Origin of the sequence: Phytomonospora endophytica (assembly GCF_014202425.1) — a bacterium.
Taxonomy (GTDB): domain Bacteria; phylum Actinomycetota; class Actinomycetes; order Mycobacteriales; family Micromonosporaceae; genus Phytomonospora; species Phytomonospora endophytica.
In genome coordinates, this window is the sequence record NZ_JACHGT010000025.1 from 11,883 (window position 1) to 96,087 (window position 84,205).

At 70.8% G+C, this 84,205-nt stretch carries 76 protein-coding genes, 1 tRNA gene, 2 pseudogenes and 1 riboswitch; of the genes and pseudogenes, 35 read left to right on the forward strand and 44 right to left on the reverse strand.

Annotated features, from left to right (window positions below):
- Positions 1 to 682: 682 nt before the first annotated feature.
- Positions 683 to 1,024 carry an SAV_915 family protein gene (locus HNR73_RS37265; RefSeq protein ID WP_184792794.1) on the reverse strand — a complete coding sequence of 114 codons (342 nt, stop codon included), beginning with the start codon at positions 1,022 to 1,024 and terminating at the stop codon, positions 683 to 685.
- 147 nt (positions 1,025 to 1,171) lie between these two features.
- A complete protein-coding gene (locus HNR73_RS37270; RefSeq protein ID WP_184792795.1) occupies positions 1,172 to 2,116 on the reverse strand; it encodes a helix-turn-helix transcriptional regulator in 945 nt (314 codons plus the stop codon).
- Between the two features lie 120 nt (positions 2,117 to 2,236).
- On the opposite strand from HNR73_RS37270, the gene HNR73_RS37275 reads away from it, so the two are divergent.
- Both HNR73_RS37275 and HNR73_RS37280 read left to right on the forward strand, forming a co-directional pair.
- On the forward strand, positions 2,237 to 5,902 hold the full coding sequence (locus tag HNR73_RS37275; protein WP_184792796.1) for a S8 family peptidase: 3,666 nt from the start codon (positions 2,237 to 2,239) through the stop codon (positions 5,900 to 5,902).
- 106 nt (positions 5,903 to 6,008) lie between these two features.
- Positions 6,009 to 6,458 carry a hypothetical protein gene (locus HNR73_RS37280; protein WP_184792797.1) on the forward strand — a complete coding sequence of 150 codons (450 nt, stop codon included), beginning with the start codon at positions 6,009 to 6,011 and terminating at the stop codon, positions 6,456 to 6,458.
- A gap of 25 nt (positions 6,459 to 6,483) precedes the next feature.
- On the opposite strand, the gene HNR73_RS37285 is transcribed toward HNR73_RS37280, so the two are convergent.
- Together HNR73_RS37285 and HNR73_RS37290 are read right to left on the reverse strand one after the other, a co-directional pair.
- On the reverse strand, positions 6,484 to 6,639 hold the full coding sequence (locus tag HNR73_RS37285; RefSeq protein ID WP_184792798.1) for a ClpX C4-type zinc finger protein: 156 nt from the start codon (positions 6,637 to 6,639) through the stop codon (positions 6,484 to 6,486).
- A gap of 21 nt (positions 6,640 to 6,660) precedes the next feature.
- A complete protein-coding gene (locus tag HNR73_RS37290; RefSeq protein WP_184792799.1) occupies positions 6,661 to 7,833 on the reverse strand; it encodes a cytochrome P450 family protein in 1,173 nt (390 codons plus the stop codon).
- 93 nt (positions 7,834 to 7,926) lie between these two features.
- On the opposite strand from HNR73_RS37290, the gene HNR73_RS37295 reads away from it, so the two are divergent.
- Together HNR73_RS37295 and HNR73_RS37300 are read left to right on the forward strand one after the other, a co-directional pair.
- On the forward strand, positions 7,927 to 8,979 hold the full coding sequence (locus HNR73_RS37295; RefSeq protein WP_184792800.1) for a TetR/AcrR family transcriptional regulator: 1,053 nt from the start codon (positions 7,927 to 7,929) through the stop codon (positions 8,977 to 8,979).
- Positions 8,980 to 9,065: 86 nt separating this feature from the next.
- Positions 9,066 to 9,857 carry a polyprenol monophosphomannose synthase gene (locus tag HNR73_RS37300; RefSeq protein WP_184792801.1) on the forward strand — a complete coding sequence of 264 codons (792 nt, stop codon included), beginning with the start codon at positions 9,066 to 9,068 and terminating at the stop codon, positions 9,855 to 9,857.
- On the opposite strand, the gene HNR73_RS37305 is transcribed toward HNR73_RS37300, so the two are convergent.
- Genes HNR73_RS37305 through HNR73_RS37315 form a run of 3 tightly spaced genes read right to left on the reverse strand, consistent with a single transcriptional unit; the run spans position 9,854 to position 12,334 of the window.
- A complete protein-coding gene (locus tag HNR73_RS37305; protein ID WP_184792802.1) occupies positions 9,854 to 10,624 on the reverse strand; it encodes a class I SAM-dependent methyltransferase in 771 nt (256 codons plus the stop codon). The genes HNR73_RS37300 and HNR73_RS37305 overlap by 4 nt on opposite strands.
- 31 nt (positions 10,625 to 10,655) lie before the next feature.
- Positions 10,656 to 11,573, reverse strand: a complete 918-nt coding sequence (locus HNR73_RS37310) for an RNA polymerase sigma-70 factor (RefSeq protein ID WP_184792803.1) — start codon at positions 11,571 to 11,573, stop codon at positions 10,656 to 10,658.
- 11 nt (positions 11,574 to 11,584) lie between these two features.
- Positions 11,585 to 12,334 (reverse strand): SDR family NAD(P)-dependent oxidoreductase, encoded by a 750-nt coding sequence (locus tag HNR73_RS37315; RefSeq protein WP_184792804.1) that lies wholly within the window; start codon positions 12,332 to 12,334, stop codon positions 11,585 to 11,587.
- 138 nt (positions 12,335 to 12,472) lie between these two features.
- Between HNR73_RS37315 and HNR73_RS37320 the strand changes: the two genes are divergently transcribed.
- On the forward strand, positions 12,473 to 13,195 hold the full coding sequence (locus HNR73_RS37320) for a Type 1 glutamine amidotransferase-like domain-containing protein (RefSeq protein ID WP_184792805.1): 723 nt from the start codon (positions 12,473 to 12,475) through the stop codon (positions 13,193 to 13,195).
- Here the strand turns inward: HNR73_RS37320 and HNR73_RS37325 are convergent.
- Positions 13,192 to 13,974, reverse strand: coding sequence for an alpha/beta fold hydrolase (locus tag HNR73_RS37325; RefSeq protein WP_184792806.1), 783 nt, complete (start codon positions 13,972 to 13,974; stop codon positions 13,192 to 13,194). The genes HNR73_RS37320 and HNR73_RS37325 overlap by 4 nt on opposite strands.
- 56 nt (positions 13,975 to 14,030) lie before the next feature.
- On the opposite strand from HNR73_RS37325, the gene HNR73_RS37330 reads away from it, so the two are divergent.
- Positions 14,031 to 14,636 (forward strand): TetR/AcrR family transcriptional regulator C-terminal domain-containing protein, encoded by a 606-nt coding sequence (locus HNR73_RS37330; protein ID WP_184792807.1) that lies wholly within the window; start codon positions 14,031 to 14,033, stop codon positions 14,634 to 14,636.
- On the opposite strand, the gene HNR73_RS37335 is transcribed toward HNR73_RS37330, so the two are convergent.
- From HNR73_RS37335 to HNR73_RS37345, 3 genes are read right to left on the reverse strand one after another with little or no spacing between them, the layout of a single operon-like run.
- Positions 14,623 to 15,117: an NUDIX domain-containing protein gene (locus HNR73_RS37335; protein WP_184792808.1), complete on the reverse strand. Its 495-nt coding sequence runs from the start codon at positions 15,115 to 15,117 to the stop codon at positions 14,623 to 14,625. The genes HNR73_RS37330 and HNR73_RS37335 overlap by 14 nt on opposite strands.
- A gap of 23 nt (positions 15,118 to 15,140) precedes the next feature.
- Positions 15,141 to 15,428 carry an MFS transporter gene (locus tag HNR73_RS37340; protein ID WP_184792809.1) on the reverse strand — a complete coding sequence of 96 codons (288 nt, stop codon included), beginning with the start codon at positions 15,426 to 15,428 and terminating at the stop codon, positions 15,141 to 15,143.
- A gap of 25 nt (positions 15,429 to 15,453) precedes the next feature.
- Complete coding sequence (locus tag HNR73_RS37345; RefSeq protein WP_184792810.1) at positions 15,454 to 15,798, reverse strand: VOC family protein; 345 nt, start codon at positions 15,796 to 15,798, stop codon at positions 15,454 to 15,456.
- 56 nt (positions 15,799 to 15,854) lie between these two features.
- Here HNR73_RS37345 and HNR73_RS37350 point away from each other — a divergent pair, with 56 nt between their 5' ends.
- On the forward strand, positions 15,855 to 16,289 hold the full coding sequence (locus HNR73_RS37350) for a MarR family winged helix-turn-helix transcriptional regulator (RefSeq protein WP_184792811.1): 435 nt from the start codon (positions 15,855 to 15,857) through the stop codon (positions 16,287 to 16,289).
- 68 nt (positions 16,290 to 16,357) lie between these two features.
- The gene (locus HNR73_RS37355) at positions 16,358 to 17,200 is read left to right on the forward strand and encodes an alpha/beta fold hydrolase (protein WP_184792812.1); all 843 of its coding nucleotides are present in this window, start codon (positions 16,358 to 16,360) and stop codon (positions 17,198 to 17,200) included.
- Between the two features lie 91 nt (positions 17,201 to 17,291).
- Here the strand turns inward: HNR73_RS37355 and HNR73_RS37360 are convergent, their stop codons facing one another.
- Complete coding sequence (locus HNR73_RS37360; RefSeq protein WP_184792813.1) at positions 17,292 to 17,612, reverse strand: hypothetical protein; 321 nt, start codon at positions 17,610 to 17,612, stop codon at positions 17,292 to 17,294.
- Complete coding sequence (locus tag HNR73_RS37365) at positions 17,609 to 17,800, reverse strand: hypothetical protein (protein ID WP_184792814.1); 192 nt, start codon at positions 17,798 to 17,800, stop codon at positions 17,609 to 17,611. The genes HNR73_RS37360 and HNR73_RS37365 overlap by 4 nt, the downstream gene beginning before the upstream one ends.
- A gap of 434 nt (positions 17,801 to 18,234) precedes the next feature.
- Here HNR73_RS37365 and HNR73_RS41105 point away from each other — a divergent pair, with 434 nt between their 5' ends.
- A complete protein-coding gene (locus HNR73_RS41105) occupies positions 18,235 to 19,086 on the forward strand; it encodes a helix-turn-helix domain-containing protein (RefSeq protein ID WP_184792815.1) in 852 nt (283 codons plus the stop codon).
- Positions 19,083 to 19,289, forward strand: coding sequence for a DUF397 domain-containing protein (locus HNR73_RS37375; RefSeq protein ID WP_239122383.1), 207 nt, complete (start codon positions 19,083 to 19,085; stop codon positions 19,287 to 19,289). The genes HNR73_RS41105 and HNR73_RS37375 overlap by 4 nt, the downstream gene beginning before the upstream one ends.
- 108 nt (positions 19,290 to 19,397) lie before the next feature.
- Here the strand turns inward: HNR73_RS37375 and HNR73_RS37380 are convergent, their stop codons facing one another.
- The 3 genes from HNR73_RS37380 to HNR73_RS37390 all read right to left on the reverse strand — a co-directional run bounded on the left by HNR73_RS37380 (position 19,398) and on the right by HNR73_RS37390 (position 21,656).
- On the reverse strand, positions 19,398 to 19,772 hold the full coding sequence (locus HNR73_RS37380) for a hypothetical protein (RefSeq protein ID WP_184792816.1): 375 nt from the start codon (positions 19,770 to 19,772) through the stop codon (positions 19,398 to 19,400).
- 217 nt (positions 19,773 to 19,989) lie between these two features.
- Positions 19,990 to 20,062, reverse strand: a tRNA-Ala gene (locus HNR73_RS37385).
- Positions 20,063 to 20,135: 73 nt separating this feature from the next.
- A complete protein-coding gene (locus tag HNR73_RS37390) occupies positions 20,136 to 21,656 on the reverse strand; it encodes a dolichyl-phosphate-mannose--protein mannosyltransferase (RefSeq protein ID WP_184792817.1) in 1,521 nt (506 codons plus the stop codon).
- A 23-nt stretch (positions 21,657 to 21,679) separates the two neighbouring features.
- Between HNR73_RS37390 and rsmI the strand changes: the two genes are divergently transcribed.
- Both rsmI and HNR73_RS37400 read left to right on the forward strand, forming a co-directional pair.
- On the forward strand, positions 21,680 to 22,546 hold the full coding sequence (gene rsmI / locus HNR73_RS37395) for a 16S rRNA (cytidine(1402)-2'-O)-methyltransferase (protein WP_184792818.1): 867 nt from the start codon (positions 21,680 to 21,682) through the stop codon (positions 22,544 to 22,546).
- Complete coding sequence (locus HNR73_RS37400; RefSeq protein WP_184792819.1) at positions 22,539 to 23,330, forward strand: VIT1/CCC1 transporter family protein; 792 nt, start codon at positions 22,539 to 22,541, stop codon at positions 23,328 to 23,330. The genes rsmI and HNR73_RS37400 overlap by 8 nt, the downstream gene beginning before the upstream one ends.
- Here HNR73_RS37400 and HNR73_RS37405 read toward each other — a convergent pair.
- Positions 23,291 to 23,725: a DUF6463 family protein gene (locus HNR73_RS37405; RefSeq protein WP_184792820.1), complete on the reverse strand. Its 435-nt coding sequence runs from the start codon at positions 23,723 to 23,725 to the stop codon at positions 23,291 to 23,293. The genes HNR73_RS37400 and HNR73_RS37405 overlap by 40 nt on opposite strands.
- 59 nt (positions 23,726 to 23,784) lie before the next feature.
- Between HNR73_RS37405 and HNR73_RS37410 the strand changes: the two genes are divergently transcribed.
- Complete coding sequence (locus tag HNR73_RS37410) at positions 23,785 to 24,369, forward strand: TetR/AcrR family transcriptional regulator (protein ID WP_184792821.1); 585 nt, start codon at positions 23,785 to 23,787, stop codon at positions 24,367 to 24,369.
- Here HNR73_RS37410 and HNR73_RS37415 read toward each other — a convergent pair.
- Positions 24,359 to 24,805: a hypothetical protein gene (locus HNR73_RS37415; RefSeq protein WP_184792822.1), complete on the reverse strand. Its 447-nt coding sequence runs from the start codon at positions 24,803 to 24,805 to the stop codon at positions 24,359 to 24,361. The two genes, HNR73_RS37410 and HNR73_RS37415, sit on opposite strands and share 11 nt — an antisense overlap.
- Positions 24,806 to 24,884: 79 nt before the next feature.
- The gene (locus tag HNR73_RS37420; RefSeq protein ID WP_184792823.1) at positions 24,885 to 25,373 is read right to left on the reverse strand and encodes a MarR family winged helix-turn-helix transcriptional regulator; all 489 of its coding nucleotides are present in this window, start codon (positions 25,371 to 25,373) and stop codon (positions 24,885 to 24,887) included.
- Between the two features lie 78 nt (positions 25,374 to 25,451).
- Between HNR73_RS37420 and HNR73_RS37425 the strand changes: the two genes are divergently transcribed.
- Together HNR73_RS37425 and HNR73_RS37430 are read left to right on the forward strand one after the other, a co-directional pair.
- On the forward strand, positions 25,452 to 25,913 hold the full coding sequence (locus HNR73_RS37425) for a hypothetical protein (RefSeq protein ID WP_184792824.1): 462 nt from the start codon (positions 25,452 to 25,454) through the stop codon (positions 25,911 to 25,913).
- A 72-nt stretch (positions 25,914 to 25,985) separates the two neighbouring features.
- Positions 25,986 to 27,289: pseudogene (locus HNR73_RS37430) on the forward strand (FAD-dependent oxidoreductase).
- A 16-nt stretch (positions 27,290 to 27,305) separates the two neighbouring features.
- Here HNR73_RS37430 and sepX read toward each other — a convergent pair.
- Positions 27,306 to 28,139: a divisome protein SepX/GlpR gene (sepX, locus tag HNR73_RS41335; RefSeq protein ID WP_444544132.1), complete on the reverse strand. Its 834-nt coding sequence runs from the start codon at positions 28,137 to 28,139 to the stop codon at positions 27,306 to 27,308.
- A gap of 186 nt (positions 28,140 to 28,325) precedes the next feature.
- Here sepX and HNR73_RS37440 point away from each other — a divergent pair, with 186 nt between their 5' ends.
- The gene (locus HNR73_RS37440) at positions 28,326 to 30,284 is read left to right on the forward strand and encodes a glycoside hydrolase family 31 protein (RefSeq protein WP_184792825.1); all 1,959 of its coding nucleotides are present in this window, start codon (positions 28,326 to 28,328) and stop codon (positions 30,282 to 30,284) included.
- Here HNR73_RS37440 and HNR73_RS37445 read toward each other — a convergent pair.
- From HNR73_RS37445 to HNR73_RS37460, 4 genes are all read right to left on the reverse strand, one after another.
- Positions 30,281 to 30,898 carry a GNAT family N-acetyltransferase gene (locus HNR73_RS37445; protein ID WP_184792826.1) on the reverse strand — a complete coding sequence of 206 codons (618 nt, stop codon included), beginning with the start codon at positions 30,896 to 30,898 and terminating at the stop codon, positions 30,281 to 30,283. The two genes, HNR73_RS37440 and HNR73_RS37445, sit on opposite strands and share 4 nt — an antisense overlap.
- Positions 30,895 to 32,154 carry a molybdopterin molybdotransferase MoeA gene (locus HNR73_RS37450; RefSeq protein WP_184792827.1) on the reverse strand — a complete coding sequence of 420 codons (1,260 nt, stop codon included), beginning with the start codon at positions 32,152 to 32,154 and terminating at the stop codon, positions 30,895 to 30,897. Before HNR73_RS37450 ends, HNR73_RS37445 begins: the two co-directional genes overlap by 4 nt.
- A 19-nt stretch (positions 32,155 to 32,173) precedes the next feature.
- Entirely contained in the window at positions 32,174 to 33,073 is a 900-nt protein-coding gene (locus HNR73_RS37455) for a UTP--glucose-1-phosphate uridylyltransferase (RefSeq protein ID WP_184792828.1), read from the reverse strand.
- Positions 33,074 to 33,240: 167 nt separating this feature from the next.
- Positions 33,241 to 35,364: a GGDEF domain-containing protein gene (locus HNR73_RS37460; RefSeq protein ID WP_184792829.1), complete on the reverse strand. Its 2,124-nt coding sequence runs from the start codon at positions 35,362 to 35,364 to the stop codon at positions 33,241 to 33,243.
- A 216-nt stretch (positions 35,365 to 35,580) separates the two neighbouring features.
- Here HNR73_RS37460 and HNR73_RS37465 point away from each other — a divergent pair, with 216 nt between their 5' ends.
- Both HNR73_RS37465 and HNR73_RS37470 read left to right on the forward strand, forming a co-directional pair.
- Complete coding sequence (locus HNR73_RS37465; RefSeq protein ID WP_184792830.1) at positions 35,581 to 36,168, forward strand: 5-formyltetrahydrofolate cyclo-ligase; 588 nt, start codon at positions 35,581 to 35,583, stop codon at positions 36,166 to 36,168.
- Positions 36,169 to 36,272: 104 nt separating this feature from the next.
- Positions 36,273 to 36,596 carry an FmdB family zinc ribbon protein gene (locus tag HNR73_RS37470; protein WP_184792831.1) on the forward strand — a complete coding sequence of 108 codons (324 nt, stop codon included), beginning with the start codon at positions 36,273 to 36,275 and terminating at the stop codon, positions 36,594 to 36,596.
- Between the two features lie 54 nt (positions 36,597 to 36,650).
- Here the strand turns inward: HNR73_RS37470 and HNR73_RS37475 are convergent, their stop codons facing one another.
- The 3 genes from HNR73_RS37475 to HNR73_RS37485 all read right to left on the reverse strand — a co-directional run bounded on the left by HNR73_RS37475 (position 36,651) and on the right by HNR73_RS37485 (position 39,334).
- Positions 36,651 to 37,265 (reverse strand): GNAT family N-acetyltransferase, encoded by a 615-nt coding sequence (locus HNR73_RS37475; protein WP_184792832.1) that lies wholly within the window; start codon positions 37,263 to 37,265, stop codon positions 36,651 to 36,653.
- A 65-nt stretch (positions 37,266 to 37,330) separates the two neighbouring features.
- Positions 37,331 to 38,947: a ribosomal protection-like ABC-F family protein gene (gene abc-f / locus HNR73_RS37480; protein WP_203686940.1), complete on the reverse strand. Its 1,617-nt coding sequence runs from the start codon at positions 38,945 to 38,947 to the stop codon at positions 37,331 to 37,333.
- A gap of 222 nt (positions 38,948 to 39,169) precedes the next feature.
- Complete coding sequence (locus tag HNR73_RS37485; RefSeq protein ID WP_184792833.1) at positions 39,170 to 39,334, reverse strand: hypothetical protein; 165 nt, start codon at positions 39,332 to 39,334, stop codon at positions 39,170 to 39,172.
- Positions 39,335 to 39,463: 129 nt separating this feature from the next.
- Here HNR73_RS37485 and HNR73_RS37490 point away from each other — a divergent pair, with 129 nt between their 5' ends.
- The 3 genes from HNR73_RS37490 (at position 39,464) to HNR73_RS37500 (ending at position 42,858) form a co-directional block, all read left to right on the forward strand.
- Positions 39,464 to 40,474, forward strand: a complete 1,011-nt coding sequence (locus HNR73_RS37490) for a hypothetical protein (RefSeq protein WP_184792834.1) — start codon at positions 39,464 to 39,466, stop codon at positions 40,472 to 40,474.
- Between the two features lie 51 nt (positions 40,475 to 40,525).
- Positions 40,526 to 41,656 (forward strand): class I SAM-dependent methyltransferase, encoded by a 1,131-nt coding sequence (locus HNR73_RS37495; protein WP_184792835.1) that lies wholly within the window; start codon positions 40,526 to 40,528, stop codon positions 41,654 to 41,656.
- An 83-nt stretch (positions 41,657 to 41,739) separates the two neighbouring features.
- On the forward strand, positions 41,740 to 42,858 hold the full coding sequence (locus HNR73_RS37500) for a baeRF11 domain-containing protein (protein ID WP_184792836.1): 1,119 nt from the start codon (positions 41,740 to 41,742) through the stop codon (positions 42,856 to 42,858).
- On the opposite strand, the gene HNR73_RS37505 is transcribed toward HNR73_RS37500, so the two are convergent.
- The 3 genes from HNR73_RS37505 to HNR73_RS37515 all read right to left on the reverse strand — a co-directional run bounded on the left by HNR73_RS37505 (position 42,855) and on the right by HNR73_RS37515 (position 44,619).
- Positions 42,855 to 43,382 (reverse strand): DUF6585 family protein, encoded by a 528-nt coding sequence (locus tag HNR73_RS37505; RefSeq protein WP_184792837.1) that lies wholly within the window; start codon positions 43,380 to 43,382, stop codon positions 42,855 to 42,857. The two genes, HNR73_RS37500 and HNR73_RS37505, sit on opposite strands and share 4 nt — an antisense overlap.
- Before the next feature lie 100 nt (positions 43,383 to 43,482).
- Entirely contained in the window at positions 43,483 to 43,944 is a 462-nt protein-coding gene (locus tag HNR73_RS37510; RefSeq protein WP_184792838.1) for a hypothetical protein, read from the reverse strand.
- Between the two features lie 153 nt (positions 43,945 to 44,097).
- Positions 44,098 to 44,619, reverse strand: coding sequence for a winged helix-turn-helix transcriptional regulator (locus tag HNR73_RS37515; RefSeq protein WP_184792839.1), 522 nt, complete (start codon positions 44,617 to 44,619; stop codon positions 44,098 to 44,100).
- Between the two features lie 84 nt (positions 44,620 to 44,703).
- On the opposite strand from HNR73_RS37515, the gene HNR73_RS37520 reads away from it, so the two are divergent.
- Positions 44,704 to 46,053: an MFS transporter gene (locus tag HNR73_RS37520; RefSeq protein WP_184792840.1), complete on the forward strand. Its 1,350-nt coding sequence runs from the start codon at positions 44,704 to 44,706 to the stop codon at positions 46,051 to 46,053.
- Here the strand turns inward: HNR73_RS37520 and HNR73_RS37525 are convergent.
- From HNR73_RS37525 to HNR73_RS37535, 3 genes are read right to left on the reverse strand one after another with little or no spacing between them, the layout of a single operon-like run.
- On the reverse strand, positions 46,019 to 46,501 hold the full coding sequence (locus HNR73_RS37525) for a GNAT family N-acetyltransferase (protein ID WP_184792841.1): 483 nt from the start codon (positions 46,499 to 46,501) through the stop codon (positions 46,019 to 46,021). The two genes, HNR73_RS37520 and HNR73_RS37525, sit on opposite strands and share 35 nt — an antisense overlap.
- A gap of 40 nt (positions 46,502 to 46,541) precedes the next feature.
- On the reverse strand, positions 46,542 to 47,495 hold the full coding sequence (locus HNR73_RS37530) for a DUF8832 domain-containing protein (RefSeq protein ID WP_184792842.1): 954 nt from the start codon (positions 47,493 to 47,495) through the stop codon (positions 46,542 to 46,544).
- A 22-nt stretch (positions 47,496 to 47,517) separates the two neighbouring features.
- Positions 47,518 to 47,802, reverse strand: a complete 285-nt coding sequence (locus HNR73_RS37535) for a metal-sensitive transcriptional regulator (protein WP_184792843.1) — start codon at positions 47,800 to 47,802, stop codon at positions 47,518 to 47,520.
- Between the two features lie 204 nt (positions 47,803 to 48,006).
- A riboswitch (cyclic di-AMP (ydaO/yuaA leader) is annotated at positions 48,007 to 48,162 on the forward strand.
- A gap of 11 nt (positions 48,163 to 48,173) precedes the next feature.
- On the opposite strand from HNR73_RS37535, the gene HNR73_RS41110 reads away from it, so the two are divergent.
- From HNR73_RS41110 to HNR73_RS37560, 5 genes are all read left to right on the forward strand, one after another.
- Positions 48,174 to 49,106 (forward strand): C40 family peptidase, encoded by a 933-nt coding sequence (locus HNR73_RS41110; protein WP_184792844.1) that lies wholly within the window; start codon positions 48,174 to 48,176, stop codon positions 49,104 to 49,106.
- A 103-nt stretch (positions 49,107 to 49,209) separates the two neighbouring features.
- Positions 49,210 to 50,181, forward strand: coding sequence for a C40 family peptidase (locus HNR73_RS37545; RefSeq protein ID WP_184792845.1), 972 nt, complete (start codon positions 49,210 to 49,212; stop codon positions 50,179 to 50,181).
- Between the two features lie 85 nt (positions 50,182 to 50,266).
- On the forward strand, positions 50,267 to 51,052 hold the full coding sequence (locus HNR73_RS37550) for a TIGR02452 family protein (RefSeq protein ID WP_184792846.1): 786 nt from the start codon (positions 50,267 to 50,269) through the stop codon (positions 51,050 to 51,052).
- Between the two features lie 8 nt (positions 51,053 to 51,060).
- The gene (locus tag HNR73_RS37555) at positions 51,061 to 52,152 is read left to right on the forward strand and encodes a hypothetical protein (RefSeq protein WP_184792847.1); all 1,092 of its coding nucleotides are present in this window, start codon (positions 51,061 to 51,063) and stop codon (positions 52,150 to 52,152) included.
- A gap of 256 nt (positions 52,153 to 52,408) precedes the next feature.
- On the forward strand, positions 52,409 to 53,194 hold the full coding sequence (locus tag HNR73_RS37560; RefSeq protein WP_184792848.1) for a maleylpyruvate isomerase family mycothiol-dependent enzyme: 786 nt from the start codon (positions 52,409 to 52,411) through the stop codon (positions 53,192 to 53,194).
- A gap of 80 nt (positions 53,195 to 53,274) precedes the next feature.
- On the opposite strand, the gene HNR73_RS37565 is transcribed toward HNR73_RS37560, so the two are convergent.
- Together HNR73_RS37565 and HNR73_RS37570 are read right to left on the reverse strand one after the other, a co-directional pair.
- On the reverse strand, positions 53,275 to 54,933 hold the full coding sequence (locus HNR73_RS37565; protein WP_184792866.1) for a beta-N-acetylhexosaminidase: 1,659 nt from the start codon (positions 54,931 to 54,933) through the stop codon (positions 53,275 to 53,277).
- 536 nt (positions 54,934 to 55,469) lie between these two features.
- Complete coding sequence (locus tag HNR73_RS37570; RefSeq protein ID WP_184792849.1) at positions 55,470 to 58,784, reverse strand: S8 family peptidase; 3,315 nt, start codon at positions 58,782 to 58,784, stop codon at positions 55,470 to 55,472.
- A gap of 268 nt (positions 58,785 to 59,052) precedes the next feature.
- On the opposite strand from HNR73_RS37570, the gene HNR73_RS37575 reads away from it, so the two are divergent.
- Complete coding sequence (locus HNR73_RS37575) at positions 59,053 to 59,991, forward strand: hypothetical protein (protein WP_184792850.1); 939 nt, start codon at positions 59,053 to 59,055, stop codon at positions 59,989 to 59,991.
- 101 nt (positions 59,992 to 60,092) lie between these two features.
- On the opposite strand, the gene HNR73_RS37580 is transcribed toward HNR73_RS37575, so the two are convergent.
- Positions 60,093 to 62,465 carry a glycosyl hydrolase family 18 protein gene (locus tag HNR73_RS37580; RefSeq protein ID WP_184792851.1) on the reverse strand — a complete coding sequence of 791 codons (2,373 nt, stop codon included), beginning with the start codon at positions 62,463 to 62,465 and terminating at the stop codon, positions 60,093 to 60,095.
- A gap of 400 nt (positions 62,466 to 62,865) precedes the next feature.
- On the opposite strand from HNR73_RS37580, the gene HNR73_RS37585 reads away from it, so the two are divergent.
- The 5 genes from HNR73_RS37585 to HNR73_RS37605 all read left to right on the forward strand — a co-directional run bounded on the left by HNR73_RS37585 (position 62,866) and on the right by HNR73_RS37605 (position 71,621).
- Complete coding sequence (locus HNR73_RS37585; protein WP_239122380.1) at positions 62,866 to 64,467, forward strand: MFS transporter; 1,602 nt, start codon at positions 62,866 to 62,868, stop codon at positions 64,465 to 64,467.
- A gap of 4 nt (positions 64,468 to 64,471) precedes the next feature.
- Positions 64,472 to 65,092 carry a TetR/AcrR family transcriptional regulator gene (locus tag HNR73_RS37590; protein ID WP_184792852.1) on the forward strand — a complete coding sequence of 207 codons (621 nt, stop codon included), beginning with the start codon at positions 64,472 to 64,474 and terminating at the stop codon, positions 65,090 to 65,092.
- A 191-nt stretch (positions 65,093 to 65,283) separates the two neighbouring features.
- Complete coding sequence (locus HNR73_RS37595) at positions 65,284 to 66,654, forward strand: FAD-binding oxidoreductase (protein WP_203686935.1); 1,371 nt, start codon at positions 65,284 to 65,286, stop codon at positions 66,652 to 66,654.
- Entirely contained in the window at positions 66,641 to 67,879 is a 1,239-nt protein-coding gene (locus tag HNR73_RS37600) for a class I SAM-dependent methyltransferase (protein WP_184792853.1), read from the forward strand. The genes HNR73_RS37595 and HNR73_RS37600 overlap by 14 nt, the downstream gene beginning before the upstream one ends.
- A gap of 67 nt (positions 67,880 to 67,946) precedes the next feature.
- The gene (locus HNR73_RS37605) at positions 67,947 to 71,621 is read left to right on the forward strand and encodes a S1 family peptidase (RefSeq protein ID WP_184792854.1); all 3,675 of its coding nucleotides are present in this window, start codon (positions 67,947 to 67,949) and stop codon (positions 71,619 to 71,621) included.
- 247 nt (positions 71,622 to 71,868) lie between these two features.
- Here the strand turns inward: HNR73_RS37605 and HNR73_RS37610 are convergent, their stop codons facing one another.
- Complete coding sequence (locus tag HNR73_RS37610) at positions 71,869 to 73,212, reverse strand: DivIVA domain-containing protein (protein WP_184792855.1); 1,344 nt, start codon at positions 73,210 to 73,212, stop codon at positions 71,869 to 71,871.
- Between the two features lie 162 nt (positions 73,213 to 73,374).
- On the opposite strand from HNR73_RS37610, the gene HNR73_RS37615 reads away from it, so the two are divergent.
- Entirely contained in the window at positions 73,375 to 75,207 is a 1,833-nt protein-coding gene (locus HNR73_RS37615) for a hypothetical protein (protein ID WP_184792856.1), read from the forward strand.
- 54 nt (positions 75,208 to 75,261) lie between these two features.
- On the opposite strand, the pseudogene HNR73_RS41305 reads toward HNR73_RS37615, so the two are convergent.
- Together HNR73_RS41305 and HNR73_RS40505 are read right to left on the reverse strand one after the other, a co-directional pair.
- A pseudogene (locus HNR73_RS41305) lies at positions 75,262 to 75,570 on the reverse strand (VanZ family protein); the annotation flags it as partial.
- 2 nt (positions 75,571 to 75,572) lie between these two features.
- The gene (locus HNR73_RS40505) at positions 75,573 to 76,943 is read right to left on the reverse strand and encodes a hypothetical protein (protein WP_239122379.1); all 1,371 of its coding nucleotides are present in this window, start codon (positions 76,941 to 76,943) and stop codon (positions 75,573 to 75,575) included.
- Positions 76,944 to 77,104: 161 nt separating this feature from the next.
- Here HNR73_RS40505 and HNR73_RS37625 point away from each other — a divergent pair, with 161 nt between their 5' ends.
- On the forward strand, positions 77,105 to 79,762 hold the full coding sequence (locus HNR73_RS37625; RefSeq protein ID WP_184792857.1) for a M4 family metallopeptidase: 2,658 nt from the start codon (positions 77,105 to 77,107) through the stop codon (positions 79,760 to 79,762).
- 65 nt (positions 79,763 to 79,827) lie between these two features.
- Here HNR73_RS37625 and HNR73_RS37630 read toward each other — a convergent pair whose 3' ends face one another.
- The 5 genes from HNR73_RS37630 to HNR73_RS37650 form a co-directional block, all read right to left on the reverse strand.
- Entirely contained in the window at positions 79,828 to 81,012 is a 1,185-nt protein-coding gene (locus HNR73_RS37630; protein WP_184792858.1) for a serine hydrolase domain-containing protein, read from the reverse strand.
- A gap of 82 nt (positions 81,013 to 81,094) precedes the next feature.
- Entirely contained in the window at positions 81,095 to 82,006 is a 912-nt protein-coding gene (locus HNR73_RS37635) for a YihY/virulence factor BrkB family protein (protein WP_184792859.1), read from the reverse strand.
- 13 nt (positions 82,007 to 82,019) lie between these two features.
- A complete protein-coding gene (locus tag HNR73_RS37640; protein WP_184792860.1) occupies positions 82,020 to 82,283 on the reverse strand; it encodes a DUF4235 domain-containing protein in 264 nt (87 codons plus the stop codon).
- The gene (locus HNR73_RS37645) at positions 82,280 to 82,615 is read right to left on the reverse strand and encodes a DUF3618 domain-containing protein (protein WP_184792861.1); all 336 of its coding nucleotides are present in this window, start codon (positions 82,613 to 82,615) and stop codon (positions 82,280 to 82,282) included. Before HNR73_RS37645 ends, HNR73_RS37640 begins: the two co-directional genes overlap by 4 nt.
- Positions 82,612 to 83,019: a phage holin family protein gene (locus tag HNR73_RS37650; protein ID WP_184792862.1), complete on the reverse strand. Its 408-nt coding sequence runs from the start codon at positions 83,017 to 83,019 to the stop codon at positions 82,612 to 82,614. The genes HNR73_RS37645 and HNR73_RS37650 overlap by 4 nt, the downstream gene beginning before the upstream one ends.
- Positions 83,020 to 84,205 lie beyond the last annotated feature (1,186 nt).

The following is an 84,205-nucleotide window of genomic DNA, read 5'->3' on the forward strand; positions in this document are numbered from 1 at the left end:
CGACGTGCGGGAGCTCGACCGGTGCCGGGTCCCCGGCGTGCAGGAAGCACGGCGGGCGCGTTCCCCGCGTGCGGGAACTCGGCCGGTGCAGTCCCGACGTGCGGGAGCTCGACCGGTGCCGGGTCCCCGGCGTGCAGGAAGCACGGCGGGCGCGTTCCCCGCGTGCGGGAACTCGGCCGGTGCAGTCCCCATGTGCAGGAGCTCGGCCAACACGAACGAAGCCGCCGCCTGCCAGGCATGGGATCGGGCTGCGGCTCCGCCGCCGGTGCCCGGTCCCCTGCCGAAGTGCCGAAACGCAGGCGGGTTTCCCGCGTCGGCGGGCGAGCGAAGCGAGACACGCCGGGGTGCGGAAACGCTGCCCGGCACCCAGTGTCGGCGGGTGGGCGAAGCGAGACACGTCCTTGCCGGGAGGGTTGCGGCGGGTCCCCGGTGTGGGCGAGCGGGCAAGACCCACCCGTGGGCGCCGAAACACAGCCCGGTTCCCCGCGTCGGCGGGCGAGCGGGGCGAAACCCTCTCGCGCGGGGCCGCTGGGGCCGGTGGTTCCCAGCGGCCCCGCCGCGAGCGCCGCCCCCGGGCGGGCGAGCGCGGCGACGCGCTCACGAGCCCGCGACCCACCCCGCCACCGTCGCCACCAGCGTCAGCGCCGCCACGATCGCCAGCAGCCGCCACACCCCCACCACGTCACGCACGGCTCCCCCGCGCGGCGAGCGCCGGGCGGCGCTCCGCACCGGCGCGCGAGCGTGTCTCCGTCGGGCGGGAAGGCGTCGAGATGTCGGGCGCGACGAGTACCGGGTCGAGCTGGGTCCGCGTGATCCCCAGCGGCGTGAGCATCGACCGCAACGCCGAGTCCGACAGCCGGATCCAGCGCTGCGAGTCGCCCATGGCGGCGGCGAGCAGATCGAGGCGGCTGAAGGCGATGCCGACGCGGCCCCCGTCCGGGAGCCGCCCGGTGCGCACGACGACCGCGTCGACGAGACGCGCGGGCCGGACGGGGACGTAGCGGACATGGTCGGGATCGTCCACGGTGGATGCTCCTTCGTCGGTCGGGCCGCGATGTGGCGGCCTCTTCGACGCTAGGCACGGACCGTCCCGCCGCCGCCTCCCCTGACGGGATCGCTACATCCGCCGCCGCATCCGCGATGCGTCCCTGACGCCGACGTGACCCGCCCCTCAGATCCACCCGCGCCGGGCCGCGATCACGCCCGCCTGGAAGCGGTTCTCCGCCCCCAGCAACGCCTGCAGCCGGCTCATCCGCCGCCGCATCGTCCGGATCGACCAGTCGAGCTGCCGCGCGATCGCCTCGTCCTTCAGCCCGCTGACCAGCATCCGCAGCAGGGCCCGGTCCTCGTCGGACACGGGGTCGGCGGCGGGCCCGTCGAGCGGCAGCGCCTGCCGCCAGGCGAGTTCCCAGTAGTCGATGAGGGCGTCGAGCAGCGAGGACGAGCGGATGACGGCCGCGCGCACGTCGGTCATGTCGAGCGACAGCGGCATGAGCGCCAGCCGCCGGTCGGCGATCGCGAGTTTCACCCGCAGCCCCGGCAGCACGCGTGCCTGTTCGCCGTCGGCGACGAGCTGGCGGATGTCGTCGTGGACGCCGGGCCAGTCGAGGGCCTCGGGTGCGTAGATCGCGCGGTAGCGGACACCCCGGGTCATGGCGTTGCTCTCGACGGGGTTGGCGGTGGTCAGTGCGTAGGGCGGCCGGTCGAGGGTGATGACCTCGTCGCAGGCCTCCTGCTGGAGGCGCACGAACCAGCGGCCGAGGGCCTCGCGGCCGGTGAGGATCTCGACCTCGTCGGCGGCGGAGGCCTTCGCGGCGGCGAACATGCGCGACAGTTCGGCGGTGGCCTCGGCGACGCGGTCGAGTTCTTCGGCGCGGGCGCGGATGAGGGCGCCGACGGCGGTGTTCGGTTCGATGGCGGCGTAGCGGCGGCGGACGCCCGACAGGCGGCCGACGAGGCCGTGCCGGTAGAGACGGTCGAGGGCGCGGCCGACGCGGTCGGCGCTGTGCCCGAGCTCCCCGGCGAGTTCGGCGGGCGTACCGGAGGGGCGCGCGAGCACGGCCCGGTAGACCTCCTCATCGAAGGGGTCGACTCCGGCGGGGGTGAGTGCGGCCATCGGGCGAGCGTGGCCCACTGATGCCACTGACCGCAATGGGCCAGTCCGGATCGTTGTGGCGGCGATACCCGGCGGTTACGTTGTCGATCACCCCCACCCCATTTCAACGGGAGTCTCCCGATGCGAAAACTTCCCCGCGCGGCGCGCCTGTGCGCCGTCGCGACCCTGGGCGCCGCGCTCGTCGCGGTGCCCGGAACCGCCCAGGCGGGCCCGCCCGGCCCGTCGCGACAGCCCGACGCGGGCGCGACGGTCACCCTCATCACCGGCGACCGGGTCGTGGTGACCCGTGACGTCGAGGGCCGCGCCTCGGCCGTCTTCCTGCCCGCCGCGCCCGAACGGGACGGTTACGTGACCCGAACCGTCGGCGAGGACCTGTACGTGTATCCGGTCTCGGCCGGTGAGGCGCTGGCCGCCGGACGGCTCGACCGGGAACTGTTCAACGTGACGGGCCTGGTCGAGCAGGGTTTCGACGACGCCTCCACCGACGCGCTGCCCCTGATCGTCGAGCACGGTGCCGGGACCTTCGCCGTCCCGGCCGGTGTGACGACGCTGGCCGAGCTGCCCGCCGCGGGCGCGACCGCGGTGAGTGCGGCGAAGTCGAGCGCGGTGGACTCCTTCGCGGCCCTCGGTGCGGCCGGGCACGTGTGGCTCGACGCGAAGGTCGGTGTCGCCCTCGCCGACTCGGTGGCGCAGCTCGGCGCGCCGAAGGCGTGGAAGGCCGGTTACACCGGCGCAGGCGTCACCGTCGCCGTCCTCGACACCGGCTACGACCCGGCGCACCCCGACCTGGGCGGCCGCGTCACCGCCGCCCGGGACTTCACCGGCACCTCCCCCGAGGCGGTCGACGGGCACGGCCACGGGACGCACGTCGCGTCGACCGTCGCCGGTACCGGTGCCGCTTCCGGCGGGCGTGAGAAGGGCGTGGCGCCCGACGCGGGTCTGCTCGTCGGGAAGGTCATGGACGACTACGGCGAGGGGCGGACCAGCTGGATCATCGCCGGGATGGAGTGGGCCGCCGAACAGGGCGCCGACATCGCGAGCATGAGTCTCGGCGGGTACAGCCCCGGCTGCGACGACCCGCTCGCCGAGGCCGCGCGGCGGTTGTCGCGCGACACGGACACGCTGTTCGTGGTCGCCGCCGGCAACGAGGGCGGCCGCGAGACTATCGGTTCACCCGCTTGCGTGGCCGAGGTCTTGACCGTCGGCGCGCACGACGCCGACGACGCCACCGCGTCCTTCTCCAGCCGCGGCCCGGGCGGTGCCGCGCACGTCCTGAAGCCGGACGTGTCGGCCCCGGGCGTCGACATCCTCGCCGCCGCCGCGGGCAGCCCCCACGGTGAGGCGTACACGACGATGTCGGGCACCTCGATGGCCACGCCGCACGTCGCGGGCGCGGCGGCGCTGCTGCGCCAGAAGCACCCCGACTGGTCCGCCGAACGCCTCAAGGCGGCGATCGTCTCGACCGTCCGTGACGCCGGGGACCACGTCTACGCCCAGGGCGCCGGGCCGGTCGACCTCGGTAACGCCATCGATGCCAGGGTCCTCGGGCCGGGCACGGTCGACGCGGGATCCTTCGACTGGCCGCACGACGCGCGGTCGCCGCTGACGGTTCCGGTCACGCTGACCAACACCGGCCGCTTCCCGCAGCTGATGATCCCTTCGATCGAGGACGCCACCGGTGCCGACGGCGGGCGCCTCGCTCGCGGCACGGTGTCCCTTGTGGACCATCTGGTCGTGGTGCCCGCCAAGGGGACCGCGACGGTTCGGGTCCGCATCGATCCGCGCAAGGTCCAGCGCCTCGCCGCTTACGGCGGCTCCGGTTTCCGGCTCGTCGTGCGCGGACTCGGCGAGCGCGTCGTGACGCCGGTCGGTTTCTGGCTGGCGCCGAAGACGATCGACCTGACGGTCAAGACGCTCGACAGGCGGGGCGAGGCGCCGTCCTTCGGGAGCACGCTCGACCTGATCGGGATCGACCGCTACACCTTCGATCTGCGTTTCCTGGACGAGGAGTCGGCTGAACAGACCTTCACGGTCCCGGCGGGGAAGTACGCGGTGAACGCGCTGCTGTACAGCCGGGATCAGGGGACGACCGGTCCTCGCGAGGGGCTCGGCGAGTCCATCTCGTGGCTCGGCGACTCGGAGGTGACCTTGTCCGAGGACACCGTGGTGACCCTCGACGCGCGTGCCGCGACGCGACGGGAGGTGGTCACCGACCGTCCATTGGAGACACGGTCGATGTATCTCCAGTACGGCCGATGGTGGGACGGCGCCCGGATCGGCGGTGGTCTCGGGGCCGACCGGTACCACGACGCGATCTACACCGCCGACACCGATGCCGTGCGCACCGGCGGTTTCGAGCTGGGCATGTACTACCGGATGAGCGCGCCGGAACTGGTGCTGGGCAACAGCGCGGGCGTGGAACTGCGGCAGGAGTACCTCTACGACTCGGCGAAGCTCGACGGCACCGGCTCGACGTCCCTTGTGGACGCCGGTGACGGGTCGGCCGGGGCCCTGGCCGCGGCGGCCGGGAAGTTCGCGCTGGTCCGGGTGACGTCGATGTGGGACGTGCGCGAGGTCCTCACCGCCGCCACGGAGCTGGGCGTGACGGGCGTGCTGTTCGACATGGACGCCCCGGGCCGCTTCTTCTCCTTCGGCGAGGCGGGTCTCACGCCGGGCGTGACGATCACGGCGGCCGAGGGCGACGCCCTGCGGGCGGCGTTGGCGGTCGGTCCGGTGACCTTCGACTGGTCGGCGACGGCGGTGAGCCCGTACGTGTACAACCTCGCCTTCCACGAGGACGAGGTCGACTCCTCGGTTCCGCTGGTCGCGCGCGACCGGGATCTGGCGTCGGTGACGGAGAACTGGCACGCGCAGGGCTCGTCGAAGTCGATCGCCGACATGGTCGCCCTCGTCCGCCCGCACTACGTCGGCACGGCCGCGGTGAGCGACGACCTGCCGACCGGGATCAGCCGCACGGCCTACTACACCGCCGGGGACGGGAGTTCCTGGCAGCACCTGGCCGGTGACTTCACGATCCAGTCCTACATGCGTGACCGGCTGCGGACCTACGCGAAGGTCGCGCACCGCGACGAGGACTGGTTCGCCGGTCCGGCGCGTCCCGGCCCGTGGCGGGAGGACGACGGTGCCTCCTTCTACGTCGGGCTGCGCGAGGACGACGTGATCGGCGTCGACTTCGCCCAGTGGAGCGACTCCGACCCGAACCACGCCGGGACCGGCAACTTCCTGTCCGACTACGGGACGCTCGACCTCAGGGCCGACGGCGTGAGTCTCGGCATGCAGGAAACCTTCGGGTTCTTGGCCGCGGGGTGGAACGTTCCGGCCGGTCCGGCCGTCTACGAACTGGAGATGAACACCCGCAGGAACTACGTCGGTCCCGGCGACGAGCTGTCGTCGGCGACCGGGACCGTGTGGCGTTTCGAGTCGTCCACCGTGGACGGTGTCGGCGCGCTTCCCATGCTGGTCCCCGGATACGACCTCGACGTCGACCTGTTCAACAAGGCCCCGGCCGTCGCCGGGTACCGGGTCGGTTTCGGCGCCGAAGGACAGCCCGGGTACGAGCCGGGCGCCTTGAGCGCCAGGGCGTGGGCGTCCTTCGACGAGGGTGTGACCTGGGTCGAGGTGCCCGTCGCGGCCGACGGCGGGGGATTCTCCGCGACCGTCGACAACACCGCGGCGGCAAGTGGGTATGTATCCCTCAAGGTCGCGCTCACGGCGGCCGACGGGACGAGCGTCGAACAGACCATCGTCCGGGCTTACGGGGTGTAGCGACCGCGCCGGCCCCGCCGTCGCCATGGCGGCCGACGCGGTTCACGGGTGGGACGAGCCGGGCTCACCCGAGCGGAAGGCGGGATCCTCGCGGATCCCGCCTTCCGTGGCGCACGGCGGCGCCGACGGCGCCGGCAGCTCCGACCTCCAGGAGCGGCTGCCCGTGCGGAGCGGGTTCGCGGGGCGGGTCCGGGGAGAAGACCACCCCGGCGGAGCCGCCGTGCCGGCGGTGACCGACGCCGACGGGAACCCGGCCGGTTCCGTACGCCGGCACGCGTCGACGGCGGCGGCGGTGGACATCCTGGACGCCGACGGAGGCCACCTGGTGCACGTCGTCTACGGCCGGGTTCACCGCGTGCCCGGTGTGCGCTACCTCGGCACGGCCGGAGACCAGCCCGCGGTGGCGGTCTCCAGCCATTGCGCGATGATCGTGCGTTTCGATCCCGGGGCTCCCGAAGCCTTGCGGGTCCTCGTCTTCGCGCAGTTGCAGGGCGCCGGATGGCTGTCGATGTCGCGCTTCCGGCGCGAGGTGAGACCGCGACCCGGGCCGGGCTGACCGGCCGGATCCCGCCGCCCGTGGCTCACGCCGTCCCGCCGAGGCCCTCCTCGTCGAGCAGTTCGTTGCAGCGGTCCACGCACTCGTCGCAGATGCAGTACCGGTCCGGGCCCGCGATGAGGTGCCGAACCAGCTCGGAACCCCTGCCGCAGAAGGAACACACGAGCCGGTCCAGTCGCATGTGGACGACCGTGCCCAAGGCTCAGCCCACCACCGGCAGGCTCGCCAGCCGCCACGTCCCCGGATCGGGCAGGAAGGACACGTCCCCGGCCGGGGCCAGATCCGGGAAACGCCGCCACAGCGCCGACAGCGCCAGCTCGGTCTGCGCCCGGGCCAGGGGCGCGCCGAGGCAGAAGTGCTCACCGTGGGCGTATCCCATGTGCCCGTCCCGGCCGACGGGCCGCGTCACGTCGAGGATGTCGGGATCGGTGAAGACACGCGGATCGCGGTTGACCGAGGCGAGCGCGACCGTCACCGGCGAACCGGCGGGAACGGTAACGCCGCCGATCTCGGCGTCCACTGCGGAGTAGCGGGGGACGGTGAGCAGTTGCGGTCCGGCGAACCTGGTCAGTTCTTCCACCGCGCCGGGCATCAGTTCGGGCTTCGATCGCAGCAGTGCCAGCTGTTCGGGGTGGGTGAAGAGGGTCTGTACGGCGTTGGCGATGAGGTTGGTCGGGGTCTGCCCGGCGAGCAGCAGTTGCCAGACGAAGGTGACGAGGTCGTCGTCGCTGAGCCGGTTTCCCTCGTCCTGCGCGCGGACGAGGTCGGAGATCAGGTCGTCGGCGGCTTCGGCGCGGCGGGCGGCGACGAGGGCTTCGGCGGCGGCCAGGATGCCCGGGATGGCCGCGGTGAACTCCGGTCCGTGCCCGGCGACCACGGCCGCGCCCCAGGCGCGCCACCGTGGACGGTCGGCGGCGGGGACGCCGACGAGTTCGCTGATCGCCTCGGTCGGCAGGGGCCTGGCGAAGTCGGCGAGCAGGTCGAAGGGCCGGCCGGCGGGCAGGGCGTCGACGAGCGCGTCGACGATCGTGGCGAGGTGCGGCCGGAAGGACTCGGTGTTGCGGGGTGTGAAGGGCGGTGCGACGAGCCTTCGCAGTCGCCGGTGCTCGGCGCCGTTGGTTTCCGACATGGTGCGCATGTAGCGGCGGCAGTGTTCGGGTACGTCGGGTCGCTGGTAGCTGTGCGACAGGATCTCGAAGCGTTCGTCGGCGAGCATCGCCCTGCCTTCGGCGTGGCGGGTGACGGCCCACATGGGGGGCATGCCGGGTGCGGTGAGCATCGCGACGGGCGACCGCTCGCGGATCTCGGCGTAGGCGCCGTAGGGGTCGGTGAGGACGGCGGGGTCGCTCAGGTCGAGTGTGGGAAGGGCGGACACGCGGCCTCCAGATGATGTAATCAGATGGTCATGTCATCTGAATGCTGAAGATATCCTGGATCGCCGACGGCGGCAAACACCGAGGGAGCGCGCATGGGCCGGCTCAGCAGGGCCGAACAGCAGGAGCGGAACAAGGCCAGGGTGCTGGCCGCCGCGCGCGAGGAGTTCACCGAACACGGCTACCGCGAGGCCAAGATCGACCGGATCGCCGACCGCGCCGAGCTCACCCGGGGTGCGGTGTACTCCAACTTCCCCGGCAAACGCGCCCTGTACTTCGCCGTGCTGGCCGAACTCGCCGCGACCACCCCCGCCCCGGCCGAACCCGCGCGCGTCTCGGTGCGCGAGGCCGCCGGAGCCGTCGCGCGGGCGTGGATGTCGCGGCTGCCGCTCTCCGAGGGTCCCGTCCACCTCGGCGCCGGCCTGCTCCCCGAGACCGCCGCCGACCAGGCCGTCCGCCTGCCGTTCGCGCAGCTGCTCAAGCTCGACGCGATCGTCCTCGGCCTCGCCCTGGAGAACCTCGACCCGCGCGGCGGGCGCCGCGTCCGCCTCGCCGAGTCGCTGCTCACCACCCTGCACGGCGCCGGCCAGCTCGCCGCCTCCGCGCCCGGCTTCGTCGAGCCCTTCACCGTCGTCGCCGCCTGCGAGGCCCTCGCCGGGATCGACGACACGTGGCCGGAGCCGGCCTACCTGCCCTTCATCGGGCCCGCGATCCCCTGTGACGACCCGTGGACGCCCCCGCCGGTCACCGACGCCCTGCGTGAGACCACCGGCCCACCGCCCGCCGACGGGCTCGTCGCCGTACTCGGCCTGCACCGCCTCGAAGCCGTCGAGGAGGCCGCCCGCCGCGCCCCCGGCACCGACCTCACCATCGCCCTCGTCACCGGCTCCCCCGCCGAACTGAAACCCCTGGCCCGGCTCGTGCTCACCGAGCTGCGCGACCGTCTCCGCCACGCCGCCCCGCCCGGCGCGTGGCCACGCGTCCGCCTCGTCCTCGACGGCGACGAACTCGCCGCCGCGCTCGGGCTCACCGCCGTCAGCGACGCCACCGAGGCCGCCGCCCTCGTGACCGGCGGCCGGATCACCGCACGGGCCGAAGGCCGGGGCGCCTGCCACGCCGCCGCGAGCGCGTGGACCGGCCGGGTCTGAGGCCGTCGGCGGCACCCGAAAGGACGCGGCGACGTACCGGTAGCATCGTCCGGATCCCCGCAGAAGCCACGGACACGGAGAGTGTGATGGAGACCCCCGAAACGCCGGATGCGATCGCTCTGCCGTCGCCTTGGGCGGACAGTCGCGTCGCCATCGTCGTGCCGACCTACAACGAGCGCGGCAACCTCCGCGAGCTCTTCGACCGGATCGCCGCGCTGCCGCTGCCGAACCTGCGGATCATCATCGTCGACGACGGCTCGCCCGACGGGACCGCCGACGAGGCCGAACTGCTCGGCAAGGAGTTCGCGCCGGAACGGCCCGACTTCGTGTCGGTCCTGCGCCGGGAGAGCAAGGACGGCCTCGGCCGCGCCTACATCGCCGGTTTCGGCAAGGCCCTGGAGACCGACGCCGAGTACATCGTGCAGATGGACGCCGACCTGAGTCACCCGCCGGAGTACGTGCCCTCGCTGCTCGGCGGACTGCTGTCCACCGACGCGAGCATGGTCATCGGCAGCCGCTACGTCTCCGGTGGCTCCCTCGCCGACGAGTGGAAACTGCACCGGCGCTTCCTGTCGGGCTGGGCGAACGTCTACGTCAACGCCATCCTCGGCCTGCACATCCGCGACGCCACGGCCGGTTTCAAGATCTGGACGCGCGCGGCACTGCTCGCCGCCGAGCTGGATTCCCTGCACAGCAAGGGTTACAGCTTCCAGGTCGAGATGAACTACGTGACGAAGCTGGCCGGCGGCAAGATCGTGGAGATCCCGATCCGTTTCCACGAAAGGCATGAGGGCGTCAGCAAGATGAGCCTGAAGGTCAAGATCGAGTCGGCGAAGCTGCCCTTCCGGCTGCGGTTCGCCGGCCGCCGCAAGCCCTAGGCGAGCGGCTTCCCCCACACCACGGTCGCCACGACCTTGAGGTCGAGGCCGCCGTCGACGACGAAGGGCGCGACGACCTCCCGCACCTCGCGGTCGAAGTCGGCCGCCTCCTCGGCGGGCATGTTCTCCCGCGCCAGACTCGACGTGGAGTGGAAACGCTCCACATAGGACTCCACGCTCTGCCGGTAGGTGACCGGCGCGGTCTCGGCGCGGCCCGTCTCGGCGAAGTGCCCGCCGTCGGAGATCACGTCGACGACGGTGAAGTCCGGGTCGTAGCGGGGATTGCGGGAATGCCGCACGATCACCTCGTTGAGCGCGTCCTGCCAGGGCACGTCGCGTTCGCCGTGTTCGACGACGGCCAGCGGCGCCCCCTCGGCGGTGAGGTCGAGCAGTCGCGGCATGAGCGTCGGCCACGCCATCCAGTGCAGACTCGCGCCGGCCGTGACCAGGCCGTAGGGGCCGGTGAGGTCCACGGTCTCGGCCGCGCCGGTGATCCAGCGCAGGTTCTCCCGCGAACCGCCCGGCCGCTCCCGGCCGACCGCGATCATCGCCGCCGACACGTCGACGGCGTCGACCCGGTCGACGAGCGCCGCCAGGGGCCGCGCGAGAGCGCCCTCCCCCGCCCCGAGATCGAGGACCGTGCGCGGCCGGTCGCCGAACAGCCCGGTCAGGATCCCGAAGACCTCGGCCGGATAGGGCGGACGGTGGCGGTAGGCGGCCGCGACGCCCTCGTGCGCGAATACGGCGGCGAGTTCGGCGTGTTCCATCCCGCGATGGTGCCACTTCCCGGCCCCGGCGTCACTTGCGCACGCGACCGACTTCGCGGAGGGCCGCCCAGGCGTCGGCGACCGGGCCGAGGTGGGCGAGCTTGTCGGGGTTGTTGACCGCGCGGATGGTCTGGATGCGGCCCTCCTGGATGTCGAGGCTCCACACGCTCAAGATCCCGCCCTCGCGGTAGCGGAGCACCACGCCGGGACGACCGTTGACCTCGTGGGGCTCGATGGTCCCGCCGATCTCGGTGAAGGTCGGCAGGAACAGGACCAGCATCCGCGTCACGTTGTCGAAGCCGACCGACATGCCGCGCGAGAACTGCGGTGCCTTGCCACCGGAGTCGCCGACCATCCGCACATCGGCCGACAGCAGTTCGCGCAGGCTCTCCACGTCGCCTTCGGCCATGGCGTCGAAGAAGCGCCCGGCGAGTTCCTCGCGTTCGCGGCGGTCGGCCTCGAAGCGGGGGCGCCCGCCCTCCATGTGGCGGCGGGCGCGGACCGCGAGTTGCCGGCACGCCGCCTCGGAACGCCCGACGGCCGCGGCGATGTCGGGGAAACCGAAGGCGAAGACCTCGCGCAGCACGAAGACCGCGCGTTCGAGCGGGCTGAGCCTTTCGAGGAGGAGCAGCGCGGCCATCGACACCGAGTCGGCGAGCTCGGCCGAGCGTTCCGGGTCCTCGTAGGGGTCGGTGAGGAGGGGTTCGGGGAACCACGGGCCGACGTACTCCTCGCGGCGGACACGGGCGGAGCGGAGGACGTCGATGGAGATCCGGGTGACGACGGCCGAGAGGAAGGACTTGGCCGACGCCGGTTCGGTGTCGGTGGCCTCCCAGCGCAGCCAGGTCTCCTGGACGGCGTCCTCGGCTTCGCCGACGCTGCCGAGGATGCGGTAGGCGATGGTGAACAGGAGCGGGCGCAGTTCCTCGAACTCCTCGTCGCGGTCCATGTGCGCGCCTCCTACCAGGGCTCGGGGCCGGTCTCGCCGAAGAAGCCGCCGGTCGGGCCGTCGTCGTCGAGGGTGGCGTACTCGACCATCACCTTGGCGCCCTGCGCCGGGGTGAGGAAGCCCTGGTGATTGTTGATCTCGGTGTCAACGTATCCGGGCGCGACGGCGTTGACCAGGAAGCCGTCGGCGCGCAGTTCGTTGGCGTACTGGACGGTGAGGGAGTTCAGGGCCGTCTTGGAAGGCGTGTACGCCGCGGAGTGCACCAGCGAGGACAGGACGCTCGTCGGGTCGGCCGACAGCTCCAGCGACGCGGCACCACTGCTGACGTTGACGATGCGCGGGGCCCGCGACCTGCGCATCAGGGGGAGTACGGCGTTGGTCACCGCGATGACGCCGAAGACGTTGGTCTCGAAGACCGCGCGGACCATGTCGAGGTCGACGGTGCTGGGGATCTGGTCGACGGCGTCGGCGGGCGAGACCTTGCCGGAGCCGGTGATGCCGGCGTTGTTGACGAGGACGTCGAGGTGGCCGTAGGTCTCCTCGATGTGCTTCGCGGTCCGCTGGATGGTCGCCGCGTCGGTCACGTCGAGGGTGATGGGGTGGACGTCGCCGTCGATGGCCGCGGCGGCCTCGGCGCCTTTCGCGGCGTCGCGGGCGCCGAGCAGGACGGTCATGCCCAGCGCGGCCAGTTGCTCGGCGACCGCGCGCCCGATGCCCTTGTTCGCGCCGGTGACGAGGGCGACTCGCAGGTATTCGCTCATCGTTGCTCCTTGGATCGGTGTCGGTTCACCACCCGAGACGAGACAGCGCGGCCTACGGTGACATGGGGTGACGGGGGTCTCGGTCGTGTCGTACCCGCGTTCTACGGTGTCGGTGTCGCGACCCAGGGAGCTGAGGACATGAGGGCATTGCTGACCTCGTCGGGGATCACGAACGGCGCCATCGGGGCCGCGCTCGTCGAGCTGCTGGGCAGACCGGTCGCCGAGTCGAGCGCGCTGGTGATCCCGACGGCCCTCCATCCGTTCCCGGGTGGGCCGGAGATGGCGTATCGCGCGCTTTCCCCGGAGAGCCGGACCCGCTTCGGCGCCCTGGGTTGGAAGTCGCTGGGGATCCTCGAACTGACGGCGCTGCCGAGCATCGACCCGGATGTGTGGACCCCGGCGGTCCGGGCGGCCGACGCGCTGCTGGTGTGCGGCGGGGACCCGCTGTTCCTCGCGGGGTGGATGCGCAGGTCGGGCCTTGCCGGTCTGCTGCCGACGATGCGGCCCGAGGCGGTTTACGTGGGCGTGAGCGCGGGGAGCATCGCCGCGGCCTCCACCTTCGTCGAGACCTACACGGAGCCGCCGCACGGCAACGACGGGCCGTGGGAGTCGGAGGCCGTCGAGTTCGAGGGCGGCGTCGACAGGATCCTGGTCAAAGGGCAGGGGGCCGGGCTCGTCGACTTCGCGGTGATCCCGCACCTGGAGAACCCCGGCCACCCCGACGCGTCGCTCGCCAACGCGGAGAAGTGGGCGGCGCGGATTCCCGCGCCGACGTACGCGATCGACGACGATTCGGCCGTCGCGGTGGCCGACGGCGACGTGCGGGTCGTGTCCGAGGGGCAGTGGAGGCTGTTCGCCTAACGGTCGAGCAGGCGGTGGTAGAAACCGTCGATGGCGTGGGCGACCGCGCCGGGGGCGGTGCGGTTGGCGTCGTGGGGCAGTCCGGCGAGGACGGCCTGGTCGGCGTTGGGGAGGACGGCGGCCAGGGCCTCGTCGCGTTCGCGCGCGAGAGCCGTGCTGCGTTCCCCGCGCAGGAGGAGGACGGGCGTGGTGATGGCGGCGTAGGCGCCGAGGCGGACGCCGAGCTCGTGGATCGCCTTCATGTCGTCGATCTGGCGCGGGACGAGTTCCCGGTAGGGCTTGCGGAGGGCGACGTAGGCGCCGCCGAGCCAGGCGACCGGCGTGGGGAGGCGCAGGACCTCGCGGCTGAAGATGCGCATGGCGCGGCCCGGTTTCCCCTCGGCGACGGCGGCGCGGGAGCGGGCGAGGGGTTCGTCCCATGGATCGGCGCGGAGGGTCACGGCCGGGTCGAACAGCAGCGCTCCGGTGAACAGCTCCGGCGTGGCGACGAGCGCTTCGAGGGCGGCGACACCGCCCGAGGAGTGTCCGACGAGCAGGAGGGGCGTGCCGAGGGTGCGGGCGAGCTCGGCGACGTCGGCGGCCTCCTGGGCCATGGTGAAGCCGCCGTCGGGGGCGTGCAGGTCGAGGCGGTACTGGCGGCGGTGTGGGCGGACGACGCGGTAGGTCGCGGTCAGGCGGGCGGCGACGGCGCCCCAGCGCGAGCCGTCGTCCATACCGGGGTGCAGGACGAGGATCGCGGGGCCGGAGCCTTCGTCGCGGTAGCGGATGTCGGGGTCCATGACGTGCCTCCTTAGCAATGCTAAGGAGCAGCTTAGCACTGCTAAAGTGGGCGGTGATGAGCGAGAAACCCGGCCTGACCCGCGCGGGCCTTATCGACGCGGCCCTCACCCTGCTCGACGAGGTCGGCCTGAAAGGCCTCACCGTGCGGCGGCTCGCCGCCGACCTCGGCGTGAAGTCACCCGCGCTGTACTGGCACATCCGCACGAAACAGGAGTTGCTCGACGGGGTGGCCGAGGCGATCGTCCGCGCCGCCGGACTGGGACCGCCGCACGACGGCGAACCCTGGCAGGACTGGCTCGTCCGGCGCGCGCTCGCCTACCGCGCCGCCGTCCTCGGCCACCGCGACGGGGCCCTCGTCGTCGCGTCCTCGACCCGCCTGGGCGCCGAGGCCCTGGAACTGTTCGACGCCGAACTCCGCGCCCTGGTCGCCGAGGGCTTCACCCCGCGACTCGCGCTGGACACGATCAGCGCCCTCAGCCACTACACGACGGGTTTCCTGCTGCGGGAACAGTCACCGCCGACAGCCGGCGCGGGGCCGGTCGGCGCACTGCCCGGGACGCTGGTTGCCGCCCGCCGCGCGGGCGGCGGCGGCTTCGAGACAGGTGCGCGGTTGATCGTCGCGGGGGCCGAGCGGGAACTGGCCGGGGTCACGGGCGGCTGAAGGACCGATCGGCGGCCGCCGCCGGGACAGGGCGGCCGTACTCCAGGTAGGCCGCCCCGCCATCGCGCTTGGCGGCGAGCGCCGCCTGGATCCGCAGGACGAGGCGCTCGATCGTGTGGTCGCCGAGATCCTCCGGGGCCACGTACTCCCAGCCGGCCAGTTCCCCGTCGGGGAAGTGGATCGCGTCGTGCTGCTCGGGCGACAGGTGCCCGCCGTCGAAGACGAACAGGAGTTTGTCACCGTCCTTGACCGTCCGCGCCCAGTCGACGACGAGCAGCGGACCGATGTCGGCCCGGATCCCGAGCTCCTCGTGGACCTCGCGCGCGCACGCGGCGGCCGGACTCTCGCCCGGCTCGACGTAACCGCCCGGGATGTCGCGGTAGGCCTTGTACGTGGGCTCGACCAGCAGAACCCGCCCGGCCTCGTCGGTGAACAGCGCACCGGCGGCGAGCGCGGCACGCGTCGGATTGTGGAGCGGCATGCGGCGAAGCTACCGGCCCGCCGTCACACCCGTCCGGACCGCACCCCGTCCCTCCGCGACGTCAGTGCTGTCGCGAGCAACGCCAGACCCGCGGCCGGGAGCCCGAGCAGCGTGACCGCCGTCCACTCCTGACTGCGCCTGTCCACGAGGTGCCCGGCGGCGACGTTGCCGGCGAGGACGCCGACGCCCCGGGCGGACAGGGTCACGGTGAGCGCCCTGGGGAAGGCCTCCGAGGTCATCGCGCCGATGTAGGTGTAGACGGTGAAGTGACCCGCCATCACCAGCAGCGTCGACCCGAGGATCGCCGTCACCCTGGGCCGTCGCCAGCGTGGCGCGTCAAGAACGCTCCCCCGGCTCTTCGGACAGGCTGAACGCCACGCCCTGGTCGTCGACGCAGTGCGCGTACGCGCCCGACGGGATGGTGACCGGGTCGTCCGCCGTGCCGCCGAGTTCGCGCACGCGGGCGACGGCGGCGGCGATGTCGTCGACGGCGAAGAAGATCCGCGGATGCCGCGAGGCGTCGTCGTGCGGGGAACCGCCCGTCGGTGCGGACCCGTCGATCATCGAGTAGCCGGGGAAGTTGCCCGCGCGGAACCGCCAGCCGAACAGCGAGCCCCAGAAACGCTCGGTCGCCGCGATGTCGCCGGCCGGCAGCTCGAAGTACGTGACCTTTCCGTTCATGATCGTCCTCCTCATGTCAATGTCCTGACATTGGGAGCCTATGTCAAACTACTGACATGGAGCAACCGGAGGCGGTCGGCGAACTCGACAGGTCGGTCAGCTACGTCCTCAAGCAGGTGCACGCCGCCATGCGCACCGCCATGGACGAGACGCTGCGCCCGCTGGACCTGACCGTCCCGCAGTACGCGTGTCTCGAACTACTCGGCCGCGAGCCCGGACTGTCCAATTCCGAACTCGCCCGCCGCGCCTTCGTCACCCGCCAGTCGATGAACGTCGTCGTCCACCGCCTCCAGGAAAGCGGCCTGCTCACCCGCCCCGAACAGGCGGCCCACGGACGGGCCCGGCCGACCGAGCTCACCGCCGACGGCAGGACGCTGCTGCGCAAGGCGAGCGTCGCCGTGCGCGCGGTCGAGAAGAAGCTGTTCTCGCCGCTGTCGGAGGAGCGCCAGCGGCGACTGCGGGAGGATCTCGCGGCGGTGGTGGCGGGTTAGGCGCGCCAACGCTTCCCGGACGGCGTCGCGGGACAGCGCCGGACCGCGATCCGGGCGAGAATCCCGGCATGGACGCGATGACGGAGGCCCTGTCCGCGCTGTGCGGGCGGCCGGTCGAACGCGGGTCGCTGACCCGGCCGGGTCAGCGGCGCCTGCGCTGGGTGGAGGCCGGCGAAGGACCGCCCGTGGTGCTGGTCGCCGGGGCCGGGGAGACGTGCCTGACCTGGGCGACGGTGCTGCCGGAGCTGGCGGCCGGGCATCGGGTGATCGCCTACGACCGCGCGGGCACCGGCATGAGCGACCCCGCGCCCGCGCTGGACCTGGACGGACAGGTCGCCGACCTGGCCGCGCTGCTGGCGCAGGTCGGTCCGTCGGTCGTGGTCGGGCACAGCTGGGGTGGCCTGCTGGCGCGGCTGGCGGCGGCACGGGAGCCGGTCGCGGGCCTGGTACTGCTGGATCCCTTCGACGTGAAGGTTCTGGCGGGTGTGCCGTGGCCGTTGCGGCTCGCTGAACGGGCCATGGGTTCGCTGCTGGTGGCGGCGTTCCGGCTGGGACTGTTCGGACGGCTCGCCGCCGGTGAGGCACGAAGGCTCGCCGAGGCCGCGACCGCCGACCCGGAGGTCCGCGACGCGCTCGTCCACGCGTACCTCGGTTGCTACACGACGCGCGGGCAGGTCGCGATGATCCGCGACGAGGCCCGGATTCCGGCGGGCGACCCACCACCACCGTCGCCGCCGGTGCCGACGCGGATCCTCAGCGCCGTACGAGGATCCCGGGACGCGGCGGCCGCCAGGATCCGCGCCGACGGCTGCACGGATCGCTGTGTCCACAGTGCGGTCACTGACGCGGGCCACTACATCCACCACGACCGGCCCGAACCTGTGCTCGCGGCCGTGCGGGAGCTGTCGTGACGGGAGAGCGGAGGGAAGCCGTCCGGCGACCGGCCGTTGAGCGCCCGGTCCGTCGGCCTCGCCGTCGGGCGAGTGATCGAGGGCGAACGGCTTAGGGGTCGAGTGTGGTCGGCGTGATCTCCAGATTGCGGCGGAGGAGGGTGAGGGCGCGGTCGAGTCGTCGTGTCCAGCCGAACCAGTCGCGTAGGACGGTGATGAGTTCGCGGCAGGGCCAGATGGCGTTGCAGCAGCGGCATCGGGCGACGAGGGCGGGGATGGGGAAGCCTGCGAAGCGGACGATGCGGATGCGTCGCCGTCCCGGCTTGTGCTCCCGGAGGACGGATTGTTGGCGGCGGTGTCGGACGAGGGCGAGGTTGAGGTGGAACTCGACGGGTGAGGACGTGACGCGCTGGCGGGGGATCGCGAGGGTCACAGCCCACCGCCCATGTGGTCGAGGTTCTCGGTGACCTCCCGCAGAATGCCCTTCTTCACCGCCACCCGCCGGATGCGGCAGTCGGGGGAACGGTCGCCGCAGGCGCACATGTCGTCGTGGGGGTTGTTGACGTGCCAGGCGAGAAGAGCGCGCCAGTAGGCGGCCCACTCACGGTTGACGGTCGGCATGGTGGTGCTCCGTTCGGGAAGTCGTGTGGTGGTGCTGTGGGGTGGGCGGGCAGCGCCGACCGACCGCCCAGACGGTGCGGTGCCTGCCGGGGAAGAAGGCACGCGCGTGGCCGTCTGCGGTGATGGCGGTGGTGCGTGAAGTGGGCTGCCCGCCCTCTCGACCCCGGGAGGGCCCACCGTCCCGGGGGAGCTATTGGGGTTTTGTCCGACCCTGGTGGTAGACAGTTAGGTGATCGGGGTGTTTACCTCCGGTTGTTATGGACCGGGGCGGGCCGGACGCCAATCAGGATCCCGCCCCGGTGTCTTTTCCCAGCCCACAAGCCTTCGATTACCGCCTGTGTTGCCGAGCTCACGATTGTTTGTATCATGGGCGATGCACCTGCGCAACCTTGCACAGCTGTGTCTAGCGAAGAACTTCTGATCTAGGAGGCGAAGTGGCTGACAAGCGGTTCCAGAAGCGCACGCTCCGGGGAATCTGGCTCGGCAAGGCTCTCGAAGAAATCCGGGTCGAGGCCGGCCTGACCGCACGGGATGCCGCGGCGCACATCCGGCGCGATCCCTCATCGGTCAGCCGCATGGAGGACGGCCGGATTCCGGTCAGCGAAGAAGTGCTGGACGGGTATCTGGACATGTGCGGCATCACGGATCCGCACAGACGAGCCGATCTGGCGACCATCCGCCGAGATGCTGCTCAATCAGGCTGGTGGGACGGCTACAAAGGCGACGTCGTCGCCACGTTGATGGACCGGGCTTGGATTGAGTCCAAGGCCGTGTCGATCCGCAGCCTGGAGATGAACTCGCTGCCTGGGCTCCTCCAGACGCCCGCCTACGCGGAAGGGGTAATGCGACTGGTGGATCCGTCCTCGTCTGATGTGGACATCGCGCGCTGGCTTGAGGTCCGCATGACTCGCCAGCACATTCTCACGCGTCACGACCCGATCGGTCTTGTGTCCGTGATCGACGAGAGTCTTCTTCAGCGGGTCGTCAGCGAGCGAGTAGTCATGAAGGCACAGCTTGATTACCTGCTGGAGGCAAGCGAACGCCAGAATGTCGAGCTGAGGGTCCTGCCGAGTTCGGCGCATGCCGGGGTGACAGGCTCATTCGAAGTCTTCGATCTCATGGATCCGTACCCCGAGGTCGCCTACGTCGGAACTCCTGCGGGAGACATTTGCGTCGAAGGACCGACAGTTGAAGTGTTGTCCCGAGCGTATGATCGCTTCCTGGCTGCCAGCCTTGATCCGGCGGCATCCAGAGGTTTGATCATCGCCGAAAGGGACAACCTGTGAACGTCAGTGCCTGGCGAAAGAGCAGCCGCAGCGGCAGTGGCGGTGGCAACAACTGCGTCGAGGTCGGTGCCTCGGCCGCCTCCCCCACTCCCGCCGTCGCCGTCCGCGACACCAAGCACCGCACCGGTCCGGTCCTCACCGCCGACCACCCCAACTGGACGTCGTTCCTCGCCACCGTCAAGTCCGGCGGCTTCGACCTCTAGCCCCCACACACAACGACACCGAACGACAACGGCGGGAGCGACATGTCGTCGCTCCCGCCGCTCACCGTGCCCCCTTCTCGGTTGCCGTGTCGCCCCTTCGGCCCCAACTCAGTCAACGCTGACACGCCACTTCCTCGGGCCGAACAGCCCGAGGAACCCGGTCAGCTCACTTTTGAGGTAGACCGCGTCGGGGTCTTCCAGGTCCCGGTCCTGGAGCCACAGCGTGCCGCGCCATTCGACCACGGGAAGTTCGTTCAACCGCTCCACGAGCATCACGAGTTTCCCGGCCCGGCCCTTCATCGCCGTCGGCTCGCCGATGATGTGCCACCGGGACCGGTGGAAACGATCGGAGATGAGCTTGAGATAGATCTCGCCGGGTGCCGTGGGCGTGGCGCGGCCGAAGATGATGGCGCTGTACCCCACGCCCGCTTCGAGTTCGGTCATGAGCCTGGCAATATCGCGGAACTTCTGGACGCCAGTCATGCCGTGGAGAGTAGCCATGCGCCCAGGCGGCGCGCAGCCCCGCGCACACGGCGAAGCCGCACACAGAAAAGCCACCCGGCCGCAAGACCAGGTGGCACCTTCCGCACCGGCTCTGACGCCGGGCACCTCCCCCACCGCAACCCTCGGGAGGGAGAGGGGGGTTTGGGGTGGAGACGAAGTCTCCCCCCAACGGCGACGAAGTCGCCAGCCAACAGAGTGGAGCTGAGGAGATTCGAACTCCTGGCCTCCTCGATGCGAACGAGGCGCGCTACCAACTGCGCCACAGCCCCAGGCCCGGTCTTCCGCACCGTAGTGCTGTGCGGTGGACCGGGTAGTACCTTAACACGGCCCCCCGGGGGCCTTTCAAATCCATAGCTTGTCGAGCCACATGCGCGCGTACCAGTCGTCGTAGGGGATCGCCATACCCGTGTAGATCGGGTAGAAGTAGGCGAAGCAGAGAGCCACGACGGTGACGTATCCGGCGACGATGAAGGCGCCGGTGAGGCGGCGTTCGACGGTGGCCGTCCGGCCGTATCCGCCGATCATGCCCAGGGCGAAGACGACGGCGAGGATGAGGAAGGGCTCGGCGGGCAGGGCGTAGAAGTAGAACATGGTGCGGTCGGGGTAGTTCATCCATGGCAGGAACCCGGCGGCGACGGACACGAGGAGCGCCCAGGATCGCCAGTCGCGTTTGGCGAGTCCCCATACGGCGACGGCGATGAGGGCGGGGATGAACGACCACCACAGCAGGGGTGTCCCGAGGAGCAGCACTTCGGCGGCGCAGCTGGTGGCGCCGCAGTCGACTTCGGTGCTCCAGTAGTAGGCGACGGGCCTCGCGTCGAGCATCCACTGCCAGGGCCATGACTGGTAGGTGTGGGGGGAGGCGAGTTGCTCGTGGAAGTTGAGCACGTCTTCGTGGTACTTGATCAGGTTGCTGATCGCGCCCCAGATCGGTGGTTCGCCGCGTCCTTGGGACTCGGCCCAGTGGCGGCCCCAGCCGTCGTCGCTGATGAACCATCCGGTCCAGGTCGCGAGGTAGACGACGCCGACGATGACGCCGAAGAGGAACAGCCAGCCGAGTTCGTCGATGAGGGTGTCGCGGAAGGCGTGGCGGACTCCGGCGGAGCGCCGGGCGCGCCATTCCCACACGAAGATCAGCGCCATGAACACGGCGATGTACCAGACGGCGCTCCATTTGACGCCGAGTCCACAGCCGAGCATGACGGCGGCGCCGAGTCGCCACCACGGCACGGCGAAGCCGGGCCTGCGGCGGGTCGTGTCGAGGCCGTTCTCCATGGCCCGCAGCCAGCGCAGGCGGCGCTGTTCGCGGTCGCGGACGAGGAAGTAGAACCCGGCGAGCACGAACACCATGAGGAAGACGTCGAGCAGGGCGGTGCGTCCGGTCACGAAGGCCATGCCGTCGACGGCCATGAGCAGCCCGGCGACGCCGGCGAGCACGCTGGAGCCGAAGAGACGGCGGGCGATGCGGATGATCAGGAACACCGAGATCAGCGAGGCGACGACCGCGGAGATGCGCCAGCCGAACTCGTTGAAGCCGAAGAGCCATTCGCCGAGGGCGATGCACCATTTGCCGAGCGGTGGGTGCGCGACGAAGGCGCCGCTGCCGTTGCGGTCGTCCCATTCGACGCCGTGGTGCAGCAGATCCCAGGCGTCCTGGGCGTAGTAGACCTCATCGAAGATCATTCCGCGCGGGTGGACGAGGCCGACGAGGCGCAGGACGGCGGCGATCGCGACGACGGCGCCGGTGATGAGCCAGCCGCGGAGGCGGTCGTCGGGCGCGCGGGGGGCGAGCCGTTCGCGTACGTCGGGGGCGACCGAGGGCACGCTGACGGCGGTGTCCTCCCGTTCGGCGATGGCGGTCATCCACGCGATCCTAAGCTGAGCGGGTGTCTACCGCAGCATCCGGCCGCTTGATCCTCCTTGGCGCGCCCCTGGGAAACCCCGCCGACGCCTCTCCTCGGATCGCCGAGATCATCCGCACGGCCGACGTTGTGGCCGCTGAGGACACTCGCCGGCTCCAGCGACTCGCCCGGGAGATCGGTGTCTCACCGGAAGGGAAGGTCGTCTCCTATTTCGAGGGGAACGAGTCCGAAAGAGAGGGTGGGCTCCTGGAGGTGCTCGAAGCCGGGTTCACCGTCGCGGTCATCACCGACGGCGGCATGCCGAGTGTGTCCGACCCGGGTTTCCGGCTCGTGCGGGCCGCGGTCGCCGCGGGGATCGCGGTCACCTCGGTGCCGGGTCCTTCGGCGGTGACGACGGCCCTCGCGGTGTCGGGGCTGCCCTGTGACCGTTTCTGCTTCGAGGGTTTCCCGCCCCGGAAGCCGGGTGCGCGGCGGCAGTTGTTCGCGCTGCTGGCCGACGAGCAGCGCACGATGGTGTTCTTCGAGTCGCCGCACCGGGTCGAGCAGACCGTCGCCGACATGCGCGACGAGTTCGGCGCCGACCGGCAGGCCGCGCTGTGCCGGGAGCTGACGAAGACCTACGAGGAGGTGCGGCGGGGCACGCTCGCCGAACTGGCCGAGTCGGTGGCCGCCGACGCCCCTCGCGGTGAGATCACGCTCGTGGTGGCCGGTGCGGAACCGCCGGAGCCGGGCGAGTTGTCCGACGCCGACATCGCCGCGGCCGTGGCGGCGCGGGAGGCCGACGGGATGCCGCGGAAGGCGGCGATGTCGGATGTCGCGCAGCGGCACGGCCTCAAGCGGCGGGACGTGTTCGACGCGTTGTTGCGGGTCAAGGGGGACGACGATGACTGAGCCCACCGACTGGTCGGCGCTGGCGCCCGACTGGGATCCGAAGAACCGGTCCCCCAAGGACGACGCCGAGGCCGAGGAGACTCTCGACGAGGTCAAGCGGACCGCCGACCGGGTCGCCGGTGGTGGGATCCGCGCGGCGGTCCTCGGTGTCAACGACGGCCTGGTCACGAACTTGTGTCTGACGCTCGGCGTGGCCGGTGCCGCGACCGATCCGGGCACGGTGCGGCTGTCGGGGGTGGCCAGCCTGGTCGCCGGGGCCTTGTCGATGGCGGCCGGGGAGTGGGTCTCGGTGCGCAGTCAGGTCGAGGTGGCGGGCGGTATCGAGGGTTCGCTGAAGCGGGCGTGGCGTCTGTCGCCGCCGGTGGTCCTGTCGCGGCTGGCCCGCAGCATGCGGGAGCACGGCCTGGACGCGGCGACGGCGGAGAAGGCCAGTCGCGGGGTCGTGTCGGTGCGGCGGACGGCGGCCAAGGACAGCACGCGGATCCTGTTCGGGGTGGGTTCTGAGGACGCCGGGTCGCCGGTCATCGCCGCGATCAGTTCGCTGCTGCTGTTCGCGGTCGGGGCGATGGTGCCGTTGCTGCCGTGGTTCGTGACCGGCGGGGCGACGGCGGTGGTCTGGTCGGCGGCGATGACCGCGGTGGCCTCGCTCGGCGTCGGCGCCAATCTGGGCGTCGGCTCGGGCCGCGGTCCGTGGTGGAGCGCGGCCCGGCAGTTGCTGATCGTGGCGGTCGCCTCGGCGGTCACCTACGGGGTGGGTGCGCTCGCGGGCACGGCGGTGCTCTGAGGGGTCGCGGCGCGCGCCGCCGTGACGATCATGACCGCGGGGATGACGGCGAGCGCGAAGGGTGAGGGTTCGAGCAGGTAGGCGCCGAGGAGCGCCCAGGCGCCGATGACCCAGCCGATGAGGGCGGGGGCGGTCTGGCCGCGTTTGCCGAGGTGCGTCACGAGGGCGCCGAGCAGGATGAGCGGGAGCCCGAAGCTACCGAAGGAGAACCAGAATCCGCCGATCTCGGGTGGGAGGGCGGAGATGTCGAGGTCGGGGTTCTCGCTCATCCACAGGCCCCGGCCGAGCCAGCCCGGGATGTGGCGGGCGGACAGCGCGAAGGTCATGGCGAGGTGCAGGGCGCCGAGGACCATCAGGATCGCGCCGGACCAGATGGTTTTGCGCGGGGGTCGCATCACATGCCTCCTTTACGGAACCAACAGTTTCGGAACTGATGGTTCTGTATTCTGGCACGATGTCCGCACCCACGGCACGCGGGGGCCGCCCGCGCGAGGAACGCGTCGACGCCGCGATCCTGTCGGCGACCCGCGAGCTGCTCGTCGAGGGCGGCTACGCCGGTCTCACCGTCGGCGCGGTGGCCGCGCGCGCGGGAATCGGCAAGGCCGCGATCTACCGCCGCTACGAGACCAAGCAGGAAATGGTCTTCGCCGCCGCCGTGCACGGCCTCGACCTGGAGTCACCGCCCGACCTGGGTTCGCTGCGGGCGGAACTGGAGTGGCTGACCGAGGTCATCGCCGCGACCTTGTCCGGACCGGCCGTGGCGGGCGCGCTCGGCGGCCTGCTGGCCGACATGAGCGACGACGCCGTGGTCTCCCGCATGCGGGAGACCTTCGTGGCCCATCAGCGGGCCAACGTCACGGCCGTCCTGGACCGGGCGGTCGCGCGGGGCGAGCTGACGTCGCGGCCGGACGCGGCGGTCGTCCACGCCATGCTGCTCGGGCCGGTCTTCGCCTGGCTGTTCGTCCTGCGCGAACCCGGCGACGTGCGCGGGTTCGCGCCGACCCTGGCGAGGATGGCCGCCGCCGCGCTCAGCGCTTGACGAGCAGGGCGGTGAGCCATCCCGCGACCCATGCCGCGCCGACCGCGAGAGTCGCCCACGCCTGCCAGCCGGTCGGCGCCCAGTCCACGCTGGACGTCGCGCCGGCGGCCCGCAGGATGAAGCCGACGACACCCGCGCCGATCATCAGCGCGCCCGCCCAGTTGGCCGCCAGCAGGGCCAGGCGCGCGAGCCGGTGGCGCGGCGGGCGCAGCAGCGCGAGGACCACCAGTACCGCGACCAGGCCGATGGCGGCGTTTCCCAGCTGCGCGGCGGTGGCGTCGCCGAAGGCGGCCTGAGCCTCGGGCATGGCGTAGAAGCCCGCGATGCCGAGTTCACCGGACGCGGCGAAGTGCAGCTTGCTCGCCACGTAGGCGAGTCCGCCGGCGGCGGCGATCAGCACGGGTGGGGCGGGGGCGGGACGGGCGTTCGCGGTCATGGATCCACCATCTCCGCCCACGGCCGCCACCGGCTCCCCGGCGAGCGGTGGCCCCCTCCCCCGCGAGAGGGAAACCTGATCAGCGCTTGCGTTTCACATACGGCTCGATCGCTCGCACGCGGTCGAGCTGCCGCTCGTAGACGCCCCTGGTCACCCGCAGGAAACCGATGATCAACTCCAGCTCCTCGGCGCTGTAGCCGAGCATGAGCCGGTCGCCCTCCTCGACCATCGGCATGTAGAGGGCCATGGCGCGGTCGCGGACCAGGTCGGTGGCGCGGACGACGACGCGGCGACGGTCGGCGGGATCGGCGTTGCGGGTGAGATAACCGAGCTTCTCCAGGCGGTCGAGCATCGCCGTGACACTGCCGGTGGTCAGCCCGAGGAGGGCCCCGAGCTCGGTCGGGGCGGCGTCGCCGGTGTCGAGCAGGTGCTCAAGGCAGCGCATGTCGGTCCGGTTGACGCCAAGGATCGTCGCGGCCCGCTCGTCGAAGGCGTCGACGGCCGACTGGTTGGCCTGGACCTCGCCGCCCAGGGCCGCCCGCAGTTTCTCCAAGGAATCACTTGACATTCAAGTACCTCGACCTTCAAGATATAAATAGCTCGACTATCGAGTTACATGATAGCCAAGGAAACCCGGGAGGATCCCATGAGCGCCACCACCGAACAGGTCCCCGCCTTCAACACCCTCGTCCGCAAACTCGGTCACTGGACCGAGAGCCGCGACATCGAGATCCGCGCCCACCGCGCCCAGGTCGTCATCGACCTCCGCTCGCCGCACATCCCCGCCGGCGACATCGAGATCACCCTCGACGCCGAGCGCTCGACCGTGAAACTCCTCGTCGCCGACGACACCGTCGTCGATCGTTGGGACCTGCGCGTCACCGGCCGCGGGGGCGTCAAGGACCACGTCAAGGGCAACGCGAACACCGGCCGCCGGATCCGCCTGACCGGTGAGATCCGCGACGGCGAGATCCGCGTCAACCGGGGCGGCGTGGCCGTCCTGTCGGCCCTTTTCACCCGCGAGTTCGTCGCCGACGCCCGCCGGGCCCACCGCGACGGCACCCCCGTCACCGTCGTCGACCCCGCCGCCGAGCACCCCGGCCGCTGACCCGCCACCTTTCGAAGGAGCCCGACCGTGAACCGCTTCCACGTCCTCGTCATCGGCGCCGGCACCGGCGGCATGTGCCTCGCGCACGGCCTGCGCGGCGCCGGATCTCCGTCGCCGTCTACGAACGCGACAAGACCCGCGCCGACGGCCTGCACGGCTACCGCGTCGGCATCAGCCCGACCGGGGCGCGCGCCCTGCGCGAATGCCTGCCGCCGCACCTGTTCGACACCTTCGTCGCGACCTGCGCCCGAGCGCCACGGCATTTCAACGTCTACACCGAGAAGTACCGGCCGGTCGCGTCCTTCGAGATCGAGCCGCCCGACGATCCCGGGCAGGCCGAACACTCCGTCTCACGCATGACCCTCCGGCAGGTGCTGTTGTCGGAGATGGACGACGTCGTCTCCTACGGCAAGACCTTCACGCACTACGAGCGGACGCCCGACGGCCGCGTCACCGCCCACTTCGCCGACGGCACCTCCGCCACCGGCGACCTGCTCGTCGCCGCCGACGGCACCAACTCCCCCGTCCGCCGCCAGTTCCTGCCCGGCGCGGTCGTCCGCGACTCCGGCGTCGTCGCCATCGCCGCCAAGGCGGCCTCGACGCCCGAGAACCGCGCGCTGGTGCCCGAGGTCGCGCTCAACGGGATCTCGACCTTCTTCGCGCCACTCGGACAGTTCATGATCCTGCACTCCATGGAGTTCAAGTGGGACCGCGACGGGAAGGTCAAGGACGGCATCGGCGGCAACGACGCCGAACTCATCGCGCGCTGGCCCGGCCTGCTCTACGACAACACCCGCGACTACCTCAACTGGGGCTACTCGGCCCGCGCCGACCGCTTCCCCGCGAACGTCACCGACCTGCGCGGACGCGAACTGCTCGACGTCGCGCTGAGGATGACCGCGAAGTGGCACCCGGACATGCGCGAGCTGATGCGCCGCTCCGACCCCGGCAGCTGCTTCGCCGTCCGCATCCGCACCTCCGAACCGGTCGAGCCCTGGGAACCGGGCAACGTGACGCTCCTCGGCGACGCGATCCACACGATGACGCCCGGCATGGGCGTCGGCGCCAACACCGCCCTGCGCGACGCGACACTGCTCAAACGCGAACTGGCGCGGGTCCGCGACGGGGAGAAGAAGCTCGTCGAGGCCGTCGGCGACTACGAGGCCGCGATGCTGCCCTACGGGACCGCGCGCGTCGCCGACTCCCTGGCCCAGAACGGGATGAGCGGCTCCGATCCGCTGCACAAGCCCGTCATCGGACGGATCTCCCTGGCCATGGCGCGGACCTTCTTCCGGGCCAACCACAAGATCCCGGCGCTGCGCCGGAAGTTCGTCGCGGGCCTGCGGGAATACCGGGGAGCCGATGTGGAGGGGTGAGGCCCGGCCCCACCCCTCAGACATTCGCGGCCGGCGACTCGTAGGAGCGGCCCCGGATACCCCCGCCGCGGCGCCGCGGCGGCTCGACCGGCGCGGGTCCGCCCTGGTCGCCCTCGTCGTCCTCCTCGTCGTCCTCGTCGTCATAGGCGACCGGCCCGGGCTCCTGCGGCCAGCGCGAGTCGGTCTCGTCCGACTCCTCCACCCAGGCGGGGTCGGACTCCGCGAGGGGTCCCTCCGCCTGACGCGGGAGGTAGTGGCGCGGCCCTTCGGCCGACGGGAGCGCACGACGCTGGTCGCGCGAGGAGGCCAGCGCGCGGAGGCGCAGGTAGCGCACGTACCAGAGCGTCACCAGGAAGACCACGGCGAAGCCGATCCAGAATCCCGGTCCGAGGAAGATGACCCCGAGCAGCTCGGCGAAGCTCAACACGAGCATGCCGATGAGGATGCGGCGATGCCGACGGCGCCACCAGGCGCGTCGTTCGATCGTTGCCACGTCCGCTTCACCCACCGGTGCTTGAGAAGTCTGAGCGGTCAACCGTACCGAGGAGGCACGCGCACGGCCAACACGCGACCACCCGCCGCGCGCACTGTCGGGAGGTTGACTCTCCGCTGGGTCTTCGGCGCAGCCGACGCTATCGTCGACTCCGGTGTGATCGTCCGGTAGCGGAGGGTTGAGAGGGAGCACGCCCGGCACCGTCCGCTTGCGACGGTCGCGGGACAGTACACGCGCGTCGGACGTGGCCCGCTCGGCGGCGATCCGCTCGCCCGCGTCGTACCGGCGCACCAGCGCAGGGGCCAGGGCGAGCAGCCCGGCCGCGGCGAGCACCGCGAGCAGCACCGACGTCGGCATCCTGAAGCTCCCACCCTTCCGCTGTTACCCGAGGGTACGCCGCCGGGAGCGTGAAGCGTGTGGATATGTGGGTGTCGGCGGCGGCGGCGCGCGGTCCGAAGTGGACGCTCCGGAGTGGCTTGACGATCTTGCCGAAGGCTCCTAGACTCCGCCGGAAAGCGCTTTCCATCCTGGCCAGGGAGCCCCATGTCGGCCAATGCCGCCCTCGTGTTCGGCACGGACACCGAGACCGTCCGCATCGAGGCGTGGGGTGCGCATTCCGTGCGAGTGCGCGCCGCCACCGGCCCGGCCGGACTTTTCACCGAACTCCCCGGCGCGCTCGACCGGCCGCCGTCGCCTTCCGTCGCCCGCCTCGACGGCGGCCGGCTCGTCAACGGCCGCATCACCGTCGCCGTCGAGGACGGGCGGATCCGCTTCCTGCACACCGCCGGCGGCCGCGAGCTGCTCGCGGAGCGCGGGACTCGCGCCTTCACGCCCGGCCCGCGCGTCCTGCCCGGCCCCGACGACGAGTCGCGCGCGATCGAGCAGCACTTCACCGCCTACGACGGTGAGCGCCTGCACGGGCTCGGTCAGCAGCCGCACGGCCGCCTCGACCAGAAGGGTCACGTGGTCGACCTGGTGCAGCGCAACACGGTCGTGTCCATCCCCTTCCTGCACTCCTCACGCGGGTACGGGCTGCTGTGGAACAACCCGGCGCTCGGGCGCGTGGAGCTGGGCGCCGACACGACGCGCTGGGTCGCCGACGCGGGCGACCGCATCGACTACTGGGTCACCGCCGGGGACTCCCCCGCCGAGATCCTGGCCGCCTACGCCGAGGCGACCGGCCCGGCGCCGGAGCTGCCGTCGTGGGCGACCGGGTTCTGGCAGTCGAAGCTGCGCTACCGCTCGCAGGAGGAACTGCTGTCGGTGGCGCGGGAGCATCGCGCGCGTGGCCTGCCGCTGTCGGTGATCGTGTGCGACTTCTTCCACTGGCCGCGCATGGGCGACTGGCGCTTCGACGAGGCCGACTGGCCCGACCCGGCGGCGATGATCGCCGAACTGGACGGCATGGGCGTGAAGCTGGCGGTGTCGGTGTGGCCGACCGTCGACCGTGAGAGCGAGAACTTCGCCGCACTGGAGGCCGCCGGTCACCTCGTCGGCGACGTGCGCGGAGGCCTGCTCACGCACACGTGGCCGGCCGTCGGGAGCGACAGGTCGCCGTGCGCGCTGATCGACTCGACCGACCCGGCCGCGCGCGAGGCGATGTGGGCGATCATGCGGCGCAACTACCCGGGCGTCGCCGTGTTCTGGCTCGACGCCAACGAGCCGGTCGGCCCGCCGTGGACGGGCCGCCGCGCCCGCTACGCGATCGGCGACGGCGCGGCCTTCGGCAACGTCTACGGCGCCCTGCACCACCGCGCCTTCACCGAGGGCCAGCGCGCCGACGGTGTCGAGCGCCCGCTGAGCCTGGTCCGCTCGACCTGGGCGGGCGGGCAGCGCGACGGGATCGCGCTGTGGTCGGGCGACGTCGCGCCGACCTTCGCGTCCTTCGCCGCGCAGATCACCGCCGGGCTGAACGTGGCGATGAGCGGGATCCCGTGGTGGCACACCGACATCGGCGGCTTCTCCGGCGGGGACCCCGGTGATCCGGCCTACCGCGAGCTACTCGTGCGGTGGTTCCAATACGGGACCTTCAGCCCGGTGATGCGGCTGCACGGCGACCGCAGGCCGCACTTCACCTCTTTCTCCACCGACATGACCGGCGGCCCGAACGAGGTGTGGTCCTACGGCGAGGAGGCCTACGCGATCCTGCGCGAGCACCTCGCCGTGCGCGAACGACTGCGGCCCTACCTGGCGACGCTGTCGCGGGAGGCGCACCTGACGGGCGCGCCGCCGATGCGGCCGCTGTTCTTCGACTTCCCCGGCGACGAACGCGCGTGGGACGTCGCCGACCAGTTCATGCTCGGCCCCGACCTGCTCGTCGCGCCCGTGACGACCGCGGGCGCGCGAAGCCGGGAGGTCCACCTCCCGGCGGGCGCGAACTGGCGCGGACTCGGTGCCGGCGACGTGATCGAGGGCGGCACGACGGTCGAGGCGGCGGCGCCGCTGGAGCGGATCCCGGTGTTCGTGCGGGAAGGCGCGGAGGTCTTCACCTACGCCGTCTAGGAGGCCGAGCCCTTCAGCCGGCCCAGCAGCCCGCCCGGTTCCACGACGTCCTCGATGGTCACCGCGTAGCCGATGTGGTCGCGCCAGCCGCCGTCGATGTAGAGGTAGCGCTCGTGCAGCGCCTCCCGGCGGAACCCGAGCTTCTCCACGACCCGCTGGCTGGGCTTGTTGTCGGGCTGGATGTTGACCTCGACGCGGTGCAGGCCGCCGTTGGCGAAGCCGTGGTCGACGGCGAGCGCGAGCGCCGTCGGCGTGATCCCGAGCCCCGCGTGGCCCTGGTCGACCCAGTAGCCGGCGTAGGCCGAGCGGAAGGCGCGGCGGACGATGTTGCCGACCGTCAGCTGCCCGACGAACGCGCCTTCGTAGCAGACCGCGAAGGGCATGGCCGCGCCGATCTTGGCCGACTTGGCCAGGTCGCGGTACAGCGCCCGGAAGGCGGCGGGGTTGTGCGTGTCGTACCAGGAGCCCAGGGGCGTGGGCTCCCACTTCGCGAGCCAGTTCTCGTTCGCGCGGCGCATCCGGCTCCACGCCTTGGCGTCGCCGCGTTTGTAGGGGCGGAGTGTGACGGGGCCGTCCGTGAGGACCACGGGCCAGCCCATCCGTTCGTCGGTCATCGTCGCCTGTCAAAGAGGAGTACGTCCACTGTGGATCCCGCGGGGGCGTTCGTGACCTTCTCCCCCAGCACCATCAGGCCACTCGCCACCGCCAGACCGGACAGAGTGTACGGACCGCCCGACAGCGGCGCCACGGTGTACCCGCCGCCCCGGCGCTCGGTGACCTCGGCCGGCCGGAACTCCCGCAGGCCCGCCGGGGACGACACGGTCTCCAGCAGGTGCGCCTTCACCTGCGAGCGGAACACCGGCTCGACACCGGCCAGCCGCCGGATGATCGGGCGCGCGAAGGCCTCGAAGGCGATCAGGGCCGCGCCGGGCTCGCCGGGCAGGCAGATGATCGGGATCTCCTCGGGTCCGATCGTGCCGAAACCGAGTGTGGAGGACGGGAAGATCGACACCGTCGCGAAGTCGACGGCCCCGTCCCGGCCGAAGGTCCGGCGGACCATGTCACCGGGGCCGACGCCCGTGCCGCCGGTGGTGATGACCAGGTCGGAACGCAGGGTCTGGTCGTCGAGGACCGTCCGCAGCGCCTCGGGCTCGTCGTCGCAGATGCCGATCCGGAACGCGTGCGCGCCCGCCTCGGCCGCCGCCGCCGTGAGCGCCGGGGAGTCCACGTCGACGACCTGGCCGGGCTGGCTCATCCGCCCGGCGTCCATGAGCTCGTCACCGGTGGCGATGATGACCACGCGCGGCTCCGGCCGTACGTGGACATCGCTCACGCCGGAGGCGGCGAAGAGCGCGATCAGGTGCGGATTCACCGTCTGGCCCGCGCGGCCGAGGACCGCGCCCGAAGCGACCTCGTCGCCGGTCCGGCGCAGCCCGTACCCGCGCTTGGGCACCTCGGTGATCTCGACGGTCGCCATGCCCTGGTCGGTCCACGACAGGGGCACGACCGCCTCGGTCCCCGTCGGCAGGGGCGCGCCCGCCGCGACCGCGAAGCACGTGCCGGGCAGGATCCGCACCGGCCGCCACGACGCCGCCGCCACGTCCCCGAGGACCTTCAGCTGCACCGGGCGGCGCTCGGTCGCGGCGACCACGTCGTCGAAGCGCACGGCGTAACCGTCCACCGTGGCGTGATCGAAGGCCGGGATCGGGCCCGGCGCGGTCACGTCGGCGGCCAGCGCGTGCCCGTGCGACTGAGTCAGGTGCACATCAATGGACGGCAGCGGCCGCACCCTGGCGAGCGCGTCGCTGAGAAACCGCACGAGTGGCACCACGTCTTCGCCCCGCTGTGCGTCCGGATGGAGTTCGGCCATCGAAGTACACCCCCATTCACTACTGGATCTGAGTTTCCACGAATCGGGTCAGCCAGTCGCGAAACGCGCCGAGATCATCACGTTGGCAGGCGAGCTGCACGACGGCCTGGAGGTAGCCGGCGGGTTCGCCGGTGTCGTAGCGGGTGCCTCGGAAGACGACACCGTGCACGGGCGTGCCCGCCTCCAGGAGACGGACCATCGCGTCGGTCAGCTGGATCTCGTTGCCGCGGCCGGGTTTGGTCTCGGCGATGGCCCCGAAGATGGTCGGGGGAAGGACGTAGCGACCGATGAGGATGAGGTTGCTGGGCGCCTCGTCGACGGCGGGTTTCTCCACCAGGCCGGTGACCTTGAGGATGTCGCCTTCGCCTTCGACGGCGGCCACGCCGTAGCGGTCGACCTGGTCGCGGGGGACCTCCATGAGGGCGAGCACGATGCCGCCGGTCTCGGCCTGGCGTGCCAGCATGCGCGGGAGGAGCCGGTCGCCGATCTCGGTGAACTCGTCGGCGAGCAGGACGGCGAAGGAGTCGTCGCCGACGTGCGACTCGGCGTAGGAGATGGCGTGCCCGAGGCCGAGGGGTTCGCCCTGGCGGCAGGTGTAGATCTCGGCGAGGTCGCAGGGTTCGAGGATGGCGCGCAGGCGCTCGTCGTCGCCCTTCTCGATGAGGCGGGCCTCCAGGTCGGGGCGCCGGTCGAAGTGGTCGACCATGGAGGTCTTGCCGCGCCCGGTGACCAGGAGGATGTCCCGGATCTCGGCGGCGGCGGCCTCCTCGACGATGTACTGGAGGACGGGCCGGTCGACGACGGGCAGGAGCTCTTTGGGCACCGCCTTGGTCGCCGGCAGGAAGCGGGTGGCGAATCCGGCAGCCGGAATTACCGCCTTCAGTGGACGGACCGGGGGGGCTGGCTCACGGTTCGACATGAGTAGGAGCCTACGGGTTCACCGTCCGCAGTTGCGGCAGCGATCTCCGTGACGGGTGTCGGGCGGCCTGAACCCTTGGACGTTCGGTCGCCCGGATCCGTACGCGCCGGTTCGATCCGTCACGGGCCGTTTCCGATCTTGCTTCGTGGCCGGGGCGGACCATCCGTTCAGTCGCCCGGGCCGGTCACGGGCCGTTCGTCCCTGCCGTCGGTGTCGGGGGTCTTCTCGGGATCGGACTTCGACACCCGGTAGGTGTCGCGTCCCGCGGCCTTCGCGGCGTACAGGGCCTCGTCGGCCGAGGCGAGGACGTCGGCGCCGGACTCGCCGTGGTCGGGGAAGATCGCGATACCCATGGAGATGGTCACCGGGACGGTCCGGGCGGTGCCGTCGGCGCTCGGCGGCAGGGGGAAGGGATCGCGGCGGATGGCCTCGCCGAGTCGCCGGGCGACGGGGATGGCGCCGTAGCGGTCGGTCTCGGGGAGCAGGACGACGAACTCCTCGCCGCCGTAGCGGAACGCGAAGTCGACCTCGCGTATCTGGGCGGTGATGCGGGAGGCGAGTTCGATGAGCACCTGGTCGCCGACGGGGTGACCGTAGGTGTCGTTGACGTCCTTGAAGCGGTCGAGGTCGATGGCGATGACGGCGGTGCGGCGGCCGAAGCGGTGGGCGCGCTCGACCTCCTTGTCCATGGTGACCTTGAGGTAGCGGTAGTTCCACAGGCCGGTGAGCGGGTCGGTGAGGGAGAGACGCTGGGCCTCCTCGTGCAGCAGGACGTTCTCGACGGCGACGGCGGCCTGCCCGGCGAAGGTGCGCAGGGTGGACAGGTCGGTGTCGTCGAACTCGTCGAAGCCGAGGCGGTCGTAGAGGGCGAGGACGCCGACGGGCCGCGCGGTCTTGCCCGGTCCGCGCACGAGGGCGTCGGCTCCGGTGAAGGGCACCGCGATGTAGGTGTGGCAGTGGGGTTCCTGGGGCGCGAAGGCGGTCTCCTCGGTGACGCGGCCGCGTTGGGGTTCGCCTCCGGCGACGATGCGGCCGAGGAGTCCCTCGCCGACACGGACGCGGATGCCGCCGGCCGCGCGGGGGTCGCCGGCGATGACTCCGGCGTGGCAGCGGGCGACGAGCGTGGCGGGCGTGGTCGTCGCGTCCTCTTCGTCGTCGACGAGGAGGATCGCGCCCGACTGGGCGCCGGTGGCGGTCATGGCGGTGCTGAGGATGACTTCGAGGATGCGGTCGAGGTCGTGTGTGGAGGAGAGGGTGTCGCCGAGGAGGCCGAGGTTGCCGCGCAGTTGGTCGCGGCTGGCGGTGAGGGCCTGGACGTAGCCCTGCATCTCGCGGGTCATGCGGTTGAAGTTCGTGGCCAGGGCGGCGACCTCGTCACTGCCGCGGACCGGGACGCGGGCTTCGAGGTCACCGGCGGCGACGCGGTCGGCGGCGGCGGCGAGTTCGGTGACCGGGCGGGTCGTCGAGCGGGCCAGCCACCAGGCGACGCCGACGGCGGCGAACCCCGCGACGGCCACGGAGAGGAGCAGCAGCGGGTAGAGGCCGGTGGGGAGGTTCTTGTCGGTGCTCAGCGCGAGGTCGAGGGGCTGGCCGCCGTCGGCGGACACGACGCGGACGAGGCCGCCGTCGTCGGTGTCCTCGAAGCGGCCGGAGCTCAGGCCGCGAGCCGTGGCGGCGACCGACGTGGCCTCGTCGGCGGGGAGGCTCGACAGGGGCGCGTCACCGTCGGCGCCGATGACGGTGACGCCGCAGCCCGACACGGCGGCGAGGCTGTCGACGAGCCCGGCGTCGACGGCGACTCCCGCGCGGACGGTGCCGATGGCGCGGCCGTCGCTGTCGTAGAGGGAGATGTGCGCCGACAGGGCCGCGACCGACTCGCCGCCCGAAGCGCCGGCGCCCGTGCCGGTGGTGACGGTGGTCGTGTCGGCGCAGTCGGTCCAGGTGTGCACGCGAGCACCGGCGTCGGCGACGGCGGTGCCGCCCGCGTCGGTGACGGTGACGGCCTCGGCGAGGCCGCGGCGGACGAGCGCCCCGGCGTACTCGGTGGCGCGGGGGGCGTCGAGGGCGCCCGACTCGGTGGCGATCAGGCCGAGCGTCTCGGCGGTGCCGGACAGGCGGGTGCAGAGGGAGTCGACGGCGGTGTGCAGGGCGGCGGCGCCGTATTCGAGGCGTTCCTCGGCCCGGCTCTGGCCGACGGCGGTGACGATGACGCCGACGAAGAGGGCGCCGAGGAGGACCGGTCCCAGCACGACGGCGAGGAACGCGGCCGTGAGCCGGGCGCGCAAGGTCATGATGTCGAGGTCACCTCAGCTCTGCGTGTCAGGGTCCGCCGGGGCATCGCGAGCGAGTCCGCGTGCTCGCAGACCGACACCGTCCGCGCACACGGGCCACAGTCGGCGCGAAGCAATGTAACCATCGGTCCGCCTTGCCAGCACACCACGTTTGGACAACGATTGACCACCGCGCCGGGCTACGCGCGGCTTGTGTCCCCGGAAAGGTGAAATGCGTTGGGATCAGTGGAGAAATCGGAAAAGACGGCACTAAGGTCGCGTTTCCTCGCCGGGCGACGGGCACTGTCCACAAAGGATCGCATGGCCGCCGACGAGGCGATCCGCGCCGTCCTCGCCGCGACCCTGCCGGTGCTCGCCGAGCCCGGCTCGACCGTCGCGGCCTACGTCCCGATGGCCGGTGAGCCCGGCGGCGACGGGCTGCCCGATTTCCTGACCGCGCTCGGTCACCGCGTCCTGCTGCCGGTCTTCCGCGCGGACTTCGACCTCGACTGGATCGCCTACACCGGCGTGCTTTCCGCCGGTGCCCTGCGCGGACTGCGCGAACCCGCCGGCACCGGAAGCCGCGAAGCCGTCACCGAGGCCGCCGTACTACTGGTGCCCGCCCTGGCCGTCGGCGCCGACGGCACCCGCCTCGGCCGCGGCGGCGGCAGCTACGACCGGGCACTGGCCCGCGTCGCACCGTCCACACCGGTCATCGCGCTCCTCGACGACGGCGAGTTCGTCGACGAGGTGCCCGGCGAGGACCACGACAGGGGTGTGACGGGGATCATCACACCGAGGGGCTGGTACGCGACACCGGGGTGATGCGGCGGTTCTCACCGCCGCCCCGGCTGGACGATCCGGGCCGTTCACTGCACAATTAGCACTTGGCGAAGCTGAGTGCTAAAGCTGCTGACCGGAGGAACGACGTGCCTACGTACCAATACGCCTGCACCAAGTGCGGCAACGAGCTGGAGGCGGCGCAGAAGTTCACCGACGAGCCGCTCAAGGAGTGCCCCTCGTGCTCGGGTGACCTGCGCAAGGTCTTCTCGGCCGTGGGCGTGGTGTTCAAGGGCAGTGGCTTCTACCGGACCGACAACCGGACCGGGTCGTCCAAGGAGTCGTCGAAGAGCACCTCGGCGACCGAGACGAAGTCGAGCTCGGACGCGGGCTCCGCCACGGGCTCCTCGCCGAAGAGCGAGTCGAAGCCCGCCGAGTCGAAGCCGAAGGCCAAGGCCGACAGCAAGGCCTAGCGCTCGCCGCGAGTTCGCACCGCACCGCCCTTTCGGGCGGTGCGGTTTCGCGTGTCAGGTCTCGGGGACCAACACCGACGGCAGATGAGAGCGCCACGTCCAGCCCATCGCCGTGTACAGGTCGCGGCCGACGTCGGTCGCGACGAGGACGCCGGTGCGCGCGCCCAGTTCCGACGCGCGCGTCGTCAGGGCGCCCACGGCGACGCGGCCGAGGCCGCGACGGCGGTGGGCGGGGTCGGTCTCGACACGGTCGATGACGGCGGAGCCGGTCTCCACGGCGATGTGCGCGTGGGCGGCGGTCGTGCCGTCGGCGGCCTCGATGACGGACCGCAGGACCGGGCCGTCGACGATGCGCAGTGTGTAGCCGGGCGGGGGCTCGGTCTTCTCCCGCTTGAGTTCGATCGACATCAGGTGCCCGGGCGGGCCGTGGGTCCAGCCGGGCATCGGCGGGAGTTCACCGGCCGTCTTGATCCACGCGCCCGGCCCGGCGGGCACGGCGGCGAGACGCTCGCGGTCGTAGGTGTGGAAGACGTGCCGGACGCGGTGGCCGACGTCGCCGACCTCCACGCGGACGCCGCCGGGAATCGCGATCGGCGCGGGCGTGGCGCGCGACAGCGCCCAGCCCGACACCCAGGCTTCGACGAGTTCGGGGAGGGGAAGCGCGGTCATGACGCCAGGCTAGGACGACGGCGGTGGGGACACGGGGGTGGCGAGACGGGGATCACGGCACCGCCCTACCTCCCGGCCCCCGCAGGCGTGCCCACGGCCTCCACCTCCATTTCCCTTCCCTTGAACGCCGCCCGCATCCGACGGTCGTGGCTCACCAGCACCACCCCGCCCGGGTAGCCCTCCAGTGCCGCCTCCAGCTCGTCGGCGAGCGCCGGCGTGAGGTGGTTGGTCGGTTCGTCCAGCAGCAGCAGTCCGGCGGGCTCGCCCAGCAGCCGGGCCAGTTCCAGCCGTCGTCGTTGCCCGGTGGACAGCACCCGCACCTCACGCGGCAGGTCCGCCGGCCGGAACAGCCCGAGCGCCAGCAGTTCGTCGGCGTACTCCTCGGGCGGCCCGGGGCGCCCGGCGGCGTAGGCGGCCAGGAGCGAGCCACGGCCCTCGTCGTCGGCGTCCTCCTGGCGCAGGAACCCGACGCGGCCGCGCACCAGCGCCTCACCCGCGTCGGGTGCCAGTTCACCGGCGAGGACGCGCAGAAGCGTGGTCTTGCCCGACCCGTTGGGTCCGGTGACCAGCAGCCGGTCGCCGGGGGCGATGGTCAGCTCGCCGTCGAGGCGCAGCCGCCCGTCGACGCGCACGTCGCGCAGTTCGGCGGCGGCGCCTTCGCCGCCGCCGAACCGGCCCGTGAAGCTCAGCGGCTCGGGCGGCGCCTCGACGGGCGACGTGGTCAGGCGGTGCACCCGTTCCTTGGCGTCGCGGATCCGGCTCATCGCCCCGTGCGCCCGCGATCGCGCCCGGAAGGCCCCGGCGCCGCTGAACGAGGCCGGTGCCTTGCGCGGGATCACGGCCAGGCGCCCGGCGTTGGCGTCGACCAGGGCGAGCCTGCGGGCGAGCTCGTCGCGCCAGTCGCGGTGTTCGCGCAGGCGGCGGGCCCGCTCGGCGGCCTTGGCGGCGAGGTATCCGGCGTAGCCGTCGCCGTAGCGCCGGACGGTGCGGGCGTCGTGGTCCACCTCCAGGATGGTCGAGGTGACGCGGTCCAGGAAGGCCCGGTCGTGGGTGACGGCGACGACGGTCCCCCGGTGGCGGCCCAGGTGTTCCTCCAGCCAGGCGACGGCCTTGTCGTCGAGGCCGTTGGTGGGTTCGTCGAGGAGCAGCAGTTCCGGGTTCGCCGCGAGGGTCGCGGCGAGGGCCAGCCGCCGGCGTTGCCCGCCGGAGAGCGTGCCGAGCCGCCTGTCGCGGTCGAGTCCGCCCTGGCCGAGGCCGTGAAGGGCGATGTCGACGCGGGTGTCGGCGTTGTACCCGTCGACGGCATCGAAGGCCGACTGCAGCTCGGCGTAGGCGGCGAGGTCGGCGGGGGTGTCGAGGTGTTGCTCGGCCTCGCGCAGGCGCCGTCGCAGCTCGCGGACGTCGGCGAGGGCGAGGTCGACGGCATCGCCGACGGTGGCCGTCTCCGGCAGCCCGAGGGTCTGCGCGAGGTGCCCGACGCCGCCGGGCGCGGAGACGGTGACGGTGCCGTTGTCGGGCGTCTCGCGTCCGGCCATCAGGCGCAGCAGGGTCGACTTGCCGGAGCCGTTGTCGCCGACGACGCCGACCTTCTCGCCGGGCTTGACCGCGAGGGTCACCTGGTCGAGGACCAGGGTGTCGCCGTAGCGCCTGGTGACTACGGACAGGGAAAGCCGGGTGTGCACGGTTCGCCTCCTGGTGTTGTCGCGGATCGGGTCGGTGACGTGGCCTGGAACGGTCAGTGCGAACTCCTCGCCTTAGACGAGACGTATCGTCTCGTTCGATGAACACGACGATAGACCATCCGGCGTGTCTTGACAAGACGAATCGTCTCGTCTCGTGATTCGGCTACGGCAACGCCCCGGCCGCGCGTGCGCGACCGGGGCGGAAAGTCGTCCGGTCCCCCGCTACTCCCAGTGCGGCGGCCGCTCGTCGAGCAGCCGGCGGTCGTCCTCGCTCACCGTGCTCCGGCGCTCGCCCCAGCCGGCATCGGTGTCGTCGCGGGTCTGGTCGGGAAGGATGTCGAGTCCACCGTCGTCGGACAGGTCGATCTCGCGCTCGTCATCGGTCACGTCGTTCTCCAAGCCTGCGGGCCGATATCGCCGAGGGAAGCCTACGACGCGGCACCTCTCACCGACACGGTCAACGGCCCACTGTGTCCGGTTGAACAGGAGTCGCGGGCGTGTACCAAACTGGCGCCCATGAGCACCAACGCCGACCTGGCCCACCAGCTGCTCGTCACGCTGTGCCACCGCTACGCCTTCGGCGACGTGCGGGCACTGCTGCCGGCCCTCGACCTGTCGGGGCCGAAATTGGCCCGCCTGCGCCGGCTGTGCCTGTTCGGTCAGCGCCTGGCCGATCTCGACGCCGAGGACTTCGACATGGAGGGCCTGGAAGGCGCGGCGCCCGACCTGCGCGCGCTCATCGCGCGGGCGAAGCGCTGCCGCATGCCGCAGGAGCCCGGCGAGGCCGACCGGGGCGCACTGCGCACGATGCGCCCGGCCTTCGGGCTGCTCCTGGAGGTCTTCGAGGCGCGGTGGCGCCGCGGGGACATGGCCGGACTGGTCAGTTGCGCGCACATCATGTCGGAGTACCTGCCGCTGCTGGTGTGGGAATCGGTGTGGGGCCACGCCGCCGACCCGGCGCTGCTCCCCGCGACCGTCGACGTCATGGGCTCGCGCTTCGGCGACCGGCAGGCGCAGGAGGAGCGCCGCTGCGACCACAACCGCACCGACGCCGGCGCGACCCAGCGCGCACTGAAGGTCGCCTCGGGCCCGGGCGAGGGCTGGCGCGCCTACCTCGACCGGCAGCACAGCAACGTCTCACACGCCCTCGCGGTGTGCGCGGCCCGCTGCCGGCAGCGCTGCGGGGTCGTCAACTGCCTGGAGAAGCCCGTGCAGGAGTCCCTGGAGGACCGGTGCTCGGTGGCGCTCGCCTTCGGCGACAGCGCCCTGATCCGGCTGCGGCACGCCGCCCCCGTCGGGCACGGCTTCGGCGTCCCCTCCCGCGAGGAGGTCAGCGAGGTGTGGGCCCGCAGCCGGGAGGCCATCGCCAAGCGCGGGGACATCGGCGCCGCCGTGGCCGCCGACGACGGGTACTGCCTGCCCGGCCTGCCGAGCCTCTTCTCGGCGATCGCCGGCGTGCCCCTGGAGCCCGACACGCTGCTGCGCGATGTCGCCGAACTGGCCGTGCGGACCCTCAGCGAGCGGTGACACCGGCGACACCGGGCGGGCCGCACGCCGGCGGCGTGGAAGGATTTCGGGGTGGATGCCGAGCTGAACGACGCCCTCGCCGAACTGCGCGACCTGCTACTCGACGGTGAGCGGCTGGTCTCCGCGAGCGCCGGGGGCCGCCGCAAGGGCCAGGAGGCGCCCGAACCGACGAGGATCCGGCCGGTGACCGTCAAGGGCCGCGAGCTGCTCCAGCTGGAGACGGCCGACGCCGCCGGGCGCCCGATCGTGCGCAACGTCGAGGCCACCGCCGTCGAGGAACTGCTGGCCAGGCCCTACGCGAACTGGCACGTGGTCACCACTGACGCGACCGTCGCGGTCCGCATCACCAAGAAGGGCAAGGCCTTCGTGCACCGCACCGCCGAAGGCGGCGAGCGTGTCACCTCGCACGACCGCGTGAAGTCGCATCTGCTGGCGCCCGACGACCCGCTGTTCGCGGCGGTCGGCGCCGACGCGGCCAAGCGGCGGCAGGTCGACCGTTTCCTGACCCTGGTGGACGGGAAACTCGGCACGGACGGGGCGCCGCTGCACGTGGTCGACTTCGGCTGCGGGAACGCGTACCTGACCTTCGCCGCCTACAAGTACCTCTCGGGCGTCCGCGAACTGGACGTGACGGTGACCGGGGTGGAGATCCGCGAGGAGCAGCGGGTCCACAACAACGCCGTCGCCGAGAAGCTGGGCTACGCCGCCGGGATGCACTTCGTCGCCGACACCGCCGCCGAGGCCGACCTGCCCGGCGCCGACATCGTGCTGGCCCTGCACGCCTGCGACACCGCGACCGACGAGGCCATCGCGCGGGGCGTGCGCCTGAAGGCCGCGCACATCTTCGCCGCGCCCTGCTGCCACCACGACATCGCCGAGCAGCTCAAGGGAGCCGAGGCCCCGGGACCCTACGGCGCGCTGGTCGCCGACGGGATCCTGCGGGAGCGCTTCGCCGACACCCTCACCGACGCGTTGCGGGCGCTGCTGCTGCGGTCGCTGGGCTACGAGGTCGAGGTCTCGGAGTTCATCGCCTCGCAGCACACACCGCGCAACTCGATGATCTGGGCGCGCCCGGCGCGGACACCGGCGGCGCTGCGGACGGCCGCGCGCGTCGAGTACGACACCCTCGTCGAGCAGTGGGGCGTGCGGCCGAAGCTGGCCGAACTGCTCGAAACGGCCTGAGCCCTCCCGTTTCGGCACGAGTCCTCCCGCCCGGCCGTAGCATCCGAACGGGGGACGCCACCGGCGCGTCCGGAGGGGGAGCCATGCCCGGCCTGTACACCGACATCCCGAGCCGCCCGCAGATCGACGCGCTACTCAACGCGCGGGAAGCGGCGAGCGTGTCGCTCTATCTCCCCACCGACCCGGCGAACCCGAACGCGGCCCCGATCGCGTTCAAGGACCTCGCCCGCCAGGCCCTCGACCAGCTCCGCGCGGCCGGTACACCCAAGGGCGAGGTCGAGGCCCTCGACGAGCATCTGACCGACCTGCACGCCGACAGCCGGTTCTGGCGCTTCCAGGCGCGCAGCCTCGCCGTGTTCGCCACGCCCGCGCGCGTGCGCACCTTCCGGCTGCCCAACCACCTCCAGCCGCAGGCCGCCGTCGCCGACCGCTTCCACGTCAAACCGCTGCTGCGGTCGGTGACGTTCCCGCAGTCGGGCTACCTCCTGGCCCTCGCACAGGGCTCGGTGCGGCTGATGGAGATCGCCGAAGGCGTCGCGGGGACCACCATCGACGTGCCGGACCTGCCCGAGGACGTGGCCAGCGCCGTCGGGAAGGCGAGCATCAAGGACCGCTCCCCCGCCCGCCGGGTGCAGGGCAGCGAGGGACAGAAGATGAGGATGCGGCAGTACGCGCGCCAGATCGACGAGGCACTGCGGGCCGTCCTGCCCTCGGGCGGGGTGCCACTGGTCCTCGCCGGCGCCGAACCGCTGCTGAGCATCTTCCGCGAGGTGTGCTCCTACCCCGACGTCGCCGAGGACGTCGTCTCGGGCAACCCGGAGGGGCGCGGCGACGCCGAACTGACCGCCGACGCGCGCAAGGTCCTCGACGAGGTCCACGCCGCCGCCCTCGGCGAGCTCAAGGCGCTGTTCGCCGAACGCTCCTCGCAGGGACGCACGGTCGTCGACGTCGGCGACGCGGCCCGCTTCGCCACGCAGGGCGCGGTCGACACGGTCTTCGTGGACTTCGACGCGACCGTCCCGGGCACCGTCGACGACAACGGCGAGGTCTCCTACAGCGAGGAGGACGACGCGGTCGCCTACGGCGTCGTCGACGAGATCGCCCGGCGCGTGTGGCTGTCGGGCGGGCGGGTCCTGGCCGTGCGCCGGGAGGACGTGCCCGAAGGCGGGGACGTGGCGGCGATCCTGCGGTACGCGCCTTAGGGCGTCCTGACGTACTCGACCTCGACGCCCGCGCGGCGGGCGATGAGGAAACCGATCTCGGAGACGTCGGCGTAGGTGGTGTTGAGTTCCCAGGTGTCGACCCAGTCGCGGGACTCCCGGCGCACCATGACCTTGTAGTGCAAGGTGGTCCCGACGGGCAGCGAGTTGACCGAGTAGCGCGTCGAATCGGTCGTGACCGCCGTGACCTCGGCCCACGTGACGGCCATCAGGCGCAGCCCGGCGGCGTCGACGAAGCCCCCCTTGAACAGGTACAGGCCGCCGTTCACGCGACGGATCCACAGGTAGCCCCACCACAGGACGATCAGCGCGCCCAGCGCCAGGCCCGTGACGACGAGCGCGTTGTAGGGGCCGTTGCGCAGGAAGTTCCCGCCGACGCACAGCAGCACCAGGCAGAAGAAGGCGCCCGGCAGGCCGGGACGGCGGCGCACCCGGCGCTCGAAGGCACCGAGCTCCAGTTCGCGGGCCCTGGCGGCGACGCGCTCGGGTGGGTTCTGGCTCGACATGGGCGCCTGCGCAAAGGGGATGGGGACGGGGCAACCCATCGTAAAACCAGGACGGCCCGTGCAGGAGGGACCGGTCCCAGCGGTGCCGGCGGGTTGCGCGCTAGCGGGCTGGGCGCCGGGTGCCGTCCTCGATCGAGACACCGGCGTGGCGGGCGATGAGGGCCGCGAGTACGCGGTTTCCGGCGTACGTGGCGTCGATCCCCCACGCCACGGTCCGCGCCGGATCGGCCGGGGACCGCAACTCCAGCCTGTACAACGGGGCCCCGCGCCCGGAAGGACGCAGGAGGCCGCCGGTCTCCTCGTAGATGATGCCCATGACGTCGGTCCAGGGAAAGGCGATGATCCGCATGCCGACGGCGTCGACGAAGCCGTCGGCGAACACGAAGAAGCCGCCGCGCAGGCGCTGGATCCACACGTAGGTCCAGCCCCCGGTGATCAGGGCGCACAGGACCAGGACGGTGATGGTCAAGGCGTTGAGCGGCCCGTACCGCAGCAGCAGGCCGATGGCGATCAGCGGCACCATCCCGGCGGCCACGCCCGCCGCACGCGGACGGCGGGGCACCTGCGCCGGAACTCACCGAGTTCGCGGCGGCGCGCCACGGCCATGACGGACTCGCGGGGTAAGTCGCGGGACATGGGCACCTGCCCGAGGAGAGAAGTCAGGTCGTGCCCCGATCGTATGGCCGCGACGGCCACCCCCGCAGCCCCCGACCCCTCACGCCCTGATGGGCACGAGCAGCCGCTTCGGCTCCCGCAACGCCACGCTCACCGGGTCCTCCCGCTCGAGGTCGGCGTCGGGCCCGGGGCGCAACTCGACCTCGGCGGGGTCGACAACCCCGCACAGCGGGCAGACCGAGCCGCCGACGAGGCGCTCGCCGCAGTCGGCGTGGGTGTAGAGCCGGTGGACCTTGCCGCCCATGACGTACCGGGCCGACCACGTCCCGATGGAGGCCAGGACCGGCCACAGGGCCAGGCCGGCGTCGGTGAGGAGGTACTCCTCGCGGGCCGGGGACTCCTGGTAGCGGCGCTTGGTGAGGATCCCGGCCGCGGTCAGCGCCGACAGCCGTTCGGCGAGGACCGCCCGCGGCATCTCCAGGTGCGCGAGGAAGTCGCTGTAGCGGCGGACGCCGTAGAAGGCGTCGCGCACGATCAGCATCGTCCAGCGCTCGCCGATCAGTTCCAGCCCGCGCGCCATCGCGCAGTCCCGCTGGCCGTCGTAGTCCTTGCCCAGTGCCATGTGCCGATCCTAGCGCCCTCGGTTCAATGAGCGAACCTACCGTGCTAGCTTGCGTAGGTTCGTTGACTGAACCTAGGAGTCCCCTTGACGACCTCGACCGTGCCGCGCACCCGAACCGGCGCCCTGGCCATCGCCTCCGCCGCACCCCTGCTGGTCCTGTCCGTCTACGTCGTCCCGCTGATCACCGGCCCCGAGACCGCCGCCGGCGTCGGCGCCGGGCTGACCGCCCAGACGTGGATCATGAACGCCAACCCCGTCGGCCTCGCCGCGATGCTCCTGGTCACCGGTTCCCTCGCCGACAACCTCGGCCGACGCCGCCTGTTCACCTACGGCGCCGTCGCGCTCGCCGTGGCCAGCGCCGTCGGCGGCATCGCCACGACCCCCGCGCTGCTCATCGCCGCGCGTGTCGGCCAGGGCGCCGCCGGGGCCGCACTGCTCGCCGCCAGCCTCGGCATCGTCGGCCACCTGTTCACCGACCCGGCCGCGCGCGCCAAGGCCACCGGCACATGGGCCGCCGCGCTCGGCGCCGGACTCGCCGTCGGCCCGCCGCTGGCCGGCGCGCTCACCATGATCAGCTGGCGCGGGGTGTACTGGGTCGAGGTCGCCGGGGCCATCGCCCTGGCACTCGTCGCGCGCTCGCTGCCCGAGTCGCGCGCCGGGCACCCGCAGCGGCCCGACCTGACCGGGATGGCCCTGCTCGCGGCCGCGCTCGTGGCGCTGCTGTCGGCGGTGACGCTCGGCCGCACCGGCTGGACACAGCCGCCGGTGCTGATCCTGCTGGCCGCGACGGTCGCGCTGGCCATCGCCTTCGCACGCGTCGAAGCACGCAAGGCCGCGCCGATGCTCGACCTGGCGCTGTTCCGGCAGCCCCTGTTCCTGCTGGCGACCGGTGGCGCACTGCTCAACGGCCTGGCCATCATCGGCGCGGGCAGCGTCACGGCCACCATCTGGCAGCACGCGCACCACTTCAGCGCGTTCCAGACCTCGCTGCTGTTCACCCTGTGGTCCTCAGCCTCGCTGGCCGCCGCGCTCACCGCCCGGCGGCTGACGATCCGCCCGGTACGCATGCTCGGAGTGGGCTACCTCTTCGCCTCCGCCTTCATCCTCCTGCTCGGCACCGGCGGCACGTGGTCACTGTGGCGCGTCCTGATCGGCTTCGGGATCTCCGGGATCGGCGCCGGGCTCGTCAACGCCGCCTCGGCGCGGCTGGCCATCGACAGCGTCCCGGCACACCGGGCCGGAATGGGCTCCGGCGCCAACAACACCGCCCGCTACATCGGCTCCTCGGTCGGCGTCGCCGTGGCCATCTCGCTGCTGAGCTCGCTCGGCTGGGACGCCGGCATGGACCGGACGCTCATCATCGCCACCGTCCTGCTGCTGGCCGGGGCCGCGATCGCCTTCACCGCGCGGATCCGGCCCGGCGCCACTCCATGATGTGGCCGGTGGCGGCGAAGGCCTCGTTCCCGGCGAGCTTGCCCGCGCGGGTCTCCACGACCGTGAAGCCCTCGGCGAGGTACAGGGCCAGCGCGGCCGGATTGCCGTCGAGGACGGTCGTCTCGACCCGGTCCTCCCCCGCCTCCGCGAGGGCATGGCGCAGCAGGGCACGCCCCACGCCCCGGCGGTAACGGGCGGGATCGACGTAGAGCCAGGTGAACTCGCCCTCGTCGAAGGCCGCGAAACCGGCCACCTCACCGTCCACTGTGGCCACCCAGAGCGCGCCGTCGAAGAGGCCCTCGCCCTCGGCGGTCTGTTCGAGGGTCAGGAAGGCGTCGACGCCGGCGGAGCCGCGCAGCTCGTCGAGCCTCGCGGCGTCGTGGATGCGGCAGATGTGCGGCCAGTCGGCATCGGTGTACGGGCGGACGACCGGCGGCGAGGGCTGCATCCGGCCATGCTCGCCGCCGCCCCGGCGCGCGGCAAGCGGATTAGGCGACGACGATGACGTAGTTCGCCGTGTGGACCTTCCCGTCGACCTGGAAGTCGAGGTAGAGGCGGTAGGTGCCCGGTGTCGGGGCCGTCAGCCAGAACTTCACCGCGCCGTCGGCGAGCTGCGGTTCGGGGTGGACGTGGGCGAAGCCGAGGTCGCCGTCGCGCAGGGCGACGAGGTGCCCGAAGGCGCCGAGGTAGGGCTGGAGCTCGACGGGCTTTCCGTCGCGGGCGACGGTGAACATGATCGGGCTGGCCACGGCGGGGGTCGCGGCACCGGCCATGGTGGCGGTCAGGCCGTCCACAGTGGATGTGGTGGCCGGGTCCATGAGCGGTTTCGGTTCGTAGTCACCGGAAACCGACAGATCGGCGCCGAGGGTGACCGCGGCCTGGGTGCCCGCGGCGTCGACGGCGGTGAAGTCGGCGTACATGCGGTAGGGGCCGGGTTCGGTGAAGTCGGCGTCGACGCGCCAGGTGCCGTCCTCGGACATCGTGGGGTGCAGGTGCTGGTAGTCGCCGAAGTCGCGGCGGACGACGAAGAAGTGCATGGGCTTCTCGTGCACGACGGCGAACTGGGTGGCCGCTTCGCCGTCGGCGCGCAGGATCCGGAACTCGACGGCCTGCGGTTCGCCTGCGACGGTGTACTCGTCGGCGGCGGGGGCGAGGGTGTAGCCGGAGGCGGTGATCTCCAGGCCGCCGAGGGAGGGCGCGCCGCCGGTGGATCCGCCGGAGCCGGTGGCGCCGTGGATGTGGCCGTCGGCGGCGACGACGGGGCCGCCGCCGCCCTGCGGCTGTCCGGAGGGCTGCCCGGCCGTGTTCTGGCCGGGGTCGCCGGGGTAGGTCGAGACGGGTCCGATGACGCGGCCGATCCCCACGCCCATCAGGACGGCGAGGACGAGCACGCCGACGTAGACGGGCAGCTTGGGATCGCGCAGTCGGCCACCGGGTTTCATGGAGTGAAGCGTACGCAGACGACTACGAACGGACGAGCCGGGCGATCGCGTCGGAGGCCTCTTTCACCTTCGCGGCGGCGGCCTCGGCATCGTTGCCGGCCTCCATCACGCAGTGCCCGATGTGCCCTTCCAGCAGGCTCACGGCGACGGCTTTGAGCGCTTTGTCCGCGGCGGAGATCTGGGTGAGGATGTCGATGCAGTACTCGTCACCCTCGACCATGCGCTGGAGTCCGCGCACCTGACCCTCGATCCGGCGCAGGCGCGACAGGAGGGCCTTCTTGTCCGTGCTGTACCAATAATCCGCCATGCCGCTCACCTCTGCTTTTTTGCCGTCCGTGTACCCTACCCCCCTATAGTACACGACCGCAGGGGGTCATCATCGCAGTACGATCCGCCTACGGGCTGTGCCATTCGAGGGATTGGAATACGTCACGACTTGATATCGGCCGTCGCCTCACCCTACTCTTGGGCTCCGTCAGCCCGGACCCCTTGCCACCACCCCGGTGACACCGGAGCGACACCGCCGAATCACCGACGCTCACGCGTCCCCACGTGAACCGGGGAACCACGCCATCGGGGCGAATCCTGCACCACAACGCAGGTAGGGCGATGCTTCTTCCCGCCCGAGCCCGTCAGCTAACCCGGTAGGCGGTCCGAGGAAGAAGGAGCCGACCAACGGTGCGCATCCGTTATGTCGCCCTGGCCGCGGCCACGGCAGCCGTCGCGCTGCTGTTCGCGGGAAGTCCCGCACACGCCGACCCCAGCCTCGACGAGGTCAAGGAACAGGTCAAGGAAAAGGGCGAAGAGCTCGAAAAGGTGATCGAGCAGTACAACGGCGCCAAGGAGAAGCTCAAAAAGTCCGAGAAGCGCCAGAAGGAGATCGAGAAGACCCTCGGTCCGCTGGCCGAACAGGTCGCCATCGCCCAAGGAGAGATCGACGCCATCGCGTCGAGCACCTACACCGGCGGCAACCTCAGCCAGGTCAACATCATGCTCTCCGGCTCGCCCGACGAGACCATCGAACGACTCTCACTGCTCAGCCAGCTCGGGCAGACCCAGGTCGCCGAGATCCGCAGGTTCAACGAGGCCAACGAGGCCTTCCGGACCGAGCAGGAAACCCTTGAGGCCACCATCAAAGAGCAAGAGGACCTCAAGAAGGAGATCGGCGAGAAGAAGGACAAGATCGAAGGCGAACTCGACGACCTGAAGGCCATGCAGGACGAGCTGGAGCCGGACTACGGCGTCGGGAAGCCCCCGCCGCCCAGCGGACGCGCGGGCGAGGCCGTGTCCTTCGCCTACGACCAGATCGGCGAACCCTACGAGTACGGCGCGGGCGGTCCGGGTTCATGGGACTGCTCGGGCCTGACGCAGGGCGCCTGGGGCGCGGCGGGTGTGTCGCTGTCCCACAACACGAACATGCAGTGGAACGAGGTCCCGCACGTGAGCCGCAGCCAGCTGGCCGCCGGTGACCTGGTGTTCTACAACGATCTGAACCACGTGGCGATCTACGCCGGCGACAACGTCATCGTGCACGCCCCCACCGCGGGGCAGAACGTGACCACGGCGCCGCTGGACTCCATGTCGATCGTCGGATTCGGACGTCCCAGCTAGACCGGGACACCTCACCTCAAAGCCACCCGGGGGTGGTACGCTACGGCGCTGACCCCATACTTCCTGTCACCACCCCCGGGGACCTTTGAAGGAGCCGGTCATCATGACCACTCCGGTGACAACCCGGTATCTCCTAAGACTTTCCAGACTCCTGTTCGCCGGTGCGGCCGTGACCGCGCTGGCGTTGTCCGTGTCGAGTTCGGCGGCCTACGCCGACCCCACATTGGACGAACAGATCGACTCCGCCTCCCACGACCTCGAAGTCGTCGTGGAGCAGTACAACAAGGCCGCCGAGGAACTCGACGCCGTCATCGAACGCTCCGGGCAGGTCAAGGACGCGCTCGTCCCGTTGCGCGAGATGATGGCCGTCAACGCCGACGGTCTCTCCGAGATCGCCACGCACTACTTCCAGACCGGCGGCCTCAGCCAGCTCAACGCGATGTTCACCGGCCACGCCGACGACCTCGCCGACCGGCTCACCACGCTCGACTTCCTCGCCTGGCAGGAGGACCGCGAACTCACCGGCCTCCTGGAGACCCAGACCGCACTCGAATCGGAGCAGACCACGCTCGGCGAGCTGCGCGAGGAGAAGGAGCGCCTGGAGAAGGAGCTCGCCGAGAAGCGCGCGACGATCGAGGCCGAACTGGCCCGGCTGACGCAGCTGCGCGACGGTGTCGCCTTCGGCTACAACGACGGCCGTACCTACACTCTGGGCTCGCTGCCGGCGGGCGGCGGGGGCGCCGAGGCGGTCCGTTACGCGCACGGTGCGATCGGCACGCCCTACCAGTGGGGCGGGTCCTCACCGGGCGGTTACGACTGCTCGGGGCTGACCTCGGCGGCGTGGAGCAGCGTCGGTGTCGGGCTGCCGCACAACGCGGCGATGCAGTACGACGCGGTGCGCAAGGTCGACCGCGGCGCGGCGAAGCCGGGCGATCTCGTCTTCTATTACAACGACATCCATCATGTGGCCATCTACGCGGGTGAAGGGATGATCATCCACGCGCCCGAGGCCGGGCAGACGGTGCGGGTGTCCCCTGTGGACTCCATGCCGGTGTACGGCTTCGGCAGGCCCTGACGTCTCGCGCGATGGCGCCCCGGCCCACCCGGCCGGGGCGCTATTTGCGTTGTGCCGCCGGGCTTACCGCGAATAGCCTGCGGCAATGAGCGGGAGACTGCGCGAGATCGCGCTCCGGACCGTGGAGATCGCGGACACGGGTGCCTACGAGACGCCGTCGGGCGTCCGGGTCGTCATCGACGCCGCCGGTGCCGCCACCGAGACGAGGATGTACGCCCCCGGCATGACCCTGCGCCCCAAGGGATCGACGGCCGCACCGGACGTCGAGGTCACCGCGGAGTCCACATTGGAGGCGACGCGCAGGCTCGCGCCCGACGTCGCCTGCCTGGTGTTCGCCTCGGCGAAGAACCCCGGCGGCGGCTTCCTCGGTGGAGCCCAGGCCCAGGAGGAGTCGGTGGCGCGGGCGTCGGGACTGTACCGGTGCCTGCGGACGGAGCCGGATTTCTATGCCTACCACCGCTCCCAGGGCGACCTGCGCTACAGCGACCGGGTGATCCACTCCCCCGCCGTGCCCGTCTTCCGCGACGACAAGGGCCGGCTGCTGGAGGAGCCCTACGAGGCGACGTTCTTGACCGCCGCCGCCCCCAACCTCGGCGCGATCCTGCGCAACACACCGGAACTGGCCGACTCGGTGCCCGACGTGCTGGCCCGCCGCGCGGAACGGGTGCTCACGGTCGCGGCCGCGCACGGACACCGCGTGCTCGTACTGGGGGCATGGGGATGCGGGGTGTTCCGCAACGAGCCGCGGACGGTCGCGGAAGCCTTCAGGGGGGCGCTGGAGGCGGTGCCGTACTTCGAGCGGGTGGTGTTCGCGATCTACGGGGGCGGTGCGGTTCGAGACACCTTCGCCGACGTCCTGGGCGGAGGCTGAGAAGACGCGTGCCAGTGTTCGCGTGCTCGGGCTGCGACACCGAGCTGACCACGGCCCTCACCCGTGTCGCGCTACCGGTCCACGCCCACCAGCGGTACGGGAACGCGACCCGGCTGCCGACGCTCATGGCCTCCGGGACCTTCGCCGTCGATCCCGAGCCTTCCGGCCCGCCGTCACGGAGGTGGGCGGAGATCGATCCGCGGGAGGCGGCGGCACGCGGGGTCCACGCGCCGGTCTTCGCCCTGTCCTACGGTGATCCCGGCGCCATCGTCGTCGCCCCCGGCGACATCCACGGCACCGTCCTGATCCCTTCGAAGACCAGCGGGTACTGCTGCGGCCTCGACGGCGGCGACGGTCCCAACCTGGCCTGCGAGGTCTGCGATCTGCCCGTAGCCACCCGGATCGACGACTGCTCGTACTGGCAATCGGCATGGCTCGACCCGAAGGCCGTACGCGCTCTCCCCACCGGCGCCAAAGCACCACCGCCGACCTGGGACGAACTCCTCGCGAGCGGCGAGAGCACACCGCCGCTCGAAGTGATCTCCACCTGGAACGGCGGCCTGAGGCTGGACCACCGCTGGTCGTGGAGCCCACGCTGGGAGGCGGCGGCCGGACGGGCGCTGGCGCACCTTCTGGCGGCCTCGGACGGCTCGGCGGTGATCGTTCCCACCGGTATGGCCGCGGAGGCCTTCCAGCGCGTCCTGGACGCCCTTCTCCCCGCGGCTCCGCCGGCGCTCCGGGCCGCTCCGGCCGGGCCCGGACTCCCGAACCAGGACGCCGAGATCCTCCTCGTGCCGGAGCACCCGAACACCGGGACGCCGTGGGACGGCGGCGATCCCACCACCGTTCGGGTGCCGCTGCCGTTCGGGATCTGGCGATGGCTGGCCTTCCCGCGACCGGACCTGCCCCTCCTCGCCTCCGGGCGCCTGCCCGACGACGTCCTTCGCGACGATCCCGCGCCACCGCGCCCGGGCCGCTTGTTCGGGCCCGACTGGGACGTGTTCCACGCGACCCTCGTCCGGCTGCCCGCGGTCCGGCTCCCGTGGCTCCGGGCGATCCTCGACGACATCGACACCGAGACCCGCCACCGGCTCTTCTGACCCGTCATAAAAAAGGGGCCGCCGAGTCACCCCGGCGGCGGTTTCCTCGCCGGCGCTAAGGCCCAGGGTGGCGTTCGCGATCTACGGGGACGGACGCGTCAGCGAGGAGTTCGAGACCGTCTTCGGCTGACCCTCCACGCCCGGACCCGTTCTCCCTTGACGCCGTCGCGAGGCGCGGTACCTTACCCATGGCGCCGCCTCGCCTCGGCACGCCGAACCGATCCCGGCTCGGCGAACCTAGGGAAAGGTCTCACCAATGCCCCAGCTCAGCACGGAACGAACCCGGCGGGCGATCGTCGAGCACACCCGGCGGATGGCCGAAGCGGCGGCAGCGGCCGGGCCCGGCGCCGCAGTGCCGACCACTCCGAAATGGACGGTGACCGGCCTGGTCGAGCACCTTGGCCAGACCCAGAACTGGGTCGCCGAGATCATCGAACGCCGCATCGCCGACCCGACGCGGCTGCCCACCGAGATGGCCGCGCTCCCCGACGATCCCGCCGAGTGGCCCGCGTGGCTGTCGGCCTCCGCGCAGCGGGTCGCCGACGCATGCTCCGACGACGCGATCGACGCCCCCGTGTTCAACGCCGCCGGGGACGAGCGGACCGGTACTCGGTTCTGGATGTCCAGCATGCTCAACGAAGCCGTCGTCCACGGCTTCGACGCCGCCAACGCCGCCGGCCTGCCGCCCGACGTGGAACCCGACGTCGCGGCCGCGCTCATCGACAACCACTTCAAGATGCTCACCTCCCCCACCTGGGAGATGCAGCGTCCCGAGTCCGCACAGGCCATCCGGGGCACCGGGCAGACCCTCCTGTGGACGGCCACCGACACCGACGCCGGCTGGTTCGTCGAGCGGCACCCCGAAGGCGCGGCCTGGCGGCCGGGGACCGGGGACGCCGACGCGACGGTCAGCGGCCCGGCGGGATCGCTGCTGCTGAGCCTGACCCGGCGGATCCCCCTGGCGTCGAACGGGATCGAGGTCTTTGGAGACGCCGGCGTGGTCGAGCACTGGATCGGCAACACCGCCCACGACGCCGGCTGACACACCGGCTCACCGGTCGCGGGACCCGCATCGAACAAAGAGGGCCGCCGGGTCTACCCCGGCGGCCCCACAGAACGCGCCTAGATCGGCGGCAGGTCCAGCTTCTCGTGGTGGTCCTCAAGGTTCTCGTACGGCTTCTCGACACGCGCCCGGCCACCCGTCCCGCCCTTCTGCCACGGGTGCGGTCCGGTCAGCGGCCGGTAGTTCACCCCGAGCGCGTCGAGGCGGCCGATGTGGGCCTCCAGGCGGTCCAGGATCGGCGCGGCGGCGCGCGCGTCCTTGGCGCCCCAGGCGACGTCGGCGACGACCGCGAGTCGCGGATAGGCGCAGTACTCCAGCGCGAGGCGCGTCGGGATGTACTCGCTCCACAGTTCGGCCTGGAGACCGAGCACGCCCTCGGCGGAGTGACCCTCGGGAATCGGCTCGAAGCCGGCGATACCCTCGACGGTGTTCAGCCCGAAGATGTGCAGCGGCTCGTCGGCGTCCTCGGAGGAGTAGTAGTTGAGGTAGACCTCGTCGTGCGGTGCGATGACGACGGAGTGGCCGGCCTGGAGGGCCTTGGCGGCGATCGAGAAGTCCCGCCAGACCATCACCGCGGCGTCGGCGGGCGCGCCGCCGTCGAGGATCTCGTCCCAGCCGATCATCTTGCGGCCGGCGGCGGTCAGGTGCTCGCCCATGATCTTGGTGAACCAGGACTGGATGAGGTCGGTCGAGGCCAGTCCGAGCTCGGCCGCCTTCGCCTGTGCGGCGGGCGATTCGCGCCATTCGACGCGCGGGACCTCGTCGCCGCCGATGTGGACGTAGGGAGAGGGGAACACGTCCACGACGACGTCGAGCACGTCCTTGATGAAGCGCACGGCCTCATCGGTCGGTGCCAGCACCTCGGGGAAGATCCCGAAGGTCGTCGCCACGCCCTTGTCCTCGCGCCCCGGCACGTCCTGGTTGCCCAGTTCCGGGTAGGCCGCCAGCACCGAGCGCACATGCCCGGGCAGGTCGATCTCCGGCACGACCGTCACGTGCCGTGCCGCCGCGTAGGACACGATCTCGCGCAGATCCTCGCGCGTGTAGTAACCGCCGTGCGGGGTGCCGTCGTAGCCCTGCGGTTTCCCGGCGTGCCCGACGACCGTCTCCGGACGCCACGACCCCAGCTCGGTCAGCTTCGGCCAGCCCGGCACTTCGATGCGCCAGCCCTGGTCCTCGGTGAGGTGCAGGTGCACGACGTTGAGCTGGTGCAGCGCGGCCAGGTCGATCTGGCGCAGCACGTCGACCTTCGGCAGGAAGTGCCTGGCCAGGTCCAGCATCACGCCGCGCCATGCGAAGCGCGGTTCGTCCACGATGGACACGGCCGGAACCTCGACCGGTCGTCCACTGTCGACCGCACCGGCCCGCAGCGTGTCGGCGGGGAGCAACTGGCGCAGGGTCTGCACCGCGCGGGCCAGGCCGGCGGGGTGCGCGGCGGTGAGGCGTACCCCGGCGGCGTCCACGTCGAGCGTGTAGCGCTCGGCGGCCACCGACGGGTACTCGACCGCGTCGCCTTCCAGGGCCAAGGTGACGGCGGGGCCGTCGGCGGAGGGCAGGACCGGCAGCGGGAGGCCCGTACCGGCGCGGAGCGCGTCGTGCAGCAGCCAGGCGGGGCCGGTCGCCTCACCGGAGGCGACGATCGAAACACCCCCGTCGAGGGTGAAGGTTCCAGTGTTCTCGGTGACGGACAACGGCTGTGGCACCAGCGCCAAAGACATGATCACCCCAGGAGGATGCGTGAGCGGGCAGGGATCAGTTCGGCACACCGTACGTCACGATCATGGGGGCGGACCAGACCTCGCCCGGAAATAGTCCAGAATCTGAAATGTTTAACCTTGGTAAGTGTTGATCTTCCATTTCAGTCCGTACCGGCACGGTCGCCCACCTGGGAAGTCGCCGTGCGGAAATGGCCGCGACCGAGGCGTTCTCGACCCGGTGCCCCATTTGCCTTCGCGGGCCGCCGTCGCCGTCTCCGACGACATCCATTGTGGACCTGAATAGGAAGGAGGACACGCCTCCGGCAGGCGTGTCCTCCTCCGCCGCGCCACCGGCCCACCCGGTGTCGCGTTCAACAAGAACGTCGTGGGCGCGCACCCGCGGGGTGCCGCCGTTGGTAAGACGGGTCCGGGACCGGGAAAGGTTGCCCCCGTTGAGAAGAAGAATTGAAGGAGGGCGTGCCCCCCGCCCGGCGGCACGCCCTCCACGACGTGCCGGTCGGCCCACCCGACCGGCACGTCCTCGCGAGTAACGCCTTCTACTTCAGTCCATACGCCTTGATCGTCGTGTGGACCGAGGTCTGACCCGTCTTGTCGGTGGTCGAGAAGCGCACCGAGACCGACTTCGCACCCGCCGGGTGCTTGAGGCTCGCGGTGGCGTGGTCACCGGTCCGGCTGATCGTGACCGTCTTCCACGTCTTGCCCTCGTCGTAGGACACCTCGAACTTCAGGCTCTTGGTGCCCGGGTTGACATCCGGGTTGCCGCGTTCGACGTCGAGCGTCACCGCCTGCGTCGACCCGACCGGCGCGTATCCGTTCACGACGCCGGCGGCGCCCATCCGGACCGCGCTGAGGTTCACGGCCTCGCCCTCCGGCGAGTAGGAACTGTCGAAGGTCCACTCACCACTGGACTTGGTCCCGATGTTCGACCACGCCACCGAACGCGTCGCCTCGCACTTGAGGGTGAAGCGGCCGTTGGTGCCCGGAGGCAGGTCGAAGTCACCGAGACACGGGTAATCCGACGAGCCGAGAACCTGACCGTCCTTCAGCAGCGACGTCGTCCCGGTCACCCCGTTGGCGGAGTAGGAGTTCGTCGGCATACCCGGGGTCGGCCCCGAGAACATCGACACTCCGACCCCGATGTAGTCCTCGAAACGGCCCACGGACCAGTTCTCGACCGACGGTGTCAGCGGCACGTGGTTCCAGTTGACCGTCCGGTTGACCTTGCGCGGCGAGACGAAGCCCTGGTACTCCACGTCGAACTCGTTGAGGTCCCCGACGTACAGGTCGCTCGACCATTCCCACTCGCCGGTCTGGTAGTACTCGTCGACCGTCGAGGGCAGCGCGACCTCCAGGCCGAAACCGGAGGTGGAGTGCGGGAACAGCTCCGGGAAGTTGACCCGCTCGCCGGTCGTCTTGACGCCCTGGCTGTGATAGACGGCCTTCTCACGAGTGAAGGCGGAGTCCTTCGGGTTCTGCGTACTTCCCTTGGGCAGCTTGCCCTTCGTGACGTAGTTCAGCTCGTAGCGGTAGGGCTTCTTGGCCCCGTCCGGGCTGACGATCACCGGGTGCACCTGGTACAGGAAGTCGCTGCTCGCCAGTGCCTTGCTCTCGATGACCCACGCGGCCTCACCAGGCCCGATGCTGCCGTCGATGCCGTAACCGGACGAGCCGTCCTGGGACGTCGCCTCCATCGAGATGAGGGAGCCGACGAACTTCTCACCGGTACGGTCGGCGAGCCCGACGCTGTGCCTGGTCGCCTTGTTCAGGTCCCAGGCGGAGATCGCGTCGGCGTGGCCGATCGTGAGGTCCCCGGCGAAGAGGGTGTAGTTGGGCTGGGGCTGTTCGCTCCACACCGTTCCGAGGATCTCGTAGGTGCCCGGCGAGACGCGGACCGTCGTGTCGCCCGAGCCGTCGGCGATGGCGAGGTCGCCTTCACCGTCGGCGACGTTGAAGTAGAAGAAGGCGTAGTCCTCGATCGTGGTTCCCTTGCGGGGCTTGACCTTGATGGTCAGGTCGTGCATCTCCCGCTCAAGAACGCCGCCGGCCGCGGTGCGGATGACGAGGTCGTCGCCGTTGTTGGCGGTGAGTACGCCGCTGTAGGCGCCCTGGGGGCTTCCGGCGATCGGGTTGAAGGTGATGGTGGCCCCGGCGGTGCCACCGGCCGGGATCGTGACGCTCGACTTGTTCACCGCGTAGACACCGGCCGGGGCCGGTGAACCATCGGGAGCGGTCGCGGCCAGCGACAGCGCGAGGGTGACCTCGGTGCTGGACCCGTTGGTGTAGGTGACCGTCTTGCTCACCGCGGGCTGGCCGTGTGGGAAGGCGAACTTCCCGAAGCTGAGCGAACCGACATCGGTGGTGACCTCCTGGGAAACGCCCCGGCCGATGTCGAGCCTGCCCGCGCCCTGTTCGTAGATCGTCAGCCCGTCAAGGCCCTTCGAGCTGTTCATCAGCGCCGACTTCAGCTGCCGCGCGGTCCAGTCCGGGTGCGCCTGCTTCAGCAACGCCGCGGCCCCCGCGACGTGCGGGGTGGCCATCGAGGTGCCACTGGCCCCGGTGTAGAAGTCATCGACCGGTGCCGGGCCATCGGTTCCGGCCGCACGCGCCGCCACGATGTCACTGCCCGGCGCGGAGATGTCGGGCTTGACCGCCCCGTCACCAAATCGCGGGCCACGGCTGGAGAAGTCCGACAACTCATCGGACTTGGTCACACTGCCCACCGCGAGCGCCTCATCGGCCGTCGCGGGACTGGAGACCGCCTCATCGGCACCGTCGTTACCCGCGGCGATGACGAAAAGAGTGCCCGAGGCCAGCGAGATCTCGTTGACCGCGAGCGACAGCGGGTCGGTCCCGTCGCTGGGTCCACCACCCAGGCTCAGGTTCACCGCGGCCGCGCCCTCATCGGCGGCCCACTGCATCCCGGCGATGATCGCCGAATCGTCACAGAAGCCGTCGTCGTCGCACACCTTCCCGATCAGCAGCTTCGCGTCGGGCGCCACACCCTTGTACTTCCCGTTCGACGCCGCACCCGTACCGGCCACCGTCGACGCCACATGCGTCCCGTGCCCGTAACCGTCAACGGCTCCGGGCGAAGTCCCGGTGAAGTCCTTGGCCTTACTGACACGACCAGCCAGATCGGGATGGGCCGGATCGTAACCGGTGTCCAGGACACCCACGGTCACCCCAGAACCGGTGTAACCCGCCTCCCACGCGACCGGAGCACCGACCTGCGGGACACTCTGATCCAGCAGGAGCTTGGAACGCCCGTCGAGCCACACGTGCTGGTAACCGTAGGAGAGCGCGCGGCCGTTGGAGGTGGTGAGCGCATCCCAGACGCCTTCGGCGTCGGCGGGGGCCACGTCGTAGACGGCGGCGTCGATGCCCGACAGGGTCGAGGTGCGCTCGGCTCCGGCGATGTCGCCGGCGGGACGCGTTCCGTCCTCGTACTGGACGATCAGCGGCAGCGAAGCCGCGTCGGCGTGGCCGTCGCGGGCCAGCGCGGTCACGTTGAACAGGCGGCGGTCGAGTTTGCCGTCGGCGAGGAGGCGAACGGCGTCGCGCGGGATGACCAGGCGCTCTTCGGCACCGTCGCGTTTGGTGATGAAGCTGGTGTAGCCGACGTTCTCACGGCCGTCGGCGGGCACGAAGGTGTAGCGGTTCCTCGACTGGAGTAAAACCTTGTCCCCGGTGATCAGTTCGATGACCTGGCTCGGCTGAGTGGGATCGATCGCGTGGGCGGTGTCGGGCTGTGTGGTGGCACCGGGCCACGTGGGCTCGGCCGCGGCGGCGGTGCCGCTGCTCAGGACGAGGGCGGTCACCCCCGCGGCCGCGATTGCGGAGCGAATCTTCAAGTTGAACTCCCCTAGTTCTCCCAGTGGATCCATGGGCGTGATGCCCACGTCTCAAGGACGCTCGCCGCGACGGGGGCGGTTGCCGCTTCGGTGACGGAAAGTCGGGACGGGACCGACGGTGGGCTCCGAAGTGGACGGTGAGCTGGGGCGCCGCGAGGCCGCCGGTGCCAAGTCAGTGAATGAAGGGCGTGGTTCGCTTCGGTTGCGAGGGAACGGTTTCCGGGTCCGATACGTCCCGCCCCGGCGCGGAGGCGATACCTTCGGCGGCGTGACCACCACCCCTCGCGCGCTTCTCGCGGCGTTCACCGCCGCGACCGTCCTCGCCGCCCTGGCCGCCTGCTCGCCCGGCGGTCGCGTCGATCCCGGTCCGTCGGGCTCGGCGTCCCGGCCGGCAGGGGGGCTCCCCGGCCGGGTCTTCTATCTGGGTTCGCCGGAGGACTTCTCCTCGACTTCGCTGCACGAGTTCAGCGGCGGGAAGGGGGTCGAGACCGTCGAGGTCGACTACGCCACGGGCTGGTCCTCGCTGAACGTGTCCAACGACGGTTCGCTCGTCTCCTATGTGAGCGTGGACGGTCAGTTCGACGTGGTGGACAACGAGATCGGCGGGGAGCCCTGGGGTGTGGCCGCCGGCGCCGATCCCTATTGCGTGGAACCGGTGTGGAGCCCGCAAGGCGTTCTCCTCTACGGGATGGGCGGCGTCTCCGGTCCGTCGACGGTCCGTGTCGTCCCGCCCGGCGCGAGTCGCCCCGAGGAGAAGGGCGCGGCCGTCAGCTGCCACTACCGTTACTCGGCCGACGGCACGAAGATCATGGCGGGCGCGCTCGGCGAGGGCGCGGCGACGGTCATGGACGCCGACCTGACCGGCGAGCGGGACGTCACGTTCGAGATCCCGGGCCGCGAGGTGACCGATCTGGTCGACGTCGGCCCGGGGGCGCGACGGTTCTGCGTGTCGACGGTCGGGGCGGGCGAGCCGGTCGGCGATGTCACGCGGGCGATCCAGTGCGACACGGTGATCGACGCGGCGACCGGTCAGGCCGTGCCGCTGCCACTCGACGGGGTGACGGCCGTGCGCTTCACCGCCGACGGCTCGATGCTGCTGCGCACCGAGGGGACGCTCACGCTGATCGGCGCCTCCGGGGAGGTCGTGGCCACCGTCGATGAACCGGCCGCCTACGCCGGCTACTCGCTGCTGGCGTACATCCCTTAGACGCCGGGAAGGCGGGCACGTTCCTGGTGGGTCGGGAACGTGCCCGCCGGGGATGGAACCTCGCGCCTGGAAGGGATCAGGCGGCGGTCCCCGTCACGGGGTCAGCATGCGCCGAGGTCGGCCCACACTCCCCACTGTCCGGTCGTGCCGGGTTCTTCGCCCTGAGTCCACCACTTCGCGCGCCAGTTGTGTCCTTTGTGGGACACCAGGTTGCCGCCGTTGTAGACCTTCGTCGCCAGCCACGCGGGGTTGGCGCAGGGTCCGGCGGTCGGCGAGGTCGTCGGCGAGGTGGTCGGTGAGACCGTCGGCGACGTCGTCGGCGAACCGGTGGGATCGGTCGGGTTGGGCCCGGTGCCGGTGCCGCGCGGGTGGTCCACCGAGAGCCGGTAGGACTTGCCGCCGAAGGTGAGCTTGTAGTTCGAGGGCGAGGAGATCGGCAGCCGGTAGACGATCTTCACCGCGGCCGAGGCACCCGGCGCGATGTTCTGCCAGCTGGGGATGGTCATCTTGGCGTGCTGGAAGTCGCCTTTCAGTCCACCGTTGTTGTTGCCGCCGGTATGGCCGCAAGGGCCGTTGGTCAGCGTCCAGCCCGACTGCTGCGACATGTCGCAGGGCGCGGTCGTGGCGTAGTCGAACTCCAGGGTCGCGCCACCGGGGATGGTGGTCGTGGAGTTGTTGGTGATCTTCATTTCGGGGTTGATCGGGTAGTTCGCGTCGCCGACGGCGTAGCCGCTCAAGGTCACGTTGACGTTGAGCTGTTCGGTCGGCATGGGGCCGTTGGCCTTGAGGTTGCCGTAGGGGCCGGCGTTGTTGAGCTTGTTGTAGAGGGCCGACACGAGCGTGTCGCCCATCTCCCACTGGCCCTTGGTGGAGTTGTAGCGGTAATCGCCCGACAGCTCCCAGAACATCACGCCGCCCAGGCCCTTGGCCGCGATGAAGTCGGCCTTGGCGTTGATGGACTGTTCGTCCTCAGTGGACAGGAACACCTTCTTGGTGTTGTTCCACAGCCACGGCGCCACCAGCGTGGAGGAGTAGTTGCGCACGTAGTCGCCGGTGACGCGGTCGGCGGGGTCGTTGACCGGGTCGAGGCCGTAGTCGTCGAGGTAGTCGGGGGTGATGCCGTCTTCGAGGTTCTTGGCGTGCCACATGGGGTTGGCGCCCGAGGGGACCTCACGGCCGGTGGTGTCGTCGTCGTGCCAGAGGTTGTCGATGCCGATCGCGCCGTCTCCACAGGGGACGGTCGAGCCGACGTCACTGCCGGTGCCCGGTGGACACTTGGTCTGGTCGGCCAGCGAGGAACTCCCCCACAGACCGTTGGTGCCGCCGGTGACGTTCTGCCAGCCGCGCGTGTAGAACGGGACGCCGATGTTGATCCGCCCGGCCGGCATCGAGCCTCTGAAGTAGTGATAGGCCCAGTCGGTGTTCAGATAGCCCTGGCCGTAGGTGCTGTACATGCTCCAGTGCTGCATCTCGGCGTCGGTGCCGTCGTCGTAGAGGGCGGCGTTCGGGCCGACGAACTTGTTCCACGAGCCGTGCAGGTCGTAGGTCATCAGGTTGGCGTAGTCGAGGTACTGCGTCACCTGGTAGGACTCGCTCCCGCGCAGGATCCAGCCGGAGGCCGAGACCGCGGCGGTGGACATGTAGTACTGCCCGTCGGCGGCCGAGGCGGCGTTGAGCTTCTCCCGGAGGGTGCGCATCAGGTTGACGTAGCCGGCCATCAGGCGGGCCCGGCGGGGCTCGGCGAAGGTGAAGTCGAGCGGGTTGCCGGCGTGGGGCGCGCTGGTGGCGTACTCGTAGTCGATGTCGACGCCGTCGAAGCCGTACTTGCGGATGAAGGTGACCACCGAGTCGGCGAAGGTGTTGATCTTCGCCTGGTCGTCGGCGAGCGTGTAGAAGCCGCCGTTGTTGACGCGGGTCCCGTTGTCGTCGAAGTAGCCGCCGGACTCGGCCCAGCCGCCGACCGAGATGAGCGTCTTGACGTTCGGGTTGGCCTTCTTGTACTTGGTCAGCAGGTTGAAGTGGCCCTTGTAGGACAGCGTCGGGTCCATCTCCGCGCCGGGCACGCCCGGCCAGGTCATCCCGGTGTGCGGGTTGTTCGGCCCGTCGGCGCCGACCGAGATCTTGTTGGCGCCGTCGATGTGGGCGAAGGCGTAGTTGAGGTGCGTGACCTTGCCCCACGGAATGTTGGGGACGAGATAGGTGGGCTGGTTGTTCGAGCCGTTGCGCCAGCTGGCGAAGTAGCCGATGACGCGGCGGTCGGGACCGCCCATCTTCTCGCGGCCGTCGGCATCGTAGACGTCGCAGTACGGGACGTTCACGCCGGTCTGCAGGAAGACGCCGTCGGGACGGCAGGCGGCGTGGTCCTCGGCGGACTGGGCGATGGTGGGGATGAAGATCCCCATGGCCACCGCCAGCGCGGCGACGACGACGCCGGTGATTAACGGCAGTGTGCGGATCTTGGGCCGGGTGCTCATGAGGTCCTCCGGGTGTGCGGCCTCTGCGGGGGTGGAGCCGGGTAGTGCCAAGGGGGAAGTAGTCAGGAACCTTAACGGTTCGCTGTATTTACAGTTTGAACCAGCGGACCGGACGGCGCAAGAACTTCACCGGAACTGTCAGAGGCCCCCGCTATGGTCGGCCAAACGCTTAAAACAGCGACTGAGCACCGCCGACGCTCGCCGGCGACCTCTCGGCCCGGCCCGGGCGAGACGTATCGAAGGCGGCATCCGGGTGAACTCCCGGCAAGCCCCTCGCGAGCGCGAAAATCCGACACTGTGACCTGCGATACGAAACGGTGCCGTATCGGATTCCCCGGCGTAGTTTCGAGCACGCGCTAATTCTGAGACGAACCCGTATCGAAATCTTAAGGACACCCTGATGTCATCCAACCCCGCCGGACCACCGTCCACGGAGGCCCCCATGGGCGGCCACCCCCGTCGGTGGGCGATCCTCGGCGTCCTGGTCGTGAGCCTGCTCGTCGTCGTGCTGGACAACACCGTCCTCAACGTGGCGATGAAGACCATCTCCGATCCGGAGGCCGGCCTCGGCGCGAGCCAGAGCCAGCTCGCCTGGGCCATCAACTCCTACACCCTCGTCTTCGCCGGCCTGTTGTTCACCTTCGGCGTCCTCGGCGACCGCATCGGCCGCCGCAAGATGCTCGTCGCGGGCATGGCGATCTTCGGTCTCGCCTCGCTGATCTCGGCCTTCGCGACCACCCCGGACCAGCTGATCTGGGCCCGCGCGGGCATGGGCATCGGCGCCGCCGGGATCCTGCCGGCCACCTTGTCGATCATTTCCAACGTCTTCGACCCGCGTGAGCGCGGCAAGGCGATCGGCCTGTGGGCCGGCGCGGTCGGCCTCGGCGCGGCCATCGGTCCCGTCCTGGGCGGCTTCCTGCTGGAGAACTTCTGGTGGGGCTCGGTCTTCCTGATCAACGTGCCGGTCGTCGTCATCGGGCTCATCGCGATCTTCGCGCTGGTGCCGGAGTCGAAGGACCCGAAGCCGTCGAAGCTCGACGTGGTCGGCGTGCTCATGTCGATCGTCGGCCTGACCCTGCTGACCTACGGCATCATCGAGGGCGGCGACAGCGGCGACTGGGGCCAGTTCACCGTGTGGGGCAGCCTCGCCGGCGCCGTCGTGGTGCTGACCGCCTTCGTGCTCTACGAGCGGCGCATCCCGAACCCGGCGCTGGACGTCTCGCTCTTCCGCAACCGGACCTTCTCCGGCGCGACGGCGACGATCGGCCTGGTGTTCTTCGCGGCCATGGGCCTGATGTTCTTCTTCGCCTTCTACCTGCAGGCCGTGCACGCGCTCAGCCCGATCCAGACGGGTCTGCTCTTCGTGCCCTTCGCCGCCGCGCAGCTGATCTTCGCGCCGCGCAGCGCCGCGATGGTCAAGAAGTACGGCGGACGCGCCGTCTCGGCGACCGGCATGGCGATCGTGACCGCGTCGTTCCTGGTCTACCTGACCTTCGACGAGAACACCCCGATGTGGCTGGTCGGCGTGATGTTCTTCGTGCAGGGCGCGGGCATGGCCAACGTGATGCCCCCGGCGACCGAGGCCGTGCAGGCGTCGGTGCCGCGGGAGAAGGCCGGTGTCGGTTCGGCGGTGTCGAACACGATCCGCCAGGTCGGCGGCGCCCTGGGCGTGGCGGTGCTGGGCTCGGTCCTGTCGCAGATCTACCGCGACGAGATCACCCCGTCCCTGTCCGCGCTGCCCGAGGCGGCCCGCGAGACCGCGTCCAGCTCGATCATGACGACCTACGCCGTCGCCGAGCAGGCCGGACCCGCCGGGCAGTCGCTGATCGAGCCCGCGAACGCGGCCTTCATCTCGGCCATGCACACCACGACGATCGCCGCGGCCGTCATCGCCGGGTTCGGTGTCCTGGTCAGCTGGGTGCTGCTGCCCGGTCGCAAGACCGAGCGGCCCACCGAGCCGGAGACGCCGCCTTCTGTCGAGCCGGTACTTGTGGAAGCCTGAGACGATGACCATCTCTGCTGACGCCGGGGCGGCGCGGGCTCCTGGGAGGCCGCGCGACCCCGGCGTCGCCGAAGCGATCTTCGACGCCGTGATCACCCTGCTCTCCGAGGGCGCGTCCATCGAGGCGCTGTCGGTCGAGGCGATCGCGGCCAAGGCCGGGGTCGGCAAGGCCACCATCTACCGCCGCTGGCCGGGCAAGGACGAGCTCATCCTGGACGCGATCGCGGCCATGAAGAGCAAGATCCCGGTCCCGAAGGGCGAGTCGGTGCGCGCCGACCTGCTGGCGATCATGAAGAGTTCGGCGGTCTCGCGCGACGTCGACCGCGACGCCCGGGTCATCCCGTGCGTGGCCCTGGAGATGCGGCGCAACCCGAAGTTCGCCAAGCTCCACGAGCAGGTCGTCGAGCAGCGCCGGGAGATCTCGCGCGAGGTCATCCGGCGCGGCATCGCCACCGGCGAGATCCGGCCCGACGCCGAGGTCGAGGTGGTCATCACCATGTTGTCGGCCCCGATGCTGGTCAACAAGCTCTTCGGCCCCAACCCCCGGCTCCGTTCGGAGACGCTCGCCGAGCAGGTGCTCGACATCGTCCTCGACGGCGTCGCCGGGCCGAGACTCCAGCGCTGAGGCACGAGAACCACACGACCCCGGGCCGCCTCGGCCCGGGGTTCTCTCTACCTCAGGCTCCTCTCAAGAATGTGGTGTAGGCCAAAATCATTGCCAACGCATGCATCCGCATGGAATCGTCACTCCGGTGAGATATATGTCAGGGGCGTGAACCCGCCCGTGACGTCACGACCTGCGGAGAGGATGGCCGAGTGCGCGATCTGCCGACCCATGACGAGGCCGTCGAGCGCCTGCGCGGCGCCCTGAGCGACCTCCCTCCCGACGCTCCGCTGCGGCTGGCGAAGCCCAGTTCGAACCTGTTCCGCTTCGGCGCCCGCGACCGCGCGCCGGGCCTGCCCACCGAGGGTCTCGACCAGGTCCTGTCGATCGACGCCGAGGCGCGCACCGCCGAGGTCGGCGGGCTCATCACCTACGACAGGCTCGTCGAGGCGACCCTCGCGCACGGTCTCATGCCGCACGTCGTGCCGCAGCTGAAGACGATCACCCTCGGCGGCGCCGTCGCCGGGCTCGGCATCGAGTCGACGTCCTTCTTCGCCGGACTGCCGCACGAATGGGTGCGCGAGATGGACGTGCTCACCGGCTCCGGCGAGCTCGTGACCGCCGCCCGCGACGGCGAGCACGCCGAGCTGCTGCGAGGTCTGCCGAACTCCTACGGGACGCTCGGATACGCGCTGCGGCTGGTCATCGACCTGCAGCCGGTCAAGCCCTTCGTGACCGTCCGGCACCTGCGTTTCGACGACGCCGCGGCCTGCTTCGCCGCCATGGCCGAGATCTGCGCGTCACGCGTCCACGATGGACGGACCGTCGACTTCCTCGACGGCGTGGTCTTCGGGCCAACGGAGATGTACCTGTCGGTGGGGACCTTCGCCGACGAGGTGCCCTACACCTCGGACTACACGGGGATGGGCGTCTACTACAAGTCGGTGCGGGAGCGCCGGGTCGACCATCTGCGCGTCGCCGACTACCTGTGGCGCTGGGACACCGACTGGTTCTGGTGCTCGGCCGCCTTCGGTGTGCAGAACCCGGTGGTGCGGGCGCTGTGGCCGCGCCAGCTGCGCCGGTCGGACGTGTACCGCAAACTCGTCGCGCTCGACCAGCGGCACGGTTTCACCGCGCGGCTGGATTCCATGCGGGGCAAGCGAAGCGAGTTCGTCGTGCAGGACGTCGAGGTGCCCATCGAGCGGGCCGCGGAGTTCCTCGCCGAGTTCTGCGCCGAGGTCCCGATCCGGCCGATCTGGTTGTGCCCCCTGGCCCTGGCCGACTCCTCGGCCTGGCCCCTGTACCCGCTGGCACCCGGTGAGACCTACGTGAACTTCGGCTTCTGGGCCACCGCGCCCCTGGCCGAGGGACAGCCCGCCGACCACCACAACCGTTACGTGGAGCGGCTCGTGGACTCACTCGGCGGGCACAAGTCGCTGTACTCGACCGTCCACTACGAACGGTCGGAGTTCTGGCGGCATTACAACGGTGAGGCGTACGGGCGGCTCAAGGAGCGCTACGACCCGCGCGGACGATTCCCTGATCTGTACGAGAAGGTGGCAGGTGATCATGCGACTGTCTGAAGTGTACGAACGATTCGTCGGGCCCGACGTGCCCGTGGCCTTCCAGGGTTACGACGGCAGCCACGCCGGTCCGAAGGACGCGGTGGCCACCATCGTGGTCCGGGATCCGCTGGCCCTGAACTATCTGGCGACGGGGTTGCGTGGCGGGATCGGGCTGGCGCGGGCCTACGTGACGGGCGCGATCGACGTCACCGGCGACCTGTACTCGGGGCTCAAGGAGCTGTGGGACAGCGTGTCGCCGCCGTCTCGGGGCGAGGCGCTGGGCATCTTCAGCAAGCTCGGGGGACTGAAGCTGCTCAAGCGGCCACCGCTGCCGGCCGGGGAGGCGAAACTGTCGGGCCGCACGCACTCCAAGCGCCGCGACGCCGCCGCGATCGCCCACCACTACGACGTCTCGAACCGTTTCTACGAACTGATCCTCGGCCCGTCGATGGCCTACACCTGCGCGGTGTACCCGAAGATCGACGCGACCCTTGAGGAGGCGCAGTTCGAGAAGCACGACCTGGTCGCGCGCAAACTCGGGCTGCGGCCGGGGATGCGGCTGCTCGACGTCGGCTGCGGCTGGGGCGGGATGGTCATGCACGCCGCCCGCGAGTACGGCGTGAAGGCCCTCGGCGTGACCCTGTCGAAGGCTCAGGCCACCTGGGCGCAGGAGGCGATCGAACGCGAAGGCCTCGGCGATCTCGCCGAGGTCCGCTTCATGGACTACCGCGACGCCGCGGAGTCGGGCTTCGACGCGATCAGCTCGATCGGGCTGACCGAGCACATCGGCCGCGCGCAGCACGCCGACTACTTCCGGTCCCTCTACGACAAGCTGAAGCCGGGCGGCCGCCTGCTCAACCACACGATCACGCACCCGGACGGGACGCTCCCGCCGAACGAGCGGGGCGGGTTCATCACCCGTTACATCTTCCCCGACGGGGAGCTGTCGGGGCCCGGCAACCTGATGACGCACATCCACGACGTCGGTTTCGAGGTCCGCCACTCCGAGAACCTGCGCGAGCACTACGCCATGACCCTGGGGGGCTGGACGGCGAACCTGGAGGCGAACTGGGACGCGGCCGTCGCCGAGGTCGGCGAGCAGACCGCGAGAGCGTGGCTGCTGTACCTGGTGGGGTCGCGGCTCGGGTTCGAGCACAACGGGATCGAGTTGCACCAGTTCCTCGCGGTGCGGCTCGACGGGACCAACGCGCACATGCCGCTGCGGCCGGACTGGGGGAGCTGACTGCTTCACGTTGGGGCGCCCCGGGCTAGTGTGGGCCGGGGCGCTTCGGTGTCGGTAAGGGGGTGGAGTGGAGGCAGCGAGGGTCGTCGAGGTGCTACGGGACGACGCCGAGAGACGCGCCGGGTCGGGATACCTGGTCTGCCCGGGGAAGGTGCTGACGGCGTGGCATGTGGTGCAGGGGGCTTCCGCGCTGCGGATCCGTCTCGCCGGTTCACTATCGGCCGCGACGGTCGCCTTCTTCGACGCCGCAAGTGATCTGGCCGTCCTCGATGCGGTTGGCACCCCCGTCGTCTCACCCGTTCGTCTCACCTCCCTCGACGGTGACTTCGTCGCCGCCTCCGTCGCCGGTTACCCCTGGTGGAAGCGGCGGCCCGACGGCTCCTACTCCTTGGCCCACGAACAGGGCTCGATCGCCGTGCTGGCCAACGATCGTGAAGGCACCCTCCAGCTCACGGTCGCGCCACCGGAGGCGCATCCCGATCCGGATTCGTCGCCGTGGCAGGGGATCTCAGGCGGGCCGGTGTTCGTGGGCGGAAGCCTCGTCGGCGTCCTCGCCAGGCACCACGCCCGCGAAGGGCTCAACAGGCTGACGGCCGCCCGCGTCGACGGGTGCCCGCCACTGACCGCACTACTCGGATATGTGCCCCGGCCCGCCCAGAATCCGCACCTCCGCGAGTTCACGCCGGTCGGCGGTCTCCTCGACAGAGGCGCGGAACTAGACGCCATGGCCGCCTTCTGCTCGGGGGAAGAGTCCTACTTCTGGTGGCAGGCGGGGCCCTGGGCGGGAAAGTCGGCGCTGATGGCGGCCTTCTCCCTGAATCCCCCGCCGCACGTCGAAGTCGTCCCCTACTTCATCCGCGCGGCCGTCGCCGCGGATGCCACCGGTGATGCCTTTACACAGTTCCTGCTGACCCGCCTCGCCGGCCTCAACGGCGAAGGCACCCCGGTCGGCGAGCGCGACCACCACCGATCCAGGCTCCTGCAAGAGGTCGCCGAACGCCTCGCGTCCCAGGGAAGGCGGCTCGTCCTGCTGGTCGACGGCCTCGACGAGGACCTGTCCGGCGAGGGCGCGCCCGGCATCGCGTCCTTGCTGCCCCGCCACCCACCTCCTGACATGCAGGTTATCGTCGCCTCCCGTCCCAGCCCGGACCTCCCCGATGACGTCGCCCATGACCATCCACTTCGGACCTGTGCTCCACGGACGCTCAGGCCTTCCCCCCACGCCGCCGACTTGGCTCGTCTCGCTCGGGCTGAACTGCGGTCGGTCCTGGGCGACATGGGCTGGAAACGCGACGTGGTCGGCTTCTTGGCCGCCGGGGGCGGCGGCATGACCGTCGAGGATCTAGAGGAACTGACCGAGATCCCGAGGGACCTGATCGCCGACATGCTGGGAGGCGTCGTCGGCCGCACCCTCAACCGGGCTGAGGACGACACGTACGCGTTCGCCCACGAGACACTGCTCAACGAGGCCCGGGCCCGATTGGGCGACCGGCAACTTCGGGCCTACCGCGAGCGCGTCGTCGCCTGGGCCGAGACTTACTCGAACGAACGATGGCCCGAAGAGACGCCGGGATTCGTGTTCGGGCCGTACTTCGCGATGCTGCAGGAAGACGAAGAAACCGCCATTCTCGCCCGGCTGGCCCACGACAGCGCCCGGCATGATCACATGCTCCGGCTCACCGGAGGCGACGCCTGGGCACTGACGGAAATACGCACGGCGCAGCGGATGCTGGCCGGAGCCGAGCCACCTGACCTGTACACGTTGGCGCTCCTCACCGCCCACCGCGACCGCGTGGCCGATCGCAACGCCCACATCCCGTCCCAATTGCCGGCGGTGTGGGCCCTCCTCGGCGAACACGATCGCACGACAGCACTTCTGGGGGGCATCACGGAGGCTGCCGAGCATCTAAACGCCACCGCCGAACTCGCCGTCGCCTACGCGATCACCGGTGACACCGCCCGCCTGACGGCACTCACCCCCAAGGCACGCGAGCGGATCGGCGGATCACGGCTCATGGTGCAGGCGCGGGTCTTGGCGCGCCTCGTCGAAGCGGCAGCAACGGGTGGCCAGCGGGTCCTCACGAACGGCCTCCTGAGAGCCTTGGCAGGGCTCGTGGAGAGGTATCCGGACGCACGGCGTCACCTGATCGCCGCCTTGGGTGGGGCCACTCGCTTTCCCGAGGCGATCGAACTCGCCACACGGCTCGATCCGGCCCCAAGACTGAAGGCCCTGCTCGACCTGGCCGAATGCGCGATCGCCAAGGGGAATCTGGTCCAGGCCGAGCAGCTGTATCGAGCGGCTCTCCGCGTCGCGCTCGGTTTGAACCTTGAGCCTTGGGCCGCAGCGCGACTCCTAGCACTTCGGGTGATGTTGGCGTTCCCAGACGAGCGCCCGGCATTTCCTCTCGACGCGAAGGACCCAGAAGCCTTGTGCCATTTGGCATTCGCGGCTTTGCACGTAGGCGACCGGGTGTGCTTCACCGAGTTCCTCGAACGTCTGCTCACCCAAGTGGAAGCGAGCAAGGAGACGCCGCTGATCCACCGGGGAATCGATCTCGCCGTAAGCTCTGGTGACCATACGGCTGCCGCACGCTTCCTCGCAGCATCGCCGAACGACATCGAACGTGCCCAGAGCTTCGCGGTCCTCGCCGGCTGCTACGCCAGAAGCGGTGATCATGAACGGGCACGTGAAGCAGCCCTGGCAAGCGAACGACTGGCCCGGGCGTCAGTCCGTGTCGTCGACTTTCCGACGCTGTTGATAATCGCTTCCGCGCTGCTTCCTGACAATGACTTCACCGCCGCAGGCTCGACCCGTCTCGGCGCGGCCCCGAACACCCTCATAGAAGCCTGGATCGACGCCGGGAGGGTCGAGAGTGCGGTGCGGCTGGCCCGGTTGGTGGACTCGGAGTCCCCGGCACCGATAGGGCTCTGCACGATCATCGCCGCACCTTCCATAGATCCGCAACTTCGCCGAGCACTGATCTCAGAAGTCCTCGAAGGCGCCGCCGGACATGAAAACGAGGCGATCGGTAAGCCCAACCCGACTCGAACGGTTCTCGACCATGCGATCGGTGCCGTGGTAGCGGCTCTATGCAGTGCCGGACTGCATACAGAAGCGGCGAACCACGCCCGGACGGTACGCGAGCCCGGAGCCCGGAACGAGGCACTGTGGATGGTCGTCGCCCATCTTCTCGAACAGGGTGAAGACGACCTTGCCATGAAGCTGGCCGAAGGCATCTCCACAACGCCGAACCTTCCGACGCCACAGGTCCGTCCCGAGAGGCTGAGGCCTTTCACGGTGCTGAGCGAATACCCCGATGGCCCGAGCCCATCCGAACGCGCCTTCGACCACGCTGTGGCCGGACGCATCGAGCAGGCCACCGAGCTGGCCGAGCATGCGCGCGCGTTCACCGAGCAGGACGCGATCTTCCTGGCCATCGCCGAGGCGGGCGAGCCAGAGCTCGCCGTGCGCCTCGCGCGGCGAAAATGCAGTCCGAACAGGCTGTGCCAACTGCTGCTGAAGCTGATAAAGCTCGGACGACTTCCCGCGGCGGTCGCTCGGCGCTTCATGGCGGAAGCGCTGCCGCTCGGACGCTTCGAAGACTTCGTTCTCCCGCTGGCGATGATCGACCCGGAGGCTTGCCAGCGCATCATCATCGTTCTCTACCCCCACCTTGTAAAACGCAACGGTGAGGGCCATGGAGACTCCCGCCGACACCGTCCTACGAAGCTGCAACCCTGACCGTCGCTCGGGCCAGGAAGCAGAATCGCGAGAACCGAGCCACCACCGCCCGCCCGCCGAACCCGACGTTGGTCGTCCATGGAGGTCAGACTAACCCCAAGACCACGCAGCGGCTCCAGGCCAGAGTGTCACGCTGACACCACCGTCGTTCGGATCGACGGCGACCATGGACCAGCGGAGGCCGCGCCCACCGCCGCCCACTAGCGACACCGAAAACCCCGGCCGCACAAGCGACCGGGGCCTCACGTCACCTCGGATACGGCCGCGGGCGCGGCCGGCGTGCGGGCGTGCGAACCGTCGCGCGGCCGATCGCCCGTGCGGTGGGAGCTAAATCCCCCGAGCGCACGACGGGGATCTGCTGCGTCGGGCGGTCGGCCTCGTAGGGCTCCCGGGGCCGGTTGATGGGCAGCGAGCCGCCTTCGGCGAGCAGGTCGCGCAGCGGTGAGGCGACCGTCCCCAGCTGGCGCTGGAGTTCACCCAGGTGGGCGGTGACGGAGTCGCGGCGGGCGGTCAGGTTGTCGAGCTCCTCACGGAGCGGGTTGACGAGGCTGAGAGCCTCGGACTCGGCTTCGGCACGGATGCGGGCCGCCTCGGACTGCGCCTCGACGCGCAGCTGGGCCGCGGTGGCCTCGGCGCGGGCCTTGAGGTCGGCGGCACGACGGTCGGCGTCGATGCCGCGTTCCTGGGCGCGCTGTTCGGACTCGCGGGAGCGCTGCTCGGCGAGGTAGGCGCGCTGTTCGGCCTCCTCGACGACGTGCGTCGCGGCGTTGACGGCCTGGGAGTGGCGGGCGCTCTCCTCGCGTTCGGCGCGCTCGCGCTTCTCGGCGAGCGTGAGGGCGAGTTCCTGCATCTCGCTCTGGCGCTTGTCGGCGGCCTCGGCGAGCAGGGTGTTGGCGTTGGCGTGCTGTTCGTCGACGTCGCGGGCGACGCCGGCGCGGAGCTGCGTGACCTCGCGGTCGGTGACGGCCCGCTGCATCGCGACCTCGCGCTCCGCGGAGGACTTGAGTTCGGCGGCCTCGTTGTGCGCGACACCGCGGATCTGCTCGGACTCGCGGGTGGCGTCGGCGCGCTTGAGGTCGTGGGCGCGGCGGGCGTTGGTGCGCAGTTCCTGCGCCTCGTTCGCCGCCGTCGTACGGGTCTCGGCGGCGTCGCGTTCGGCGGCGCCGGTCACGGAGTGGGCCTCCATGCGCGCCGACTCGGAGGTCTCGGCGGCCTCGGCGAGGGCGCGGGCGCGGATGTCGGCGGCCTGGCGGCGGGCGTCCTCGCGCTGGTCGTCGGCTTCGAGTTCGGCGGCACGGAGGAGCTTCTCGACGCGGGCGCCGAGCCCGGCGAGGGTGGGGCGCTCGTTCTCGGCGATCGCGGCGTCGGAGTCGGCGAGGCGGCGCTCCAGTCCGGCGATGCGCTCCTCGGTACGGCGCAGCTTGGTGCGGACGTCGTCGAGGCGGCGCTCGGCGTCGACGCGGTGCTGCTTGGCGGTCTTCATGGCGTTGAGGACTTGCTGGGCGTAGGAGTCGACCTGGGCGCGGTCGTATCCGCGCATGGCGACCGAGAATTCCGTCGACTGGAGATCGGAATCGAAAAAGTTAGACATGTGAGTCCATGAGTCTTTTTGTAGGTTTTACGGTGGTGTCACATCATCGCACCGTACGTGCCCATACGCGTGGGTACGACCCGCCGAATACGACGTCCTTTCCCGTTTCGCACGACCTGTGCGCACGCACACGCCTGCGGGGGACTCTCTACGCTGTCCCCCATGTTGTTTGGGGCGCTGCTGCTCGCGCTGATCGTCGTCGGCACCGCCTCGCTCCTCCGGGTCGGCCGCACGCTGCTGGATCGACTGATGGCCGCCGTCGCGGTCGTCGCCGGTGTGGCCGTCGCGGCCGGGTACGCCTTCACCTTCTGGCCGTGGGGACTCAACCCCTACGCGGTGGCGGCCGTGGCGCTGCTCGCCCTCGGCGGGGCGGCCCTGATCAGCGGGCGGCGGCCAAGTCTGCCGCGCCGTCTCCTCGGCTCCGACCTGATCCTGCTGGCCGGCACGGTCTTCGCGACGCTCGTCGCGGCCTGGCCGACCCTCCACAGTGGATCTCTCGCCGAGCGGCTGTCCTACTCGGCCATCACCGGCGACCGGATGCGCCACTTCAACCTCTTCGACGGCATCCTGCACATCGGCGGCTACCCGTTCCTCAACTACGACGCGGCCGCGCCGATCGTGCAGGACGACATCGCCAAGGTCTACCCGCAGAGCGCGCACTACCTTTACGCCCTCATCGACTCCTTCCTCACCGGTGGCAGCGGTCCCGGCGACGCGCTCGCGAGCTATGACCGCTACTACGCCTACGTCGTCGCCGGTTTCGCCTTCCTCGCGCTGGCCTCGGCGTGGGCCGTGCGGTGGGTCGCCGGGCCCGGCACGGGCGGCTGGCGGCGGAGCCTGGCGATGTCGGCGGCGGCGAGCGTCGTCGCGGCGGGTGTGCTGACGACGGCCATCTGGTGCTCCTTCGACCCGCAGGTGCTCTCGACGGCGTTCCTGGTGGTCGCGGCGGCCTTCCTGGCGCGCGGGCCGCGCGGGCCGATCGAGCACCTGGTCATCGGCTTGTCGGCGAGCGTGGTCGCGGTGTCGGCGTATCCGCTGTTCGCGCTGTTCCTCGCGCCGGTAGGGATCTGCGCGGTCGTGGTCTACCGGCGGCGTTTCCGGCGGCACTGGATCGCGTGCACGTCGCTGGTCGCGGCGGCCGCGGTGATCGTGCTCGTCCCGACTGTCATGGCGCAGACGGCCGGGCTGGAGACCGGTGAGCACCTGCTGCTCGAAGGCTATGTGGTGCGGCCGTCGTGGATGCTCATGCTGACGCTGATCGGGCTGGCCGTCGCCGGGTTGTGCGTGCGCAACTCACGCCGCTCCCCCGTACGGCGGGTCTACGGGATCGGCGTCGCGGCGGCCTGCGTGCCGCTGATCGCGATCGGCGCCTACCAGCTCAGCCAGATCGGATTCCTGACCTATTACTTCGACAAGGGCGCGCAGACGATGCTCGTGCTGCTCCTGGTCGCCGCCGGGATTTCGGTGCGGTGGCTGCGTTTCGGGCCCGCGACCGGTGGACGCCGCCTCGCGCTGGCCTCCGTCGCGGCGGTCGCGCTGGGGGCGGTCGCCGCCGGGGCCGTCAGCATCGGGCCGATCCAGTTCGACCGCGACGAGCACGCCCTGGGCGGTGACACGACGTGGGGACGGGTGTGGGCGAGCGGCGAGTTCTATCGCGGCCCGCACGCGCCCGCGCTGGCCTACCTCACCGAGCACGGGTACCTGGAGGGGCCGGCGACCGTCGCGATCACCAGTCCCGATCCGGGGACGAACGCGAACGTGTCGGTCGGTCTCGCCGTGCTGCAGCACGACTTGGGCGCGCTGCGGACGCAGGTCTACGCGACCGGGTACGCGCCGGCCGACCTGAGCCCGCTGGAGCTGGCGATCGTGGCGTCGCCGGTGCCGTTGCGGCTGGTCACGAACGACGCGGCCGTCGCCGAGCACTTCATCGCCTACGGCGCCGACAATCCGCAACTGGAGTTCAGCGTCGTCCTCGACGAGGGCGTGCCGCAGTAAGGCCCTGCGCGCACGATGGACGGGACTCGCGGCGAGCGTGACGACGAGGGCGAGCGCGACGCCGAGTAGGACACCGAGGCCGTTGTTGACGACGTCGAAGACCGTCGCGGCCCGGTAGGACATGCTCTGGACCGTCTCGATGCCGACGCTCAAGGCGACCCCGACGACCGCGGTGAGGACGAAACGCCGGGTCGCCATGGCGAGACAGAAGGCGAAGGGCACGAAGAGCGCGATGTTGGCGAGGCCCTCGCTGGAGCCGAAGCCCCATTCGCGGTAGTGCGCGTAGGCGGTGGGGTCGAGCAGGTCACGCCAGAAGGCCTCGGCACTCATCCGGGGCGCCTCGATGACCCCGTCGACGGGCATGGTCAGCGCGAGGATGGCGGTGAGGGCGAGGAACGCGCCGGTGAGAGCGACACGCGGCGCCCGGACGAGTCGCCCCCCGAGCCAAGGCCCGAGCAGAAGCGAGACGACGACCCCACCCGCGAGGAGCAGCAGGACACCGGGCCGCGCGAGGGTGTCGATCGTCCCCCAGACGACATCGCCCGCGTCGTTGCGCCACATGGCGACTCCTCTCCGTTGTGGGGAGGGGTGACGGTATGGGGGGAGTCTGAGAAGTGGGTGAGGATCGGGCGTGGGGGGTGGGGAGGGTCACGGCGGGGACGGCCACCACGCCCAGCGGGCGAGCCGCATCGCGAGCGCGGCGAGCCAACCACCACCCCCGGTAACTCCGCCAGCCACCCCCTCCGCGCCGCCTGCATCCCTGCCTGGAATCTCGTCGTCACGCCGAGTCTCTCCAGCAACGCGCTGATCCGTCGTCGTGCGGTGTGCACGTGCACGTCCAGTTGTCGTGCGATCGCCTCGTCCTTCAGTCCTCCGGCGAGCAATGCGAGCAGTGCCCGGTCGGCTTCGCTCGGCGCGTCGGATGCTCCTCCCAGTGGCATGGCGGCGTCCCAGACGACTTCGAAGAAGGGTTTGAGCACGTTGAGCAGTAGTCCGTCGTGCACGACCAGTGCTTGTGACGCGGGGTCCGCGGTTGGTGATGGTGGCACGAGCGCGGTCCGTCCGTCGGCGATCATGAGTTTCGTCGGGACGGTCCTGGTGACTCGGACGGCGAGTCCGAGTTCGACGAGTTCGCTGATGGCGGCCATGCGGCCGGGGAGGTCGAGGGCGTCTTGGGCGATGACGCGCCGGAATTGGACGCCTCGGGCGATGGCCTGTCCGACGTCGGAGTCGGCGGCGGAGCTGAAGGGTTCGCAGGGCTGGTCGGGGGCGGGCGGGGCGACTTGTGCGTAGGGCGGGGCGTCGAGGATGAGCATCTCGTGTCGTGCCGTGGCGACCATGTCTCCGGCGCGGCGGGCGACTTCTTCGCGGCCGACGACGAGTTCGGCGCCTTCGACGGGCATGGAGCCGGGTTCGGCGGCGAGGAATCCGGCGGCGAGCCGGTCGACCTGCGCGGCGGCGGCCTCCAGGGCGGACTGCTGTTCGTGAAGTCCGGCGAGGCGGCGGTGCAGGACGGACCGCAGCGCGACGGACGGCGCGACGGGTCCGCGCGGGGTGAGGAATCCGAGGTCGGCGAGGCGTTCGACGTCGCCGCGGACGTCGGGTACGGTGCGGTCGAGCTGGGCGGCGAGTCTTTCGGGTCGCGCGGGCCCGCCGTCGCGCAGTAGCGCGCGGTACAGGGCCGCCTCATCGGAGTCGAGTCCGACCCAGTCCGCGAGGGGCTGTTCGCTCTCCATTCGATCGAGTCTGACCTCCGGACGGCTGCGCCCACAAGTCTTCATGTCCACAACTGGGCACCCGAAAGTATTGATCATCGATCTCCAAGGTTCTTGAATGAGAGCGCCCCCGACCCGCTTCCCCAACGGGTCCCCTCTCAGACGAGCCCATTGGAGTACACGTGTCCAGATCACGTGCCCGCCTGCTGGCGCTGACGACGGCCGCGTGTGCCGCCGCGGCGTTGGTCACGGCGTCGCCCGCGCACGCCGAGGACGGCATCGATCCGTCCGCGGTCGTGCCGGGCACCGGTACCGACACCCCCGCCCAGGTCAGCGGTGACGAGCAGACGGTCTCGGCTGACGAGCCCGTCGCCGCGGCCAAGGAGTACCTCGGCGACCACGCCTCGACTTTCGCCATCGACGGCGCCGAGCTGAGCCCGATCGGCACCTACGCCGCAGACGGCACCGAGACGGTCCGCTTCGCCCAGAGCCACAACGGTGTTCCGGTCTTCGGCGCGCAGTACCTGGTGCACATGCGCCCGAAGGGCGGTGACACCACGGTCCTCGGCGCCAACGGCACCTACTACAGCGATCTGTCGGTCGACACGACGGCGACGGCCGCGCCGGAGTCGGCGATCGAGCAGGCGCGGATCTACGTCGCCGACCAGCTCGCCGGGGGCCGCTTCAGCGACGGCCCGGACGAGACGGTGACCGCCGCCTCGAACGGTCTGGTGATCGTGCCCGACGGCACCGGCACCCTGGCCTACCACGTCACGGTGTCCACTGTGGCCCCTGAGGCCGGTACTCCGGTCGTCAAGGAGGTCTACGTCGACGCCGACACCGCGTGGCCGCTGTTCTCCTACGACGGCATCCAGTTCTCCTCGCCCGTCGAGGGCACGGGCGTCGACTACGACGGCGACGAGGTTCCGCTCGGCCTGACGCAGGCCGACGACGGCTCCTTCCAGATGGTCGACCAGTCGCAGGACTCGACGATCAGCACCTACGACGGCCGCGCCTACGACGTCGGCGAGGTCCTCGGCCGGATGCCGGCCGACATCCCGGTGTTCGTCGGCCCGACCGCGCACTTCGACGGTGAGGCCACCGAGTCGGGCGCGGTCGACGCGCACGCCAACGCCGCCCACGTCTACGACTTCTACGCCGGTCTCGGCCGCAACGGCCTCGACGGGCAGGGCGGCGCGATGACCTCCGTCGTCGGCGTCACCAACTGGGGCCAGCCCTTTATCAACGCCTTCTGGGACGGCCAGAAGATGGTCTACGGCGGCGGCGACGCCGAGTACAAGACCCTCTCGGCCGACCTCGACGTCGTCGGGCACGAGATGACCCACGGCGTGGTCGAGCACTCCGCCGGGCTCATCTACGCCCACCAGTCGGGCGCGATGAACGAGGCGGTCGCCGACTACTTCGGCAACGCCATCGACGTCGACGTCACCGGCACCTCCATGCGCGACCCCGACGCCGGGCTCCTCGGCGAGGACCTGTGCCGGACCGCGAGCCCGCGCGACTGCGCCCTGCGGGACCTCAACGACGGCCGCACCACCGCCGACTACGAGGGCCTGACCTGGGAGTACGACAACGGCGGCGTGCACGCCAACTCCACGATCTTCTCCGGTGCCCTGTGGGACATCCGCGAGACGATCGGTTCGGCGAAGGCCGACAAGCTCATCTACAAGGCCCTCACCGAGTACATGACCCCGACCGACGACTTCGTCGACGGCCGCAACGCCGTCGTCCAGGCCGCGTTCGACTCGCGCATCGGCCTGGTGTCGCTCGGCCGCGTCATCGCCGCCTTCGTCCGCCACGGCATCATCGACGGCTGGGAGGAGCGCTCCGGCGACGCCACGATCCTCATGGAGGACATCACCGCCGAGCGCACCGGTCCCAGCGCGGCCGGCGGCTGGTGGGTCGCGCCGAAGGGCGACATCGACGGCGACGGCGCCTACGCGATGTACTCCGGCCGCACCAACGGCAAGGGCGACCCGATCAAGCTCGCCGACCCCGTCGACGACCGTTTCAACGTCTACCCCGCCACCGACGGCAAGTGGGCCGTGTGGTGGGCCTGGGGCGCCAGTAACGCGCAGCTGATGCGGGCGCCCGTGGACGGTTCGGCGCCGCCGGAGGTCCTGTGGACCACGCTGAGCCCGTCGAACACGTCGGTCGACGGCGACTGGATCTCGTGGAACACCACGCACCCGATCGCCGGGCGCAAGCAGTGGTACATGAACGCCAACGACCCCGCGGGCACCGCCCAGATGGTCGAGAGCACCTACTACAAGAGCAGCGGCTTCGGCGAGGTGCGCGACGGGAGCCTGTACTACCTGCTCCGCCAGCCCGACCGCACGCCCGGCGGTAACGGCGCCTACCACCTCAACATCGCCGTGCGGGACATGACGACCGGGACCGAGACCCTCCTGCCGGAGATCCTCGACGACAGCGGTGAGAGCTTCGCCGGGATGTACGCGCTCAAGCTGACCGACGAGCACATCGTCGTCGGCGTCGACCAGACCGCGGGCGGAAGCGCCGGGATCTGGCGGATGGACCACGACGGCACGAACGTCAAGGTCCTCGTCAAGGAGACCGACGGCCCACTGCTCGGCGACTACGACGCCACCGACGACGCGGTCACCTTCGAGGACTGGCCCGGCCCGACGGTTCCGCAGGTCTGGCAGATCGGCATCGACGGCGGGAGGATCGCCAAGATGTCGTGCGCCGACGGCCTCCAGTTCCGGGTCACCGCCGACGAGGGCCGCCGCGCGGTCTGGCTCGACGGTTCCTACGGGACCACGGCTCTGGTGTCGCGGTCGAAGCCCTCGCGCTGCTGAGGTCGGCAAGGCTTTACCGGTAATGAGGGGCCCGCGCTCAGCCCAGCGCGGGCCCTTCGCCGTGTCTAGGAACCGGTGATCAGGTCGCTGATGAGGCGGTCGACGGGCCCGGTCGCCCGGTCGCCCGCGTTGCTCAGGGTCACCGCGACCCACTCGCCGCGCGGATAGCGTTCGACGTTCGCCGACACGCCCGGCGCGCCGCCGCCGTGGCCGACGGCCCAATCCCGGTCGGCGACGAGCCGCAGCGCGGGCGCGTAGGAGTAGAAGGTGTCCAGGCGGGGCTTCGACGGGTCGGGCGGGAGGTCCGGGCGGCGGCCTTTCGGGCTCGTCGCGAGGTGGGTGTGGGGGGCGTTGAGGAGCCGGTCGGTGTAGAGCGCGTTCATGAAGCGCTCCAGGTCGGCCGCGTCGGCGAAGGAGCTGCCCGCCGGTGAGCCGATGTGGAAGTGCGCGGATTCCAGGACGTCGGCGCCGTCCTGGTAGGGCCGCGCGATGGTGGTGTCCGAGCGCCATACGTCCTTGGTGAAGAAGCCCGAGCGGCGCATCCCGGCACGCGCGAAGACGTGCTCGGCGACGTAGTCGTAGTACGAGCGGCCCGACACCGCGGCGACGATCGCGCCGAGGACGTAGAAGCCGGAGTTGCTGTAGACGTGCCTGCCGCCCGCCGGGAAGGCGAGCGGGTCGCGCCGGACGAAGGACAGGCCGCCCTCCCACGCGTCGGCGACGGTCGCCCAGCCCGGCGCCTCGTCGAAGAAGCCGGGCACCCGCATGTAGTCGCCCAGACCGGAGGTGTGGGTGAGGAGGTGGTGGGGTGTGACGGTGCGCGCGACGTCCGCGGCGAACCCGTCGAGGTAGGTGCCGATGGGCGCGGACAGGTCGACCCGGTGCTCCTGCACGAGGCGCAGGAGGGCGACGGCGGTGAACATCTTGGTGACCGACCCGACGCAGAAGCGCGTGCCGCGGGTGTTGGCGGTGCCGGTGGCGCGGTCGGCCATGCCCACCGACCGTTCGAGGACCGTGCGGCCCTTGCGGGTGACGCGAACCGTGCCGGAGAAGGCGCCTTCGGAGTGGAGACGGCGGATGAGCCGGTCGACCTCCCCGCCGGGCCGCAGGCCGGGCGGTACGTGGGAGCCCTCGTCGGCGGCGGCGGGCTCCTCGCCCACGGCGAGGGCGGCGCCCGCGGCGAACGGGACGGCGGCGCCGAGAAGGCCGAGCATGGAACGGCGCGAGGTCGCGAAGGTGGGTCTCGTCATGTCCGGAGACGCTATGTGCCGTTTCGGTACGCGCGCGTCCGTCGTGGGACAGAGGTGCGGGTATGTCCGAAGGCGGAGACGGTCACTCCGGTACAGGCGCGCGGGGCTCGACCTTGTCCTCGTCGCGCAGTTCGACGAAGGGTTCGGCGTCGGCGGGCCGCAGCCCGTCGTCGACGGCCTTCGCCCGGCGCAGTTCCGCGTCGAACTCCAGGCCGAGCAGGACCGCGCAGTTGGAGATCCACAGCCACACGAAGAAGACGATGACACCGCCGAGAGTGCCGTAGGTCTTGTCGTAGGAGCCGAAGTTCGCCGCGTACAGACCGAACCCGGCCGAGGCGACGATCCAGAGCACGACCGCGAGGAGGCTGCCCGCCGACACCAGACGGAAGCGCCCGACGCGGGCGTTGGGCGAAGCCCAGTACAGCAACCCGAAGATCAGCGAGACCAGGAGGACGAGCACCGGCCACTTGGCGATGTTCCACCCCGAGACGGCCGCGCCGCCGAAACCGAGTTTCGCCCCGGCCCACTCAGCGGCCGGGCCGGTGAAGACGACGATGAGACCGCAGATCGCGAGCATGACGCCGACGATGACGGTCAGCAGCAACTGCAAGGGAACCGTCTTCCAGAAGGGACGGCCCTCGGGCACGTCGTAGACCACATTGGACGCTCGAATGAACGCGCCTATGTAGCCCGACGCGGCCCACAGGGCCGTGACCAGACCGACGATGAACACGACCGGCGCGCCGCCGGAGTCCTGGATGCCGTGGGCGCCCTGGGTGAGCAGGTCGCGGGCCGGACCGGGCGCGATCGCGCCCAGCTGGTCGATGAGGGGCTGAGTGGCCGACTGGCCGAGCATGCCGAACACCGAGACCATGACCAGCAGGCCCGGGAAGATCGACAGGACGCCGTAGTACGTCAGCGCCGCGGCCCGATCGGTCAGGTTGTCGTCGGCGAACTCCTTGACCGTGCTCTTGACGACGCCCCAGATCTTCATGACTCCCCCGTCGTCAGCGACGGCCGCTCCCACCGGACAGGCGGCGGACGCCGGCGGCGCCCCCACGGTCGATGGCGGCCTTCACGATCGCGAAAATGGCGCCCTGGAGGGCGGCCGCGGTCAGGATCTCGCCCCAGCCCTTGTCGGCGTCGGTGGCGTCGGGCGCGTCGTCGTCGCCCGTCGACAGGCGCCAGACCTGCTTGAAGGCCCAGCCGGCGACGAGACCACCGGCGACCCCCGCGATGAGACCGAAAGGCTTGTACAGCAGGTTCTTCACCGTTTACCTCCAAACGCGCGCCACAACATCAAGCCCGCGGCGACGACACCGCCGACGGCGATGACCACGACGGCGACCGGCACGTCGTGCAGGACCCTGAGACCCGTTGAGGCGCGGTCCTCGATGGACTCCCGCACCTCGTGCAGGGCCTTGCCCGCACGTGCCTTCACGTCGAGTTTCGCGGTCAGCGCCGCGACGGTGTCGCCGAGCTCGGCGCGCGTGGCGGCGATGTCGGCGCGGATATCGTCGATGTCCTCCGGCGGAGAAGGCGGCGGAGGCGGCGGGGACAAGGAGGCGCCGTGGACGACGTCATCGTTCTCGGCGGTGCTCATGACCCGTTCTCCTCTCCCCGCAGTGTCGCGATGTCGGCCTGGACGCTCTCGACGGTCTCCGTCGGTTTGAGCGGGACAGCGCGCTTGACGCGCGCTCGCCCGACCAGTGCCATCACACCGGCGATGAGCAGGATGAAGACGCCGACGAGAAGAGCCGACAGCCACGCGGGCATGACCAGCGCGAGCGCCAGCACCCCGGCGGCGATCAGCACGCCGATGCCGTAGAGGAGGAAGACGCCGCTTCCTCCGAAAAGTCCGATGCCGACCCCGGCGTTCTTGCCCTTCTGCGCCATTTCGGCGCGCGCCAGGGCCAGTTCATCGCGAACGAGGTGGGACATCTGCTCAGTCGCGCGGCGGACGAGCTCGGCAGTGGACGCCTCCGCCGCGGTGGGTGCCTCCGTCATGATCGCTCCCTCCGCTGACCCCTGGATACCCCGGAGAAACGGTTCGAAACCGGCTTCCGGCTCCACTATCGCCCCGAAGCGCGCGTCGGAGGGGGAGAACGGCGAAGAGCGAGGGGGTCCACGGCCCCACCAGCCATGGACCCCTCACGAGGGGAGGGTCGTCTCAGCCCCGCTCAGCCGGCGCGCGCGGAGGAACCGCGCCCGCCGCCACGGCCCGCACGATCGGGCAGGGGTAGGGCAATCCGTCGTCCTTGCAGAGACCATCCGGGTTGGGTCCGTGAATGTGTCCGGCATCGTGATCGACGAAACGATCATCGACCGTCCTGGGGCGGCCGGTCGTTGGAGTCTTCATTGGACGGTGTGCTCCTAGTGATCCGGCCGGGCGGTGCTCAGCCGCCCGACGGCTGTTTCGATGGAACCAACTTCAACACGCCGAAGACAAATTGGCGGTCGTCAAGTTGACACTCAGGCATGGGATTCAACCAGACGGGAACGCCCCTGACCTGGGAACTTGTGTAGACAAGTCGGAGGAATTGACTGTGGGTGATCGAGGCAAAGGCGTATTGACGCGGGGGTGACCTGGGGTGTTCCGGGGGTGAGAAATCGCGTGCACAGTGTTGCGGGGTGGGAAGGGGGCGGAATTCCGGGTTTTAGTGCGGGAAGAGGGAGTGAGTGACTGATTTCCGACTGAATGGCGGTGCTCGGGAGTGGGCGGGAGGTTTGGCGGGAGGTTTGGGGTCGCCGGGGGTACGCGTCCGCCGAAACCGCGCTCGCGAGGTTCGCTTTCGCTGGGCCTGTGCTCGCTGGGCGTGTGCTCGCTGTGCCTGCGCTCGCCGTGCCTGCGCTCGCCGTGTGCCGTGTCGCCGACCGAGACCACCGCCACCTCTCCCGCCGCCAGCACCCCCGCCTTCCCCGCCTCTCTCGGGCTAGGGCGCGTGCGGGTGGGGGTGGTGTTGATCTCGCGGTGTGTTCCCGCGTTCGCCGGGAAGCCATACCCACCACACGACCGTGACCTTCGAGAACAGACCCCAGGGTCGCGCGCAGCGCGACACACCCCCAGGCGTCTACCTGTGTCTCCGTCGCTTCGGCCGTTGATTGGACGACATGAAGGTTCTGGGGCTGTCAAGGGCGCTCTTTCCCTTGACAGCCCCAGGTTCTTCATGTGCCCTTGAAAAGGCCGATTAGA

Bases quoted from the DNA above. Each gene is read 5' to 3' on its own strand.
- HNR73_RS37505 (WP_184792837.1), bottom strand. From the start codon at position 43,382: ATGTCGAGCCAGAACCCACCCGAGCGCGTCGCCGCCAGGGCCCGCGAA.
- HNR73_RS37420 (WP_184792823.1), bottom strand. From the start codon at position 25,373: ATGTCAAGTGATTCCTTGGAGAAACTGCGGGCGGCCCTGGGCGGCGAG.
- HNR73_RS37350 (WP_184792811.1), top strand. From the start codon at position 15,855: ATGGAGCAACCGGAGGCGGTCGGCGAACTCGACAGGTCGGTCAGCTAC.
- HNR73_RS37615 (WP_184792856.1), top strand. From the start codon at position 73,375: ATGTTGTTTGGGGCGCTGCTGCTCGCGCTGATCGTCGTCGGCACCGCC.
- HNR73_RS37585 (WP_239122380.1), top strand. From the start codon at position 62,866: ATGTCATCCAACCCCGCCGGACCACCGTCCACGGAGGCCCCCATGGGC.
- HNR73_RS37335 (WP_184792808.1), bottom strand. From the start codon at position 15,117: ATGCCGCTCCACAATCCGACGCGTGCCGCGCTCGCCGCCGGTGCGCTG.
- HNR73_RS37550 (WP_184792846.1), top strand. From the start codon at position 50,267: ATGAGCGGGAGACTGCGCGAGATCGCGCTCCGGACCGTGGAGATCGCG.
- HNR73_RS37390 (WP_184792817.1), bottom strand. From the start codon at position 21,656: ATGACCGCCATCGCCGAACGGGAGGACACCGCCGTCAGCGTGCCCTCG.
- HNR73_RS37600 (WP_184792853.1), top strand. From the start codon at position 66,641: ATGCGACTGTCTGAAGTGTACGAACGATTCGTCGGGCCCGACGTGCCC.
- HNR73_RS37635 (WP_184792859.1), bottom strand. From the start codon at position 82,006: ATGAAGATCTGGGGCGTCGTCAAGAGCACGGTCAAGGAGTTCGCCGAC.
- HNR73_RS37560 (WP_184792848.1), top strand. From the start codon at position 52,409: ATGCCCCAGCTCAGCACGGAACGAACCCGGCGGGCGATCGTCGAGCAC.
- HNR73_RS37515 (WP_184792839.1), bottom strand. From the start codon at position 44,619: ATGGCACTGGGCAAGGACTACGACGGCCAGCGGGACTGCGCGATGGCG.
- HNR73_RS37630 (WP_184792858.1), bottom strand. From the start codon at position 81,012: ATGACGAGACCCACCTTCGCGACCTCGCGCCGTTCCATGCTCGGCCTT.
- HNR73_RS37405 (WP_184792820.1), bottom strand. From the start codon at position 23,725: ATGCGACCCCCGCGCAAAACCATCTGGTCCGGCGCGATCCTGATGGTC.
- HNR73_RS37645 (WP_184792861.1), bottom strand. From the start codon at position 82,615: ATGAGCACCGCCGAGAACGATGACGTCGTCCACGGCGCCTCCTTGTCC.
- HNR73_RS37270 (WP_184792795.1), bottom strand. From the start codon at position 2,116: ATGGCCGCACTCACCCCCGCCGGAGTCGACCCCTTCGATGAGGAGGTC.
- HNR73_RS37565 (WP_184792866.1), bottom strand. From the start codon at position 54,933: ATGTCTTTGGCGCTGGTGCCACAGCCGTTGTCCGTCACCGAGAACACT.
- HNR73_RS37500 (WP_184792836.1), top strand. From the start codon at position 41,740: ATGCCCGGCCTGTACACCGACATCCCGAGCCGCCCGCAGATCGACGCG.
- HNR73_RS37400 (WP_184792819.1), top strand. From the start codon at position 22,539: ATGACTGAGCCCACCGACTGGTCGGCGCTGGCGCCCGACTGGGATCCG.
- HNR73_RS37450 (WP_184792827.1), bottom strand. From the start codon at position 32,154: ATGGCCGAACTCCATCCGGACGCACAGCGGGGCGAAGACGTGGTGCCA.
- HNR73_RS37365 (WP_184792814.1), bottom strand. From the start codon at position 17,800: ATGCCGACCGTCAACCGTGAGTGGGCCGCCTACTGGCGCGCTCTTCTC.
- HNR73_RS37490 (WP_184792834.1), top strand. From the start codon at position 39,464: ATGAGCACCAACGCCGACCTGGCCCACCAGCTGCTCGTCACGCTGTGC.
- HNR73_RS37530 (WP_184792842.1), bottom strand. From the start codon at position 47,495: ATGAAACCCGGTGGCCGACTGCGCGATCCCAAGCTGCCCGTCTACGTC.
- HNR73_RS37305 (WP_184792802.1), bottom strand. From the start codon at position 10,624: ATGGAACACGCCGAACTCGCCGCCGTATTCGCGCACGAGGGCGTCGCG.
- HNR73_RS37345 (WP_184792810.1), bottom strand. From the start codon at position 15,798: ATGAACGGAAAGGTCACGTACTTCGAGCTGCCGGCCGGCGACATCGCG.
- HNR73_RS37275 (WP_184792796.1), top strand. From the start codon at position 2,237: ATGCGAAAACTTCCCCGCGCGGCGCGCCTGTGCGCCGTCGCGACCCTG.
- HNR73_RS37310 (WP_184792803.1), bottom strand. From the start codon at position 11,573: ATGGACCGCGACGAGGAGTTCGAGGAACTGCGCCCGCTCCTGTTCACC.
- HNR73_RS37355 (WP_184792812.1), top strand. From the start codon at position 16,358: ATGGACGCGATGACGGAGGCCCTGTCCGCGCTGTGCGGGCGGCCGGTC.
- sepX (WP_444544132.1), bottom strand. From the start codon at position 28,139: ATGCCGACGTCGGTGCTGCTCGCGGTGCTCGCCGCGGCCGGGCTGCTC.
- HNR73_RS37410 (WP_184792821.1), top strand. From the start codon at position 23,785: ATGTCCGCACCCACGGCACGCGGGGGCCGCCCGCGCGAGGAACGCGTC.
- HNR73_RS37415 (WP_184792822.1), bottom strand. From the start codon at position 24,805: ATGACCGCGAACGCCCGTCCCGCCCCCGCCCCACCCGTGCTGATCGCC.
- HNR73_RS37325 (WP_184792806.1), bottom strand. From the start codon at position 13,974: ATGGACCCCGACATCCGCTACCGCGACGAAGGCTCCGGCCCCGCGATC.
- HNR73_RS40505 (WP_239122379.1), bottom strand. From the start codon at position 76,943: ATGGAGAGCGAACAGCCCCTCGCGGACTGGGTCGGACTCGACTCCGAT.
- HNR73_RS37315 (WP_184792804.1), bottom strand. From the start codon at position 12,334: ATGAGCGAATACCTGCGAGTCGCCCTCGTCACCGGCGCGAACAAGGGC.
- HNR73_RS37525 (WP_184792841.1), bottom strand. From the start codon at position 46,501: ATGCAGCCCTCGCCGCCGGTCGTCCGCCCGTACACCGATGCCGACTGG.
- HNR73_RS37320 (WP_184792805.1), top strand. From the start codon at position 12,473: ATGAGGGCATTGCTGACCTCGTCGGGGATCACGAACGGCGCCATCGGG.
- HNR73_RS37285 (WP_184792798.1), bottom strand. From the start codon at position 6,639: ATGCGACTGGACCGGCTCGTGTGTTCCTTCTGCGGCAGGGGTTCCGAG.
- HNR73_RS37590 (WP_184792852.1), top strand. From the start codon at position 64,472: ATGACCATCTCTGCTGACGCCGGGGCGGCGCGGGCTCCTGGGAGGCCG.
- HNR73_RS37580 (WP_184792851.1), bottom strand. From the start codon at position 62,465: ATGAGCACCCGGCCCAAGATCCGCACACTGCCGTTAATCACCGGCGTC.
- HNR73_RS37460 (WP_184792829.1), bottom strand. From the start codon at position 35,364: ATGACCTTGCGCGCCCGGCTCACGGCCGCGTTCCTCGCCGTCGTGCTG.
- HNR73_RS37330 (WP_184792807.1), top strand. From the start codon at position 14,031: ATGAGCGAGAAACCCGGCCTGACCCGCGCGGGCCTTATCGACGCGGCC.
- HNR73_RS37545 (WP_184792845.1), top strand. From the start codon at position 49,210: ATGACCACTCCGGTGACAACCCGGTATCTCCTAAGACTTTCCAGACTC.
- HNR73_RS37380 (WP_184792816.1), bottom strand. From the start codon at position 19,772: ATGACTGGCGTCCAGAAGTTCCGCGATATTGCCAGGCTCATGACCGAA.
- HNR73_RS37455 (WP_184792828.1), bottom strand. From the start codon at position 33,073: ATGTCGAACCGTGAGCCAGCCCCCCCGGTCCGTCCACTGAAGGCGGTA.
- HNR73_RS37425 (WP_184792824.1), top strand. From the start codon at position 25,452: ATGAGCGCCACCACCGAACAGGTCCCCGCCTTCAACACCCTCGTCCGC.
- HNR73_RS37300 (WP_184792801.1), top strand. From the start codon at position 9,066: ATGGAGACCCCCGAAACGCCGGATGCGATCGCTCTGCCGTCGCCTTGG.
- HNR73_RS37650 (WP_184792862.1), bottom strand. From the start codon at position 83,019: ATGACGGAGGCACCCACCGCGGCGGAGGCGTCCACTGCCGAGCTCGTC.
- HNR73_RS37440 (WP_184792825.1), top strand. From the start codon at position 28,326: ATGTCGGCCAATGCCGCCCTCGTGTTCGGCACGGACACCGAGACCGTC.
- HNR73_RS37295 (WP_184792800.1), top strand. From the start codon at position 7,927: ATGGGCCGGCTCAGCAGGGCCGAACAGCAGGAGCGGAACAAGGCCAGG.
- HNR73_RS37445 (WP_184792826.1), bottom strand. From the start codon at position 30,898: ATGACCGACGAACGGATGGGCTGGCCCGTGGTCCTCACGGACGGCCCC.
- HNR73_RS37535 (WP_184792843.1), bottom strand. From the start codon at position 47,802: ATGGCGGATTATTGGTACAGCACGGACAAGAAGGCCCTCCTGTCGCGC.
- HNR73_RS37475 (WP_184792832.1), bottom strand. From the start codon at position 37,265: ATGACCGCGCTTCCCCTCCCCGAACTCGTCGAAGCCTGGGTGTCGGGC.
- HNR73_RS37610 (WP_184792855.1), bottom strand. From the start codon at position 73,212: ATGTCTAACTTTTTCGATTCCGATCTCCAGTCGACGGAATTCTCGGTC.